Annotated in this window: 101 protein-coding genes and 3 tRNA genes (2 of these 104 only partly in view); 45 read left to right on the plus strand and 59 right to left on the minus strand. The window is 64.1% G+C overall.

Annotated elements, in window-relative coordinates; translation table 11 throughout:
- Positions 1–776, minus strand: the 5' portion of a protein-coding gene (locus K9F62_17865) for a glucosyltransferase domain-containing protein (GenBank protein ID UJX40542.1). 724 nt of this gene lie to the left of the window's left edge; 776 of the gene's 1,500 nt are visible here — the first part of the coding sequence; its start codon is at positions 774–776; the stop codon falls past the left edge of the window.
- A gap of 341 nt (positions 777–1,117) precedes the next feature.
- Here K9F62_17865 and K9F62_17870 point away from each other — a divergent pair.
- Positions 1,118–1,202 (plus strand) — tRNA-Leu (locus tag K9F62_17870).
- A gap of 236 nt (positions 1,203–1,438) precedes the next feature.
- Positions 1,439–1,768 (plus strand): hypothetical protein, encoded by a 330-nt coding sequence (locus tag K9F62_17875; protein ID UJX40543.1) that lies wholly within the window; start codon positions 1,439–1,441, stop codon positions 1,766–1,768.
- Positions 1,769–2,397: 629 nt separating this feature from the next.
- On the opposite strand, the gene K9F62_17880 is transcribed toward K9F62_17875, so the two are convergent.
- From K9F62_17880 to bioA, 3 genes are all read right to left on the minus strand, one after another.
- Complete coding sequence (locus K9F62_17880) at positions 2,398–3,198, minus strand: 2-amino-3,7-dideoxy-D-threo-hept-6-ulosonate synthase (GenBank protein UJX40544.1); 801 nt, start codon at positions 3,196–3,198, stop codon at positions 2,398–2,400.
- A gap of 224 nt (positions 3,199–3,422) precedes the next feature.
- Positions 3,423–4,064, minus strand: a complete 642-nt coding sequence (bioD, locus tag K9F62_17885) for a dethiobiotin synthase (GenBank protein UJX40545.1) — start codon at positions 4,062–4,064, stop codon at positions 3,423–3,425.
- Complete coding sequence (bioA, locus tag K9F62_17890; protein UJX43242.1) at positions 4,061–5,377, minus strand: adenosylmethionine--8-amino-7-oxononanoate transaminase; 1,317 nt, start codon at positions 5,375–5,377, stop codon at positions 4,061–4,063. The genes bioD and bioA overlap by 4 nt, the downstream gene beginning before the upstream one ends.
- Before the next feature lie 25 nt (positions 5,378–5,402).
- Between bioA and bioF the strand changes: the two genes are divergently transcribed.
- Genes bioF through K9F62_17905 form a run of 3 tightly spaced genes read left to right on the plus strand, consistent with a single transcriptional unit; the run spans position 5,403 to position 7,941 of the window.
- Positions 5,403–6,581, plus strand: coding sequence for an 8-amino-7-oxononanoate synthase (gene bioF / locus K9F62_17895; protein UJX40546.1), 1,179 nt, complete (start codon positions 5,403–5,405; stop codon positions 6,579–6,581).
- The gene (locus K9F62_17900) at positions 6,578–7,180 is read left to right on the plus strand and encodes an alpha/beta hydrolase (protein UJX40547.1); all 603 of its coding nucleotides are present in this window, start codon (positions 6,578–6,580) and stop codon (positions 7,178–7,180) included. Before bioF ends, K9F62_17900 begins: the two co-directional genes overlap by 4 nt.
- Positions 7,177–7,941, plus strand: coding sequence for a methyltransferase domain-containing protein (locus K9F62_17905; GenBank protein UJX40548.1), 765 nt, complete (start codon positions 7,177–7,179; stop codon positions 7,939–7,941). The genes K9F62_17900 and K9F62_17905 overlap by 4 nt, the downstream gene beginning before the upstream one ends.
- Here K9F62_17905 and K9F62_17910 read toward each other — a convergent pair.
- Positions 7,905–8,366, minus strand: coding sequence for a hypothetical protein (locus K9F62_17910; GenBank protein ID UJX40549.1), 462 nt, complete (start codon positions 8,364–8,366; stop codon positions 7,905–7,907). The two genes, K9F62_17905 and K9F62_17910, sit on opposite strands and share 37 nt — an antisense overlap.
- 137 nt (positions 8,367–8,503) lie before the next feature.
- Between K9F62_17910 and K9F62_17915 the strand changes: the two genes are divergently transcribed.
- Positions 8,504–9,925 (plus strand): sigma-54 dependent transcriptional regulator, encoded by a 1,422-nt coding sequence (locus tag K9F62_17915; GenBank protein UJX40550.1) that lies wholly within the window; start codon positions 8,504–8,506, stop codon positions 9,923–9,925.
- A gap of 137 nt (positions 9,926–10,062) precedes the next feature.
- Here the strand turns inward: K9F62_17915 and guaD are convergent, their stop codons facing one another.
- Positions 10,063–11,487, minus strand: coding sequence for a guanine deaminase (gene guaD / locus K9F62_17920; protein ID UJX43243.1), 1,425 nt, complete (start codon positions 11,485–11,487; stop codon positions 10,063–10,065).
- 66 nt (positions 11,488–11,553) lie between these two features.
- Entirely contained in the window at positions 11,554–12,675 is a 1,122-nt protein-coding gene (gene alr, locus K9F62_17925; protein UJX40551.1) for an alanine racemase, read from the minus strand.
- A gap of 108 nt (positions 12,676–12,783) precedes the next feature.
- Between alr and mutL the strand changes: the two genes are divergently transcribed.
- The 3 genes from mutL (at position 12,784) to hisF (ending at position 16,407) form a co-directional block, all read left to right on the plus strand.
- Positions 12,784–14,793, plus strand: a complete 2,010-nt coding sequence (gene mutL / locus K9F62_17930; GenBank protein UJX40552.1) for a DNA mismatch repair endonuclease MutL — start codon at positions 12,784–12,786, stop codon at positions 14,791–14,793.
- A 201-nt stretch (positions 14,794–14,994) separates the two neighbouring features.
- Entirely contained in the window at positions 14,995–15,624 is a 630-nt protein-coding gene (gene hisH / locus K9F62_17935) for an imidazole glycerol phosphate synthase subunit HisH (GenBank protein ID UJX40553.1), read from the plus strand.
- A 3-nt stretch (positions 15,625–15,627) separates the two neighbouring features.
- Positions 15,628–16,407, plus strand: coding sequence for an imidazole glycerol phosphate synthase subunit HisF (gene hisF, locus K9F62_17940; GenBank protein ID UJX40554.1), 780 nt, complete (start codon positions 15,628–15,630; stop codon positions 16,405–16,407).
- A 61-nt stretch (positions 16,408–16,468) separates the two neighbouring features.
- On the opposite strand, the gene moaC is transcribed toward hisF, so the two are convergent.
- From moaC to K9F62_18015, 15 genes are all read right to left on the minus strand, one after another.
- Complete coding sequence (moaC, locus tag K9F62_17945) at positions 16,469–16,981, minus strand: cyclic pyranopterin monophosphate synthase MoaC (protein ID UJX40555.1); 513 nt, start codon at positions 16,979–16,981, stop codon at positions 16,469–16,471.
- 73 nt (positions 16,982–17,054) lie between these two features.
- Positions 17,055–17,483: a tetratricopeptide repeat protein gene (locus K9F62_17950; protein UJX40556.1), complete on the minus strand. Its 429-nt coding sequence runs from the start codon at positions 17,481–17,483 to the stop codon at positions 17,055–17,057.
- Between the two features lie 2 nt (positions 17,484–17,485).
- Positions 17,486–18,598 (minus strand): molecular chaperone DnaJ, encoded by a 1,113-nt coding sequence (dnaJ, locus tag K9F62_17955; protein UJX40557.1) that lies wholly within the window; start codon positions 18,596–18,598, stop codon positions 17,486–17,488.
- 9 nt (positions 18,599–18,607) lie between these two features.
- Entirely contained in the window at positions 18,608–18,832 is a 225-nt protein-coding gene (rpoZ, locus tag K9F62_17960) for a DNA-directed RNA polymerase subunit omega (protein UJX40558.1), read from the minus strand.
- Positions 18,833–18,976: 144 nt separating this feature from the next.
- Positions 18,977–20,386, minus strand: a complete 1,410-nt coding sequence (locus K9F62_17965; GenBank protein ID UJX40559.1) for a SpoIIE family protein phosphatase — start codon at positions 20,384–20,386, stop codon at positions 18,977–18,979.
- A gap of 20 nt (positions 20,387–20,406) precedes the next feature.
- Entirely contained in the window at positions 20,407–22,365 is a 1,959-nt protein-coding gene (locus K9F62_17970) for an OPT/YSL family transporter (protein UJX40560.1), read from the minus strand.
- Positions 22,366–22,518: 153 nt separating this feature from the next.
- On the minus strand, positions 22,519–24,501 hold the full coding sequence (locus K9F62_17975) for a hypothetical protein (GenBank protein UJX40561.1): 1,983 nt from the start codon (positions 24,499–24,501) through the stop codon (positions 22,519–22,521).
- Entirely contained in the window at positions 24,498–29,522 is a 5,025-nt protein-coding gene (locus K9F62_17980; protein UJX40562.1) for an ABC transporter permease, read from the minus strand. The genes K9F62_17975 and K9F62_17980 overlap by 4 nt, the downstream gene beginning before the upstream one ends.
- Positions 29,523–29,528: 6 nt before the next feature.
- Positions 29,529–30,269: an ABC transporter ATP-binding protein gene (locus K9F62_17985; GenBank protein UJX40563.1), complete on the minus strand. Its 741-nt coding sequence runs from the start codon at positions 30,267–30,269 to the stop codon at positions 29,529–29,531.
- Positions 30,270–30,318: 49 nt separating this feature from the next.
- Positions 30,319–31,050, minus strand: a complete 732-nt coding sequence (locus K9F62_17990) for an ABC transporter permease (GenBank protein UJX40564.1) — start codon at positions 31,048–31,050, stop codon at positions 30,319–30,321.
- 131 nt (positions 31,051–31,181) lie between these two features.
- Entirely contained in the window at positions 31,182–32,552 is a 1,371-nt protein-coding gene (locus K9F62_17995) for a sigma-54 dependent transcriptional regulator (GenBank protein UJX43244.1), read from the minus strand.
- A gap of 34 nt (positions 32,553–32,586) precedes the next feature.
- The gene (locus K9F62_18000; protein UJX40565.1) at positions 32,587–33,201 is read right to left on the minus strand and encodes a hypothetical protein; all 615 of its coding nucleotides are present in this window, start codon (positions 33,199–33,201) and stop codon (positions 32,587–32,589) included.
- Between the two features lies 1 nt (position 33,202).
- Entirely contained in the window at positions 33,203–34,657 is a 1,455-nt protein-coding gene (locus tag K9F62_18005; GenBank protein UJX40566.1) for a HAMP domain-containing histidine kinase, read from the minus strand.
- A gap of 69 nt (positions 34,658–34,726) precedes the next feature.
- Positions 34,727–35,230, minus strand: a complete 504-nt coding sequence (locus tag K9F62_18010; GenBank protein UJX40567.1) for a PH domain-containing protein — start codon at positions 35,228–35,230, stop codon at positions 34,727–34,729.
- A gap of 110 nt (positions 35,231–35,340) precedes the next feature.
- Positions 35,341–36,351 (minus strand): rhomboid family intramembrane serine protease, encoded by a 1,011-nt coding sequence (locus tag K9F62_18015; protein ID UJX40568.1) that lies wholly within the window; start codon positions 36,349–36,351, stop codon positions 35,341–35,343.
- A gap of 148 nt (positions 36,352–36,499) precedes the next feature.
- Here K9F62_18015 and K9F62_18020 point away from each other — a divergent pair, with 148 nt between their 5' ends.
- A complete protein-coding gene (locus K9F62_18020) occupies positions 36,500–37,618 on the plus strand; it encodes an AI-2E family transporter (GenBank protein UJX40569.1) in 1,119 nt (372 codons plus the stop codon).
- Positions 37,619–37,681: 63 nt separating this feature from the next.
- Here the strand turns inward: K9F62_18020 and K9F62_18025 are convergent, their stop codons facing one another.
- The 9 genes from K9F62_18025 to K9F62_18065 all read right to left on the minus strand — a co-directional run bounded on the left by K9F62_18025 (position 37,682) and on the right by K9F62_18065 (position 45,684).
- The gene (locus K9F62_18025) at positions 37,682–37,897 is read right to left on the minus strand and encodes a rubredoxin (GenBank protein UJX40570.1); all 216 of its coding nucleotides are present in this window, start codon (positions 37,895–37,897) and stop codon (positions 37,682–37,684) included.
- 195 nt (positions 37,898–38,092) lie between these two features.
- On the minus strand, positions 38,093–38,587 hold the full coding sequence (locus K9F62_18030) for a rubrerythrin family protein (protein ID UJX40571.1): 495 nt from the start codon (positions 38,585–38,587) through the stop codon (positions 38,093–38,095).
- Between the two features lie 24 nt (positions 38,588–38,611).
- The gene (locus K9F62_18035) at positions 38,612–39,052 is read right to left on the minus strand and encodes a transcriptional repressor (protein ID UJX40572.1); all 441 of its coding nucleotides are present in this window, start codon (positions 39,050–39,052) and stop codon (positions 38,612–38,614) included.
- 201 nt (positions 39,053–39,253) lie between these two features.
- Positions 39,254–39,976: a 3'-5' exonuclease gene (locus tag K9F62_18040; GenBank protein ID UJX40573.1), complete on the minus strand. Its 723-nt coding sequence runs from the start codon at positions 39,974–39,976 to the stop codon at positions 39,254–39,256.
- Complete coding sequence (locus K9F62_18045) at positions 39,964–41,835, minus strand: CBS domain-containing protein (protein UJX40574.1); 1,872 nt, start codon at positions 41,833–41,835, stop codon at positions 39,964–39,966. Before K9F62_18045 ends, K9F62_18040 begins: the two co-directional genes overlap by 13 nt.
- Positions 41,836–41,845: 10 nt before the next feature.
- Complete coding sequence (locus tag K9F62_18050; protein UJX43245.1) at positions 41,846–42,898, minus strand: DUF294 nucleotidyltransferase-like domain-containing protein; 1,053 nt, start codon at positions 42,896–42,898, stop codon at positions 41,846–41,848.
- Between the two features lie 115 nt (positions 42,899–43,013).
- Complete coding sequence (locus K9F62_18055) at positions 43,014–44,561, minus strand: sodium/solute symporter (protein ID UJX40575.1); 1,548 nt, start codon at positions 44,559–44,561, stop codon at positions 43,014–43,016.
- Entirely contained in the window at positions 44,558–44,869 is a 312-nt protein-coding gene (locus K9F62_18060) for a DUF485 domain-containing protein (protein ID UJX40576.1), read from the minus strand. The genes K9F62_18055 and K9F62_18060 overlap by 4 nt, the downstream gene beginning before the upstream one ends.
- A 461-nt stretch (positions 44,870–45,330) precedes the next feature.
- Entirely contained in the window at positions 45,331–45,684 is a 354-nt protein-coding gene (locus K9F62_18065; protein ID UJX40577.1) for a hypothetical protein, read from the minus strand.
- 494 nt (positions 45,685–46,178) lie between these two features.
- Here K9F62_18065 and K9F62_18070 point away from each other — a divergent pair, with 494 nt between their 5' ends.
- From K9F62_18070 to K9F62_18120, 11 genes are all read left to right on the plus strand, one after another.
- Entirely contained in the window at positions 46,179–47,366 is a 1,188-nt protein-coding gene (locus K9F62_18070; GenBank protein UJX40578.1) for a DUF459 domain-containing protein, read from the plus strand.
- A gap of 208 nt (positions 47,367–47,574) precedes the next feature.
- Complete coding sequence (locus K9F62_18075) at positions 47,575–48,438, plus strand: NAD(P)-dependent oxidoreductase (GenBank protein UJX40579.1); 864 nt, start codon at positions 47,575–47,577, stop codon at positions 48,436–48,438.
- 186 nt (positions 48,439–48,624) lie between these two features.
- Positions 48,625–50,370 (plus strand): transporter substrate-binding domain-containing protein, encoded by a 1,746-nt coding sequence (locus K9F62_18080; GenBank protein UJX40580.1) that lies wholly within the window; start codon positions 48,625–48,627, stop codon positions 50,368–50,370.
- Complete coding sequence (locus tag K9F62_18085) at positions 50,367–51,776, plus strand: sigma-54 dependent transcriptional regulator (GenBank protein UJX40581.1); 1,410 nt, start codon at positions 50,367–50,369, stop codon at positions 51,774–51,776. The genes K9F62_18080 and K9F62_18085 overlap by 4 nt, the downstream gene beginning before the upstream one ends.
- A 337-nt stretch (positions 51,777–52,113) precedes the next feature.
- Entirely contained in the window at positions 52,114–53,544 is a 1,431-nt protein-coding gene (locus K9F62_18090; protein ID UJX40582.1) for an anion permease, read from the plus strand.
- A gap of 40 nt (positions 53,545–53,584) precedes the next feature.
- A complete protein-coding gene (locus K9F62_18095) occupies positions 53,585–54,424 on the plus strand; it encodes a fumarate hydratase (protein UJX40583.1) in 840 nt (279 codons plus the stop codon).
- Positions 54,424–54,978: a Fe-S-containing hydro-lyase gene (locus K9F62_18100; GenBank protein ID UJX40584.1), complete on the plus strand. Its 555-nt coding sequence runs from the start codon at positions 54,424–54,426 to the stop codon at positions 54,976–54,978. Before K9F62_18095 ends, K9F62_18100 begins: the two co-directional genes overlap by 1 nt.
- Positions 54,971–56,695, plus strand: a complete 1,725-nt coding sequence (locus K9F62_18105; protein UJX40585.1) for an FAD-binding protein — start codon at positions 54,971–54,973, stop codon at positions 56,693–56,695. Before K9F62_18100 ends, K9F62_18105 begins: the two co-directional genes overlap by 8 nt.
- Positions 56,695–57,660 carry a succinate dehydrogenase/fumarate reductase iron-sulfur subunit gene (locus tag K9F62_18110; GenBank protein UJX40586.1) on the plus strand — a complete coding sequence of 322 codons (966 nt, stop codon included), beginning with the start codon at positions 56,695–56,697 and terminating at the stop codon, positions 57,658–57,660. The genes K9F62_18105 and K9F62_18110 overlap by 1 nt, the downstream gene beginning before the upstream one ends.
- Positions 57,661–57,662: 2 nt before the next feature.
- Complete coding sequence (locus K9F62_18115; protein ID UJX40587.1) at positions 57,663–58,538, plus strand: CoB--CoM heterodisulfide reductase iron-sulfur subunit B family protein; 876 nt, start codon at positions 57,663–57,665, stop codon at positions 58,536–58,538.
- Between the two features lie 206 nt (positions 58,539–58,744).
- Positions 58,745–60,883: a methyl-accepting chemotaxis protein gene (locus K9F62_18120; protein ID UJX40588.1), complete on the plus strand. Its 2,139-nt coding sequence runs from the start codon at positions 58,745–58,747 to the stop codon at positions 60,881–60,883.
- A gap of 28 nt (positions 60,884–60,911) precedes the next feature.
- Here the strand turns inward: K9F62_18120 and eutC are convergent, their stop codons facing one another.
- From eutC to eat, 3 genes are all read right to left on the minus strand, one after another.
- Complete coding sequence (gene eutC, locus K9F62_18125; GenBank protein ID UJX40589.1) at positions 60,912–61,715, minus strand: ethanolamine ammonia-lyase subunit EutC; 804 nt, start codon at positions 61,713–61,715, stop codon at positions 60,912–60,914.
- Positions 61,702–63,084, minus strand: coding sequence for an ethanolamine ammonia-lyase subunit EutB (locus tag K9F62_18130; GenBank protein ID UJX40590.1), 1,383 nt, complete (start codon positions 63,082–63,084; stop codon positions 61,702–61,704). Before K9F62_18130 ends, eutC begins: the two co-directional genes overlap by 14 nt.
- 85 nt (positions 63,085–63,169) lie before the next feature.
- Complete coding sequence (eat, locus tag K9F62_18135) at positions 63,170–64,543, minus strand: ethanolamine permease (protein ID UJX40591.1); 1,374 nt, start codon at positions 64,541–64,543, stop codon at positions 63,170–63,172.
- A 1,155-nt stretch (positions 64,544–65,698) separates the two neighbouring features.
- Here eat and K9F62_18140 point away from each other — a divergent pair.
- Both K9F62_18140 and K9F62_18145 read left to right on the plus strand, forming a co-directional pair.
- Entirely contained in the window at positions 65,699–66,073 is a 375-nt protein-coding gene (locus K9F62_18140; protein ID UJX40592.1) for a hypothetical protein, read from the plus strand.
- 765 nt (positions 66,074–66,838) lie between these two features.
- Positions 66,839–67,519 (plus strand): DUF6198 family protein, encoded by a 681-nt coding sequence (locus K9F62_18145; protein UJX40593.1) that lies wholly within the window; start codon positions 66,839–66,841, stop codon positions 67,517–67,519.
- Positions 67,520–67,762: 243 nt separating this feature from the next.
- Here K9F62_18145 and K9F62_18150 read toward each other — a convergent pair whose 3' ends face one another.
- The 6 genes from K9F62_18150 to rimI all read right to left on the minus strand — a co-directional run bounded on the left by K9F62_18150 (position 67,763) and on the right by rimI (position 71,414).
- Positions 67,763–67,954 (minus strand): Arm DNA-binding domain-containing protein, encoded by a 192-nt coding sequence (locus tag K9F62_18150; protein UJX40594.1) that lies wholly within the window; start codon positions 67,952–67,954, stop codon positions 67,763–67,765.
- 464 nt (positions 67,955–68,418) lie between these two features.
- Positions 68,419–68,504, minus strand: a tRNA-Leu gene (locus K9F62_18155).
- A 14-nt stretch (positions 68,505–68,518) separates the two neighbouring features.
- Positions 68,519–68,911 (minus strand): preprotein translocase subunit SecG, encoded by a 393-nt coding sequence (gene secG, locus K9F62_18160; GenBank protein ID UJX40595.1) that lies wholly within the window; start codon positions 68,909–68,911, stop codon positions 68,519–68,521.
- Between the two features lie 42 nt (positions 68,912–68,953).
- Positions 68,954–69,712, minus strand: a complete 759-nt coding sequence (gene tpiA, locus K9F62_18165) for a triose-phosphate isomerase (protein ID UJX40596.1) — start codon at positions 69,710–69,712, stop codon at positions 68,954–68,956.
- Positions 69,709–70,911, minus strand: a complete 1,203-nt coding sequence (locus K9F62_18170; GenBank protein ID UJX40597.1) for a phosphoglycerate kinase — start codon at positions 70,909–70,911, stop codon at positions 69,709–69,711. Before K9F62_18170 ends, tpiA begins: the two co-directional genes overlap by 4 nt.
- Positions 70,912–70,937: 26 nt before the next feature.
- The gene (gene rimI / locus K9F62_18175) at positions 70,938–71,414 is read right to left on the minus strand and encodes a ribosomal protein S18-alanine N-acetyltransferase (protein UJX40598.1); all 477 of its coding nucleotides are present in this window, start codon (positions 71,412–71,414) and stop codon (positions 70,938–70,940) included.
- Positions 71,415–71,463: 49 nt separating this feature from the next.
- Between rimI and K9F62_18180 the strand changes: the two genes are divergently transcribed.
- The gene (locus K9F62_18180; GenBank protein UJX40599.1) at positions 71,464–72,000 is read left to right on the plus strand and encodes an NUDIX domain-containing protein; all 537 of its coding nucleotides are present in this window, start codon (positions 71,464–71,466) and stop codon (positions 71,998–72,000) included.
- 212 nt (positions 72,001–72,212) lie between these two features.
- Here the strand turns inward: K9F62_18180 and K9F62_18185 are convergent, their stop codons facing one another.
- The 3 genes from K9F62_18185 to K9F62_18195 form a co-directional block, all read right to left on the minus strand.
- Entirely contained in the window at positions 72,213–72,998 is a 786-nt protein-coding gene (locus K9F62_18185; protein ID UJX40600.1) for an inositol monophosphatase, read from the minus strand.
- A gap of 16 nt (positions 72,999–73,014) precedes the next feature.
- Complete coding sequence (locus K9F62_18190) at positions 73,015–74,040, minus strand: rod shape-determining protein (GenBank protein ID UJX40601.1); 1,026 nt, start codon at positions 74,038–74,040, stop codon at positions 73,015–73,017.
- A gap of 89 nt (positions 74,041–74,129) precedes the next feature.
- On the minus strand, positions 74,130–75,101 hold the full coding sequence (locus tag K9F62_18195; GenBank protein UJX40602.1) for a GAF domain-containing protein: 972 nt from the start codon (positions 75,099–75,101) through the stop codon (positions 74,130–74,132).
- A 369-nt stretch (positions 75,102–75,470) separates the two neighbouring features.
- On the opposite strand from K9F62_18195, the gene K9F62_18200 reads away from it, so the two are divergent.
- From K9F62_18200 to K9F62_18225, 6 genes are all read left to right on the plus strand, one after another.
- Positions 75,471–77,228, plus strand: coding sequence for a hypothetical protein (locus tag K9F62_18200; protein ID UJX40603.1), 1,758 nt, complete (start codon positions 75,471–75,473; stop codon positions 77,226–77,228).
- Positions 77,229–77,267: 39 nt separating this feature from the next.
- Positions 77,268–78,356, plus strand: coding sequence for a glycine cleavage system aminomethyltransferase GcvT (gcvT, locus tag K9F62_18205; protein ID UJX40604.1), 1,089 nt, complete (start codon positions 77,268–77,270; stop codon positions 78,354–78,356).
- Positions 78,357–78,462: 106 nt separating this feature from the next.
- The gene (locus K9F62_18210) at positions 78,463–79,209 is read left to right on the plus strand and encodes a 16S rRNA (uracil(1498)-N(3))-methyltransferase (protein UJX40605.1); all 747 of its coding nucleotides are present in this window, start codon (positions 78,463–78,465) and stop codon (positions 79,207–79,209) included.
- A 106-nt stretch (positions 79,210–79,315) separates the two neighbouring features.
- Positions 79,316–79,693 carry a PilZ domain-containing protein gene (locus tag K9F62_18215; protein UJX40606.1) on the plus strand — a complete coding sequence of 126 codons (378 nt, stop codon included), beginning with the start codon at positions 79,316–79,318 and terminating at the stop codon, positions 79,691–79,693.
- Positions 79,693–80,313, plus strand: a complete 621-nt coding sequence (locus tag K9F62_18220) for a tetratricopeptide repeat protein (GenBank protein UJX43246.1) — start codon at positions 79,693–79,695, stop codon at positions 80,311–80,313. Before K9F62_18215 ends, K9F62_18220 begins: the two co-directional genes overlap by 1 nt.
- 135 nt (positions 80,314–80,448) lie before the next feature.
- Positions 80,449–80,757, plus strand: coding sequence for a hypothetical protein (locus K9F62_18225; protein ID UJX43279.1), 309 nt, complete (start codon positions 80,449–80,451; stop codon positions 80,755–80,757).
- 146 nt (positions 80,758–80,903) lie between these two features.
- On the opposite strand, the gene nadB is transcribed toward K9F62_18225, so the two are convergent.
- The 5 genes from nadB to K9F62_18250 form a co-directional block, all read right to left on the minus strand.
- The gene (gene nadB / locus K9F62_18230) at positions 80,904–82,484 is read right to left on the minus strand and encodes an L-aspartate oxidase (protein UJX40607.1); all 1,581 of its coding nucleotides are present in this window, start codon (positions 82,482–82,484) and stop codon (positions 80,904–80,906) included.
- A gap of 26 nt (positions 82,485–82,510) precedes the next feature.
- On the minus strand, positions 82,511–83,542 hold the full coding sequence (gene nadA, locus K9F62_18235; GenBank protein UJX40608.1) for a quinolinate synthase NadA: 1,032 nt from the start codon (positions 83,540–83,542) through the stop codon (positions 82,511–82,513).
- A 9-nt stretch (positions 83,543–83,551) separates the two neighbouring features.
- Complete coding sequence (gene nadC / locus K9F62_18240; protein UJX40609.1) at positions 83,552–84,427, minus strand: carboxylating nicotinate-nucleotide diphosphorylase; 876 nt, start codon at positions 84,425–84,427, stop codon at positions 83,552–83,554.
- Between the two features lie 233 nt (positions 84,428–84,660).
- Positions 84,661–85,887 carry a replication-associated recombination protein A gene (locus K9F62_18245; GenBank protein ID UJX40610.1) on the minus strand — a complete coding sequence of 409 codons (1,227 nt, stop codon included), beginning with the start codon at positions 85,885–85,887 and terminating at the stop codon, positions 84,661–84,663.
- A gap of 35 nt (positions 85,888–85,922) precedes the next feature.
- Positions 85,923–86,438, minus strand: coding sequence for a hypothetical protein (locus K9F62_18250; GenBank protein ID UJX40611.1), 516 nt, complete (start codon positions 86,436–86,438; stop codon positions 85,923–85,925).
- A 371-nt stretch (positions 86,439–86,809) separates the two neighbouring features.
- Between K9F62_18250 and K9F62_18255 the strand changes: the two genes are divergently transcribed.
- The 4 genes from K9F62_18255 to K9F62_18270 all read left to right on the plus strand — a co-directional run bounded on the left by K9F62_18255 (position 86,810) and on the right by K9F62_18270 (position 91,174).
- Entirely contained in the window at positions 86,810–88,012 is a 1,203-nt protein-coding gene (locus K9F62_18255) for a glycine betaine/L-proline ABC transporter ATP-binding protein (GenBank protein ID UJX40612.1), read from the plus strand.
- On the plus strand, positions 88,002–88,838 hold the full coding sequence (locus K9F62_18260; GenBank protein ID UJX40613.1) for a proline/glycine betaine ABC transporter permease: 837 nt from the start codon (positions 88,002–88,004) through the stop codon (positions 88,836–88,838). The genes K9F62_18255 and K9F62_18260 overlap by 11 nt, the downstream gene beginning before the upstream one ends.
- Positions 88,839–88,867: 29 nt before the next feature.
- Positions 88,868–89,725: a glycine betaine ABC transporter substrate-binding protein gene (locus tag K9F62_18265; protein ID UJX40614.1), complete on the plus strand. Its 858-nt coding sequence runs from the start codon at positions 88,868–88,870 to the stop codon at positions 89,723–89,725.
- Positions 89,726–89,818: 93 nt separating this feature from the next.
- Complete coding sequence (locus tag K9F62_18270) at positions 89,819–91,174, plus strand: peptidoglycan DD-metalloendopeptidase family protein (GenBank protein ID UJX40615.1); 1,356 nt, start codon at positions 89,819–89,821, stop codon at positions 91,172–91,174.
- On the opposite strand, the gene hemW is transcribed toward K9F62_18270, so the two are convergent.
- The 3 genes from hemW to K9F62_18285 form a co-directional block, all read right to left on the minus strand.
- Positions 91,168–92,295: a radical SAM family heme chaperone HemW gene (hemW, locus tag K9F62_18275; protein ID UJX40616.1), complete on the minus strand. Its 1,128-nt coding sequence runs from the start codon at positions 92,293–92,295 to the stop codon at positions 91,168–91,170. The genes K9F62_18270 and hemW overlap by 7 nt on opposite strands.
- 87 nt (positions 92,296–92,382) lie before the next feature.
- Positions 92,383–92,853 carry a tRNA (cytidine(34)-2'-O)-methyltransferase gene (locus K9F62_18280; GenBank protein ID UJX40617.1) on the minus strand — a complete coding sequence of 157 codons (471 nt, stop codon included), beginning with the start codon at positions 92,851–92,853 and terminating at the stop codon, positions 92,383–92,385.
- Positions 92,850–93,254 carry a hotdog fold thioesterase gene (locus K9F62_18285; protein UJX40618.1) on the minus strand — a complete coding sequence of 135 codons (405 nt, stop codon included), beginning with the start codon at positions 93,252–93,254 and terminating at the stop codon, positions 92,850–92,852. Before K9F62_18285 ends, K9F62_18280 begins: the two co-directional genes overlap by 4 nt.
- Positions 93,255–93,383: 129 nt before the next feature.
- On the opposite strand from K9F62_18285, the gene K9F62_18290 reads away from it, so the two are divergent.
- Positions 93,384–93,710 carry a hypothetical protein gene (locus K9F62_18290; protein UJX40619.1) on the plus strand — a complete coding sequence of 109 codons (327 nt, stop codon included), beginning with the start codon at positions 93,384–93,386 and terminating at the stop codon, positions 93,708–93,710.
- Positions 93,711–93,772: 62 nt separating this feature from the next.
- Here the strand turns inward: K9F62_18290 and K9F62_18295 are convergent.
- Positions 93,773–93,848 (minus strand) — tRNA-Val (locus tag K9F62_18295).
- A 122-nt stretch (positions 93,849–93,970) separates the two neighbouring features.
- Between K9F62_18295 and rfbB the strand changes: the two genes are divergently transcribed.
- Together rfbB and rfbD are read left to right on the plus strand one after the other, a co-directional pair.
- Entirely contained in the window at positions 93,971–94,993 is a 1,023-nt protein-coding gene (gene rfbB / locus K9F62_18300; GenBank protein ID UJX40620.1) for a dTDP-glucose 4,6-dehydratase, read from the plus strand.
- Positions 94,990–95,871 (plus strand): dTDP-4-dehydrorhamnose reductase, encoded by an 882-nt coding sequence (gene rfbD / locus K9F62_18305; GenBank protein UJX40621.1) that lies wholly within the window; start codon positions 94,990–94,992, stop codon positions 95,869–95,871. Before rfbB ends, rfbD begins: the two co-directional genes overlap by 4 nt.
- Here rfbD and K9F62_18310 read toward each other — a convergent pair.
- Positions 95,844–97,334, minus strand: coding sequence for a hybrid sensor histidine kinase/response regulator (locus tag K9F62_18310; protein UJX40622.1), 1,491 nt, complete (start codon positions 97,332–97,334; stop codon positions 95,844–95,846). The two genes, rfbD and K9F62_18310, sit on opposite strands and share 28 nt — an antisense overlap.
- A 303-nt stretch (positions 97,335–97,637) precedes the next feature.
- On the opposite strand from K9F62_18310, the gene K9F62_18315 reads away from it, so the two are divergent.
- Positions 97,638–101,057, plus strand: coding sequence for a PAS domain-containing protein (locus K9F62_18315; protein UJX40623.1), 3,420 nt, complete (start codon positions 97,638–97,640; stop codon positions 101,055–101,057).
- A gap of 172 nt (positions 101,058–101,229) precedes the next feature.
- Here the strand turns inward: K9F62_18315 and K9F62_18320 are convergent, their stop codons facing one another.
- Positions 101,230–102,675: an inorganic phosphate transporter gene (locus tag K9F62_18320; GenBank protein UJX40624.1), complete on the minus strand. Its 1,446-nt coding sequence runs from the start codon at positions 102,673–102,675 to the stop codon at positions 101,230–101,232.
- A 103-nt stretch (positions 102,676–102,778) separates the two neighbouring features.
- Positions 102,779–102,961 (minus strand): nitrogen fixation protein, encoded by a 183-nt coding sequence (locus K9F62_18325; GenBank protein ID UJX40625.1) that lies wholly within the window; start codon positions 102,959–102,961, stop codon positions 102,779–102,781.
- 239 nt (positions 102,962–103,200) lie between these two features.
- Here K9F62_18325 and K9F62_18330 point away from each other — a divergent pair, with 239 nt between their 5' ends.
- From K9F62_18330 to K9F62_18360, 7 genes are all read left to right on the plus strand, one after another.
- The gene (locus tag K9F62_18330) at positions 103,201–103,488 is read left to right on the plus strand and encodes an amphi-Trp domain-containing protein (protein UJX40626.1); all 288 of its coding nucleotides are present in this window, start codon (positions 103,201–103,203) and stop codon (positions 103,486–103,488) included.
- Positions 103,481–105,115 (plus strand): phosphotransferase, encoded by a 1,635-nt coding sequence (locus K9F62_18335; GenBank protein ID UJX40627.1) that lies wholly within the window; start codon positions 103,481–103,483, stop codon positions 105,113–105,115. Before K9F62_18330 ends, K9F62_18335 begins: the two co-directional genes overlap by 8 nt.
- Before the next feature lie 32 nt (positions 105,116–105,147).
- A complete protein-coding gene (locus K9F62_18340; protein ID UJX40628.1) occupies positions 105,148–106,032 on the plus strand; it encodes a GAK system ATP-grasp enzyme in 885 nt (294 codons plus the stop codon).
- Positions 106,029–107,117: an HprK-related kinase B gene (locus K9F62_18345; GenBank protein ID UJX40629.1), complete on the plus strand. Its 1,089-nt coding sequence runs from the start codon at positions 106,029–106,031 to the stop codon at positions 107,115–107,117. Before K9F62_18340 ends, K9F62_18345 begins: the two co-directional genes overlap by 4 nt.
- A 121-nt stretch (positions 107,118–107,238) precedes the next feature.
- Positions 107,239–110,019, plus strand: coding sequence for a magnesium-translocating P-type ATPase (mgtA, locus tag K9F62_18350; protein UJX40630.1), 2,781 nt, complete (start codon positions 107,239–107,241; stop codon positions 110,017–110,019).
- A 151-nt stretch (positions 110,020–110,170) separates the two neighbouring features.
- Entirely contained in the window at positions 110,171–110,998 is an 828-nt protein-coding gene (locus K9F62_18355) for a hypothetical protein (protein UJX40631.1), read from the plus strand.
- A 244-nt stretch (positions 110,999–111,242) separates the two neighbouring features.
- A complete protein-coding gene (locus K9F62_18360; protein ID UJX40632.1) occupies positions 111,243–112,199 on the plus strand; it encodes a rubrerythrin in 957 nt (318 codons plus the stop codon).
- Between the two features lie 224 nt (positions 112,200–112,423).
- Here K9F62_18360 and K9F62_18365 read toward each other — a convergent pair whose 3' ends face one another.
- The 4 genes from K9F62_18365 to purF form a co-directional block, all read right to left on the minus strand.
- Positions 112,424–113,614 (minus strand): putative sulfate/molybdate transporter, encoded by a 1,191-nt coding sequence (locus tag K9F62_18365; GenBank protein UJX40633.1) that lies wholly within the window; start codon positions 113,612–113,614, stop codon positions 112,424–112,426.
- A gap of 117 nt (positions 113,615–113,731) precedes the next feature.
- The gene (locus K9F62_18370; protein ID UJX40634.1) at positions 113,732–114,073 is read right to left on the minus strand and encodes a metalloregulator ArsR/SmtB family transcription factor; all 342 of its coding nucleotides are present in this window, start codon (positions 114,071–114,073) and stop codon (positions 113,732–113,734) included.
- 198 nt (positions 114,074–114,271) lie between these two features.
- Positions 114,272–114,631: a hypothetical protein gene (locus K9F62_18375; protein UJX40635.1), complete on the minus strand. Its 360-nt coding sequence runs from the start codon at positions 114,629–114,631 to the stop codon at positions 114,272–114,274.
- 6 nt (positions 114,632–114,637) lie between these two features.
- Positions 114,638–115,343, minus strand: partial view of an amidophosphoribosyltransferase gene (purF, locus tag K9F62_18380; protein ID UJX40636.1) — the 3' portion only. 710 nt of this gene lie beyond the right edge of the window; 706 of the gene's 1,416 nt are visible here — the last part of the coding sequence; its start codon lies off the right edge, out of view — the gene reads right to left on this strand; the stop codon is at positions 114,638–114,640.

Below are 115,343 nucleotides of genomic sequence, written 5' to 3' on the forward strand. Positions count from 1 at the left end.
ACGACACTATTTCTAATAAAGATCTGAAGGTGACTCAAGTCACCGCCAGACATTGCGGAATGGCTTTTCCCCCACTGTGAAGTAACAGGGAAAAAGTACTTTATTTCGACAAAATACGCCGCAAGCGCAGTCAAGGCCCCAAGCGCTAAGGAAAATTGGCCACGCCGAAAAAATCGACTCTCCTCATCACCTCTCAGACATATCAGCAAGCTATAAACAAAAATACAAAGAAAAACTCCAAAAGAAGGTTGGTATGTATTCAACGCCAAAAATATAGCTGCAAATGTTACTCCAAATACCAACTTCTTGCTCTCGACAGATCGCAATGCGACAAATGGCATAGCCATAATAAAAACAGAAATTACTTCCCATAACGAACAAAACTTATATGATAGATTTTCAAGAATATACGGTGACAAACAAATCGGCGTAAAGCAAAGAAGATATAAACAATTACCGTTTTTATTAAAGCAATAGAGAAGAGATAGACCGGTCAATGACAGTACAAATATAGCTCCGACTTGGAAGAAAGGAGAAGAGTCTACCTGCATTCCAAAATAATATACTTCTGAAAATATATATGAAAGCAATCTTCCGGATTGCTCCCATTCCTCATTACTATTTAAAATAAATCTAACATCATCTCTATACGGATAATTTGCACGCAGCACAGCTGAAAACGCCAATAGGTTAAGAACAAAAAAAAGAATAAAAATGCCTTTTTTTGACATCACCCAGACAATAAAATCATTCTTTTCACTATACGCCACCGTCATACCGCAACACCTTTGTCCAAAACACCTTTGTCCAACTATAACTCAGCATATAACAAAAGAAACTACACCGATGTCGACTCTCTTTGCCGCACCGAAATCCATGTGCCCTATCCTTCAAAGCATGCCCGCTCCAAAGCGCATTTGTCCAGTCGAATCAGCGCCTTTCGCGCGACGGAATCGAAAGGCATGCTTGAAAAGACCGGATACCCATCGCAAAAGCCCGCGTGCACTTTGCCCGACCGGCAATCCTGCCGCCAGCCGCACTTCCGGCATACGACCCGGTCTTGATTATTGTGTCCTTGGCCCTGATCGCGTAAGAGATTGTGCCCGCGTTGGCCCGTGCGAGAGTGGCGGAATCGGGAGACGCACCAGACTTAGGATCTGGCGCCGCAAGGCATAGGGGTTCGAACCCCCTCTCTCGCACCATCATTGTTTTTTCTACGTTTTTGCGGCTCCTCTGGCCATTCAGGTCAAGGGGAAGCCGCTTTTTTTACGTCGTCTGTCCCCCATTTGGAGGAGTGGCGCGCCCGGGCCCCACAAAAAACCGCCTGCTGGATTGTAGGGTCGCTTGCGGTGCGGGCACACGCGCGTCAGGACTTCCCCTTCCATTTGTCGGCCCCCAGAAGATACGCCACCTCTTCACGAGTCAGTATACGACGCCCATGGCCGGGCAGATCCTTTTTCTTGGCTATCTGCGCGATAAGGGTTCGCCCTTGCAGGGTAAAAAACTCCAGGTCGACTGGAAGCCGGCACAGTCCGTGGATTTTTCCGCTGGCGACGGCCTCGACGACAGGTTGCGGGCAGGGAGGCCGAAACAGGACGACAAGGGCCATGCCGCTTTTTGCCAATTCGAGCATATCGGCAACAGAGGCTTCGGCATCCGCGCCGACTTCAATAAACGCAAGCTCACACCGGAATGGCTGAAACTGAGAGAGTCTGGCCTCTTTTATATTGTGAACGGCTACCACATGATGATCGCTGGACAAAGCTGAAGTCATCGCCGCCAGTTCAACGGCGTCCGAACATGCTATAAGAATATTGGCACGATACATATATTATTATATAAACAAACCGGATAAATTTCTGACCCACGGGCAACGATCGCACCAGCCCCGCCAAAGCAAACGCGCCAGACCGCAATGACACGTATCTCGCAACAACCTCTCCGGGGCTGTGAAGAGCCTAAAAAAGATAAACGGGGAAACACACGGCATGCTGTGAGAACAAGGCAGAAAGGAAGCCTCATTCCTGCCTGGGTTCTGCCTATTTTCTGATAAACATCTTTGGTACAGCAGTCTAGCGTTTCCTGGTGGGGAGGACGGCCGGGGACGGCACCTTGGGTGGCAAGCCGGCGACAACCGACTTACACCTGCAAAGGAGCGGCCCCCGGGCTGGTGGTCTAAGGCTGCTGGACGAAATAGCGGCGGTCAGCGGCGGACTTCGCTTACGCGCCAACGTGGCGATGGCGGGATTGAGGGGGGGGCTGCTGGACGAGGCGGAGGCGGAATGCACTGCGCAACCATCCCCCGGCACTCTCGCTTCGAGCCCTTGCCGTACCGTGGCAAGGGCTCTTTTCATTCGAGGCTCTCGTCCCGCGTCGGGAAAACCCGCGCCCTTTCCCTCACTCCTTGATCAGCGACTCCATGGCCGCATCCACGCCGGCCCCCTCGTGCACGATGGCCGTCACCGCCGCGAGCAGTTTCGCCGGGGCCGGGTCCTGGAAAATGTTGCGCCCGACCGAAAGCCCCGCTCCGCCGGCCGCCACGCTGCCCGCGATCATCTCCAAAAGCGCACGCCGCGAATCGACCTTCGGCCCGCCGGCAATGACCACCGGCACGCAGCAGCCGGCCACCACCCGGGCGAAACTGTCCGGATCGCCGGTGTAGGGCACCTTAACGATGTCCGCGCCAAGCTCGTTGCCGACCCGGGCGCAGTGGGCCACCACATCGGCGTCAAACTGGTTTTTGACTTTGGGTCCGCGGGCATACACCATGGCCAGGACCGGCACGCTCCAGGACGCCGCCGCCTCGGTCACCCGCCCCAGGTCGTCGAGCATGCGCGCCTCGGTTTCGTCGCCAAGGTTCACATGCACGGACACGGCATCGGCCCCGAGCTTGATCGCCTCCTCCACCGTGCACACCAGCGTCTTGGCATTGGGGAAAGGCGACAGGTCGGTACTGGCCGAAAGGTGGATGATGAGCCCCACGTCGCGACCGCGCGCCCGGTGGCCGCAGCGTACCACGCCCTTGTGCATGAGCACGGCATTGGCCCCGCCGGCCACGATATTGGTCACGGTCCCACGCATGTCGGCAATGCCTTCGATGGGGCCAACGGATACGCCGTGGTCCAGGGGCACGATAATGGTACGCCCGGTGTCGCGGTTGATGATGCGTTCCAGACGGATGGATTTGCCGATGTTCATGGTCGTTCTCCTTGGCTGTGTTATCGCCAGGGGTCCGGGGAGTCCCGGTCGACCAACAAAAAGGGCCGCCGGGCAATCTGCCCGCGGCCCCAGTCGGCGGTGTTGTGGATGCGGCCCTATAGGGCCGCGCCACCCGCCAAGCCGCGAGCGCGTCGGCCGTAATAATAATACGAACCGGCAAAAAGAGTACGCGTGGCGTTGGTGCGGGTGAACATGACTTTTTTCTAGTCCTCTCCCGCTTCCCCGTCAAGCCCGGGAATGGCGGCGAAGGTAAATCCCGAAGCGTCGTAACGGGCCACGACCTTGCCGGGAAACTCGCTTTCCAGCTCCGCCGCGTTGCGGTCGGCGTGGCGCGGGGACTCGGCGAAGTGGTCGTTTAATACGATGCCGGTGAAGGCCAGCTTGTGGCGCAAAATGAAATGGCCGTAGACAATGGCGTCGGACAGGCAGCCCAGACGGTTGGGCACGACCAGCAACACTTCGAGTCCCAGGGCCAGGGCGAAGTGGTAGTTGTAGCGCCGCGTGGCCAGGGGCACGCCGATGCCTCCGGCCGTTTCCACGAGCAGTACGTCGCGCTCGCCCGCCATGGCCTCGATACGCGACACGCACGCCTCGAAGGGAAAGGGATCGAACACGAAACAGGGCGAGGCCGGCTCGGTCGCCGTGTAGAGCGTGACGGCGTCTTCCCGGGCCAAGCCGGTCCTTTGGGCCACGAAGGCCGCGTCGTCGTCCTCGGGGTAACCCGTGGCCACGGGCTTGACGTAGCGCACGGACCTGCCCTGCTCAAGGAGCATCCCGGTAAAAAACGCCGAGAAAAACGACTTGCCGATGCCCGTGCCGGTCCCTGTGATCAGATAACGTTTCATCCCAAAACCGCCTTGACCGAATCGAGGGCGATGTCGGTCAGCTTGTCAATCTCTTCGAGCGTAATGACGTAGGGCGGCATGAAGTAGACGATGTCGCACAGGTTTCGCAGCCAGGCCCCCCGCTTCTTGGCTTCCTGGTAGATGCGAAAGCCCGTGCGCGCCTTCCAGTCGAAGGGGATCCTGCGCTCGGGATCGGCGTAGAGTTCCACCGCCGTGATCCAGCCCGTGGAACGGATATCCACCGTGTGCCGGTAGCCGGCGAAGCGCTCATGCACCGCCTTGTGCAGGTAGTCGATCTTGGCCCGGTTGGCCGCGATGACGTCGTCCTCCTCGAAGATGCGAAGCGTTTCGCAGGCAGCCGCGCAGGCAAGGGGATTGCCGGTGTAGCTGTGGGAGTGCAAGAACGCCTTGTCCTCCACGAAATCGTGGTAAAAGGCGTCGAAGACCGCGTCGGTGGTCAGCACCACGGAAAGGGGCAAGGTGCCGCTGGTGATGCCCTTGGACAGGCACATGAAGTCCGGGGACACGCCTGCCTGCTCGCAGGCGAACATGGTGCCCGTGCGGCCGAATCCCACTGCGATCTCGTCGGCGATGAAATGGATGCCGGCCGATGTCGTTGCCTGGCGCAACTTGGTCAGGTAGGACGGCGGGTACATGCGGAAATTGCCGGCGCACTGGACCAGCGGCTCGACGATGACGCCGGAGAGCACGTCCTTATGGGCGTCGATGGCCTCCTGCATGGCGGCGAAACACGGCGCGTCGCAGCCTTCGCGGCTGCGGCCGTAGGGACAGTTGAAGCAGTCCGGCCCGGCCACCTCGATCTGCTCCACGAAAAGCGGCACAAACGGCGCGGCATAGAGCCTGTCGCCGCAGACGCCGAGCGCCCCGGCCGTCTCGCCGTGGTAGCCGTTGGAGAGGAAAAGGAACCGGCATTTTTCGGGATGGCCCAGGTTGCGCCAGGAGGCATGGCTCATTTTGAGCGCCGCTTCCACCGCGCATGACCCGTTGTCCGCAAAAAAAACCCGCGTCAAACCTTCCGTGGCGATCGCCAGCAATCGGGCGGCCAGTTCCTCGGCCGGAGCATGGGTGACATCGGCGAAAATGACATGCTCCAGGCGGCCAAGCTGGTCGGTCACGGCCCGGATGATCCTTGGGTTGGCATGGCCGAAGAGGTTCACCCACCACGAGGAAATAGCGTCTATATAGGCGTTTCCCTCACGGTCGTAGAGGTAAATCCCTTGACCCCGATCCATAAAGACGGGAGGATAACTCTCGTGATCCTTCATTTGGGTGCAGGGATGCCAGATCGGCATGGCCTGTTTCCCGGAACCAAATGGCATGAGTACTTCCTTTTTCGGCAAACATATCGTGCCCGAGGCGGCCAAGCTTCGCAACTCGGACAGCTTCCGGACCATCCCGCCGATCGATGACGGCGCGGCCCGGGAAATCCTCTATTCCGGCACGCGACTTTTAAACCTCGCCTCCAATAACTACCTCGGCCTGTCCGGGCATCCGGACCTCATCGAGGGGTCGGTCAAGGCGCTCACGCGCCACGGCTGTTCCTCCGGGGCCTCGCGGCTGGTCACGGGCAACTTCGCCCTGGCCGAGACCCTGGAAGCGGAACTGGCCACGTTCAAGTACCAGGAGGCGGCCCTGGTGACCGGCAGCGGCTACGCCGCCAATCTGGCCGTTTTTTCCGCCCTGGCCGACCGCCACACCGTGGTTTTTTCCGACCGCCTCAACCATGCCAGCATCATCGACGGCATACGCCTGTCCGGAGCCCGGCTCGTGCGCTACCGCCATCTGGACATGGAGCACCTGGAAAAGCTGCTCATGCGGGAGGGGCAGGTCGACAAGAAAATCATCGTCACGGACACGGTTTTCAGCATGGACGGCGACGTGGCTCCCTTAGCGCGGATCGTCGAGCTTGGCAAAGCCCACGGGGCGCTGGTGGTCGTGGACGAAGCCCACGCCACCGGGGTGATCGGCCGGGGCCGGGGGCTTTCCGCCGCACTCGGGCTCTCCGACGACGTGGACGTGCATGTGGGCACCCTGAGCAAGGCGCTCGGGTCCCACGGCGGTTTTATCGCCGGCCGGGTGGAGACCATCGAACTGCTGCGAAACCGCGGCCGTTCGTTCATTTTTTCCACCGCCCTGCCGCCGGCGGTCCTGGGCGCGTCCCTGGCGGCGCTGCGCCACATCAAGTCCAACCCCGCCGACGGGGCGCGGCTGATGCGTATCGCCAAGGAAATCCGCGACCACCTGGGCGGGCTCGGCTTCGACACCATGGGCTCCACCACCCAGATCATCCCTGTGGCCTGCGGCCGCAACCGGGTGGCGTTGCACGCCCAGTCGCTCCTTATGGCCGAAGGGCTGCTCGTGGCGGCGGTACGGCCGCCCACCGTTCCCGACGGCACGGCACGGCTTCGCCTGTCGCTTCGCGCCGACCTCACGCGCGATGACTTAAAACGCATCCGGCTCGGCTTTTCCAGGCTCCGCGTCTCGTTTTTCCCATGACCGGCCGTTTTTTTCTTTCCGGCTGGGCCGGACCCGAAACGCTCTTCCCCGATTTTCCGAGCGGATGGATCGTTCGCGCTCCGTTTCTTGACGGAGACGAGGAAACGCTTGTGGCCGAAATCGCCCGAAGCGGCGGTACGGCGCTTGTGGGCTGGTCCACGGGCGCGCACATGATCGTCAAGCACGCGGCGAGGCTCGTGCCCCGCTTTGGCCGCATCGTGCTGTTCGCGCCCTTTGCCCGTTTCGGCGACAGCCTGCCCGGCCGCATCACCCGGGCCATGGCCACCGGCCTGGCCGCCGATGCCGAGAGCACGACCCGGGCATTCTGGAAAAACTGCGGCGTGCCGGGCGCCCCGGCCTGGAATCCCGACTGGGCCGCGCCCCTGACAGCCGGCCTTGCGTACCTGCTTGCGTCCGAAGCCACGGGAACGCCGGTCCCGGCCGGCAATGTCACGGTCTTTCACGGCAACGCCGACCGCATCGTGCGCCGCCAGGCCGTTTACAAAGCCTTGGCGTTGCTCCCGGGCGCGCGCTTTACCGAATTTCCCGGCGGCCACTATCCCGATCCGGCCGTGCTCGGGGCTGCGATTTCCCAATGACGACACCCATTCGCGGACGTTTCGACCGGGCCGGGGCCACCTACGAGGCCGCCGCCCGGGTCCAGCGGCTGGTGGCCGCGCGGCTGGCGGCGCTTTGTCCGCCGGTCCTTTCTGGGCGCGTGCTGGAGATCGGGGCCGGCAGCGGCCTGCTTACGCGAAACCTCACCCCGCGCCTGGCTCCCGGGGCGGCCTACGTGGCCCTGGACCTCTCCCCGGGCATGCTGCGAAACGCCGCCATGCCCGGCGCGCAAAAACTCGCGGCCGACGGCGAACACCCGCCCTTTTTACCGGGAACCTTCGATTTTCTGGCCTCGGCCTCGGCCATGCATTGGTACGCCGACCCGGCCGCATCTTTCGCGGCCGACCTGGCCCTTCTGCGCCCCGGCGGCGATTTCGCCATCGCGGTCTATGTGGACGGGACGCTTGGCGAGCTCGAAGAAGCGTCGCGGGCCACGGGCTTCGGCTCGATCTATCCCATGCGGCCGGCGGCCTCTTACAAGGCGCTCTTCACGGACCTGACCGGGGGGCTGGCGCGATTCGAGGAAAAACGCCATGTGGTGACGTATGGCAGCGTCGGGGAACTGTTGCGGGCGCTTCAAGGCGCGGGCGTCACCCACACGCCGGGGACAAAGGTGGGCAGCCCGGCCCGGTATCGGGAGTTCGTGCGCTATTACGCGAAGCGTTTTGGCGGGGATGCGGGTGTAAGCGCGACCTACGCGACACTCTATGCCTGGGGCCGGCGCGCCCTTGGCGCATCCTGAAGTATCCCCCGCTTGTCCAGCCGCCAGGCGTAATAGACCACAGCTCCGAACAGCACGATGCCGAACGCCTGGGCGGTAAGCGCCGCCGGGGCCGTCACCGCCGCCGGATCGGCCCTGAACCAGACCACGGCCGTGGAAAAGAGGTTCATCGCAAACGCCACGGCCAGCACGTTCACCGCCTGCTTGCGCAACCCCAAAAGAAGCGTCACCCCGACCAGCGTCAGCGCCGCGTTGACGTAGCCGATCACCCGGTCCCACACCGTGAACTTGGCCAGAAACGCCTGCTGCTCCGGCGTCAGGTTCACGCCGCCGGCCGCGACGAAAAAAAGCCCCATGATGATCTGGATCGAGCTGATCATATAAAAGAGAAAAATGACCCAGACCAGGATGGGCCGCTTGCGCTTGGGGGTCTGTGCGTCGGTCATGGCCGCCTCCTTTCTTCGGCGACACTACGAAGCCGGCGACGCGGCGTCAAACCTGCCGGGAGCGCGTCGGGCCCCGCCTCGACAAACCGCCCGGTTCGCCTTACATAAATTGAAGCCAGTAGCACGGGGGAGGTGGCATGGCGAAGATTCTGGTTATCGACGACGACACCCATATTCGAGAAGTGTGCAAGCTGGTCATCGAAAGCATGGGCCACGAGGTCACGGCCAAGCCCAGCCTGGGCAAGGGACTCGAGGCCCTGGATGCGGAATTTTACGACGTGGTCTACCTCGACGTGGACCTGCCCGACGGCAACGGCCTGCTGTCCATTCCCAAGATCACCGACCGCGACAAGGCGCCGGAAGTCATTATCTTCACCGGCGCAAGCTACCCCAACGGCGCGGAGCTGGCCATCAAAAACGGCGCCTGGGACTACATCGAAAAGCCGGCCACGGCCGAGTCCATGACCCTGCCGCTGATCCGCGCCCTGCAGTACCGCAAGGAGAAATTCGCCCACCGCCCCCCCACCGTGGCCTTAAAGCGCGACGGCATCATCGGCAATAGCCAGCGCGTGGCCGCCTGCCTGGATCTCGTGGCCCAGGCCGCCAACGCCGACGCCAATACGCTCATCACCGGCGAGACCGGCACCGGCAAGGAACTTTTCGCCCGGGCCATCCACGACAACAGCGAACGGGCCGAGGGGCCGTTCGTGGTGGTCGATTGCTCGAGCCTCACCGAAACGCTCATCGAGTCCGTACTCTTCGGCCATGCCAAGGGCGCTTTTACCGGCGCGGAAAAAAAGCAGGAAGGGCTCATCAAGCAGGCCGACAAGGGAACGCTCTTTCTCGACGAGGTGGGTGAACTCCCTTTTGCCCAGCAAAAGGCCTTTTTGCGCGTGCTCCAGGAGCGCCGCTTCCGTCCGGTCGGGGCCAAGGAAGAGGAGACGAGCGATTTCCGGCTGGTGGCCGCCACCAACAAGGACCTCGAGGCCATGGTCGCCGCAGGCGATTTCCGCAACGACCTGCTCTTCCGCCTGCGCACCATGCATATCCACATTCCGCCCCTGCGTCAGCGCGGCGAGGATATCCGGGAACTGACCATCTATTACATGAACGCCTTTTGCAAAAAGTACAAAGTGCCGCTCAAGGGCTTTTCCCCGGAGTTCCTCGACAGCCTCACGGAATACGACTGGCCGGGCAACGTGCGCGAACTGGTCAACCTCATGGAAAACATCATCGTGCGCGCCCAGTTCGAGCCCACGCTGTATCCCAAGCACCTGCCGCCCGAAGTGCGCATCCGCATCATGAGCGGCAAACGCCAGGAAGCGGCCAACGGCCAGGAGCTGGAACTGGCGCCGCAGCTCGAACAGCCCGAAGCCGCCCATGGCGAGATGACCATCACGCCCTTCGACAACTACAAGAAGGAAACCGAGTTCCGGTATTTCAAGGCGCTCATGCAGCAGGCCGGCGGCGACATCCACAAAGCCTGCGAGATGTCCGACCTCGGCAAGCAAAGCCTCTACCGCTACCTGCGCATTCACGGCATCGCGACGCGTCCGTAAGGGAATATGGAAAGACAGTGCGAGAGGGGAAACCCTTTGAAAAGGGTTCTCCCCTCTCGCGCTCTCCCTTTCCTAAACTTTTCGGCCAGGGGGAGGCCATGCCTTGCGGGTGGGAGGCGGGCCTTGAAAGATCCTCTTCAGGCAGTCGCGGCCTTCTTGTAGGCCAGCCTCCCGGCAATCCACGTTTCGTCCACGTTGCGGTCGTCGCCCATGGCCATGACGCCGAAAAGGAGCTCGGCCGCCTCGTCGATGGTGCGCGGTCCGCTCGCGTCCGTTGCGGCCAGGGACTGACGCCAGGCCATGGCCGCCTGGCCGGCACTCCAGTCCAGGGCCACGAAATCGGCCTCCTTGCCCGGCTCGAAATTGCCGAGAAGGTCGTCGAGACACAGGGCGCGCGCCCCGCCAAGGGTGGACAGGTAGTAGGCCCGGTACGGGGAGAGCTTGTTGCGCTCGGCCTCGGCCAGATCCATCGCGCGCGGGTCGAGGGAGCCGTCGAGCAACGTCGCGTTGCACATGCCGACCTTGTAGGCCTCCTCCATCACGCGCAAAAGCGACAAGGCATTGCCGCCGCCGATGTCGCTGCCCAAAACGACTTTCACCGGATGCTCGGGGTCCATGGCCCGGCCCAGCCGGAATAAACCGCTGCCGAGAAAGAAATTGGACAGCGGACAAAAGGCAATGGCCGCGCCGGCTGCGGAAAACCGCCGCATCTCGTCGTCCGACAGCCAGATGCCGTGCCCGGCGGTACACTTGGGCCCGAGCAGGCCGTAGCGCTCGTAGACGGCCGTGTAGTCCGGACAATCCGGGAAGAGCTCCTTGGCCACGCGGACTTCCGCCGGATTTTCCGAAATGTGGGTATTGACCCAGCAATCGGGGAATTCCGCCTTGAGCCGGCGGCTTTGCTCCAGCATGGCCTCCGTGCAGCCCACGGCAAACCGGGGCGTAATGACGTAGAGGTTGCGCCTCTGCCGGTGATAGCGGTCGATAAGGCGCCTGGACTCGCGGTAGAAATCGCCCGAACCGACACAGCTCACTTCGGGTGCGAAGCGGTCCATACCGGTCAGCCCCGAGAGCACGCGCATGTTGCGCCGCGCGGCCTCCTCGAAAAAGGCCTCGGTCGCGGCCGGATGGCTTGTCGTAAAGGCCTGGCAGGTCGTGGTGCCGGCGGCCAGCAACGCATCGAAGAAAAGCCCGGCCGCCTTGTCGGCATAATCGCGGTCGCCGTACTTGCGTTCCTCGGGGAAAACCCGCTGTTGCAACCAGTCGAGCAGATGCCTGCCATAGGCCCCCATCACGCGCAGCTGGGGAAAATGGACATGGCCGTCGATAAAGCCCGGCAAGAGAAGCCGGCCCGGCAAGGAGACGATCTCCACGCCTGGGTGGCGGGGCGAAACGTCCTCGAACAGGCCGAAATCGCGTATCATCCCGTTCTCGACGACCAGAAGGCCATCGCGCAGGAAACGGGCCGCCTCATGCTCCTTGCCGGCATGCTTCCAGGGATCGTCCAGGAAGTCGAAAAACATGCCGCGAATGGCGCATCGCGATGCGCCGCCTTTCTCCATCACCGCTTTCTCCTGCGCTTTGCCGAAAGGCCACCGCGCGCCCGGTTTCGGGTACCGGACCCCGGTCTAGCAATACTCGCGCGGATTGAGGCCGAACAAACAGAACACCTCGTAGGGGATCGTCTCCCACCAGGTGGCCAGGTCGTCGGCCGTAATCGTGCCCGGTCCCTCGCCGCCGAGCAGGTGGATCACATCCCCCGGCGCGGCGTCCACGCCCGTGATGTCGACGGCGGTGAGCTGCATGCACACCCGGCCGACGATGGGCACGCGCCTGCCGGCCAGACACATGTAGCCCCGGTTGGACAGTCCCCGGCTGTAGGCGTCGGCGTAGCCCGCCGCCACGATGGCCACCCGCATGTCGCGCTCGGCCGTGTAGGTCCGGCCGTAGCTGATGGAACAGCCGCAGGCCAGGTCGTGCACCGAAACGATACGCGTCGTCGTCTCCATGGCCGGGACGAGCCCCGCGCCGAGCGGCTCGCGCGCCGTGCCCGCGAAGGGATTGACGCCGTAGAGCGCAATACCGGCCCGACGGGCCTCGAAACCAAAATTGGACGCATGGGCCAGGATGCCGGCCGAATTGCAAAGCGAGGCCTCGAAGGTCAGCCCGCCGTCGCGCAGCCCCTGGCAGATGCGGGCGAATTTGCTCCCCTGCTCGCCCACGAAATCGAAGGCATTGGGGTCGTCGGCCGTGGCCAGGTGCGAGCTGACCATGACCACTTCGATGGCCGGCATGCCCGCAAGCGTTTCCAGCAGATGCGGCACGTCGCACTCGCAAAAACCCAACCGGGCCATGCCCGTGTCGAACTTGAGCGCCACCTGGGCCTTTTTGCCCTGCCCGGCGGCCAGGGCGGCAAGCCGCGCCAGCTGGTCGAAATCATGCACGAAAGGCGTGACATCAAAATCGAGGACCATGGCGTCGTCCTCGGGCAGGAGCGGTCCGACCAGGGACACGATGGCCCCGTCGCAGCCGCTTTGGCGAAGCGCCGCGCCCTCGGGCACGGAGCCGATGGCAAAGGCGTCGCAGCCGGCCCCGGCCAGGGCCTGGGCCGTCTCGATGAGGCCGTGGCCGTAGGCGTCGGCCTTGATGACGGCCAGGACATGGCCGCCGAAGCTGCACAGGTGCTTGTAGTTGGCGACGATGTTATCCAGGCGCACCTTTGTGCGCAGGTAATTGTAGGCGATGGTCATGGCGTTTCTCCTTGTCGACGCGGGCCTGGTTTCTACGCCCATCGCCGCCGCTTTTCCAGCGTTTGCGGCCCACTGGCCCTTCGCGTCGAGATGCCGTAAAAAGGAGCCATGCCAAGCGCCGTCAAACACCGCACCATTCGCGTCCTGCCGCCCGAACTGCAAAACCAGATCGCCGCCGGCGAAGTGGTCGAACGCCCGGCCAGCGTTCTCAAGGAACTTGTTGAAAACAGCCTCGACGCCGGGGCGACACGCATCGAGGTCTCCATCGACGGCGGCGGCCGCACGGCCATGGTCGTGGCCGACGACGGCTGGGGCATGACGCCCGAGGAGCTGTCGCTGGCCGTCACGCGCCATGCCACGAGCAAGATCGTGTCCATGGAGGAATTGACCAGCATCGAGAGCTTCGGGTTTCGCGGCGAAGCCTTGCCGAGCATCGCCTCGGTGTCGCGCTTTACGCTGACTTCGCGCCACGAGGCGTTCGACGAAGGGGCGGTCATCCGGGTGGAGGGCGGCCGCATCGTGGAGGAAGGCCCGGCGGCCCTGGCGCGCGGCACGCGCATCGAAGTGCGCGACCTTTTCGCCGCCGTGCCGGCACGGCTCAAATTTCTCAAATCCGAGGCCGTGGAGACCAAGCGCGCCACCGAAGCCTTCAGCCGGGCGGCGCTGGCCCGGCTCGACGTGGCCTTCAAGCTCTCCGTGGGTGGCCGCACGACGCTCCGTTTCCCCGCCAGCCAGACGCTCGCCGCGAGGCTTGGCGGTATCTGGCCGCCGGCCGTCACCGAAGGGCTCTTCGAGGTGGACTACGCCCTGGGCCCCATCCGCGTGCGGGGGCTCATCGGCAAGCCCCTTTCCGCCCAGTCCCGGGCCGACCGCATGCTTTTTTACGTCAACGGCCGGGCGGTCCAGGACAGGCTCCTGCTTTCGGCCGTGCGCGAGGCCTACAAAGGCCGGCTGCTGTCCCGGGAATACCCGCAGGTGGCGCTTTTCCTGACGTTGCCGCCCGAGGACCTGGACGTCAACGTGCATCCGGCCAAGACCGAGGTGCGCTTCCGCGACGAGCAGGTCGTCTTCTTAAACCTTCGCCGGGCCGTCGGGCAGGCCCTCGACAAGGCGCTGGTCCTGCGCACGGTTCCCGCGCCCGAACCCTGGGTCAAACAATCCGGCGGCGAACCGCCGAGATTCGCCTCCCGCCGCGATTTTCTCGACGAACTCGTGCGCACCGACGCGCCGCATCCCGACGAGACCACCCCGGTCGCGCCCCAGGTACGGGAAGCCTCGCCCGGCCGTCCGATCGGCCAGGACGTCCAGGACGCCCCGCCCCCTGCCGTCACGCCCTACCAGGCCGTGGCCGACAACCGCCGCCACGGCCTGCCCGCGCCCGTGCGCCACCTGGAGCCGCCGGCCGTGGTCCGCCATGAGCGGCATCTCGCCCAGGCCGGGGAGCCCGGCGACATGACATCCGACGGCCCCGGCACGGCTGCTTTCCCCGCCGACCAGGAACGCGCCGTGCCAGACGATGCGCCGGAGATCCTGCGCGCCCGCACCCCCGAGGAACTGGAGCCGTCACTGCCGCCCGGGGTGCGCTACCTGGGCCAGTTCGCCGACACCTACCTTATTGTCGACCTTGGCCGGGAGCTGGTGCTGCTCGATCAGCACGCGGCCCACGAACGCATCATCTACGCCGCCATGGAAGCCACCGGCTCGCGCGGCGACAGCCGCCCCGTCGGCATTCCGGTGGAACTGACGCTGCACCCCGCCGAACAGACGCGGCTGCAGGAGCTCCACAACGAACTGCGCGCCGTCGGCTTCGCCCTCCAATCACCGCGCCCGGGCACGGTCGCCATCACCGGCGCGCCGCCGGGCTTAAGTCTCGGCCAGGCCAAGGAATATCTGCGCGCCGCTCTGGCCGGCCAATCCAAAACCCTGCACGATCTTTGGATTCTCATGAGCTGCAAGACGGCCATCAAGGCCGGGACCAAACTTGCCGACGACGAGGCCGTGGCCCTGCTCGCCCAGTGGTCCAAAACACCGGAGCGGGACTATTGCCCCCACGGTCGGCCGGTCACCGTGCGCTTCGGCCACCGCGAGATGGAAAAGATGTTCAAACGCGGCAAATAATGAGAGGAAAGGCCCCGGGGGAGGGAACCCTTTTTTGTAAAAAAGGGTTCCCTCCCCCGGACCCCCACCCTCCCCAAAAACTTTTCAAGGGGCAGGTGTGGCTACCATCCCCCTTTTAAAAGTTTTTGAAGGGGGTCCAGGGGGAAACTTTTTTCAAAAAGTTTCCCCCTGGCCGCCGGAGGCAACAAAAAAGGAGCGACCATGCTTGCCATTTTGGACTATAAGGCCGGCAACCAGACCAGTGTGCGCCGCGCGCTGGATCACCTGGGCATCCCCTGCCGCATCACCGCCGATCCTTCGGTCATAGCCGATGCGGCGGGCATCATCTTCCCGGGTGTGGGCGCGGCCGGCCAGGCCATGCACGAGCTGACCTCGACGGGCCTGGACAAGCTTTTGGCCGAACAGGTGGCCGCCGGCAAACCGCTGCTCGGCATCTGCGTGGGCTGTCAGATCCTGCTCGACTACAGCCCGGAAAACGACACCAAGGCGCTTGGCATCGTGCCCGGCGCATGCGCCATGTTCAGCCCGTCGCTCACCGACGAGAACGGGCTGCCCATCCGCATTCCGCACATGGGCTGGAACAAGGTGGCGCTTTCCCGGCCCTGCGAGCTCTTCGACGGCATCGACCGGGAATCGGAATTCTACTTCGTGCACAGCTATTATCCCGTGCCGGAAGCCGGGTACGTCATCGGCGTCACGGAATACGGTCTGCCCTTCTGCTCGGTGCACGGCCGGAAAGGCCTTTGGGCGGTGCAGTTTCACCCGGAAAAAAGCGGCCGTCCGGGACTCCATCTGCTGCGCAATTTCGCCGCCTACTGCCAGGAGGCCTAACCCATGCTCTCCAAACGCGTCATTCCCTGCCTCGACGTTCGCGACGGCAAGCTCACCAAGGGCATCAAGTTCAAAGGCAACGTGGACATCGGCGACCCGGTGGAAACCGCCCGCCTCTACTACGAGGCCGGGGCCGACGAACTGGTTTTCTACGACATCACGGCCTCGAGCGAAGGCCGGGGCATCATGCTCGACGTCGTGAACAAGGTGGCCAGCCAGATCTTCATCCCCTTCTCCGTGGGCGGCGGCATCTCCACGGTGGAGGACATGCGCGCGGTGCTCCTGGCCGGCGCGGAAAAAATCTCGGTCAACTCGGCGGCGGTCAAAAACCCCGACATCATCAGCCAGGGCGCGGCCGCCTTCGGCTCCCAATGCGTGGTGGTCGGCATGGACGTCAAACAGGTGCCGGTCTCCGAAAAAATCCCCTCGGGCTACGAAATCGTCATCCACGGCGGCCGCAAGCCCATGGGGCTCGACGCCATCGCCTGGGCAAAAAAAGTGGAAGCCCTCGGGGCAGGCGAAATCTGCTGCAACTCCATCGATGCCGACGGCGCCAAGACCGGCTACGAACTGAACCTCACCCGCCTTATCGCCGAAGCCGTCACCATCCCGGTCATCGCCTCCGGCGGCGCGGGCAACCCCGACCACATGGCCGACGCCGTGACCAAAGGCAAAGCCACCGCCGCACTCATCGCCTCCATCGTCCACTACGGCGAATACACGATCAAGGAATGCAAGGACCGCATGGCCGCCCGCGGCGTGAAAGTCCGGCAGGTGTGGTAGGACAAGTATAAGGGGAAAAGACGGCGGCCAGGGGCAAAGCCCCTGGCCGCCGGAAGCACGCTCAGTCGACGGGATACGGACGGCCGGCGGGCCAGTCGGGCGAGACGTAGGTCCCGGACTTGCCGCCGGATTTGAAAAGCAGCTTGATTTCGCCGAGCACGATGTCCTTCTGCACGGCCTTGCACATGTCGTAGATGGTCAGCGCCGCCACGGATGCGGCGGTGAGCGCTTCCATCTCCACGCCTGTTTCGGCCGTGGTGGAGGCTTCGGCCTCGATGCGCACGATGCAGGCGGCCGCGTCCACGGTGAAGCGGACGTCGGCAAAGGCCAGGGGCAGCGGATGGCACAGGGGAATGAGGTCGGCGGTACGCTTGGCGGCCAGGATGCCGGCGATCTTGGCCGTGGCCAGGGCGTCACCCTTGGGCAGAGCGGCCTCGGAAAGCAGATGCATGGTTTCGGGGGAAAGGCGGACCTCGCCGCCGGCGATGGCCAGGCGACGGGTCTTGGACTTGGCCCCGACATCCACCATGCGGGTGCGGCCTTCGGCGTCGATATGGGTGAAGCCTTCGCTCATGGGCAAGCCTGGTTCAATCCTCGAAAAAATGTTTTCGTCAAAAATACCGGCGTATTTTCAACGCGACGCGCTTCTAGTCGAACTTGGGGACCTTGACCTTGTAGTCGATGCGCTTGGCTGCCGTAGCGTCCGCCTTGGCCTTGTCCTTGTCGCCGAGCCTGGCGTAGAGCATGGCCCGGTTCCCGTAGGCTTCGGCCATTTTGGGGTCGATCTCGATGGCCTTGGAGTAATCGGCCAGGGCCTGATCGGTCTCGTTTTTGGCCTCGTGGCACATGCCGCGCAGGTTGTAGACGCTGGCCAGATTCTGCGTATCCACGGACTGACTCGAACCGCCGGCGTCGATGATGTGGCTGAAGGCCACAATCGCCTCGTCCATGTGCCCGGCCCGGGCTGCGGTCACGCCGTCACGATAGTCCTCGGTGGGACCGGCCAGGGCCGTACCGCCCAAAAGCAAGGCGCCGACAAGGGCCAGCGGCAAAAACCGGGAGAGGAATCTACCCATTGTCAGTTCCCCATGGCCTCCTTGGCCTTTTTGAAGAAATCCTTGACCTTTTTCATAGGCTTTTGCTCGTCGAGCTTCTCGAATTCGCGCAAAAGTTCTTCCTGTTTCTTGGTCAGGCTCTTCGGGGTAACGACGGTCACCTCGACGAGCAGGTCGCCCTTACGGCTGGTGCCGGGCACGGGCAGTCCCAGCCCGCGCATGGAAAAGACCTCGCCGCTCTGAGTGCCTTTGGGGATGTCCATGGTCTCGTTGCCGTCAAGGGTCGGCACCTCGATCTTGTGGCCAAGCGCGGCCTGGACGAAGCTGATTTCGGTGCGCAACACCAGATTCTGGCCTTCGCGCTCGAAAATCTTGTCCGGCTCGACGTGCAGGATGACGTACAGGTCGCCCGGAGGCCCCCCGTGCATGCCCAATTCGCCCTCGCCGCGAAGGCGCAGCCGGCTGCCGTCGTCCACGCCCGCCGGCACGCGCACCTTGAGCTCCCGGACTTCCCGTGTGTATCCCTTGCCCTTGCACTGCCGGCACGGCGAGGTAATCACCTTGCCCTCGCCCCGACAGATCGGGCAGGTCACGGCGATGCGGAAAAAGCCCTGGCTCTGGACCACCTGTCCCGTGCCGCCGCACTGCTTGCAGGTCTCGGCCGAGGTGCCGGGTTCGGCGCCGGTGCCGCTGCAGGTCTGGCATTCGACGTTTTTGGGGATTTTGAGGGTGACTTCGGAGCCCTTGGCAGCATCGCGGAAGGTCACGGTCAGGTCATAGCGCAGGTCGTTGCCGGCCTGGGGTCTGGGGCCGCGCGCGGAACGGCCGCCCCCGAACCCGAAGAACTCTCCGAAGATGTCGGAAAAGGCGCTGAAGACATCGTCGGTCGAGCCGAAACCGCCAAACCCGTTGCCGCCGAGCCCTTCTTGGCCGAAGCGGTCGTAACGGGCCCTGGTTTCGGCGTTGCGCAACACCTCGTAGGCCTCGGCCGCTTCCTTGAACTTGGACTCGGCCTCGGGATCGTCGGGGTTGCGGTCGGGGTGGAACTTGAAGGCCATCTGACGATAGGCCTTCTTGATGCTCTCATCATCGGCGTCGCGTTCAACGCCTAGCACTTCGTAATAATCCCGGGGCATTGTTTCCAGCTATTCGGTTTCAGGCAGCGTCACGCCGGCCTCATGGATGGGTTCGGCCGGCAACACCTCTCCGGCGGCAATCTCCCGAAGGGCGGTGACGATTTCCTTGTTCTTGCACTCGATCAGCGGCTCGTAGCCTTCCCGGTACTGATGCACCCGTTTGATGGCCATCTGTACGATGAGAAAGCGGTTGTTGATCTTTTCCAGGCAATCTTCAACTGTGATGCGCGCCATGCGGTTCTCCTTGCTTGATGGTCGGGACGCCGCCTTGGCCGGCGCGGACTGTCCCCTTGGTAAGACGTATTCACGCCCAGTCAAGAGGGAGGGTCCGACCGAAGTTGTGCGCCCGGCTCATAGCATCCAACGCGAAACCGAAGTTTATATTCCAGAACCGGCAACCGCGTCAAGGGCGATATGCGTCTCCGGGCTCCCCAGATAGCGCACGGCCAGGATGGTGATGTCGTCGGACTGGGGCGCGGCCCCGGCAAAGGCGCGTACCGCCGCGAACAGGGCGTCCACCACGTATTTCGGTCCGCGGTGGCGCTCGAACCGGCAGGCATGAAGCAGCCGCTCCTCCCCGAAAAGCGCATCCGACACATCCATGGCCTCGGTCACGCCGTCGGTATAGAGCACCAGCGAATCCCCGGCGGTCAGGGTCAGCGTGCCGGTGCGGTAGGGATAGCCCGGCATGGCCCCGAGCACCAGCCCCCCGCCCCGGGGCAGGAATCCCACCCGGTCCGCCAGTCCCCTGTCGCGCAGGACAAGCGGCGGGTTGTGCCCGGCATTGGCGTAGCGCACCACGCCCGTGCGCACGTCGAGCACGGCGCAAAAGGCGGTGACGAAGAGCCCCGAATCGTTGCCGGCGGCCAGCTTGTCGTTGACCTTGGCCGCCACTTCCGCCGGGTCGCGCTCGGGCCGGGCATAGGCCTTGAAAAGCGTCATGGTGACGGCCATGACCAGCGAGGCCGGCACCCCCTTGCCCGAGACATCGCCGATGACCAGGAAAATATGGTTCTCGTCCAGGGCATAATAATCGTAGAAATCGCCCCCGACTTCCTTGGCCGAATCGAGCACGGCAAAAAGTTCGAGTTCCGGGCGCTCGGGAAAAGCCGGGAAGATCCTGGGCACGATGCCCATCTGAATGTCCCGGGCCACGCGCAACTCGCCCTCGATGGCCTCCTTGATGCGGCGGGTGTCGCGGGCCTCGAGCTCGTTGCGCACGATGTAGACGAAAACCGCCATGCCGGCGGCATTGGACACGAGCATGGGGATGGTGGCGGCGCGCACCACGATCATGGCCGTGTCATAGGGCTGGCCAAGGACCAGTCCGGCCAGCATGTGGAAGCCCTCGATGGCCAGGGCCAGGACCACGGCTTGGCCGGTGGTGGGCAGTTTGCCGTGCAGGCGCAGGTGGACGAGCCCACCGACGAACCCGGCCACCACGGTGGAGAGCGTGCAGCCGTAGCAGGTGGGGCCGCCCAGGGTGAAGCGATGGGCCCCGCCGATAAGCCCCGCCCCGAGTCCGGCCATGGGGCCGGCCAGAAGCCCGGCCAGCGCCGGGCCGAGGTCGCGGATGTTGATGACCGATCCGAGCAGGGGGATGCCCGAGAGCGTGCCGTAGATGGAAAAAAGCCCGAACACGACCATGACCACGAGCAGGTCGCGCGGCTTCGGCCGGCCATCGAGCACGGCGGCGAAAAGCCTCGTCCTGGTCAACACATAGGCCAGGACCATGATGACGCTGACGCTTTGCAGCAGACTGATAAGGATGGTGACGTCGGACTCCACCGCCTCCCCCCGTCCGGCCCTTAATAGGCCAGCTTGCCAAGCGACTTGAGAATAAGGGTCGCGCCCATGGCGAACATGCCCATCAGCCCCATGCCGCAGGAAAATCCCGCCAATAGCACCGGCGCGTACTGCCGCCATTTCTTCCCGTAACGCTTGAGGAAATAATAGCGGCCGAGAAGCGCCCCCACGACTTCGAGAATGAGGCCGTGGGGCACGCTTTGCCCCAGGCCCCGCACGATGCCGTAGACGAGCAGCACCGGCAGCCCGAAGATCATGAGCAGGAGGTAGGTGACAAGGCCAAGGCCAAGCCCGGCGGTCACGTACCAGCCGTTTAACGCCTGAAAAAAGAGCGAATTGCCTTCCAGGGTCGAGGTCTGCATAAGCAAGGTGTTGAGCGCCTGGAGATGCCACAATTCCTGGGCGTAGGGGTAGCTTGCCGAGGGGATCGGCGCAAGCTGCCAGATGAACTGCGAAAAGAGCAGGCTCGCCACCATGACCACGGGAAAGACCACGATCTCGGCCTTGATGATGCCGCGAAGGCTGGTGCCGGTCAGCTCGATCTCGCGGAAATCCACCGTGGCCTTGCCGTAGTTGTGGATGGGGATGGGCGCGTACCAGATCTCGATGCCGTGGTAGCCGAAAAAGCGGGCACCGGCGATGAAACTGGCCTCGCGCACCAGCGGCAGGCTCACGAACTGGCCGGCCACGCCCTCCATGCGGGCGGTGATGTAGGAGATGACCGGGGTGTAGATGAAACCGTAGAGCACGAAGAAAAGCCAGGGGAACTGGGGCACCAGAAACAGGCACATGCCGATGTAGGACAGGGTCGAAAAGACGTAGATGCCGATGGACACCCAGAAGTTGATGTCGCCGCGCGCTTTGTTGGTGGAGAAAAGCGCCTTGTAGGCCGCGCCGCCGACGCCGCCCTTGCGCAACGACTTGGCCACCTGCCACACGCCGATGACGCCGATGGCCAGGCCAAGCCCGATGCCGAACGACATGTAAAAGTCGAAATTGTTGGCGAAAACCGTTTCCACCGTGCCCATGCCCTCTCGCCAGCGATGCAGGATGCCATGGTGGTAGAGGATGGGGTTGCCCACGAAGGTAATGAGCAGCCCGACCAGTCCGCCGATGACCGCCCAAAACGGCAGCACCATGCCGGTAAAAACCAGCCCCAGGTCGAACTGTATGCCCGTGGCCACGGCCGGCAGCCACTGCTCGGTGTTGCGGGTGAAATCGGCCCAGGGAATGGGGATCAGGCGCACGGGTTCGGTGAATATGAGCCCCGAGGCGACCGGGAACAGCACATAGACCGCGCCGAAGGCCAGGCCGATCATGCCGCCTATGGAAAAGACCCGCCATTTCCAGCCCGTCTTGCGGTCCTCGGTGGATTCGGCCAGGGCCATGGTGCCGAGCGCGCCGACCGGGGCCATGGGAAACGGCAGTTTTTCGACGTCGGAGGTGATGCGGTAGAGCGCATAGCCCAGGCCGAAGTGGTCGATGCGCTGGATGATTTGCGAGCCGACCAGGAGCAAGATGGGCACCAGCCAGTCGCGGTGGAAAAAGGTGCGGGCGGCCAGCGACGGCGAATCCGGGGACGGGGCCACCCAGGCCGGGATAAGGTCGGTCAGGCCCAGCATCTTGGCCGCGTCGGATTGGACCAGATACTGGCTCCAGAGCAGGCCGTGGAACGGCGAGGCCATGGCCGCGCCGGCCATGTAATACAGCAGGAAAATTTCCTGCTGCTTGAGTTCGGTGTAGGCGCGCTTGGCGATCTCGGCAAAGAGGATGATGGTGACCCAGCGCGCGGCCGGGCCGATGCCGGTGCCGATGACGAGCTGCAAATACATGCTGCCCGGCATCATGAGGAAGCCGATGAAGACCGCCCCGACAATGGTCTTCCAGTCGAAGCCCTCTTCAAAGTGCTTCGGCGTCGGGAGCAGATCCCTATATTCGGCCAGTTCCTTATCGTCGTACATCGGCACGTCCTAACATTTTCATATTGAAAGGACTGTGCGAGAGGGGAAACCCTTTACAAAGGGTTCTCCCCTCTCGCGCTCTCCCCTTCCTAAATTTTCTTATTATTACGAGTAGACATACCACATTCCTACAGCAACGTATGAAGGCAATACTTAGTTTGGCAAAACCAAATAACTTTGTCCCGTCCATAACCCGATGATGGCGAAGACGCCGCCCATCAGGAAATCGCCCAGTATCAAGCCGATAAAAAGCAGCCGTACCCGCTTCATAAGCGCGATGCCGCCGTAGCGAAGCGTCAGGTGGTTGCACAGCCAGCCCAGGAAAAAGGAAAACCACATGATGCGCATGGCCGAGGAATACATGGTCAGGTAGCCCAGGGGATGGATGGGCCACCAGTAGAAGCGCTGGTAGGCGATGACCAGGGCGAACATGACCGCCGCGCCCATGAGCGTAAAGCCGATGGTGGTGGCGTTGGGCCCGGCCGGAGCCTCGAGCAGGCGCTGCACGTTTTCATAGGCCGTGGTCACGGTCTGGGTCTCCCAGTCCACCTGCAGGTCGCGAAGCCCGTATTTGTGGCACACGGCCAGCATGGCGGCGAACGATATGCCGACGGCCAGGGCCAGGGCCACGACGATGCCGGCCAGATAGAGATATTTGGGCCGCCTGCCCTCCCCTACCTTGGCCGCGTGGAAAAGCGACGGCAAAAGCGACTCGCGCAGGTCGACGAAAAGCACCTTCTGCATGACCGCGGCCATGAGCAGCCCCATGCGGCTGAAAAATCCGGAGCCGCAAAAAGCCAGCAACCCGTCGGTCGGCGCGGCGGTCAGGGTGAAGTAGGCGATGCCGCCCTGGCAGATGATGCGGCTGGCCACCAGCATGACCATGAAAAAGGCCCCGAAAAGCAGCACCGCCTGGCCAAGCGGCATCCCGAAGGACACGCTCCAGGCCACGAGCGCCCCGCCGCCGAGAAAAAGGCCCCACAAGGAAAGCGGCGCGCCCACCCACTCGGCCGCGTCCGTGCCGCCCAAACGGAAACGAAGCGCGTTTTTGGCCGAAAGCCACAAATGCTCCCGCCCAAGCCAAACCAGAAAGAGGAAAAAGACGCCATACGCCCCGATCATCTGGGTTTCCTCGGGCATGGTCAGCGTCGGGCCGAAGGTGACGCCAAGGGCCGCGGACGGCACCTGCTGGCCGATGATGTCGAGGAAGCCGTAAAAAAGGCCGCCGAGCAGAAAAAACACCCAGAAGCTCAGGGAAATCTGGCGGGCGGTCAGGTAGGCGAAGCCGATAAACGCCGGATAGAAATAGATCTTGAGCTTGGTGAAGCCGGAAAAAAGCCCTGTTTTGGGAAAATACGGCCCGGCCAGGATAAGCGTCGGAATCTGGGGCACCGAGGGATCGTAAAAACCGATGCCGTTTATGGTGTGCAGCAGGACGCTTACAAGCAGTCCGGCCAGCAGGAACCGGTCGGTCAAAAAGGCGGCCAGCCCCCCGGAGTCCACGGCCCCGGTCAAGGCCTCGGGCACGCGCAGCAGCGGAAAATTCATGCGCTCGTTGGAAATCCACTGCCGGGAAAAAAGGTTGGCCAGACACAGCATCACGAAAAAGCACAGCCCGATGAAAACGCCCCAGGTGGCAAGCGGCCCGATCCAGGCCTTCCAGGGAATGGCGGCCAGCACCTGGGTCCAGCTCATGGTGTAGCCGCCGGCCAGACCGTTATAGAGCGTCTCCACGGCTTTGTCGTCGCCCGGATACCAGCCGGCGGGCAGAAGCGGCCGCAGCACCGTGTTCCACTGGTTGCCGGCCGAGGCGAAATGGAGCGGCGCGGTCAGGTTGATGAAAAAGGTGCGGGCAAGGCCGGTGTGGGCCACGCCCGACACCACGACCATGAGCATCCACACGATCATGAGGTCGGTGCCGGTCAGCACGGCCTTGCCGCGAAAGAGCCGGCCAAGCACCGCCGCCAGAACGGTGAGCCAGGCCAGCACGAAAAACGGAGCCAGGGGGAAATGGCCGCCGCCCAGGGGCGTTGCGCCGTAATAGAGGTTATTGAGCGGCGTGACGGCGCATACGCCAAGGCCCAGGATCAGCCCCAGGGCAACAGCCCGCGCGCGTATCGCCCCGGCCGCTTTCACGCCCCCTCCTTGGCGTTGGCCGCCCGGCGCAACTGTTCCCGAAACTGCGTGAACACCTTGTCCTCATAAGATGTGCGCACCGATTCCTCCAGGGAGCGCCACACGAGCAGCTGCTTGCGCAAATCGTTGACAAAACCCTTGTTGAGCCGCTTCCACATGCCCGCCTCGCCAGCCACCCGCGACAACTCGACGTCGATTTCCAAATACCCCGGCGTATCGGCGGACGGAACGAAAAGAATGGTCACCTCCTGCTTGATGCCGAAATCGAAGGGCGCGAGCCACACCGTGCCGGTCAGGCTCATGCAGGAGGAAAGCTCCCAAAATGCCGCATGATGCTCCCGGGGATGCGGCGACGCGCCCGGTACCTCCCAGGGGCAATCGAACAGGCAACGCACGTCGGCCGTGGCGAAAAGCCCGTGGGAAACGTCCTGGTGGGTCTGGTAGTAATCGAAGAGAAATCCGCCGGCGCACTCCTGCTCGCGCACACGCACCAGAAACGGCAGCCGGGTTCGGATAATGCCGTCCACGGGAGTGGGCAGGGTCCAGGAGCGGTTGACGTCGGGGATGGCGATCTGGCCGGCCACGCGGGAGGGATAGATGACCGAGAGCAGCACCACGCCGATGACCAGCCCCATGGCCGCCACCCCGGCCATGGAGGAATAGTTGGCGGTCATGCCGGCCCAAAGGGGCGTGCCCGAAAGCAGCCCGGCGCAGACCTGGGCCAGCAGGTACCCCAGGACCACACTGATGACGGCAAAGGCCAGGGCCTCGGCGATGAAAAGAAAGGAGACATGGGACGGGGCCAGGCCCACGGCGGTGTAGACCCCGATTTCGCGTTTGCGCTCAAAGACCGCCCCGATCATGGTATTGAGCACGATGAGAACGGAAATGACCAGCGGGACCAGGATGTTGGGCACCCCGGCATAGCCCAGGGAATCGCCGGCATGGTAGAGGTAGACGCCGCCGTCCTGACCGGAAAAAACCGTCAGCCCGAATCGGTCGGCCAGTTTCATGGCCAGGGCGGAACCGTCGTCGGCCTGGGTCTTGCCCAGAGCCAGGACGGCGTTTCGCGGCGCGACCAGGATGGACTTGAGCTGCCCGCCAAGGCCCATGAGCGTATCGTAGGGGATGATGGCGGTCAGGTCGTCGTCCACATGCTGGTAACGGCTTTGCATGGTCCTGACGTCATCGCCCGATTCGGCGGCTTCCTTTTCGGCTTCGGACACCTCGACCGAGGCTTCGGAGGGATAGACCACCGGGGTAAGCGATTCGCCGTCCAGATCCACGCGCGTATCCAGGGCGTTCCTGTCAAAAAGGCCGGCCACGGTAAAGGGCCTCCCGAAAAGCGTCACCGTGTCGCCCGGGCCGACGCCAAGACGCCCCGCCATGGGCACGGGCAGGATAACGGCGTCGCGCTGTCCCGGCTCGAACCACCGCCCCGCCGTCAAGACTCCGCGCATCCGTCCGGCCTGCCCTTCGGCCGGCGACAGGCCAATGAGCCCCTGGACCGTTTCGACAGCCTTGCCGGCACGGATGGAAGTGGCCGGGGAAAGGGTCTTTTCCGGCAGCTCCAGCCAGGCCAGGGGCGCGACGACATCATCCCGGCCATAGGCGTCGCGCACCACGGAGAGGGCCTCCGGGGGGAGCGACCGCCAGCCCACGTTTTTCAGCAGCACGCCGTGATACGGGGCGTGTTCGGCATACAGCACCGCACCCTCGTCCCGGGTGGACTTGACGCTGGTGAAACTCATGATGGTGAAGGTCAAAATGACCAGCGTCAGGCAGGTGAGCGCGGTGCGGACCTTGCGGCGGCGCAGGTTGCTCACCCCGATCACGAAGGCGGCGGTAAAGGCGCGCATGCCGCCTATTTCCGCCGCGCCGGCATGGGAGGCCCGGCGTTGCAGGGACGTCATCTCGCGCTCGAAGCGCATGAAGATGATAAGCCCCACCATGACCGACAGGCCAAGGATGAAAAAGGCCAGAATGACGACCAGCGGGCTGTAGGTCAGGGCAAAAGCCGGGTGCACCTGATAGACCACGGCGATGACCGCGGCCAGGATGGCCAGAAACGCGGCAATGCGCTTGTGGATGTCGGCGTAGTTGAAAACCACCCGCTCCACGCAGTAGGCGAAGGGAATGAAAAGCGCGATATAGAAAAGGACGCCCAGCAGCACGTCGCGCTGGGTCTTTTCCACATCGTTGTAGACGCGAACGGCGAGCCCCCAGCTGGCCCTGGCGTCGGCGATCATGGCGTCGTAGCGCCTGTCCCTGCCGGCGGCCACGGCCTTGTCGTAGAGGTTTCGCCCCTTGGCCTCCAGTTCGCGGATGCGTTCGCTGACCACGCCGTGGTCCTCGAGATTCTTGACGCGGGGTCCGAGCAGCTCCCACATATCCCTGGCCCCGAGCATTTCGGTCGCGGGCAAAAGCGGCCAGGAGTCGATCAGGTAGCCGGAGCCGGTGGGGTTTTGGGGACTGGCGTTTAAAAGGATCAGCTTGCGGGCCAGGACGGTGTCGGACAGGATGCATTTAAAGGGCGTGCCCGGCTCGAGAAAGATGGACAGCAAGGTGGAATCGAGGGTGTCCAGACGGCTGAACCACATGCGCAGCGGCGGCGCTTCGCGTCTGGCGTCCAGCAGGTCGATGCGGGTGAAATAGCGAAACGAACGCGGATCAAAGGCCGAGAAAAGCGTCGTCTGCTCGCAGGCGAACATGATCAGATCGGTCTCCATGGCGTTGCGGTTCATCTTGACCCGATACGCCTCCTTGCCGGTCTGCTTTTTGTCGATGGCCCACATGGCCGCGCCGGTGTCCGGATCGAAGCGGAAACCCTCGATGACGGCCTTGTCCAGGACGTACTTCTTGTTGGCCAAGCCGCTGACCAGGAAGCCGCCACGGGTGTCGGTCATGGCGTAAAACCGCGTCTTGCCCTGGTAGACGCAAAGGACAGTGTCCGGGGCCGGCCGTTCGGGGAACAGTTCACCCTGGCGGATGAAGTTGACCCGGCCGGTGAGCGTGGAAAAGACGTTTCGCGGCCGTTTGTCGCCAACGGCGAAATCCGGGGCGGCCATGGCCGCGACCGTGTCCGTGACGAAGCGCGACTGGCGGGCAAGCGAAGCCTCGTCGACGCGGTCCGGCGTATCCCCGGGCGTCCCCCAGGCCAGACGCGCGTCGCCGACGGTGGCCAGCGTCACGCCGAGCACACCGGCGATATTGCCTATCTCGCCGCCAAGGGGCGGCCGGTCGGGCAACAGCCCCTGCCAGGGCTGTTCGCGGTCGTCGCGCATGCCGTCGCGGTAGTAGTCGGCCGGGAGGGCCTGGACCCTGGCGGCGGCCGCCGCCGCCTTGGCCAGGGAACGGTTGATGCGGCCGTAAGCCTGGGTGGGCTTGACCCCGGGCTTGACATCGAAGGCGAACCCCTGGGCAAAGCTGCCCACCCCCTCGCCGTGGCTGGAAAGATAGAGCGAAACCTGGGCCAGGATGTCCTTGTCGCCGACCAGCCGCCGCAGTGCCCGGGCGCTGGCCACACATTCCGCCTCGACTTCGGCCGAAGCCATACCGACGCCAAGCCGTTCCCGGGTGGCGGGGATCAGGGCGAGCATGGAAGCCGCCTCGGCCTCGGTCAGCCCGGAATATTCCTCGCGCCACAAAAGCTTGCGCAAGCCGGCCCGCTTTTTGGCCAAAGCGTCGATGGCCGCCGCGTCCTTTTGTCCCGGCGCCAGGCGCAGGCGCATAAGCTGCGTGCTTAAGCCGTCCACCTCGTCTTTGAGGGTCTCGAGCAAGGCCTTGTACAGCCTTGTGCGATCCTCGCCGACCTCGTCCTTGGCCGTTGCCCCGGGCTTTAGCGCGATGGCGGTCAACGCGGTCGGGCCGGCCTGCTCCAAGGCGGAAAGAGCCGCCAGCGTGGCCTTACCTTCCTTAATGGAATGCTTGAGGTCCTTGAGCCTTCCGCGCAGATATTTGCCCTTGGTCCGCAGGGCGGCGTAAAATTCCCGCAATCCGGCCAGGGCCTGGGCATGGCCGGAAGTGGCCACCAGCAGGGTCGGCCGAGCCGGCGGCGCGGCGGCCAGGGTTCTGGCCAGACGCACAAGCGTCGCCACGGAGCCGGCCTCGTCCGCGCCCGGGGCATGGCCTGGGGCGAAGGCGGCGGCATCGTAGGGAGCCTCGACCACGAGCAGTTCGCCGGCAAGAGACGGGTCCGTGCCGGGGAAAAGCAGCATGACGTCATGGGCCACGGCCGGACGCCAGACGGCCTGGCCGGCAAGGGTCGCCCCCGGCCCGGCCGGATCGCCGGTCAGCTTCGTGTAATCGCCGAACAGCTCCCGGGCCGCGGCGGCGGACAGCAGGAAGCGCGGAAACCGCACCGGGGTCAGCTCGAATTTGTCCTTGAACATGCCGGCGTCGGCCGGATCGTCGGCGGGGCTGTCGTCGACATAGATCACGGCCTTGGCGTCGAGCTGGGCGGCGGCCTGCCAGTTGCGGCCCGAATCGAGGTCCATGAGCACGATGGCCCCGGCCGGAAGCTTGCCGTCGAAGTCGCGGTAGGCCCCCTTGCCGGCGTAAAGAACGGGGCCGGTCAGGCCGTGTGGCGGCACGGTCCCGGGGGACAGGGCATTGAGCGCCAAGGGGGCGATGGGGGCTTGGCCGCCGCCGGCAACGGCAAGCGTTGCCGGTGAGTGGGCCACCACGGGCAGACGGTAGGCCAGCCGCTCCACGTCGCCGACGCCAAGGCCCTTGAAAAAGGCCTCCAGGGCGTCGGCCGCGACCGCGCAGCCGGCCGAACCCGTTTCGCGATCGCCAAGTCCGGCCAGGGCCAGGGTGACGCCGCGCTCCAGGGAACCGCCATCAAGCGGCGCGGCCAGCCAGGCCCCGGCCATGGCCGCGGCGCGCGGATCGGCCTTGGCGAGCTTCCGGGCCGGTCTGGCCCAGGCGCTTACGACGACGCACAGCAGGCACACGACAAGCGCCGCCCGGACGGCCAGCCGCCCGACTGCCCGGCTTTTTTGCGATAGGGCCTGCGCCATGGACCCTCAGTCCTCTCTGGTCCCGATGGTTCCCACGGAAATATTGAGCTGGTCGCGTTCCTCGATCTTGTCGATACGGCCGTCGCGAATCCAGACAACCCGGTCGGAAACATTGAGCATCTTGTAGTCGTGGGTGGCCGAGATGACCGTGACGCCCCGCTCGCTGCTTAAGCGCTTTAAAAGCGCGATGATCTCTTCGCCGGTGGTGAGGTCCAGGTTGCCGGTGGGTTCGTCGGCCAGGATGATGGACGGGGTGTTGGCCAGGGACCGGGCGATGGCCACCCGCTGCTGCTGGCCGCCGGAAAGCTCCTGGGGCCTGTGGGCGTGGCGATCGCGAAGCCCCACCAATCCCAAAAGCTCCAGCCCCTTTTCCGTGGCCTCGTCCTGGGGCACGCCGGCAAAGGTCATGGGTAGGGTGACGTTTTCCAGCGCCGTCATGACCTGGATGAGGTTGAAGGTCTGGAAGATGTAGCCGATCTTGCGGTTTCGAAGCCAGGCCAGCTCGTAGGCGTCGAGCTGGGCGATATCCACCTCGTCGATGAACACCTTGCCGGAGCTCGGCTTGTCCAGGCCGCCGATCATGTTGAAAAGCGTGGATTTGCCCGAGCCCGATGGCCCCATGATGGACAGGTATTCGCCGGCCCGTATGGTCAGGTCCACGCCGCGAAGGGCCGTGACCTCCTGGGCGCCCATGGTGAAGGTCTTGGCCACCCCGGCCACGCGGACGATATTGTGCGCCTCGGCCATGCCGCGCCGTCTCCCGATTTCTGCTAGGTCCGGAAACCGCGTCCGAACGTCATTCCTGAGCCCGCATGGCCTCGACGGGCCGCATCCGGGCGGCCACGATGGCCGGGTACACCACGCCAAGAAGGCTCAGGCCCGCGCCCACCGTGATGGACACGGCCAGGACCCGGCCGAGGCCGGCCACGGACGTCGCCGCCGTCCCGGACAGGCCGTAGCGGACAAGGCCCACCAGAAGCGCGCCCAGGATGCCGACCAACGCGCCGACAAACGAGCCGGCCAGCCCCTGCATGCCGGCTTCGAGCAAAAAAAGCCGTAAAATGAAGCGGTCAAGCGCTCCCAGGCACTTCATGGTGCCGATTTCCCGAAACCGCTCGGTCACGGCCATGAGCTGGGCGTTGACGATGCCCACCGTGCACACCAGAAGCGACAGCATGACGATCCAGCGCTCCTTGGGGCTGGCCCCAAGGCTCTCGGCCTCGGCGGCGGCCAGGGCCGGCGGCGGCGCCACGGCGGGCAGGTCATAGCCGGCGTCGATGAGCGCAGCGCGAAAGCCGGGTTTTCCGGCGCGCAACATGCCGGAAGCGATCTCGGAGCCGGTCAAGATGAAGCTTAAAAAGGCCACGGCCAAAACGAGGCTCGCCACCGTGACCATGGAACGCAAAAACCGGACGCGGATGTTTTTAACGCTTATTTCGAGCGCCTTGCGAAACGGCAACACGACCTGTCTGGCGATCTTCGCCCGACCGGGCGCAAGGGAAGAGGAAATACCGTGCCTGTGCCGCATCGACCGTCCATGGGCGGGCAAGACCGCCACGTTCCTGTTTTTTCCCGAAATACAAAAAGGTTAATTTCGATTCTTGACAGAAAGCCGGCGCGTTGCCAAGGCCGTCAAGCGTCGTGAGGGTGACGACGCCTTTATTTTTTGGCGCGCTTTTTGGGAATCTCGATGCCGTATTTCTGGATTTTGTAGTTGAGCGCCCGGCGGCTGACGCCCAAAAGCGGCGCGGCGGCCTTCTGGACCCAGTTGGCCTGCTCCAGCGCCCGCACGATGGCCGCCTTCTCGCTGGCGTCAAGCGACAGCGGCTCCTCGCCTTCGGCCGGACGGCGCGGCCCCTTGCCCGCGAGCGGCAGCTGGAGATCTTCCGAGGCGAGCACCCCGTCCGTGCACAGGACCACGCCGGCCTCCAGGGCGTTTCGCAGCTGGCGCACGTTGCCCGGCCAGGGATAGGCGGTCAGGTAGGCCATGGTCTCGGCCGGCACGGTCACGATCGGCATGCCCTGGGCGGCGCAGAACTGACGGATGAAATGCTCGGCCAGGACGGGGATGTCCTCGCGCCGCTCCCGCAGCGGCGGCACATTGATGGTCACCACCTTGAGGCGATAGAGCAGGTCCTCGCGGAAAACCCCCTGGGAGACCTGCTCGAAAATGTCGGCGTTGGTGGCGGCAATGACCCGGCAGTCCACCTGGATTTCCCGCACGTCGCCGATACGGCGTATCCGGTGATTTTCCAGAAACCGCAGCAGCCGCAGCTGCATCTCGTTGGAGATGTTGCCGATTTCGTCGAGGAAAAGCGTCCCTTTGTCGGCCTGCTCAATGAGCCCCTTCTTGTCCTTGACGGCGTGGGTGAACGAGCCCTTGACGTGGCCGAAAAGCTCGGATTCAAGCAGCCCCGCCGGCGTGGAGCCGCAGTCGACCGTCACCAGCGGCCCGGCCTTGCGCAGGCTCCTGCGGTGAATGCAGTTGGCGACAAGCTCCTTGCCGGTGCCGGACTCGCCAAGGACGAGCACGTTGACGTCGCGGGAGGCCACACGCTCGATCAGCGCGGCCAGATCGCGCATGGCCGGACTTTTGCCCACGAGCCCGGACTCGGCCATGTCCGACGGCAGCGAATTTTCGCCGCCTCCGAACTTGGCGAAGACCTCGGCCACGCGCGAAAGCAACTCCTGGCCGTCGAAGGGCTTGGTCAGGTAATCCACGGCCCCGTGCTTGATTGCCTCGACCGCGCCGGGAATGCTGCCGTGGGCGGTGAGAAAGATGATGGGCAGTCTCAGGCCACGGCGCACCATCTCTTCCTGAAGGCGCATGCCGTCCATGCCGGGCATGCGGATATCGGAAATGAGCAGGCGCACGGGCCGCGAGGAAAGTATCTCCAGGGCCTCGGCCCCGTCCTGGGCCGTGACCACGTCGTAACCGGCCGAGACCAGGCGGACCTCCAACACCTCCAGGATATGGGGGTCGTCATCCACGGCCAGGATGATCTTGCGCGGTTCCGGGGCGTTTTTCATTGGCATTGCGTGCTCGCGGCCACGGCGGCGGGCATCAGAAATTGCTCAGGCCCTTTTTCTTTTCCTGAATCTGCTGGTGGATGGTTTCCAGGGCCCGGACCTGCTGCTGGAGGCTCTTGCGCACCTGGGCCTCGCGTTCGGTCAGCTTCTTGGCGCATTCCTTGTCCAGGGCGGCCTTTTGCTCCTTGAGCGCGGAGGCCGGACGCAGCGTATGCAGGGCCGGCAGCAGAAAACGCAGGTCCTCGCCGTTGCCGCCGGGAGGCGAGGCCTTGGCCCAGGCGTCGAGCAGGTCGAGGGCCGCGGCGTACTCCGTGTCGTTGGCGGCCTGGGCCAGCTTGACCGCACCCAACGCGAACTGGGAACGCAGACGCACGGTCCGATCCTTTTCGACCGTGCACGCCTCGCGCCACAAGGCCATGGCATAGCGCAGCTTGCCTTCGTCGTAGGCGCACACGCCCTGGTCATACAGGGTATTGTGGTCGGGTTCGCAGGCCGGGGAGACGGACGCCGCATGGGCCGTCGCTATCGGCGGCGCGGGGGCGACGGGAACGGGTGGCTTCTTGGCGCAGCCGACGGCGGCGCAAAACGCCAGGGCGCAAAGCGCCCAAGCGAGGTTCTTTCCGAACAGGGAAGTCGCGTGGTGGACCATATCAGCTTGTTGTCCCCTCGACAGGGATTGTAAAGTAAAACGTGCAGCCTTTGCCGGACAGGCTCGACAGCCAGATGTTGCCGCCGTGGGCTTCGACGATGGTCTTGGCGATGGACAGGCCAAGGCCGATGCCGTCAGTCGTGCGCTTGGTGCGCGCGCCCCGGTAATATTTGCTGAAGACGTGGGGCTGTTCCTCTTCGGGAATGCCCGGGCCTTCGTCCGTTATGCTCAAAAGAAGCTTGTGGCCGCCGTCGGCCATCTCCAACCCCACCAGCACCGTGCGCTCGGGCGGCGAAAACTTCACCGCGTTGCCGATCAGGTTGTAAAGCGCCTGTCCCAAAAGCTCCCGATCGCCGACCACGGACACGATGTCGCGGCCCACGCGCGCCGTCAAGCGGATGAGCTTGGCTTCCGCCGCCGGCGCGGCTTTTTCCAGGGTTTCCCGGACCAGCTCCTCGGGATTGAAGGTCGCCGGGGAGAGATCCACGATTTGCGAGGCCATGCTCGAGACCTTGAGCAGGCTCGTCAGCATGACGGAAATGCGCTGGAGCTCGTCGCTGGCGATGTCGAGAAAGCGTTTCTGGCGCTCGTTGACGTCGCCGAGCACCCGCTCGCGCATGAGGTTGACCGATTCGCGAATGGACGTCAGCGGCGTCCTGATCTCGTGGCTGACCATGTCGATGAAGTCCGTGCGCATGCGCTCTTCTTCCTTGAGGCGCACGGTCATATCGTTAAAGGCCGCCCCGAGTTCGCCCAGCTCGTCCCTGGACAACACGCGGATGGGCTCGAGACGCCCGTCGCGGGTGTAGGCCCGAATGCCCCGGCGCAGCTCACGCAGGGAACGGCTCAAGGAATAGGTGAGATACAGGATGCCGAGCAGTCCCACGGCAATGGAGATGGCAAGGCCGGTGACACCGCGATTGGACGCCACCTCGCCGATGCGGAAAAGCTCCCGCATGCCCGATTCCAGCACCCGCTCGTTGTCCTGGCGGGCGCTGACCACGATGCGCATCCATTTGTTGAGCTTCTCCTGGTCGATCCAGGGCTCGCCGGCCAGCTCCTTGCCCTGGGCCAGATCGGGGAAGGCCTCGCGGAATTCGGCGTGCAGCTCCTCCCAGGCGGAAAAGCCCTCGTAGCGAAACCACAGGATGCTCCAGATGGCATTCTTGTATTCGTTGAGCGCATTGAGAAAATTTTTCTTGTACTCGTCGGAATGCAGGATCTCGTACTTCTTCTGGTTCTCTTCCATGGCCAGCAGACTGTCGACCAGCCGCTGGGAGATGCTCAGGACCTCGATGCGGACCTTGACGATGTCCCGGGAGATATTGACGGATTCCTTGATGTAGATCAGCAGCGTGGAGGTGGTGAAATAGGCCACGACCATGATCCCGATATAGACCGCCAGCAGCTTGAAGAGGATGCCGTATTGCTTGATGGGTCTGCGGTAGAGATACATGGCGGTGGGGGACGGCGGCAGGGCGGCGTTTGCGCGGCAAGGGGATGCGGGGAAAACCCTGTCCCGATGTTATTTGGCGGCGAAGAGTTCCTGCTCGAGGGTATGGGGCCGGCGGATGTTGGTCAGCACCAGCCGCTGGCTGCTCGAGGCGGTGAGGATGACCTTGCCGTAGCCGAGAAGCCCGCCGAAAAGCCCTGGCTCGCACTTGACCGACTCGACCTTGCCGATGTCCAGGGAAAAGGAGCCAAAGAGGGCGTCGTCGCACACAAGCCGCCGGTCCGTAACTCCCACCCGCAGCGTGAAAAAGGAGAAAAGCCGCACCAGGGCGAGAAGCGTGAAGAGGATGAAAAAGACGTAGCGTACGAGCCAGACCGCCACGGTGATGATCTTGGGCAGGAATTTCTCAAGCTCGTCGGGGACCTTGAATTGGGCCAGGGAAAGCAGGGTCGGGCCGCTCGACCAGATGACGAGCGCCACCACGAAAAGTAGCACGGCCTTGGCCAGCACAACCCAGTGCTTGCCGGTCCGGTACAGAATTTCCTCTCCCTCGAAAACGAGGCCGTTTAAACTCATGGCTTCCCTACCCCCAAGGCGACATGTCCGCCCCGGCCGCCAACGACGCGACCATAGGCAGTGCGAGGGATTATCCGAAAATGGCGTCCAAGGCAAAGCCTTCCTCGGGCTCATCCCGCAAGCGACGCCACAGCCAGCGCCCAGGCGGCGCAAAGCGCCCCGGCCGCCGCCAGACCGAAAAGCGTCTGGGCTGCCGGACCAGGCCGTCCCCCGTGCCGAAGCGTCCATCCGGCAACAAGTCCCAGGACCGCCCCGGAGACAAAGCCGAACAGATGGCCGGCCAGATCCACCGCGCCGGTATCCTCGGAGCCGGCTCCGAGCATGGCAAGGAGCATCAGCACCGCGCCGGCCGCGACAAAGCGGCGCACCGACAGCCTGGGATGCGGGGGGCAGGCCAGGCGCATGCCGCCAAGGGCCCCGAGCGCCCCGAAAACCGCTGTCGAAGCGCCCAGAAAATAGAGCCCCGGTCCCTGGATGCAGGCCTTGAGCACATTGCCGCCGATCCCGGCCGCAACCGTCAGGGCGAGCCCGAGCCCAAGCCCGGTCTCCCGGCACAAAAAGCTCAAAAAAAGCGCGGCGCAGGCGACGTTGCCGAAAAGATGGGCCGGATCGGCGTGCAGACACAGGGCCGTTGCGGCGCGCCACCACTGGCCGGCCAGCATGGCCGCCGTGTCGCCGCCGCCAACGGTCTTCCACGGGATGCGCCGGCCGAAAAGCGTGGCGTCACCGAGCAAAAGACCCCAAAACCCCGCCGTCACGCCCATGACGGCCAAAACGGACCAGGTCGCCGAAGGCCGCGACGGCTCCGCTTCGGGATCGGGCAACACGACGTTTTCCCGCTCGTCCAGATACGCCCGGATTTCGGCCAGGGCCTCGTCGGCCCGGCGACGGGGCACGTAAAGCCGCCAGGCCCCGTCCTGACGCCTCAGCGCATGGGGAATGCCGCGCGCGGTCAGCACGTACGTCCAGTCCCTGGCCCGGATTTCCGTGACCGGCCAGCCGTTTTCGGTCGGCAGATCGGGAGTGAGGTCGCGCAGCCCCGGGCGCGGCCACAGAAGCGGCCGCCTAGGAGAAGGCGACGCCCCATCGGCCATGGGCTTGCGGGGAACGCCGTCGCTCATGACCGGCCGCCACGGAAAAAACGCCGCAAAGAGAAAAGGGTCATACCCGGCGTCCTATACGACAAACCGGCGACAATTCGCAATGCGGCGCTCTCGCGGCCTCTTTGCCCCTTGCCGCCGCATCCGCCCGTTTGATAAAGCCACGACCATGAACCAGGAACGCCGCATTTTCTACTCCGCCTTTTTGCTCATCATACTGGCCGCCGCCTTGTACCTGGCCTATATCGTGTTGCGGCCCTTTCTCGACATCCTGATCATCGGCGTGGTCCTGTCGGCGCTTTTCCGGCCGGTGCATCGCCGCATCGACGCCCTTTGCGGCAAACGGCCCACGGTGTCGGCGCTCGTCACCACGTGCCTCATCTTCACCTGCCTCATCATTCCGGTTTTTTTCTTCCTGGGCTCGCTCGTGACCCAGGGGGTGCAGTCGGTCAACGCCCTGCAGGCCCATCTTTCCACGATGGACTTCAACGCGTTTTTCACCCACGAGGCCGTGGCGCCCTATCTGGACTGGGTCCAGAAACATATGCCGTTTCTGGACGTGAAGAAACTGGCGCTTCGGGCCGATCTGCTGTCCATCTCCAAGAATGCCGGCCAAATTCTGCTCAACAGCGGCACGACCATCATCGGCAACGTCTTCGTCCTGACGATGAACTTCGTCATCCTCATCTTCGTGCTGTTTTTCCTGATCCGCGACGGCGAGGCCATGCTCGCGCGGGTGCGCTACCTGCTCCCCCTGTCGACCGACCAGGAGGACCGGATTTTCCGCCAACTCGACGACGTGGCCAAGTCGGTCATCCTCGGCGCGTTCCTCATCGCCCTGGCCCAGGGGGCGGCCGGCGGCCTCGGGCTCTTCATCGTCGGCATCCAGCCTTTTTTCTGGGGCTGCATGATGGGGTTCGCCTCGCTTATTCCGGTGGTCGGCACGGCCATCATCTGGCTGCCCGTATCCATATACCTCATCGTGACCGGCCAGTGGCAATGGGGCGTTTTTCTCATCGCCTGGGGCGCGCTGGTGGTCTCCAGCATCGATTCGATCATCCGGCCGATCCTCATGCGCAACCGGTCCAAGATGTCTACTTTCTGGGTGTTTCTGGCCATTATCGGCGGCATCAAGTTCTTCGGGGCGCTCGGCATCCTCTACGGCCCGCTGGTGCTGGGGTTCGCCATGGTGATGCTGTCGCTTTACGCCGAGGATTACAGCCACGTGCTCAACGACCGCAACCTGGGCAACGCGTGCGAATCGGCCCCACCGCTCAACGCCAAATAAAAAGCCCCCCTTTCGGAGGGCTCGATCGCCGATTCCGGGCGGCCCCGACGGACCGCCCGTTCCTCAGACGGGACACTCCACACCCTTGGTCGACCCGGGGCCGGCCAGAGGCCGAAAGCACTTCTTCCCCGCGCCGCAGACCGGGCATTTCCAATCGTCCGGCAAATCCTCGAACCTGGTTCCGGCCGGGATTTTGCCTTTGCGATCGCCCTTGTCGGGATTGTAAATGTAGCCGCAATTGGTGGTCTGGCACTGCCACATTTCTTCCGGCGCAGCCATGGGGTGCTCCTTTAGAAGAGAGTAGGACGATGCGAGAGGGGAAACCCTTTAAAAAGGGTTCTCCCCTCTCGCGCTCTCCCCTTCCTAAAGTTTATAACGTGGCACAGCTTATCAGCAACACATTATTATAAAAGTCTTTTGAAAGGGGGCCCGGGGGGAAACTTTTCTTCAGAAAAGTTTCCCCCCGGTTCATCCTCAGTCGACCTTGAAAAAAGCCTTGGCCAGGGCCTGGCAGACCGGGCACTTGTCCGGCACGGAACCGGCGACGGTGTAGCCGCACACGGAGCAGACGTACCAGTCCTGATCCGGGAAGCCGGCCACGTCCTTGGCCGCCTCGGAATACAGCTTGGCATGCAGTTCCTCGACGGCGTTGGCGAAGGTGAAGCCGCGCTCGGCGGCCTTGTTACCCTCGGCCTTGGCGTCCTCGATCATGCCCGGATACATGCTCTTGAACTCATGGGTTTCACCGGCAATGGCGTCCTTCAGGTTGGCGGCCGTGTCGCCGATGCCGTCCATGTTGCGAAGATGGGTGTGGGCGTGGACGGTCTCGGCGGCGGCAGCGGCCTTGAAAAGCTTGGCCACGCCGATATGACCTTCCTTCTCGGCCTGGGCAGCGTAGGCGAGGTACTTGCGGTTAGCCTGGGATTCGCCGGCAAAAGCTTCCTTGAGATCTTCGAGGGTCTTACTCATCGTTACGTTCTCCTTTTAGAGGATTCAGTTTTGTTTGACAGGTTGCATCTTGCACAGACACTTGCGACACACGCCGCGCACCAGCACCTGGGCGTCACGCGCCTGTCCCCAGTCGGCAACCGACTCGGGCAGGTCGTCCAGCCCGGCGCCGGGCATGGAAAAATCCTCGATGGACCCGCAGCACAAGCACACCAGGTGGTGATGCGGCGTCACATCGCCGTCGAAACGCCCCTCCTCCCCCCTGCCCGGGACCCGCGTCACCAGCCCGCGCGCCTCGAACGAGGCCAGGGTCCGGTAGACGGTGTCGAGGGATATGGCCGGGGCCTCGGCACGCACCCTCCGCCACACCGTCTCGGCCGACGGATGGTCCTTGGCCTCCGCCATGGCCTTGTATACCAGATATCTCTGGTTGGTAAACTTCAGGCCGCTTTTGGCGAAGAGTTGCTTGAGGGTTTCAATCGACATAGTTTTTATTCCTAGTTGCTTTTGATTCCTATTTAGAGAATCCACCCTGACCCGTCAAGACGTTTTTTTGAGGGGAAGCAGGGGAATGGGCGGGGGGACCCCCCCCCAAAAAAAAAACTTTCAAGGAATACAACAGTAAAACTGAAGAGTGGCGTTGGCCTCGGCTTTATGGGAACTGAAGCGGTAGGGGAAAAATTTCCTTTACCGCCACCACAGCCGGCCCGACCGCCACAGCCCACCGAGGGTCAAGGGCCGGCCGCGAGCGCTTTTGCGGGCCAGATAGAGAAAGAGGTAGGCGGCGGAATAGGCGTCGCCCAGGGCGTCGTGGGCGGCAAAGGGCGGCAGGCCGTAGCGCCGGCAAAGCGACGCCAGGTCGAAATGCATCCGCTCGAAATCGCCCTGCCCGCCCGGCCCCATCTGCCGCTTCTCCTCATAGGCAAGGGCAAGGCGCAGGGTATCGATGCAGGGCGCGGCCAGTTCCCCGCCGAAATAGCGACGGCTGGCGGCATTGAAAAAAGCCATGTCCAGTTCCACGTGATGCCCGACGACAATGGCCGGTCCCAGAAAATCCAGAAAAGCGGCCAAGGCCTCGGCGGTCTCCGGAGCGTCGGCCAGGGCGGCGTCTGTGAGGCCGTGGATGAGCGAGGCGTCGCGGGGCACGTCGCGGGACGGACGCACCAGGGTGAAAAAAGTCTCCCCGGGGAGAAGGGTCAGCCCGCGCAGCCGCACCGCGCCGATGGCCACCATGGCGTGGCGACGGGGATCGAAGCCGGTCAGTTCCGTATCCACGGCCACAAAGGACAAGTCCTCGAGAAGCGCCGTGCGGTCGCGGCCGGGCTGGGCGCGCAGGTGGGCGGCCAGGGGCGCGGCGATCGGGCGCGAGCCGAAGGGCCAGGGAAAGCCCGGACGTCTCATGGCCGCCACCGCGGCTCGCAAAGGGCCAGGCGCAGCCCTTCCACGGCGGCGAACGCGGCCCGACAGCCATGGCGGCGGCGCGGGGAAAGGGTTTCGGGGCGCGGCTCGCCGTGTCGCTCCCCCGGGATATCGCCGGCGGCGAGCAGCCAGCCCAGCCGTTCGCCCTCGAAGAAGATCAAAGCCTCCCGGGCCGCCCGACATATCGTTTCCGGCAGATGCCCGCCCTGCTCCAGGCATTCCAGGCGGGCCAGGGTGCCTGTCTCGCCGATTCCCTCGACCAGGGCGGCAAGGCGCGCCATGGCGACGAGGGGACGCGAGCCCCGGGCGGCCAGATCGAAGATCGGGGCGAAGCTGCCGTCACGTTCCATGAGACGTCCCTGGTAAATGCCAAGCGGCGCGGGATGGGCGGTCAGTTCGGCCAGCAGCCGCAGGAAGATTTCCCGGGGCAACCCGGGCGCGACCGGCTCCGGCCCATCCGCGCCGCCGGGGCCGGTAGCGGCGACAACGCGCGCGTCGAACGCTTCCAGGCTTCCCTCCAGGGTGAGCGGATCACCGTCGCCGCGCAAGGCCGCCGGGTCCACGCCCAGGCACAGGCCGGTCGTGGGCGTACGCAGACCGCAGGCGGCAAGTTCCTCTTCGAGCAGGGGAACAAAAGCCGCCAGATAGGTCCTGGCCGCCCGGGCGATGATGGGGTCCCCGCCGTCCTCGGCGACAACGGCCAGGGCCAAACCGGCGTCCGGCAGCATTTCCCGACGCCCGGCCGCGCCGTAGGCCAGCCAGCGACAGCGGGCCGGAGGCGGACCGCACGTTTTTTCAAGGATGGCGAGCAGCCGGGTGAGCACCCGTTCGGCCAGAAGCGCCACGATGCCGCCCACTGCTATGGCCGTGGCGCCCCGGGCCGTGAGCGCGGCGGCCAGCGGCCGTATTCCCCGGCACAGGGCCCGCAGGTCGGCCGCGTCCCCGGCCCGGCCCACGGCGCGCAGCAAGGCCATGGGGGACCGGCCGTGGGACAGGAGCAGGTCGCTGGCCGTGACCATGCCGACGGGGTTGCCGTCCACGGTCACCAGCAAATGGCGGAATCCCTCGCCGGTCATGCGGATAAGGGCGTCGAAGCAGGGCGCGTCGGCATCGATGGCGGTCACGGGCGCGGACATGAGCGTTTCCACGGGGGCCGAAAGGGCGATGCCCCGGGCCACGGCCCGGCGCAGGTCCCGATCGGTGACAATGCCGATAACCGCCCCCGAAGCCTCGCGCACGAGCACCGACCCGACCCGGCCCTCTTCCATGACCCCGGCCGCTCGGCGCAAATCCGTGCCGCGCGCCACGCAAACCAGACCGTGGGAAGCCACCTCCCCGGCCCGCCGGGTGAAAAGATAATCCCCATCGTCGCGCCCGGGACAGGCCGCCTCCCGGCGCGGACGCTCGAGCCCGGCCGCCCGGGACAGGGCGTCGCCGAAGTAGGCGGCCACCCGGGGATGACGGCGGGCCAGGGCAACGAAGGCCGCCCGGGGCAGGCGCACCAGAAACGTATCCTCCAAGGCGCGGACTTCGCAGGCCTGGCCCGGGCCGCCAAGGTCCGCCGGCAGGCCGAAACATTCCCCTTCCCCGCGCACATCGCCCGGCGCATCGGGCCACGAGCAAACAGTCCCGGCCGGCGCGGACAGGCGCACCCCGCCGCGCTGGACGCAGCAGACCCAGTCCAGGGCCTCCTCCGGGCCGGAAATTCGCTCGTTTTCCAGATAAAAAGCCACCTGGCTGCCGGCGGCCAGGGCGGCGAGCTCGGCCGGAGGGATGGCGTCAAAAGGCGGCACCGTGGCCAAAAATGCCGCCACGGCCTCGGGTTGGCGGGAAGGATCGCGTGCCTGCATAGGTGCTCCGTCAGGTGAGGGCGTGAAGGCTGAAATGGTGTTCGAGAATCGCGACAAGCCGGTCCAGGGCGGCAAGGTCCTCGCGCAGCCGCTCCTTGTCCGGATCGGCAAGCCTTGCCAGGTCGAGGCAGTTATCCGGCGTGCGTCCGCCGGCAGAGGCGGCCGTCTGCACGCCAAGGCGCAGGGACTGGATATGCCCGAAAGCCTGCCGCAGCCGCTCGGCCAACTCGTCGCCGAAGTGGCCACGCCCGGCCAGGCCGGCAATCCGGGCCACGGTTTCCGTCTCGGTAAGCCCCGCGTCCAGGGCCAGCGCCTTCATGCCGAGCACCAGCGGATAGACGGCCTGGCGCTTGAGGTCCATGGTCGCGTGCCCCAGGCCGAACCGCTTCAGGGGCAGATGGCCGGGCAGATGGGCCGGCGGCCCGAATCCCAGGGCCTCGCGGGCCAAAAGACGCGTGAGAAGCGGCGCTTCGGCCAGACGGCGGCGCAGATGGCCGGAGACGGCATCGGCCAGCCCGGAATCACCGGCCACAGGGCGCAGATCGGCCAGCAGCGAGACAAGCAGCACGGCCGCGGCATCGGGCCGATCGACGGCGGCATCGATGACCTCGCGCCAGCCGGCCAGGGCCCTGCGCCAGTCGGGATTGGCGGCCATGATGCCCTTGGGACACGGCGGCATGCCGGCGGCTTCCAGAATTTCCGCCAGCCGCCCGGCAAAGACCGCGAAGGCACTCTCTTCCCCTTCTTCGCCAAGGATCAGCGCATTGTCCTGGTCCGTGGCCAGAAACTGCTCCCGGCGGCCCTGGCTGCCGAGTACGACCAGGGCATAGCCGCCAGCAGGCGCATCCGGCCCGTCCCGGGCCATCCAGGCGGCCCGAGCCAGCAACCGGTCGTACAACCCGCTCGCCAGCCGGCCGGTTTCCAGGGCATCATCATCCCCCGCACGCGTGGCCACCAGCCCACGGATTTCGCCTAAAAGTTCTTCCAACGCCTTCGGGGTCGCCGCCGTGTCCAGTCGCCCGACCAATTGCCGCGCCGCTCCGGCAACGCCCGGTTCCAACATTTCCACAACCGCCCTCCTTCCCCCTTGAGGGGGCCGGGGGAAATTCCCCCGGCGGGGTCCAGGGGTGCGCCCCTGGCAGGGTGGGTTTGGGAGGGGCGAGGCCCCTCCCAACGTTTTATTCAGCGCCGACGCCGAGGTAGTTGCGCAGTTGCTGGGCGTCGTAGAGGGAACGGGCCTTGGCGTCCGGGACCAGCACCGAACCCAGCCAGCCGGCGGCAAAAGCCAGGGGCATGGAGATGAGCGCCGGATTTTTCCAGGGAAAGATCGGCGCGGGGTTGCCGAACACGCTCACCCAGACTGTCGGGGACAGCACGATGAGCACGACGGAGGTCACGGTGCCGGTGACGATGCTGGCCACCGCACCGCTGGTGCTGGTGCCCTTCCAGAAGATGGACAGGAGCAGGGCCGGGAAGTTGGCGCTGGCCGCGATGGCAAAGGCAAGTCCCACCATGAAGGCCACGTTTTGTCCCTTGAAGGCCAGGCCGAGCAGGATGGCCACGATGCCAAGGCCGACCGTCGCCCGCTTGGCCACCTTCACCTCGTCCTCCTCGGAGGACCGGCCGGAGCGCAGCACGTTGACGTACAGGTCGTGGGACAACGTCGTGGCCCCGGCCAGCGTCAGGCCGGCCACCACAGCCAGAATGGTGGCGAAGGCCACGGCCGCGATGAAGCCGAGGAAGACCGTGCCCCCCGTGACCTCGGCCAGAAGCAGCGCCGCCATGTTGCCGCCCTTGTCCACGGAGCCGATCATGTCGCGGCCGACCAGCACCATGGCGGCAAAGCCGATGATGAAGGTGAGCACGTAGAAGTAGCCGATGAGCCCGGTGGCGTAGAACACGGATTTGCGGGCGGTCTTGGCGTCGGGCACGGTGTAGAAGCGCATGAGGATGTGCGGCAGGCCGGCCGTGCCGAACATGAGCGCAAGGCCGAGCGACAGGGCGTCCAGGGGATTGGCCACCAGACCGCCGGGATTGAGCACATTGTCGCCATAGGTCTTGGCCGCGGCGTCAAAAAGGGCGGTCACGTCGAAGCCGAAGCGGGACAGCGCCATGCCGACCATGACCGTGGCTCCAGCCAGAAGCAGCATGGCCTTTATGATCTGCACCCAGGTGGTGGCCAGCATGCCGCCGAAAAGCACGTAGGCGATCATGACCGCGCCCACGGCGATGATGGCCGTTTCGTAGGGCAGGCCGAACATCATCTTGATAAGCATGCCCGAGCCCACCATCTGGGCAATGAGGTAAAAGCAGACGGTCAGCAGCGATCCGATGGACGCGGCGATGCGGATGGGCTTTTGGGAAAGCCGGTAGGCCACCACGTCGGCGAAGGTGTACTTGCCGAGGTTGCGCAGGGGTTCGGCGATCAGGAACATGATGATGGGCCAGCCGACGAGAAAACCGATGGAGTAGATGAGCCCGTCGTAGCCCTTGAGCGACACCAGCCCGGCGATGCCGAGAAACGAGGCGGCGGACATGTAGTCCCCCGCCAGGGCCATACCGTTCTGCCAGCCCGTGACCGAGCGGCCGGCGGCGTAGAACTGGGAGGCGCTACGGCTCTTTTTGGCCGCAAACCAGGTGATGGCCAGCGTTCCCAGGATGAAGACGAAAAAAAACGCGATGGATGTGGCGTTTGGCTGTCCGATGGTCGTGGCGAAGGTGTTCATTCCCGGTTCTCCCGCATGGCGTGTTTGAGGCTTTCCACGTCCGTGTCGTAATCGTCGTTGGCCCAGCGCACGTAAATGCCGGTCAAAAGCCAGGAGACGATAATGACGCCGAGGCCGACCGGAATGCCGACAGTCATATGCGCGCCGACACGGGCGGCAAAGAGATCGGGACGGAAGGCCAGGATGGCGATGAAACCATAGTAGATCGCGAGCATGATCGCGGTAAGCGTGAGCGAAACGCTCCAACGCTTGCGCACCAGGGCGGAAAACCGGTTGTCGCGTGTGGGGTCGGCCGTTGGTGTGTGCATGGGAATCTCCTTGCCGCCGGCGGTCGGCCGGGCCTTCTCGTGTCCGGGGCGACGGGGATCGCCGCCCTTCCCGGCCGCCGCAAACGGACGCGGCAACGCGGGATGAGGCCGTCGTAAGCGGCCCGCACGGGAAAACGCACGCGGATTTCGACGGACGGCGACAATGCGCCGAGGAATGGTGAACGGCAGGAGAACACGACCGAACGCCGCTTGCCGGCCCCAACGGACCGTTTACCGAGGAAATGAGGAGAACGGAGCGTAACGAAAAAAAAAGTGCGAGAGGGGAAACCCTTTGAAAAGGGTTCTCCCCTCTCGCGCTCTCCCCTTCCTAAACTTCTTAATGGTTATGGATAATACTCCAATAACACACTGTCATTATTAAAAGTCTTTGGAAAGGGGGCCCGGGGGGAGAACCTTTCTTCAGAAAGGTTTCCCCCCGGCATCATTTTGAAAACTATGCCTTAAAGCGGCAAATCGAGTTGTTTGGGACGGCGCTTTTCGGCGATGAGGCGCTTGAGTTTGCGGGGCGAGACTCCCACACGGTAGGGCCAGATCGGGCACACGCCTTTTTCGGTGCAGCGGCGTACTGCCTCGCGGTCGCCGACGGTGCAGCGCAGGCAAAACCGGCGCACCACCCGCACGACCCGCACGGTGAACCCTTCGGGGATTTCCCGCATGCGCAGGGGATGAAACGGGCAGTCCCGATCGACGCAGGAGGCAACCAGGCTGCGCTGCCCGCCCATGCAGGCGGCAAGGCAATACCGCCGCACGGCATCAAGGGGGGAAAGCGTTTTTTCGGCGTCGTCCTGGCGCATGGGACCTCTTTGGCAGCGCGGGGAAGGCATCCCGCGCCCATGTGTTCTTCCATAGACCGGGCCAGAGAGCGTTGCAACCGCCCTTGGCCCTGTTTTTCATGGGAAATCGATGCACCGGCAGGATGTGCCGTCGCCCAAAGCCCGCCTGCCGGCCCGGGTAGCCGGAACGCGTATCCCGCCGTGACAAAAAGTCCGCACCGTCCCCTCGCTTGCGTCCCATCCGGAAGCGGCCCCGGCGGCTCCCGCGTAACGTGACGGCATTTGGGGGCACCGGGTCCGGGCGCATCTTCATTTGACCACCGCCCCACCTTGGGTCATAAGCTTGGCCATGAGGCTGGTGCTGTCGACCGGAGTGTTTCTTCGGCCCGTTCAATTCCCCCGGACGCCTGATTCGCCCGCTTGCCGGGCGAGGCGTTCGGCCCGCATCCGGCGGCCGGCCTGTCCGGTCGCGTCCCCCGTTGCGATCACATCCTTATTTTCGGCGGAGTAGCCGCGTGCAATCGATCATCAAAATCGCGTTGGCCGTTTGTATGATAGCGGCCATGTCCATCCTGCCGGCGTGCATCAACACATCCGGCAAATCCTCAAAAAAGAACGCTACCTACGAGGCGCGGACCTATCCGGCCCACACCCCCACGGTCCCGACCGCGCCCGAGGCCGAGGTCAAATCCGTGCCCCAGCCGGCCCCGCCGGCGGCCGCCCCCCCGGCCGGAGTGCCGCTTGCGCCGCCGCCCGCGACCTCCCCCCGGCCGGCCTCGCCCGAGGAGCAGACCAAGGCGACCCTGGAACCCAAACCGGTTCAGGCGGCCGCCCTACCCCAGCCCAAGAGCGAACCGGCCGCGCCCGTGGTCAAGACGCCCTTCACGACGACCGCGAAGCCGGCCCAGCCGACCGAGGCGGACAAGGCTCCCACGGCAAAGGAGACCACCGTCGCCTCGGTGGAACAGCCCGCCGCGCCCGCCCTGCCCGGTCTGGAAAAGAAAACGCCCCAGGAGCCGACCGGCCCGGCAGCGGAAAAAACCGCTCCCGCCGCGCCCAAGGCGGCTGGCGGCAAGGTGGCCGTGGTAGGCGATTCCCTGGCCGTCGGTATCGGCATGACCATGAGCAATCGCATGAAGCAGTACGAGGGCTCGGGCTGCGTGCCCCTGGGCAAGGTCTCCACCGGCCTTATTTCCAAGAGGTTTTTCGACTGGGACAAGAAGCTCACCGAGCTTGTGGCCAAGGAAAAGCTGTCGGCCGTGGTGGTGATGATGGGCGGCAACGACGCCAACAATCCCATTGCCGGCAAGGCTGCCGGCACGCCGGAATGGAGCGCCGCCTACCAGGAAAAGGCCGAAGACTTCCTGCACATCGCTTCGAAGGCCGGAATCAAGGTGCTGTGGGTGGGGCTGCCGGCCATGCGCGACGCGGCCTACAACAAGCGGGTCGAGGCGGTCAACGAGGCGGCCAAGGCGGCCTGCGCCAAGGTCGGCGGCTGCTCCTACATGGAGGCCTCGACCATCTTCACCGATGATACGGGCAAGTTCGTCCAGGCCAAGACCATCGGCGGCAAAAAAGTGTCGCTTCGAGCCAAGGATGGCGTGCACATGACCATGAACGGCTACGATCTGCTGTGCCGCCAAGTACTGGACAAACTCTCCTCCGACGGCAACCTGCCGGCGGAGAAACAGGCGAATAAATAAGGGAGATGCCGGGGGGAAACCTTTCTGGAGAAAGGTTTCCCCCCGGACCCCCTTTCCCAAGACTTTTCATAATGACAACTGGCTGTCGATATTTCATCCATAACCGATAAAAGGTTTAGGAAGGGGAGAGCGCGAGAGGGGAGAACCCTTTTCAAAGGGTTTCCCCTCTCGCACCCTCTTTCCCTCTCCTCCAAAAGGAGATGGAGCGATGGCACAGCGGATCGGATTTATCGGCCTTGGCATCATGGGCACGGCCATGTCCCGCAACTGTCTGCGGGCCGGTTTCGACGTCATGGTCTGGAACCGCTCCCCCGAGCCGGCCGCACGACTCGCCGCCGAGGGAGCTTCGGTTGCCAAGACGCCGGCCGAAGCGGCCGCCCATGGCGATGTGACCATCGTCATGCTGACCGGCCCCGAGGCCTGCGAAGCAGTGCTTTTCGGCCCGGACGGCGCGGCCACCACCCTTGGCCCGGGCAAGACCCTCGTCAACATGAGCACCATCTCCCCGGCCTATGCCCGGCAAGCCGCCGCGCGCGTGCGTGAAACCGGCGCGGAGTATGTGGACGCCCCGGTTTCCGGCTCCAAAAAACCGGCCGAGGACGCCACCCTCGTCATCCTGGCCGGCGGAGGCGAGGAAGCCATTACCGCCGTGGAGCCGGTGCTTCTGGCCATGGGCAAGAAAGTCGCCCGGTGCGGCGAGGCGGGCATGGGCTCGACCATGAAGGTCACGGTCAACGTGCTGCTCGGCATCATGGCCGAGGGGCTGGCCGAGACGGTGCGCCTGGGCGAGGCCCTCGGTCTTACGCGGCAGGCGCTTCTCGACGTGGTTATGGCCGGCCCCATGGCCAACGACCTGTTTCGCTTGAAGGACCCGATGTTTCGCGCCGACGACTATCCGGCCCAGTTCCCGGCCAAACACATGGCCAAGGACTTGGGCTTTGCCCTGGACGCGGCCCGGGATGCCGGGGCGGGCACGCCCGTCTTGTCCGTCCTGGCACCGCTCTACCGCAAACTCGTGGACACGGGCCTTGGCGATGCGGATTTCGCGGCTGTGATCAAGGCCCTGGGCTAGCGACTTCCCTGTTTTCCCAAAACACTCCTGAAACGCCTCCTCAACACGCATTCAGTCATAAAATTGAGGAAAGGGAGAGCGCGAGAGGGAAGAACCCTTTTTAAAGGGTTTTCCCTCTCGCACTGTCTTTGTCATATTATCCCTCATCCAATTGACGAAAGGGCGGAAAGCCGGCAGGGCATCGCCATGACAGGCGTTATGCTGCGTTTCGCATTCGCGCTCTCCATTCTCTCTTACGCTGCCTGGGGTGTCGCGCTCGATGCCCGGGCCGCCGACGGCCTTTACGGCAACGCGCCAATCCCCGGGATCGGCCGGCCGGTCAGGGTCGGCGGCGACCGCGACTACCCGCCCTACGAATTTCTGGACAAGGACGGCAAACCGGCCGGCTTCAACGTGGATCTGACCCGGGCCGTGGCCGAGGTCATGGGCATGAAGGTGGAATTTCGCCTCGGGGCCTGGGCGGGTGAACGCGAAGCGCTCATGGACGGTGGGCTGGATATCCTGGAGGGCATGACCTATTCCGACGAGCGGGCCCAGCTCCTCGACTTTGCCCCCCACACCATTGTCAACCACGCCATTTTCGCCCGGCGCGGCGCGCCGCCCGTCTCGAACCTCGACGATCTGGCCGGCAAAAAGGTCATTTTACATCGCGCCGGTTTCATGCACGACACCCTGGCCGCCAAGGGCATGGAAAAAGACCTCATCTTTTCCGAAACCCCGGCCGACGGCCTGCGGCTTCTGGCCTCGGGCGTGGGCGATTACGCCGTGGTGGCCATACTGCCCGGCATCTCCATTATCCGCGAAAACAAGCTGGACAACATCCAGCCCGTGGCCCGAAGCGTCGCCACCGTGCGCTACGGCTACGCCACCAAAAAAGGCAACGACGCCCTGATCGCCCGCTTCAGCGAGGGGCTGGCCATCCTGCGCGAAACCGGGCGCTATCAGGCCATCCACGACAAGTGGCTCGGGGTGCTGGAAAACGGCAAGGTCAAATGGCAGACCCTCGCCGTCTACGTGGGGGCCGTGGTCACGCCGCTTCTGGCCCTGCTCGGCGGCTCCATGCTCTGGGCCCATATGCTGCGCCGGCAGGTGGCCCAGCGCACCCGGTCCCTGACCAAGGCCCTGGACGAACTGTCCAGCAACCAGCGCCAGCTCGTCCAGGCCGACAAGATGGCCGCGCTCGGCACCCTGGTTTCCGGCGTGGCCCACGAAATCAACAACCCCAACGGCTTGATCCTGCTCAACATCCCCATTCTGCGCAAAGTCCAGGCCGACGTTTCCCGGCTGCTCGACGCGTGGCACGAACGCGAAGGCGAGTTCACCCTGGGCGGCATCCGCTATTCCCGCATGCGCCAGGAACTCCCCCGGATGCTCGAAGAGATGCAGGAAGGGGCCATGCGCATCAAGCGCATCGTCAACGACCTCAAGGATTTCGCCCGGCGCGAGGAAGGCGCGGCCAAGGCGCTCATCGACGTGGGCGACTGCTCGCGCAAGGCCGTGCGCCTGGTCGAGGCCACCATCCGCAAGCACACCGACCGCTTTTCCGCCGACTACGAGGCGGACCTGCCGCTCGTCTGGGGCAATTCCCAGCGCATCGAGCAGGTGGTGGTCAACCTCGTCATAAACGCCTGCCAGGCCCTGCCCGACAGGAGCCGGGCCATCGAGGTCACCACCCGCCATGATGCCGCCGCCGGCAAGGTTGTCCTTTGCGTGCGCGACGAGGGGACCGGCATCAGCCCCGAGCATTTGCCCAATCTGACGGACCCGTTTTTCACCACCAAGCGCGAAACGGGCGGCACGGGGCTTGGCCTGTCCGTCTCGGCCAGCATCGTGAAGGAATACGGCGGCTGCTTGACGTTCGAATCCACGCCGAGCCAAGGGACCACGGCCTGCCTGGAACTGCCCGTGCCCAAGGAGGAATCGCCGGCATGACCACCGCCCCGTCCCCGGCCTTCGCCATTTTGATCGTGGACGACGAGCCGGCCTGGCTGCGCTCCCTGTCCCTGACCCTCGAATCGGCGGCCGGCATCACCAACACGTTTTTGTGCCAGGACAGCCGCGAGGTCCTGCCGCTTCTGGACAAGGGCGGCATCGGCCTCGTCCTGCTCGACCTGACCATGCCCGGCAAGTCCGGCGAAGAGCTGCTTGCCGCCATCGGCGAACGCCATCCGGACGTGGCCTGCATCATCATCAGCGGCGTCAACCAGCTCGACACCGCCGTGCGCTGCATGAAGCTCGGGGCCTTCGATTATTACGTCAAGACCGACGAGGAGGACCGCATCGTCAGCGGCGTGCTGCGGGCCATCCGCATGCTGGAGCTGCGCGACGAGAACCGGGCCGTCAAAAGCCGGTTGGTGGCCGGCGGTCCGGCCCATCCCGAGGCCTTTGCCGGCATCGTCACCCGTTCCCGGGCCATGCACGCGGTGTTCGCCTACATTGAAGCCGTGGCCGCCAGTTCCCAGCCGCTGCTGATTACCGGCGAATCCGGCGTGGGCAAGGAAAACCTGGTACGGGCCACCCATGCCGTAAGCGGCCGCACAGGGCCGCTCGTGGCGGTCAACGTGGCCGGCCTCGACGACGCCGTCTTTGCCGACACGCTGTTCGGCCATGTCCGGGGGGCCTATACCGGAGCCGAAACGGTGCGGCGCGGCATGGTCGAGGAAGCGGCCGGGGGAACGCTTTTTCTCGACGAGATCGGGGACTTGTCCGTAGCCTCGCAAGTGAAGCTGTTGCGCCTGCTCCAGGAAGGCGAGTACTACCCGCTCGGCAGCGATCAGCCGAGGCGCCTGGCGGCCCGGGTCATCGTCGCCACCCACCGCGACCTGGCCGCCGACGAGGCCGAGGGCAAATTTCGCCGCGACCTCTATTTCCGGCTGCGCACCCACCATGTCCACATCCCGGCCCTGCGCGAGCGCAAGGAGGACATCGAACCGCTGCTGCGCCATTTTCTGGCCGAGGCCGCCACGGCCCTCGGCAAGCCGACGCCCGCCTTTCCGCCGGAACTGGTCGGCTGCCTGGGCGCTTACGCCTTTCCCGGCAACATCCGGGAGCTTCGGGCCATGGTCTTCGACGCCGTCAGCCTCCACACCTCCCGCATGCTCTCCATGCAGAGCTTTCTTGCGGCCATGGGCCGCGCCAAGCCCTGCCCGGCCGCCGCGCCGCCGCCCAATCCCTTCGCGCCCTTCGAACAGCTGCCCACCTTTGCCGAGGCGGCCCGCTTCCTGGTCGACGAAGCCCTGGCCCGCTCCGGCGGCAACCAGACCCTGGCCGCGCGCTTGCTCGGCATCTCCCAGCCGGCGCTCAGCAAACGCCTCAAGCACGCCGCCAAACCCTCATAACCAAGGCAATGGCCATAACCTTTGGGGAATGGCCGACAACATCCTGTAAAATATCGCCTTTTGATCCGCACAGCGCAGAACCCCCATAACCAAGGTTATGGGGGTTCTTTTGTGATGGCCATCGTATTTTCCCGACTTTGTCTTTTATTTCACTAGACTGACACAGTTCAGCCAGCTTGGCATCCATCCTGCTTTTGCGCTCCCCATGGCGCGATCGCCATGCCCCTCTTCTCTCCGCCGGGCACGGAAGGTGTGCCGCCGTGCCCGGCATTGTCGTAACGGCCGCCGGCCGCCGAGACCGGCCCACATCCTAACGCCCAATCCCGAGGAGATTCCCATGCAGCGCTCCATCAAGCTCCTGGCGCCGGTGTTGCTCGGCCTGCTCATCTGGCTGCTACCCGCCCCGCAAGGCTTGCCCCCCGCCACCTGGACCTATTTCGCCGTGTTCGCGGCCGTGGTGCTCGGTCTGGTTCTGGAACCCGTGGCCCCGGCCCTGATCGGGCTGATCGGCGTCACCCTGGCCACCATCCTGCGCCTCGTGCCCATGACCCCGGGCAAGCTCCCCTCGGCCGGCGAAGCCATCAAGTGGGGGCTGTCGGGATTTTCCAACGGCACGGTCTGGCTCATCTTCGCGGCCTTCATGTTCGCGCTGGGCTACGAAAAAACGGGCCTCGGCAAGCGGCTGGGACTGACGCTCATCAAGCGCATGGGCAAAAAGACCCTGGGCCTGGGCTACGCCGTGGCCCTGGCCGACCTCATCCTGGCCCCGTTCATGCCGTCCAACACGGCCCGCAGCGGCGGCACCATCTTCCCCATCATCAAGAACATTCCGCCGCTGTACGGCTCCACGCCGGAGAACAATCCCCGGGGCCTCGGCGCCTACATCATGTGGACGGCGCTGGCCACCACCTGCGTCACCTCGTCCATGTTCCTAACCGGCCTGGCCCCCAACGTCCTGGCCCAGTCCCTGGTGGAAAAGACCGCCCACATCCAGCTCGGCTGGAGCCAGTGGTTTATGAGCGTCCTGCCCGTGGGGGCCATCCTGTTTCTGGCCACGCCGCTTTTGACCTACATCATCTATCCGCCCACCCAGAAGACCTCGGAAAACGCCCCCATCTGGGCCGGTGAGGAACTCGGCAAGCTCGGCCCCATCACCGGCCGGGAAATCACCATGGGCCTTTTGGCCGTGGCCGCGCTCATGGGCTGGATATTCCTCAAGAGCTCCATCAACTCCACCACCGTGGCCCTGGCCGCCGTGTGCGTCATGGCCCTGACCAAGGTCGTCACTTGGGAGGACATCATCCGCTACAAGCAGGCCTGGAACGTGCTGGCCTGGTTCGCGACCCTGGTGACCATGGCCGACGGCCTCAAAAGAACCGGCTTTCTCAAGTGGTTCGCCGAGGCGGCCGCTTCGCACATGCAGGGCTTTTCCCCCACCGCCATGATGATCGGCCTGGTGATCCTTTTCTTCGTCAGCCACTACATGTTCGCCAGCGTCACCGCCCACGTCGCCGCCCTGCTCCCGGTCATGCTGGCCACGGCCATGGCCGTTCCCGGCCTCAACATGGAGGTCGTCTCCATGCTCCTGTGCGGCTCGCTTGGCATCATGGGCATCATCAGCCCCTACGGCACCGGTCCCTCGCCGCTCTATTTCGGCTCCGGCTACATCAAGAGCCGCGAATTCTGGCTTCTGGGTCTCGTTTTCGGCGCCATTTTCCTCGGCGTGTACCTGCTGGTCGGCTTCCCCTGGATTCTCATGCGTGGCTAACGCGCCGGCAGAGCAGCGGACTTATAGACAAGGAGTTCTCATGCGCACCATTTCCAGACAAAGCGTTGTCGACGCCGTGGCCGCCATGTGCATCGACGCCAACCGTTACCTGCCGGCCGATGTGCTGGCCTCCTTCGCCAAGGCCAAGGCGGCCGAAACCGTGGCCTCGGCCCGGGAAATCTTCGGCCAACTCGAGGAAAACGCCGCCCTGGCCGCCCGGACCGGACTGCCGCTGTGCCAGGACTGCGGCCTGGGCGTCTTTTTCGTCGAAGTGGGCGAGGAGGTCCGCCTGGAGGACGGCAGCCTGCGCGAGGCCATAAACGCCGGCATGGTCAAGGGTTACGGCGACGGCTTTCTGCGCAAATCCACCTGCGATCCCTTCACCCGCAAGAACGTGGGCGACAATTCCCCGGCCATCATCCACTTCGACCTGGTCCCCGGGGATGCGCTCAAGATCTGTATGATGGCCAAGGGCGGCGGTTCCGAGAACATGTCGCGGGTGATGATGCTGGCCCCGGCCCAGGGCCTTCCCGGCATCCGCGAATTCGTCATCCGCCGCGTGGCCGAATCGGGCTCCAACCCCTGCCCGCCCATCCTGGTCGGCGTCGGCATCGGCGGCAATTTCGAGCTGGCCGCCATCAACTCCAAAAAGGCGCTCATGCGCCAGGTGGACGACGTCCATCCCGATCCCGAAGTGGCGGCCATGGAAGCGGACCTACTCGCTTCCATCAACCGCCTCGGCATCGGCCCCATGGGCCTTGGCGGCGCGACGACCTGTCTTGGCGTCAAGATCAAAACCGCCCCCTGCCACCTGGCCAGCCTGCCGCTGGCCGTCAACATCCAGTGCCACAGCTCCCGGCACAAGGAGGTCACGCTCTAATGGCCGAATACCATCTGACCACGCCGATGACCGATGCGGATGTGGAAAAGCTGCGCGCCGGCGATGTGGTCCACCTCACCGGCATCATCTACACCGGCCGCGACGCGGCCCACAAACGCCTCGTCGACGCTCTCGACGCCGGGCAGTCCCTCCCCTTCGATCCCAGGGGCGCGGTGATCTATTACGTCGGCCCCTCGCCGGCCCGGCCCGGCTACGTGATCGGCGCGGCCGGCCCGACCACCAGCTACCGCATGGACTCCTTCGCCCCGCGCCTGATCGCCGAAGGCCTCAAGGGCATGATCGGCAAGGGCATGCGCGCGCCCGAGGTCAAGGCGGCCATGGCCGAGCACAAGGCCGTGTACTTCGGGGCCACCGGCGGGGCCGGGGCGCTCCTTGGGCTTCGCATCAAAAAGGCCAGGGTCATCGCCTACGAGGACCTTGGCCCCGAGGCCGTTCGCGAGCTGACCGTGGAGGACTTCCCGGTGCTGGTGATAAACGACTGCCACGGCGGCGACCTGTACGCCGTGCCCGAGCTGGAGGCCGCCCTTGGCTAGCGCAATGGAATCGCACGATATCGTCATCGTGGGCTCGGGCGGGGCCGGACTGCGGGCGGCCGTGGGCGCGCTCCAGATCAATCCGGACCTGGACATCCTGGTCGTCACCAAGACCATGCCCACCCGCTCGGCCACCTGCATGGCCGAGGGCGGCATCAACGGCGTGCTGGACTTCCCCGGCCAGGAGGACTCCCTCGAAGCGCACAGCTTCGACACGATAAAAGGCAGCGACTACCTGGGCGACCAGGACGCCATCGACTTCTTCGTGCAAAAGGCCTCCGAGGCCGTGCGCGAAACCGACTTCTGGGGCACGCCCTACAGCCGCAAGGACGACGGCCGGGTGGCTTGCCGCTTGATGGGCGGCCACAAATATGCCCGCACCAACTTCTCGGCCGACAAGACCGGGCATATCCTGCTGCACGCCAACTTCGACTATGCGCTCAAATGCGGCGTCAGGTTCCGCATCAATTCCCAGGTGCTGGACGTGGCCCTTGAGGACGGTGTGTGCCGGGGCGTGGTGGTGCGCGACACCAACACCGGGGAGGTGACCCCGATCAAAGCCAAGGCCGTTGTCCTGGCAACCGGCGGCTACACCCGCATGTTCTGGGCCCGCACCAGCACGCCCTACATCGCCACGGGCGACGGCGTGGGCGTGGCCCTGCGGGCCGGCGTGGCCTTCAAGGACCCGGAAATGGTCCAGTTCCACCCGACCGGCGTGGCCAACGGCGGCGTGCTCATCACCGAGGCGGCGCGCGGCGAAGGCGGCTACCTGGTCAACGCCGACGGCGAGCGCTTCATGGCCCGCTACGCCCCGGACCGCATGGAGCTGGCCCCGCGGGACATCACCGCCCGGGCCATCGAAACCGAGATCATCGAGGGGCGCGGCTACGGCTCCGGCCTCGGGGCCCACGTGCTGCTCGACCTGCGCCACCTCGGCCGCGAACGCATAATGGAGCGCCTGCCGCAAATCCGCCACGTGGGCCTGCTCTTCGAGAACCTGGACCTGGTGGAGCAGCCCATACCCGTGCGCCCCACGGCCCACTACTCCATGGGCGGCATCGACGTGGTGGATTTCGAGCACATGAAGACGAACGTCCCCGGGCTTTTCGCCGCCGGCGAATGCTCCTGCGTCTCCATCCACGGGGCCAACCGCCTGGGCGGCAACTCCCTGGCCGACGCCATGGTCACGGGCAAGCAGGCCGGCATCGGCGCGGCCTCCTACGTGCCGGGCAAGTCCCTGGGCGGCGACGGCGCGCTGGAGAAGATTGCCGAAAAATGGCGCGGTCACTTCGCCGAAACCACCGCCCGCAAGGACGGCCCCACCGCGCCCGAGTTGCGTGAAAAGCTGGCCGCCACCCTGTGGGAGGGCATGGGCATCTTCCGCACCGAGGAAAAGCTCGCCGGGGCCCTGGCCGCCGTGACCGACCTGCAAAAGGAATACGGGACCGCCATGGTCGGCAACGCCAATCCGGTCTGCAACACGGCCTATGCCCACTTCCTGGAGGTGGGCAACCTGCTCACCCTGGCCCGGTGCGCCCTGGTCGCGGCAACCGCCCGCCAGGAGTCCCGCGGAGCCCATACCCGGGAGGACTATCCCGTCCGCGACGACGCGAACTTCCTCAAGCACAGCCTGGTGACCGTCGCGGACGGCGACTACCGCCTCGACTACCGCCCGGTGGCCATCACCCGCCATCAACCGCAGGAGCGTAAATACTGATGGATACCCTGGCCTTTCTCATCGACCGGTTCGACGGCAAGGACACCTGGTGCCAGCGCTACACGTTCGCCTACCGGCCCGGCATGACGGTGCTCGCCTGCCTGATTCACATCAAGGAGCACCTGGACCCGACGCTCAACTTCACGGCCTCGTGCCGCAGCGCCATCTGCGGGGCCTGCGCCGTGCGGGTCAACGGCAACGCGGTGCTGGCCTGCGACACCATGGTCGACGACCTGCTCAAAATCTGGGGCGAGGGGGCGCTGCGCATAAGCCCGCTCGGCAACGCCAAGGTCATAAGCGACCTGGTGGTGGCCTGGGAGGAAAAGATCGAGCACCTGCGTCTGGCCAAGCCGGGCTTGCTGGCCAAGCATGAATTCTCGGCCGAAAAGGGATGCCGGCAGGCCCCGAAGGAGATGCAGGCCGTGGCCAAGCAGTGGGACTGCATCCTGTGCGGCAGCTGCGCCTCGGAATGCAACAAGCTCTCCGACTCCGGAGAGGATTTCCTGGAGCCCTTCGTCTTCACCCACGCCGCCCGCTACGCCGAGGACTCCCGCTCGGCCGACCCCATGCGCCACGTGGAAAGCGTCCTGGCCCACGGCCTGTGGAAATGCGTCCACTGCATGGAATGCGTCACCAAATGCCCCAAGCACATCCGCCCCGGGGAAGACATCGCCGCCATGCGCCACATGGCCGTGGCTTCCGGCCACACCGACGGTCCGGGACCGCGCCACGCCGAGGCCTTCCGCACCGACCTGGAAAAGACCGGCCGGCTCAACGAAGTCCGGCTCGTCCCCCGCACCGAGGGCATGGCCAGCGCCGCCACCAAGCACCTGCCCTTCACCCTGCGCATGTTCGCCAAGGGCAAGCTCGGCGTCGTGGAAGCGGCCCGCCTGTTCGTGGCCGACAATCCCCCCGTGGATAACATCGACGACCTGCGCAAGGTCATCGCCCCCGAAAGGAATTAGCCATGAAATACGCGTTCTTTCCCGGTTGTGTCCTCCACGCCGCGGCCAAGGAGGCGCTCGTCTCCACCCTGGCCGTGGCCAAGCGGCTCGGCATGGAACTGGTGGAAATCCCCGGCTGGTCCTGCTGCGGGGCCAGCCACGTGCAGGACGTCGATCCCGAGGCGGCGCTTCTGGCCAACGCCCGCAACCTGGCCCTGGCCGAAAGCATGGGCCTGCCGGTCGTCACCGCCTGCAGCACCTGCGCGCTGATGCTGCGCCAGGCCCGGGCCAAGCTGCTGGCCGGGGCCATGGACAAGGCCAACGAGCGGCTGGCCGACATCGGCCTGCGTTTCCGGGGAACGTCGGAAGTCAGCCACTTCCTGTGGATTCTGGCCGACACCTGCGACGATTGGTCGTCCAAGATCGAAAAACCCTTGGACAACCTGCGCGTGGCCCCGTTTTACGGCTGCCATTCCGTGCGGCCGCCGGAGATCATGAACTACGAAAGCCACCTCAATCCCCAGAGCCTGGAGCGGATCATCCGGGCCTGCGGGGCCACTCCCGTGGCCATTCCGGAGCGCCTGCGCTGTTGCGGCTTCCACGCCGTGTTCCCGGCCGAGCACACGGCCATGCGCATGACCGCCTCGGCCGTGACCAGCGCGGCCAAGGCCGGGGCCCATTGCCTGCTGACGCCGTGCCCGCTGTGCCACATGCAGCTCGACATGTACCAGCCGGACGCGCTCTCCGCCGCCTGCGGCGAAAAGCCCGTGCCGGTGCTGCATCTGGCCCAGCTTGTCGGGCAGGCCCTGGGGCTCGGCAAAAAGGACATGGCGCTGGGGCGGCATATCGTCGACCCCAGGCCGGCCTTGCGTCAGGCGGAAAGCGCCGGCCGGGCCTAGGGCGCGAAGCGTCGACAGGCGTTTCGGCGCTTGTTTCGGCGGGATTTGCCCGTATTCGCAGCGGGGCGGCGCAGGCAAACGCCGCCCCGTTTTTTTAGGCGCCCGCCCCTTGCAAACAGGGAAAGACAGGCCGGGCCTCTCTTCGTGGAATGCAACCCTGCCGCACCGGACCCGGGTCGATGGGAAACGGACAAAGGAGGTGAGCCATGCGATGCTCCATCAAAGTCAGATTGATCTGCGGCGTCATCGCCATCATCATCATGCCTTTTTTGTGCATCCTGGGCATTACCGCCTATGATATCATCGTTTTGTCCTATGACAATTACATTGCCGATTCCAAAAGGGATCTTGCCGAAACGAATACGGCCATCGCGCTATTTCTAAGCGAGGCCAAGGCCAATGTGGACAATCTGGCCTCGTATCCGGAACTGCGCGGCATCGATGCCGGCCTGACCGACTTCCTGTCCGTCACGGGCAAGGTCGCCACCCTGCCGCGCGCGGACGACGTCCTGGGCCGGCAATTGCGGGAGCGCTGCCTCCTTATGCAAAAGTCCCATCCCAACTACCGCAAGGTCTATCTGGGCAGCCGGTTCGGCGGCTTCGTCAACAGCTCGGACGCCCCTCGCGGCGTCTACGATCCGCGCGGGCGCGCCTGGTACAAGGCCGCGGCGGCAACGCCGGATACGGCCGTCCTGTCCGCGCCCTTCCGCTCCACCGACGGCCTGGCCTCCATCAGCGCGGCCCGGGCCTTTGCCGACGCCTCCGGCCAGATCCTGGGTGTGGTCTCGGCCGATATCTCCCTTTCCGTCATCACCGACATGGTGGCGGATATCCGTCCCGGCAAAACCGGCTTCGTCATCGTGGCCACCCGCAACGGCACCATCATCGCCGATACCGAGCAACCGCAGCGAAGCCTCAAAAAACTGACGGAACTTGAGGACGCCTCCCTGCAATCGCTCTTCTCGGGTCCGGCGGGCCAGGTCGAGGTGGCGCTTGGCGGTGAAACCTATGTGGCCAACGTGTTCGATGCGCCGCAAACCGGCTGGCGCTTCGTCAGCTGCATCGCCAAGCGGGAGCTCATGCAGCCGGCCCGCGCGACCGTAACGACCATCGTCTGGGTGGCGCTGGCCAGCCTGACGCTGGTCGTCGGCGGCATCTGGCTTTTCATGGACCGGTCGGTGATTCGCCCCTTGTCGCGGGTCGGGGAATTTTTGCAGGCCGTCGGCGCGGGCCGGTACGAAACACGCCTGCCGACGCCGCGTTTCAAGGACGAGATCGCGGCCATGTATGCGGCGCTAGGCGCCATGGCGGGCCGGCTTGGCGAAACCATCGCCAGCGTGCGGGCCAAGAGCCGTGAAGCCGAGGAAAAGGCCCTGGCCTGCCAGGCCGCCACGGACAAGGCCGAGGAAGCCTCGCGCCAGGCCGACCGCGCCAAGGCGGAAGGCATGCTGGTGGCCGCCAACCGCCTGGAAGCGGTTGTCGCAGTGGTGTCCTCGGCCGCCCGGACATTGTCGGATCACATCGGGCAGGCATCCGACGGCGCCGAGGTCCAGGCCCGGCGCGTGGAGGAAACCGCCTCGGCCATGGAGGAAATGAACGCCACGGTGTTCGAGGTGGCCAAAAGCGCCGCCGCCGCGGCCGACATTTCCGCCCAGGCCAGGGAAAAGGCCGGGGAAGGCGCTGCCACCATCGGCCAGGTGGCGGCGTCCATGGAGCAGGTCAAGGCCGACGCCTCCAAGGCCCGCGAGCGCATGACGCAACTCGGCCGGCAGGCGGAGGACATCGGCCGCGTGCTTGGCATCATCTCCGACATCGCCGATCAGACCAATCTGCTGGCGCTCAACGCGGCCATCGAAGCGGCCCGGGCCGGCGAGGCGGGCCGAGGATTCGCCGTCGTCGCCGACGAGGTCAGAAAGCTGGCCGAAAAGACCATGCACGCCACCAAGGAAGTGGACAAGGCGATTCGCGATATCCAGGACGGCACGCGCCACAGCAGTGAGGCCGTGGACCACGACGCCGCGACCATCGACAAGACCGTGGCCCTGGCCGAGGAATCCCGCCGGATTTTGAGCCGGATCGAAACGCTGGCGGATTCCACGGCGGATCAGGTCCACGCCATCGCCACGGCCGCCGAGCAACAATCGGCCACAAGCGAAGCCATCAACCAAAGCATCGGAGACATCAGCGCCATCTCCGCGGCCACCACCGACGCCATGCATCAATCAAACGACGTGGTCGCCACGGTGGCCACGCAGGTCGGGGAACTTTCCGCCCTGATCGGAGAGCTGCAACACGACGGCGATGCCGACAAAAGGACGGAGCCGGAGAGACGGCCGTCCCGGTGACATCCGTATCAGCGCGAATGTTGGCAGATTAAAGCGTGAGGGGAAGTTCCTGACGACCCTCTTCCGTAATCTGCTGTTCATCTTTAAGGTCCACTCCGGAAAGGCCCAGGGCCAGGGACCTGGCAACGAGATAGTCCAGGGTCCGGGCCGCCCGATCATGGGGCAGTCCCTGGGGCCGGATGTTGGAAATGCAGTTGCGGCGCTCGTCGGTCAGCCCCAGCTTCGGGGCGTAGGTCAGGTAGACGCCGAGGCTGTCCGGCGAACTGAGTCCCGGCCGCTCGCCAATAAGCACGATGACGACGCGCGCCCCCAAAATCTCCCCCACCTCGTCACCCACGGCGACGCGTCCGCCTTCGACCAAAATGATCGGCGAACAGCGAAGTCCCCGGGCCGTAGCCAGGGGCGAAAAGGCTGCGAGCAAAGGCACGGCCTGACGCTGCACCGCAAAGGACGACAGCCCGTCGGCCACGACCAGGGCGAGGTCCACGGGCGCGATGTTCGCCTGGCGCAGGGTCGTCGCGCCGGCCTCGGACAGGCGTCGCCCCAGATCCGGCCGGGCCAGATATTCCCGTCGATCCCGGACGCGGCTGGCCAGGGGGGGCAGGGCCGCAAACCCCTCCTTCGTCAGGTCGTCGAAAAATCCGGGCGTATCCAGGGGATGGTGCACGGCGTCCCGCGCCTTGGCGTGGTCCAGGGTGAAGCGCAGGTGGGCGGCCGTGGGCAGGCTGACGCCGGCCTGGCCCAGGGCCACCCGGGCGGCGGTAAACTGGCGCAACCGGTCCCAGGGGGCCGGCGTGACGATGGCTTTGGAATCGTGTTCAGGCAATGGCATGGGGAAGGCCCAACCTCATGTTCTCCCGGTTCAAGGGCCGTGGCCGCATGTCGCGGTCGAAAAGGCCCATGTCCACGAGCCACTTCTCGAACTCGGGCGCGGGGCGAAGCCCCAGGACCCGGCGCAGGTACAGGGCGTCGTGGAAGGAGGTGGTTTGGTAGTTCAGCATGATGTCGTCCGAGCCGGGAATGCCCATGATATAGGCGCAGCCGGCCGCACCGAGCAACGTGAGCAACACGTCCATGTCGTCCTGGTCGGCCTCGGCGTGGTTGGTGTAGCAGACGTCCACGCCCATGGGCAGGCCCAGGAGCTTGCCGCAGAAGTTGTCCTCGAGCCCGGCCCGGATGATCTGCTTGCCGTCCAGGAGGTACTCCGGGCCGATGAACCCCACAACGGTGTTGACCAAAAACGGGGAAAAAGCCCGCGCCACGGCATAGGCCCGGGCCTCTATGGTCTGCTGGTCCACGTCGTGGTGGGCGTTCGCCGACAGGGCCGAGCCCTGGCCCGTTTCGAAATACATGACGTTGTTCCCCACCGTTCCACGTCCCAGGGACAGGGCCGCCTGGCGTCCCTCCTCCAGGAGAGCCAGGTTCACCCCGAAGCTCGCGTTGACGCCCTCGGTGCCGCCGATGGACTGGAACACCAGGTCCACCGGAGCGCCCTTGGCCATGGCCGCGATGGTGGTGGTCACGTGGGTGAGCACGCAGCTTTGGGTGGGGATGGCGTAGCTTTGGCGCAGTTCGTCGAGCATGACCAGGAGGCGGATGACGCCCTGGAGATTGTCCGTCGCCGGATTGATGCCGATGCAGGCGTCGCCGGAGCCCAGGATCAAACCATCGATGATCGTGGCCAGAATGCCCTTGGGGTCGTCCGTGGGATGGTTGGGCTGCAACCGGGTGGACAGGCGACCGGGCAGGCCGATGCTGGTTCGGAAGGCCGATTTGGTCCGCGCCTTTGCCGCCACCAGGATGAGGTCCTGGTTGCGCATGATTTTGGAGGTGGCCGCCACCATCTCGGGCATAAGCCCCGGGGCCAGAGCCGCCAGGCTGGCCTCGTCGGCCTGGTCCGAAAGCAGCCATTCGCGGAAAGTTCCGACGCTCAGGTGCCTGACCGGGGAAAAGGCTGCGGCGTCGTGGCTGTCCAGGATGAGCCGGGTGACCTCATCGGCTTCGTAGGCAATGAGCGGCTCCTCCAGAAAGGCGGCCAACGGCACGTCGGCCAGGAGCATCTGGGCGGCCGCCCGCTCCTCGGCGCTTTGGGCGGCGATGCCGGCGAGCTGGTCGCCGGAGCGTTCGGGCGTGGCCTTGGCCAACAGCTGGCGCAGCCCGTCAAAGCTGTAGCGGCGAGGGCCGATGGTCAGGGAGTACACAGCGGTTGCCCTCTTGGGGTTTGGGTTGCGTCCCCCCGCGCGCCTGTTCGGGAAGGCGCGCGGGGGTCGGTTCTCGCGGCGGTCGTTATTTATCCTCGACGAAGACCGGTTCAAGCACGCCGTCTTCCTGCACCTCTTCTTCCTTGGCATCCTTGGAGAAGATTCTGAAGTAGAGGTAGGAGGCGGACAGAATGGCGAAGAAGATCACCGCCAGCGAGAGGTTGTAGATGGTCACCGCTACCAGGCACAGCACGGCGATGGCCAGCCCCACGGCCGGGGCCACGGGGTAAAAGGGAGCCTTGAAGGGCCGGGGCATGTCCGGTTCGTTGCGGCGCAGGGCGAAGTAGGTGATCAGGGAGATGACGTAAAGGGTCAGGGCACCGAACACCGACAGGGTGATGATGTCTCCGGTCTTGCCCGAAAGCAAGGCGATGATGCCCACCACCATGTTGGCGATCAGCGCATTGGCCGGCGTCTTGAAACGCTTGCTCACCTTCCCGAGCACCGGGGCCATGTAGCCCACCCGGCCCATTTCCATCACGGCCCGGCCGGCAGCCAGGATAATGCCGTGGAAGGAGGCGATCAGCCCGAAAAGACCCACGAAAATGAGCATGTGGTAGAGCAGATGGCTGTTGCCCACAATGTGGCTCAGGGCCAGAGGCAGGGGGGAGTCCGAGGGCGCCGCGCCCGGGGTGGGGTAGACAATGGCTTCCCAGCCGGACACACCCACGGAGCAGGCAAAGGTGAGCACGGCCAGGACCACCAGGGTGAGAATGGCCGAGCCGAATCCGATGAGGATGTTGCGCTGGGGATTGACCGTTTCCTCGGCCACATTGGCCACGCCCTCGATGGCCAGGAAGAACCAGATGGCGAAGGGGATGGCGGCGAAGGCGCCGCTTATGCCGTGAGGAAGGGCATTGGTGGTCAGGTTTTGCCAGTGAAAGCTGGGGGCGGTGACGCCGCAAAACAGCAAGAGTTCGCCCACGGCCAGCACGGTGACGAACAGCTCGAACCCGGCGGCGGCCTGAACGCCGTAAATGTTCAGGGCCGTGAACAGGATATAGGCGGCGATAGCGATTTCCGTGGAGGGCACATCGGGGAAAAACAGATTGAAGTAGGCGCCGATGGCGGCGGCGATGGCCGGTGGCGCGAACACGAATTCAATAACCTGGGCGATGCCCGCCAAAACGCCGATTTTCTGGCCCAGCCCCCGGGTGGCGTAATCAAACGCCCCACCAGCCTTGGGGATGGCGCAGGCCAGCTCCGTGTAGCAGAAGGTGAAGGTCAGATACATGAGGATGATAAATCCGGTGGCAATGGCCAAGCCCAGTGTCCCGCCCTGTTCCAGGCCCAGGTTCCAGCCAAAGTATTCCCCGGAGATCACGTAGCCGACTCCGAGTCCCCACAGCATCCATGGGCCTAGCTTTCGTTCCAGTTGCGTAGATTTGTCACCACTCATAACTCCGACCTCCAGTAAGATGAAAAAAGGGGTGGACGTCCCCTCCCTCGGGGGCTGTCCCGGCCGTAAACGTGTTGGGCAAGATTCTGGCCCAGCTTCGCGAAATAACAGGGACAATTTGCATCGGACATGCCAAGGGTCTGGAGCATGGCCATAAAGACCGTTAAGGACGGTGGCGACGATCCGTAGGCCATGAGTTCGGATAGCGTGCTCTTATTAACAAAAAAGTAGTTATAACAAGTTATTATCTTGTTACGCCAGACTTCGATCCAGAGGGTAAAGGGCTTGGCTGTGCCTGTGGGGAAGTCTGGGAATCCAAGCACGGACGGCGTGGACCAATCGATTAAGTCGACAGTTTGCCACCTACCCTCGTACATTATTGTTACAATAAGAAACAAAATTGTCCGACAAAAATGAGGCCAACCCAGCCGGGAGTTTCTCCGTGGCACAAAAAAGGCCCGACATCTCGCGTGCCGGGGCCACATGGCGAAAGACTGGCCGCCATGACGAAGCCCGGGAGCTGCACCTGCGGAGGCTGGACGCGCCGTCCGGTTGCCGCATGCGGGAACTGGTCTTGGCGTCTGTGACCTTGCGGCTGAAAGGGTCCGGGCAGTGCCAGGCCCCTGAAAATGCATACCCAGAACTCAGAACGAAATTCCAAGCAAATGGACCGGCCGATTCCCGGCATGGCGGCTCCAGATTTTTCACCCACCGGCCGGTTGCCACCTCTCGTGCGGCAAAATTGGTGGGAACCTCCAGGAAATGTATGCTTGGAGGTCCCCAGCCCCCGGGGCACGGGAAGCAATGCGGACCAATGTTTTGCGCGGGCACGGCAGTAACCGGAAAAGCCCGGGAAGCGACTTCTCGGCAACAATGCTCACGTTGGGCTGGCTCGAAAACGATGTGACCTCTCCGGGTTGAAAACAAAGCAGAGAGATTTTCATCTGTCCTGAAACAGGACCCGACAAGAGGTGCGACCTACGGTGTCTCGGCAATGAAACGGCACACAACTATTCGGTGACAAATACTGGCCGACATGATAACCACCGACCGAACTGCTCGTGTGGTCGTAATAGAATCCTCTGTCCACAGGCGTAGTTCATACAATACTGCCGAGCAGTATTTTTTCAGATGTTCTTCACGAGGTTATTGAAAGTGAATACTTGCGCACCCTATTTATTTAAGACTGTTTTTTCATTTACTATCATATCCATCATCGTATTATCTATCAGCATTTCTACTGTTCAAGCAATGTCCCTTCCAATCCACGGTGCAGTGAAAAACAGCACCGAGACGTTCACCGGAACGGCGACAGTGCATCTCAACGGCGAAGGGAATTTAAAGCTCGCGACAAGTAAGGGTATCGCCTGTATGGGCAATTTTGCCTTTGAAAGCTGGAGTAAAGGCAGCGGCAAAGTGCAGTGCGAAGACGGGCGGCTGGGCACATTCGCCTTTGTCACTGGTGGTTTCTCCGGTTCTGGTTCTGGGAAAATTGCCGACGAAAGCTTTGATTTCATTATTGGAAAATGACCTAGCCTCTTCTCGCGCCTGGGATGCCTGGTTTTTACAGGTCCACATGCGTCGCCAGCGCCGAGCACAATTTTTCGCGGAAAGCGGTCCAGCCACCTGCAGGCGCTCCCATATTTTCTCGCGTCCAACATCACGACCGGCGGCCCTCGTTTTTCCGAGTAGTCGCCCCCATCAGAGAAGCCGTCGAGGTGGTTCTTTGTGCGGTCCGTCCCTGTGGTCGACACCTTGGGCTGTTGTGACCGCCACGGGGCAAGGGACGTGACCGAACCAGGTGGGAACGCCCAGGAAGCCGCATGGATAACCGCTTTCCGAGCGAGCTCTTGCCATTCACCATTTTTCACCCGCGCCTCGCCGAAAGCTGCGACTCCATGCATCCGCCCCAGGACCTTGGCGGTGTGTCCCCTCGCTCCAGACCCTGACCAGCTTGGCCGGGCCACAACCTCGAAGGTATTCGCATCTTCGGTGGTCTGGGCCTCGACAGCGGATTTTTCATCCTGCCGTGCTTTGCCCCGGGCTGCTTCCCCTACCCTCGCCCCTCACCACCACCGCATCCGATTTTCGCACACGGCGAACACGCCGTCGTTCAGGTCCGCGCCACGGATTGCCGATATTTCGTCAATTCATATTATGGTCTATGCTTGACCAATTTTCAGGCGTAATCATTCGGTCCTCTTTGATCTCTACTTAAAAGCAAGCTGCACCGTTGCCAGCGAACAATTTTCCAGAACTAGCTGAATCAATAGGGCCTGTGCTTAAGGAAAATGCATGATATACAAGATGGGACCGGGCGAGCTTGCACGAAGATATTCGTTTTTACTGGTGGGCCTTTTTATTTTGTCTATTGGCGTTGCATTTTCTATAAAATGTAACCTTGGAACAAGTCCCATTTCAAGTCCACCGTACGTTATTAGCTTGTTTTCATCATTGACTGTTGGAAATACTACAATTATTATGCATTGTATTTTTGTTGCTATGCAAGTTGCGATTTATCGCAAAAACTTTCGCCTGCAACAACTTCTACAAATACCAATTGGATTTATATTTGGTTACTTAATTGATTTCTCTTTATGGATTACGAGTCCAATAACAGCTGATAATTATTTTACACGATGTATATTATGTATTATTGGCATATTACTTGTTGGTATCGGTGTTGGCGTTGAAGTTCTTTCTAGAGTTGCAATTCTTGCAGGTGATGGATTAGTCTTGGCAATATATCATGGTGTTTTAAAAGATAAATTAGATTTTAAACGTGTAAAAATATTTTTTGACATAAGTTTAGTCCTCATTGCCTGCATTATTTCACTCATATTTCTTCATAAATTGGCAGGAGTACGTGAAGGTACAGTAGCTGCCGCTCTTTTTGTCGGTGCTGTTGCGCGCCCAACAATCAAGTTGCTAATGCCTCTTGAACGGAAATATTTGAGATGCTCCCACTCAGATTAGGGCACGTTGGGCGTAATGACTTCCAGCTTCACGCGAGTAGCCGCGCCGACCTTCTTCAGGCGTCAGCCCGTTGTCAGCAGCCGATCTTTTCAGGTGTAACCGCAGTGTAAACTCCAACTCTTTTAGGTGTCCACTTCCTGTCCGCAGTAGACCACTTGCGCCTCGACCTGCTACCTGCCCGCCATGGCCAAACCCTCGCATCTCGGACGGGCCACTTCTTGGGGCACCAGAGCGCGGGCAGCATCAGGCCGTTGGCGGGCCATCTTCAAGCCCACGTCGGGCCACTTGCCAAAGCGCCAACAACTTTTCCTTGCCGTCGAAGAGGTACTTGAACCGCCAGAGCTTGCCGCTGGTCGGGGAAACCTGGAGAAGCAGGCCGGCACCGTCGAACAGCTTCACCGGCTTGTCGGCGGCCTTGGCATTTCGGATGACCACGTCGGTTAGAGCATCATCTTTTTCGGCAGGGGTATTTCCGCACATCGAAATATGAAGTCGCCAGCGGAATTGAGGTGAAATACCCCCAACAACTCATCCGAATTTCAGCATGCCCAACGCGACCACGATAGACCGTGGGAAAAGCATAGCGAGAATAGAAGAGATTGCCTTTGAGCTCAAGATAGCTGGGCGAGGAGCGCCCAGGGACAGTCCCTTCCGATCCATTTTTGTTGGAGAGGACTCTGTGGGGACGACCGTGGGGGTGAAAGTACTCCCTTCGGCCTGGGAGCGATTGGCAGGCTGGTGACATGGCTATGGTCCACGCCGGCGTCCGGCATGTTTGCCCCAGTATTTTGACCTTTTTTGCTACTTTGGCAAAATTACAGGGCTTTTTGAAGCCTTGCCGTAACCCTGAAGACAAAAAAATAAGGGGTTACAGTTTGTTAGCTGTAACCCCTTTTAGATGGTGCCGAAGGGGGGACTCGAACCCCCACGGGCATGGCCCACCACCCCCTCAAGATGGCGTGTCTACCAGTTCCACCACTTCGGCAAATATCGACTCGACTACTTCGTGCCAGTCTCCGGCGCTTTCGGAGCCTGCTTGGCCGGGGCGTCCTCGAAGGTCACGCCCTTTTTCGGCTGCGTATCCTTGGTCGCCTCGGGAGCAACTCCCGCCGGGGGGGCGATGGGCGTGCCGCTGGCGTCGATCATGACCGACTTTGCGCCACGGTGGTGCGACCCCGTATAGACGTTATAGACAAGCGAAGTAATGAGAAAGATCGCTCCAAAAAGCGCCGTCAGCTTGACAAGCAATCCGCCGGCACCCGTGCTGCCGAAAACCGATTGGCTGCCGCCACCGAAGATGACCCCCATCCCTTCCTTGCCCGACTGGAGCAGAACCAGGACGATCACCGCGACGCAGGCGAGTACATGTACCGTAATTATGAGCGTTGTCAACTGAATTTTCCCGTTATTTTCGCGGAGATGGCCCCGCGTTCATCAAGCCGTCACAATAGCCGCGAAGCTTTCAGCCTCAAGGCTCGCGCCACCTACCAGCACTCCATCCACATTGTCAATCCCCAAAAGCGATCCGGCGTTGCCCGGCTTCACGCTGCCGCCATAAAGAATGCGCACGCAAGGCCCGGTTTGCGGCCCAAAGCGCTCGATCAGCCAGGCGCGAATCATGGCATGGGCTTCTTCAACTTCCTTGGGACCGGCGGTCAGTCCCGTGCCAATGGCCCACACCGGCTCGTAGGCAACCGCCAGGGCTTCGGGGGACACATCGGACGGCACATCGGCCAAACCGGCGGCCATCTGACGCGTCACGACCGCCTCGAGCTGGCCAGCTTTGCGCTCCTCCACCTTCTCGCCCACGCACAGGATGACCGACAGCCCGGCGGCCAGGCCAAAGGCCGTCTTTTTGCCGACAAAGGCGTCGTCCTCGCCCAGAACATGCCGTCGCTCGGAATGGCCTGTCAGCACATAGCGACAGCCGGCGTCGAGCAGCATATCCGGTGCGATCTCGCCAGTAAAGGCCCCTTCCTTGGCCGGATAGAGATCCTGTCCGCCAAGCGACAACCCGGCCTTGCCGGCAAAAGCCCCGCCCACGGCCCAAAGCGCGGTAAAAGGCGGGATCACCAGCACCTCGCGGTCTTCCGGCAGCCTGCCGTCCAGACGCGCGGCCAGATCCGAAGCCGTGGCCTCGGCCTCGGCCCGCATCTTGTACATCTTCCAGTTGGCGGCCATGAGCTTTTTCATGACTGACACTCCATAAGCGCCGCAAAGGCCGGCAGTTGCTTGCCTTCGAGGAATTCCAGGGACGCCCCGCCGCCCGTGGAGATAAACGTCATCTTCTCGGCCAGCCCGGCCTGGTGCACCACCACGTCGGTATCCCCGCCGCCGACGATGCTCACCGCCGGCGCGCCGGCGATGATGTGGGCCACGGTAAACGAGCCCTGGGCAAAGGCCTGGTTCTCGAACGCGCCCATGGGGCCGTTCCAGACGATGGTCTTGGCCGGCTCGATGGCCAGGGCGTAGAGCCCGGCCGTCACCGGGCCGATGTCGAGCACCACAGCGTCGTCCGGGATGGCGGCGAAAGGCACCTGCCCGGCCGGACGCATCTCGGCGATGGGCTTGCCCGCATCGCGGGAGATGATGCAGTCGACCGGCAGATAAAAGCCCACGTTTCGCTCCCGGGCCTCCTTGAGGATGCCGAGCGCCGCGTCGAAGAGGTCGGGCTCCACCAGCGACTTGCCGACCTTGTAGCCCTGAGCGGCCAGAAAGGTGTTGGCCATGGCCCCGCCGATGATCATGGCGTCGACCTTGGTCAGCAGGTTTTTGAGCACCCCGAGCTTGGAGGACACCTTGGCCCCGCCGGATACGGCCACGAACGGCCGGGTCGGGTTGCGCACCGCCTCGCCCAGAAACTGCCATTCCTTCATGAGCAGAAAGCCGGCGCAGCATTTCTTGGCCACGGCCGGAAAGCCGACCATGGAGGCATGGGGCCGGTGGGCCGTGCCGAAGGCGTCGTTGACGTAGACCTCGGCCATGGACATGACTTCCTTGGCGAAGTCCATGTCGCCGGCCGTCTCGCCGGGATGGAAGCGCAGGTTTTCCAGCATGAGGATGTCGCCGGGGGCCAGGGCGTCGGCCATGGCCTTGGTGGCGTCGCCCAGGCAGTCCGGGGCCATGCGCACCTCGCGGCCGAGCAGTTCGGACAGGCGCTTGGCGGCCGGGGCCAGCGACAGCTTGGGATCGGGAGCGCCCTTGGGCTTGCCCAGGTGCGAACACAAAATCAGCGAGCACTTCTGGGACAGGGCATACTCCAATGTAGGCAGGCTCGCCCGGATGCGCAGATCGTCCGTGATGACGCCGCCTTGCAGCGGCACATTGTAATCCACGCGAATAAGAAGCTTCTTGCCGGCGACGTCGACTTGGTCAATGCGAAGAAGGGCCATGCGTGCTCCTTGGCGCTTGAGCGTTTTTATGCAGAGGCGTTCCCGGCCTGTCCGGTTTCGCGGACCATGACCAGGGCATCCTCCCCGTTGTCGGGATAATACCGTTTGCGCGCGCCGGCCACGGTAAATCCGTGCCGGGCATAAAGCCGTCTGGCCGGGACATTGCCCGCGCGAACTTCCAAGTACCCTCGGTTCATGCCCATTTTATCGGTTCGTTGCAAGACGTGAGCGAAAAGCGCGGTGGCCAGCCCACGGCCTCGCATGGCCGGGTCCACGGCGATGTTGATGACCTCGAACTCGTCGCCAAGGAAATGGAACGTGGCATAGGCGACAAGCCCCTCCCCGGCCGGGATGCCGAAGGCGGCGAAGGCCGGGCGGGCGAAGGCGGCCGCAAACGCAGCCTCGTCCCAGGGATCGGGAAACGTGCGTCCCTCCAGCTCGGCCAGGGCCCGGGCATGTTCAGGCCCCAGGCGCATGGGGGGAGCGGCGTCCGGCGTTTTCATTTCACGCGTCCTGTGGCATGTTCATTGCGGCTTTACGGCCAAAAGACAAATGGCGAAAAAAAAATCCCCCGCTCCCGCGCCCGAACTCGTGGACATCGTGGACGCCCGCGACCGCCCACTGCTCGTCATGTCCAAGGCCGAGGCGCACCGCCAATCGCTTTTTCACCGCTCGGTGATGGTGCTCGTCTACAACGCCCAAGGCAAGCTCTACCTGCAAAAACGCGGGGCCAACAAGGACCTCTATCCCGGCCGGTTCGACCTTTCGGCCACAGGGCACGTCCGGGCCGGGGAAGCCCGCCGCGACGCCGCCCTCAGGGAACTCTACGAAGAGCTCGGGCTGCGGGCCAAGACGCTCACCGTGATCGACACCCTCCCGGCATCCCAGGAAACGGCCAACGAATTCGTGACGCTCTATTCCGCCGGCCGCATCACGGAAACGCCCCGCCCCAATCCCGAGGAGGTCGCGGGCGGCATGTTCGTGGACGCCGGAGAACTGGCCGCCCTGACCCGCAGCTACCGCGATATGCTCACCCCGGCCGTGGTGCGCTTTTTCGAGGAAAAAGCCCTGTTCAGCCCGACAGAGTAGGAAAGGGAGGGGGAGAGAGAGAAGAGGGTGCGAGAGGGGAAACCCTTTTGCAAAGGGTTCTCCCCTCTCGCGCTCTCCCCTTCCTAAACTTTTTAACGGTTACGGGCGAAGCACCATCAACGCATTGTAATCATTAAGAGTCTTTGGAAAGGGGGTCCGGGGGGAAACTTTTCTACAGAAAAGTTTCCCCCCGGTTCTTTATTACACTCGGTCTACTCACCCAACAGTGTGCGCATGGCGTCGTGCAGGCGGGTGTTGCTGGCCAGGATGCGGAAATCGCCCAGGGAGTAAGGGCGGGACGGCCGGTAGGAGCCGATCGTGCCGCCGGCCTCGGTCACGAGCAGTGCTCCGGCGGCCACGTCCCAGGGATTGAGCGCCATTTCGTAGAAGGCGTCGACCCGACCGCAGGCCACGTAGGCGAGGTCCAACGCGGCCGAACCGGGCCGGCGGATGCCCTGGGTCTCGGCCAGCATGCGGCGCAAATCGGCCATGATTTCGTCGAGGTTCTCGCGGATGGCGTAGGGAAAGCCGGTGGCGACCAAGGCCTCTATGGGGTCGGCAATGCCGGAAACATGGATGCGCTTGTCGTTGCAGTAGGCGCCAAGTCCCCGCCCGGCCCAGAAGAATTGGCCCAGGATGGGAGCGTTCACGCAGCCGGCCAGGGCGGTCGGGCCGTCGTAGAGCGCCACGGACGTGCAGACAAAGGGAAATCCGTGAGCGAAGTTGGTGGTGCCGTCCACTGGGTCGATGATCCAGGTCAGCCCCGACACGTCGGCCGCGGATGCCGTCTCCTCGGCCAGAAAGGACGCCTCCGGAAGGATGCCCGCCAGGCGTTCCTTGAGCATGGCCTCCACGGCCAGATCCGTGGCCGTGACCAGATCGATGCGGCCCTTGTGGCGCACATCGGCCGGATCGGCGAAATCGGCCCGGATGCGTTCCCCGGCCGCGGCCACGGCCGCGCGCATGGGAGCGAGAATTTCCGCGATATCCAGGTCCATAGGCCCCGCAACGTCTTTAGTTGATGAACACGTCCCGGTAGCGCAGCCGGTCTTCCATGGCCCGGCCCGTGCCGCGCACGACCGTGGTCAGCGGCGCGTCGTCGAGCATCACCGACAGGTTGCTCACCTGGCTGATGCGGGCATCGAGTCCTTTCAAGAGCGCCCCGCCGCCGGCCAAAAGCAGGCCGTTTCGGGAAATGTCCGTGACCAGTTCGGGCGGAGTCTTCTCCAGGGCCTTCATCACCGCGTTGACGATGATGTTGACGGGCTCGCGGATGGCCTCGCGCACATGCTCGTCGGTGACGGTGACCGTGGCGGGCGTGCCGTCGATCAGCGACTTGCCGGCCACTTCCATGGACAGAGGCTCGGGCTGGGGCATGGCGGAGCCGATGGTGATCTTGATCTCCTCGGCCATATTTTCGCCGATGAGGATCTGAAATTCGTCCTGGATGAAACGCTGAATGGTCTCGTTGAGCTCGTCGCCGGCCACGCGTACCGATTCGGCGTAGGCGATGGCGGAAAGGGAGACCACGGCCACTTCGGTGGTGCCGCCGCCGATATCCACGACCATGTTGCCCGTGGGCTTCTCGATGGGCAGCCCGGCTCCGATGGCGGCGGCCATGGGTTCTTCCACCAGCTTGACCTCGCGGGCTCCGGCCATCTGGGCCGACTCGATCACCGCCCGCTTCTCCACCTGGGTGATGCCCGTGGGCACGCAGATGACGATTTTGGGCTTGGCGAAGCGCATCCCCTTGATCACCTTGCGGACGAAGTAGGCGATCATGGCCCGGGTCACCTCGAAGTCGGCGATGACGCCGTCCTTCATGGGTCGGATGGTCCGGATGCGGTCCGGGGTGCGGCCCAGGTACTCCTTGGCTTCGGCACCGACGGCCAGCAGTTCGCCGCTACGGATGTCGATGGCCACCACCGAGGGCTCGTTTAAAACAATGCCCTCGTTGGCCGTATAGAGGAGGGTATTGGCCGTCCCCAGGTCCATGGCCAGGTCTTTCCCGAGAAAATTGAAAATTTTGCTAAAAAACATGCCCATGCTCGAGTTGGTGTTCGGGATCCCGGGGTCTGGGCCCCACGTCGCCACAATTGCGGCATCGTAGATGGTGGGACCCGAAAAGTCTATGCCGAAGGCTGATCAACACGGGCGCGCAGATGCAGATTCTCCAGAAAAAGGGCAAGATTTTCCGCCACCATGGCCACGAAGGCCTTGAGTTCCTCGGTGACGGGCAGGGGACGCGGGTCGGCCAGGGTGAGGACCCCCCGGGTCTTCTTGGAAAAACGGATGGGCAGACACAGCACGCTTTTGTAATCCCCGCCCGGGGCGTCCAGGCCGAAAAGCGGCAGCCGCGCCGCGCCGGCCTCGTCGCCGTCGCCGGAAAAAACCGGAGTCTGGTTCTTGAAAACCCAGCCCACCAGCCCCTGCCCCACCGGGAATCGCCTGGCCGCGTCGCGCCCGCCGGGAAACGGGCTTTCATTGGCCCCTTCCAGAAAATACGAGCGCCCGGATTCGTCGCGCACGGTCAGGATGCAGTAGCGGTAGCCCGTGGTGCTGGCCAAAAGTTCCAACAGCCCGGAACGAAAGGCCGTCCATTTGGGATGGCTTTTGTGCAAGGTGGCGATAAGGCGCAGGCATTGGTAGAAACGGTGCTCGCCGAGACTCGTTTCCACCTCGCGGGATTTGGCCAGATGATAGCCGGCCAGGTTGGCGAACTGGGAGAGAATTTTGAGGTCTTTGTCGCCGAAGGTGTAGGTCTTGCGGCTGTCCAGGCAAAGCGCTCCGCCGGTTGCGGCCACGGGATAGCCCATAAAAGCCCGGATGCGCTCCTCTTCCCCGCCCCGGTAATAGCCGAGTACCCCCCGGCGCTGGTCGAAATTGCTGATGAGAAGCGGCTTGCCTTCGCGCAAGATCCAGCCCACCAGCCCCATGCCCGGCGCGACCGCCGCCTCGCGATCAAGGTTGTCGCTGAGGCTGAAGAAGGCCTGGATGCGGCACTCCTCGCCGCTCGGACCGGGCAGAAACAGCACGGCCGAATAAGCGTCGAAGACGTTGCCGACAATGGCCAGGAGCTGGTCGTAAAACGGTGCGTCCATTATGTCGCTTCAGGCGTTCCCGCCGGCAATGCCCGCTGGGGAAAACGGGGCGGTTTCCTTCACGTGGGGCGCGGTAGCAACCGCTGGCCCGGGGCGGCCCGCCTGAAAGTGGCGCAACCGACCGCGAATCATGTGCTTTTCGTTTCCCGGCCGACCCCCAGCCCGACCGCACCATGTCCCGCCACCATACGAGGCGCGCCCTGCCGCGTCAAATTTTGCAGTCTCCCGTAAGCGCACCCCACGGGAGGCTCTTTATAAAAATTCCGAAGTGGGTTATCCAAATATTTTATCCTGGTCTGGCACCCTTGCCTCCGTCGAGGGACGGCCGGCCGGGATGGCAAAAAGACCCCAGCAACACGCGGGACAGATATGAGCTTCGATTGGACCAAGGCATTCAGCCAGGTGGCCGAGGCACCCTTCTTTCAGGACGACCCGCGCCCGAAGGAAGGGGATATCCTGCGTGTCCAATCCCTGCCCGACCTCAAGCGCTTTCTCGACTGGGTCCACATCAAACTGTGCCTGCTCAAGCCCTATTGCGAACACGACAACTACCCGGTGGTGGATTTCCGCGAACTTTTGCCCTCCTTCGAGGCCGACGCCTTCGAATACAAGGAGCTGCCCGGCTTTTCCATGGTGGCGCTCGGTCGGCCGCTCAAATATTTCCAGGAAATTTTCCAATACGACATCCTGCACTGCCTGCTCGACTACGCCGACGAGACCTACCGGGACCAGTGCCCGCTGGAATCCTCCATCTTCGCCCAGAACACCCGGGCCTTCTGCGCCCACCTGCCCAAGTCGGCCCAGGACCAGTTCCGCAAGGAATTCACCGACGTGGACGTCACGAGCCTGGAGAACTACGCCGCACTTTTGCCCACCGTCCTCCAGATGGACCGGGCCCACGTCATGTCCCTCGACAGCCAGAACGACTTCTACCTCTCCGGCGTCTACTGCTCGTTCCCGTCCTACCTCGATACGGAACTCAAACGCTTCGGGCTCAACATCAAGAAATTCCTGGTCGGCGACGACCGGCGCTACGAGCGGCACCGCAATTTCGTCTACCAGTTCCTCATGGAGCTTTACGGCTTCCCCATCGTGTCCGAGCGCCGCACCTCCTCGGCCCTTTTCGCCCGGCGTCTTTTCCGCATGGGCGAGAAGTTCATGGTGCGGGTGCTCGGCCAGACCGACCGGACCATCACCTCGCTCTACTCCCATCCCGAGGCCCGGTTTTATCCCCGCGTGGAAAAAATCGCCCTGGTCGGCGTGGACAAGACCCAGACCGAGGCCATCAAGGCCCTTGGCGAGGGCGGCTATTTCATCGATCCCGACCGGCGGGTGGTCATCGTGCGGGTGCTCTACCGCCAGCACAAATACGACCCCAACAACGTCCGCCAGGACCGGGCCTTGTCCGTGGCCGCCCAGGAAATCATCCATCCCATTACCGGACAAGCCTTCTCCAAGCTCAACCTCGTCAAGGACACCTACAGCCTCTTTCTGCGCCTAAACGACATCGTGCGCGGTGAATACAACGGCCGCATCGTCTACAAGCGCAACGAGATCGTGGAAAACACCGACACCCACGAAAAAAAGCTCAAGTTCCTCTACTCCTGGCTGTCCAAGCACCAGCGTCGCATCATCGGCTATTCCGACGAATTCTATTCCAATGTCGTCAAGGTGCTCGACAATTACATGCTCAATGCCGACCATTATGATGATTTCAACGCCGTGCGGGAACTCTACCAGGAGGTCTGGTCAAAATATAGCTACATCCAGCAGGCCCGCAAGGTGAAGATGCTCGAGGATCTCCAGGACCGCAACTACAAGGGTGAAAACCTCACCTACCAGCGCATGCTCTCGCTTTTTACCGAGATACTGAATGATCTCAAGTTCGAGATCGTCAACTACTTCGATTCCCTTGTGGAGCGCGTGCTTTCCCTGGGCGACATGATCCTCAACGATCGCTACCTGCTGCGCCATTACATCCGCAAGAAGGACACGGAGCTGACCGCTTATGGCCAGTCCGTGAAAAAGACCTATGGCCGTCTGGTGGCCCTGCTCGATGAGTTCCGGGCCATCCGCAAGACCAAAAAGGAACAGGGCATCGTCGTCCCCCTGCTGGCGCAAAGCTGACGTCTCGCGCATATTGCAACCCACAAGCGGAGCATTTTCGTGCAACATCTCGTAAAAACACCCCTTTCGGACTGGAACCACGACCATGGGGCCAAGATGGTTCCCTTCGCCGGCTTCGACATGCCCGTGCAGTACGCCTCCATCCTGGCCGAGCACGAGCAGACCCGCCAAAAAGCCGCTGTTTTCGACATCTGCCACATGGGCGAATTCTACCTCTCCGGCCAGGGCGCGGCGGCGGCCCTTGGGTTGGCCGTCACCCACGACCTGGAGACCCTGGCCCCGGGCAAATGCCGCTACGGCTTTTTGCTCAACGATGCCGGCGGCGTGGTCGACGACCTCATCATCTATTGCCTGGACGCCGACAGCTACATGCTCGTGGTCAACGGCGCGCGCATCGATGTGGATTTCGAAACCGTCAAATCGCGGTTGCCGGCAGGGCTCACCTTCACCGACGCCTCGGCCGAAACGGCCAAGATCGACCTGCAGGGACCGCTGGCCTTCGATGTGCTCAAGGACCGCGTGCCGGGCGATTTTTCGGGACTCAAATACTTCAACTTCGCCTGGACGGACTTCGAGGGACAAAAGCTCATGGTCAGCCGCACCGGCTACACGGGCGAACTCGGCTACGAACTGTTTCTGCCGGCCGGCAAGGCCGTGGCACTGTGGGAGGCGCTTTTGGCCGATCCCCGGGTGGCCCCGGCCGGACTCGGCGCGCGCGACACCCTGCGCCTGGAAATGGGCTATCCCCTCTACGGCCAGGATCTCGACGAAGACCATACCCCGGCCGAGGCCGGCTACGGCTGGCTGCTCACCTCCCCCGCCGAGTACGCGGGCAAAAAGGGGGCGGGGACCCTCCGTCAAAAGCTCATCGCTTTGGAAATCCCCGGACGGCGCAGCGCCCGCCACGGCGACGCGGTTATGGACAAGGCCGGCAAGACCGTGGGCGTGGTAACAAGCGCCTCCTTCGCCCCAAGCCTGTCCCATGCCATCGCCCTGGCCTACGTCGCCGCCGACGCGGCCGAGGCCAAAAGCTTCACGATCGCGGCGGCCCGGGCCGAACTGCCGGCCATTCGCCACGCCCTGCCCTTCTACAAGTCCGGCACCGCCCGCAAGAGCGTGGCGGGGTAGGAAGAAAGAAGAAGAAAGGCCTCCGGCGGCCAGGGGGAAACTTTTTGAAAAAAGTTTCCCCCTGGACCCCCTTCAAAAACTTCTAAAGGGGTTGTGAAGCCTGGCCATGGGCAGACCCGACGCATTTTACATTCCCCCCGAGGCCTTCGGGGAACCCTACGTCCTGACCGGCGGAGAGGCGGCGCATTGCGCCAAAGTGCTGCGCAAGAAAACCGGGGAAATCATCCGGGCCTTCGACGGCGAAGGGCATGAGGGCCTTTTTCGCATCACCACCGTGTCCCGGGACCGCGTCGATCTGGAAGTGCAGTCCCTGGCCGAAGTGCCTCTTCCGGCGACGCGTCTTTTCCTCGCCGCCGGATTTTCCCGCTCCACCCGGCGTGATTTCTTCCTGGAAAAAGCCGTGGAACTGGGCGCGGCCGGCATCCGTTTCTGGCAGGCCGCCCACAGCCAGGGCCGCATGCCGGATGCCCCCAAGGACTCCTGGAACGCGACGCTCGTTGCCGCAGCCAAACAGTGCGGCGCGGCCCGGTTGCCCGAACTGGACGTGGTCCCGGGCGGCGCCGCCGGCCTCGTGGCCGCTTGTTCCCACCGCTTCGACCGCCGCTATCTCCTGTGGGAAGCGCCGGGACTCGATCGCCGTATCCGTCTGGACGACGTCGGCGCGCCGGGCGAGGCTCTCTTCGTGCTCGGGCCCGAAGGCGGGCTTACGGACGCCGAAGCCCGGACCTTCCAGGACGCCGGCTACGCGCCCGTAAGCCTTGGCGAGCGAGTACTGCGCTTTGAGACGGCAGCCCTGGCCGTCCTGGCCCTGGGGCTGGCCGCCCCCCCGCTCCCCGCCCCATCCCAGGGTTGATTCCGGCTTTATCAAACCGCCCAAACCCGCTATGAAGAGGGAGTCGCACGTTTGTCGGGCGACGCGCCAAACCGCCGGGAAGCCCCGCCCGGTACCGAGGAGCCGCATGGGAGAGGACAAACGCCGGCGCAGCCGGGTCTGCGCCCACTTCGACGCCTACGTCTACATAGACGGCGAAAAAATACCGGTCAGCACCGAGAACATCAGCATGAAAGGCGCCCTGTTCCGTCCGGAGCCCCGGCTGGCCGAAGGACGCGAGTGCACCCTCGTCTTCAGTCTGGCCAAGGACATCAAGGTCCGGCTCAAAGGCCAGATCGTACGCGCCAACGACGAGGGGCTGGCCATCGATTTCGAGAGCATGGACGAAAACGCCTTTTTCCATCTGCGCAACATGGTGCGCTACTCGGCCGACGACGCGGACAAGATCGACGAGGAACTGCAGGTTCCGGCCTTCGAGCCTGGGCGCGACGGAGACGACCGATGATGCGCCCACTCCGTCTGCTCGCCGCCGTCTGTGCCGTGGCCGCCCTGGCCGTCACCCTGCCGCAAGCGGTCCCGGCCGGCGGCCTGGACCAGGCCAAAGCGGGGCTTAACGCCCTGGCAAAAGGCAATTACTCCAAAGCGATAACCAACCTGACCGAAGCCATCGATTCCAACGAGTTGCCCGAGGAGAAAGCCTACCTGTTCTATACGGCCCGGGGAAATGCCCGCAAGGCCGACGGTGACACGCTTGCGGCCATCGAGGACTATTCCGCCGCGCTCCAAAAAAATCCTCACTACGCGCCGGCGGCCTTCAACCGGGGCAACGCCCAGTTCGCCCTGCGCCATTACGACAAGGCCATCGCGGATTATTCCCTGGCCCTGGACATCGACGTGGCCAACGCCAAGGCGCTCAACAACCGGGGCGCGGCCTGGTTCAAAAAGGGCAATCTGCAAAGCGCCCTGGCCAACTATACCCTGGCCATCGCCATCAACGGCGACGACCCGGATATCTATCTCAACCGGGGCAAGGTCTACGAGGCCATGGGGGAACCGGAAAAAGCCCGCGAGGACTTTCTCCAGGTCAAAAAGATCGATCCTTCGGCCAAGACGCCCCTCGATTGAGGCCGCCGGCCGGCCTCCCGCGCCCGGGCATCGGCTGAAGGGTATTTTGTCACGCCCCGCACCACGCCCTTGACGCATGATCGGCTCCGTGGTTTCATCCCCATGCTGCGATAAACTCCCAACAAGAGGTGCACCATGGGCCTTCGAACCACCACACTCCTGGCAGGCGTGTTTTTCCTTTTCCTGTTTGCCTTTGCCATGGCCACGCCGGCAACCGCCGGTGACATCCTCCTGGCGCAAGGCCCCCCCATGCAAGGCCAGTCCGGTCGCCCCATGGGCGGAGGCGGCCAGGGCGGCGGCCAAAACAGCTGCATGCAGAGCTACCAGCGTTGCGTCATGATCTGCGCCGGCGTGGCCAACTGCATCAACAACTGCAACGTGGGTTATGCCATGTGCACCAAGCAGGGCGGCGGCCAGGGCGGCGGCCCGAGACCGGGTAAGTAACTTCGCGCCAGGAAGCCCGGGGGAGAACCTTTTTGAAAAAAGGTTCCTCCCCCGTTGAAAAGTTTAGGAAAGGGAGAGCGCGAGAGGGGAGAACCCTTTTTAAAGGGTTTCCCCTCTCGCCCTTTTCTTTTCCGAACTCCTTCCCTCTAATCGATACGGTAGTGGCAGCCCAGGGAACGGCGATTTTGCATGGCCGCGATGGTGATGGTGTAGGCGGCCTGGCAGCCGTGGAAGAGGTCCACGATGGCTTTGGACAGGGGCGTTTCGCGGTAGAAGTCGTGGATGTGCTTGTTGAGTTCGCGCAGGTCCTCAAAGGCCCGCTTGAGCCGTGAGCTCGACCGGTTGATGCCCACGTAGTTCCACATGGTGTTGCGGATGGTGGCCCAGTCCTGGGCAATGAGCGCCGGGTCCTCGTTGCGGTTGGAGCCGGGGCTGACCCAGTCCGGGATGCTGTCCACCAGCCGGCGGCCGAGCGACGTCTTGTGTCCGGCCCGCTTGCCGATGTCGTGGCCGACGCTGTAGCCCCACAGCAGGCACTCGAGCAGCGAGGTGCTGGCCAGCCGGTTGGCCCCGTGGATGCCGGTGCAGCCGCATTCGCCGGCGGCGTAGAGCCGTTCCAGGGTGGTGCGGCCGGCATTGTCGGTTAGCACGCCGCCGCAGAAGTAGTGGGCGGCCGGTACGACGGGAATGGGCTGCTTGGTGATGTCGATGCCGAGCTGGAGGCAGCCCTTGTACACGGTGGGGAAGTGCGTCTCCAGGCCTTTGACGTAGCTGGCCACGTCCAGATAGACGCAATCGTGGTCGGTTTTGAGCATCTCGGCCAGGATGGCCCGGGTCACGATGTCGCGCGGGGCCAGGTCCGCCCTCGGGTCGTAGCGCTGCATGAAGGGCTCGCCCTTGTCGTTGACGAGCCGCGCCCCTTCGCCGCGAAGGGCCTCGGTGACCAGCAGCCGGCGTTCCGCCCGATGGAAAAGCGTGGTCGGATGGAACTGGACGTACTCCACGTTCATGACCTTGGCGAAGGCGCGCGAGGCCATGGCCAGAGCCGAACCTATGGAGGACCGAGTGTTGGAGGTATGCAGGAAAAGCCGGCCGCAACCGCCGGTGGCCAAAACCGTGTAGTCGGCCAGGATGGTTTCCACCTGCCCCGAGACCTCGTTTAGGACGTAGGCCCCCAGGCACTGGTTGAGCAGCTGGTACTTGAATTCCAGAAGCGTGGCGTGGTGGTGGGAGGTGAGCAGGTCCACGGCCGTGCGCCGGGCCAGGACCTTGATGGCCGGATTGGCCTTCACCGCCGCCATGAGCCCTTCCATGATGGCCCGGCCGGTGCGGTCGGCCATGTGGAGGATACGGGCCACGCTATGGCCGCCTTCCTTGCCCAGATGGTAACCGCCGCCCTCGCCCTTGCGGTCGAACGGCAGCTGCAAGCGGTCGATGAGCAGTTCCTGGACCACCTGCGGACCGCGTTTGGCCAGGTATTTGACGGCGCGCGGGTAGTTGTGCCGCCAGCCGCAGGTCAGCATGTCGCGTTCCAGAAGCTGGGGCGAATCCTCCTCCCCGCGAAAGACGATACCGCCCTGGGCCAGGGCGCTGTTGCCGTCGTCGAGGTCGTCCCCCGACGTCAGCAGAATCACTTCCAGGCCGGCGTCGGCCAGCGTCAGCGCCGCCGTGAGTCCGGCCACCCCTGATCCGACGACCAGGGCATTGGCGTGCATACGGTAGACCATGCGTCCTCTCCCATGCGGCCCGCGCGTCAGGCCGAAACTTCGAGCATTCGCGTCACGGCGGCGGTGGCCGGCACGCGGACGTCATCCGAAACGGTCACAGGCGCGGCCGCGTCCAGCCCTTCAAGCAGGGCGAGCAGGTTTTCCTCGGTCCCCTTGGCCATGTTCGAACAACTCGAGACGCAAAGGGGGCGAATCGTCTTTTCGCCCTGGTAGCGCCGGGCCAGCCGGGACACCAGATTGATCTCCGTGCCGATGACGATCTCCGCGCCCTGGGGAGCCTCGGCCACGTATTTGATGATAAAGGAGGTGGAACCGGCGGCGTCGGCGGCCTGCACGGTTTCCGGGGCGCACTCGGGATGGACCACCACCTTGACTCCGGGGTGCGCCTTGCGCACGGCGGCGATGTCCCGGGCCTTGAACCGCGAATGGATCACGCACTGCCCGGGCCACAAAAGGACTTCGGCCTCCCCGGCCGCCTGTAAATCCAGGTGCGCGCCGCCGCCCCGGATATCGAGAATATGCCGGAGTTCGGGAGCCACGCCCAGGGCGTCGCAGGTATTTTGTCCGAGCATCTTGTCCGGCAGGAAAAGCACGCCCCGGCCCTGGTCCAGCGCCCAGCGCAGCATTTTCCCGGCATTGGCCGAGGTGCACACCGACCCGCCGCGCGCGCCGACGACCGCCTTCACCGCGGCCGAGGAGTTGACGTAGGTGAGCGGCAGCACGTCGCGGCCGGCGGCGCTTAGGCGGTCGAGCACCGTGGCCACCAGCGACGCCGGGGCCATCTCGGACATGACGCAGGCGGCGTCCGGGGCCGGGATGAGCACGCGCTGGCCCTCTTTGGCCAGCATGGCCGCGGTTTCGGCCATGAAAAACACGCCGCAAAAGACGATGTCCCGGGCGGTGAGTCCGGCCACCTTGCGGGAAAGTTCGAGGGAGTCGCCCAGGATGTCGGCATGGGCCACCACCGCGTCGCGCTGGTAGTGGTGGGCCAGGATGGCCAGGGACTCGCCCCGGCTGCGGCGAATCGCCGTAATCCGCTCGGCAAGGGAAGGGTTCATGGGGGCTCCTTACAGCAGCATGCTGAAATCGGCGCTTGGGGCGGAATGGGTGATGCGCCCCACGGACACGAAATCCGCGCCGAGCGCGCCGATGGCGGCCAGGGCGGAAAGGTCCACCCCGCCGCTGACCTCGGTTTCGATGCCGGCCGGGACGAGCTTCAAGGCCTGGCGCATGACGTCCGGGCCCATGTTGTCGAGCATGAGCCGCGCCGGCCGCTCGACCACGGCCTGCTTCACCTCGTCCAGGTTGCGGCACTCGATTTCCACCGGCGGCATGGCGGCCGGATCGTCCTTGTAGGCGCGACGCACGGCGGCCATGGCCTGCGGGATGCCGCCGGCCCGGTCGACGTGGTTGTCCTTGAGCATGATCATGGCGGCCAGATCCAGGCGATGGTTGACCCCGCCGCCGACCACGACGGCGTATTTCTCTGGATAGCGCAGCCCGGGCAGGGTCTTGCGGGTGTCGAGCAGCCGCGTCCTGCTGCCGGCCAGGGCGGCCACGCCCCTGGCCACCATGTTGGCGATGCCCGAGAGGTGGCACAGAAAATTGAGCATGACCCGCTCGGCCTTGAGCAAGGTCACGGCTGGGCCGTCGATGACCGCGACCACGGTGCGATCCGGAACCTTGTCCCCGTCGGCGACCTTGAGGTCGGTCTGGCAGCGGGCCGTCTGCCCCATGCGGTCGAGGACCAGGGGCAGGATGGGCAGGCCGGCGACCAGCGTATCCTCCTTGGCCACAATGGTGGCGCGCAGACGGTCGTCGGGGGCGAAAACGGCCATGGACGTGCGGTCTTCTCCGTCTTCCTCCAGGGCGAGGTCGATGGCGCGCACCAGGAACTGCCGGGCCGGGCCGGCGAAAAACGCCTCGAATCGGGAATCTGTCATGGGCGCATCCGCTGGTAGGGGCCGAAGGACTCCATTGCCCCCGGCCGGGTGGAGGGAACGCCCCGGACGCCACGACACGCCAAGGAAACCTTCCCCGAAAAACCACCGGCCGTAAGACCGGTCGCTGCGAAAAAAATAGCTTTTTTGCCCCCCCCGGGCAAGGGAAGGGGCTGGCGACATTTGTCCTTTTTACCGTCCGCAGCGGGACGCCTTTACCCAGGCGGCCCCGCCCGTCACCCCTGCCGCTTGCGTAGCCGCGCCAGCCGGGCGGCCAAGCGCGGCTCCTGGCCCTGGTCCTTGGCCTGGTAGAACTGCCGGCCGGCCAGTTCCTCGGGCAGATAGTCCTGGTCCACCCAGGCCTCGGGGTAGGCGTGGGGATACTTGTAGCCCTTGCCGAAACCCCACTCCCGCTGGAGTCTGGTGGAGGGGTTTCGCAGGTGCAGCGGCACGGGCTTGAGCCCCGCCTGCATGATCTCCTTTTTGACGGCAAGGTAGGCGGCGTAGGTGCTGTTGCTTTTGGGCGCAAGCGCCAGATAGACGGCGGTCTGAGCCAGGGGAATGAACCCCTCGGGCATGCCGATGCGTTCCACGGCCTCGGTGGCGGAAACGGCCAGGGGCAAGGCCATGGGGTCGGCCAGGCCGATGTCCTCGGAAGCGGAAATCATGAGCCGCCGGCAGCAAAAGCGCGGGTCCTCGCCGGATTCGAGCAGGCAGGCCAGGTAATAGAGGGCCGCGTCCGGATCGCTGCCCCGAATGGATTTGATCATGGCCGAGGCCAGCTCGTAGTGGGAATCGCCGTCGCGGTCGCCCCGGGCCAGCGCCTCGGGCAGCTGTTTTTTGAGCTCCTCCGGGGCGCGCTTTTCCTCGGGCAGGGCGGCGGTGAATTCAATCAGGTTCAAAAGCGTGCGCCCGTCGCCGGAGGACAGCATGGCCACGGCCTCCAGGCTCTCCGGCACAAGCTCCATGCCGGCCTCCCGGGCCCCCCGCTCGGCCAGGACCAGCAGTTCGGCCTGGGACAGGGGCCGCAGCCGAAAGACGTGCAGCCGGGAAAGGAGCTGGCGCGTCACGGAAAACGACGGGTTTTCCGTGGTGGTGGCCAGCAGCACGATCTCGCCGGTTTCGAGCAGCGGCAGAAAAAAATCCTGTTGGGCCTTGGAAAACCGGTGCAGCTCGTCGAGGATCAGGATTTCCTTGCCCTTGATCAGTTCGCGCAGCGCGGCCAGCCCCGCTTCCGGGGCGCTGACCCGCACATACGGGCGTCCCTTGGCCCGGGCCAGGATCAGGGCCAGGGTGGACTTGCCGCAACCCGGCGGACCGAAAAAAAGCAGGCTCGGCAGGCGCGGCGCGGCCAGCATGGTCTCAAGCCTGGAAATCACGTGGGTCTGGCCGACGAAGCCGTCGAGGGCCGTGGGGCGGATACGTTCGGCCAGGGGCCGTTTTTCATTGCCGAGCAGGTCCATGGAATCCTTTTATCTTTTGGCGACCCAAGAGACGCCTATCTGTCCGGGGAGGCCTCCCCGCCGGACATGTCCTTCGCTCGCCCGGTCGCGGCGGCCACCTGATCGGCCGTCGGACGATAGCGCAGCATGAACCGGGCCGGCGAATGCCCCGGAGCTTCCAGCACGGCGTCCACCGCGCCCATGCGCCACAGGCAAATTGCCATCTTGGCCGCGTCGCGGCAATAGGGCGCGCCGTAAGCCGCGCTCAGGCGTTCACGCAGCGTCGCCGCGTCCCCGGACGAGCCCAGCCGGGCGGAAACCGAGAAGAACCGGCCCCGGTAAAAGGCCAACGCAGGCGCGGGCAACCGCACGCCGTAAAATGCCGCGTCCCCCGTCGGCAGGGTGTAAAAACGCAGGTCCCCGGCCACTGCGGAGGGTAGCGGCACCCGCTCGGGCACGGTGGTCGGCGGCGGCGGATCGCCAAAGGCCAGCCCGGCGAACCCCGAAGGCGGTTCGGGAGCCGAGGAACAGGCGGCCAGGACCAGCAGCCCGGCCAGGAGCAGACGGCCCATCCCCGGGAAAAGCGGTCCCGGGGTGGCCGGTTTCGGGCTTGCCGGACCGGCGGGCGCGGCCGACGGGGAGGACGGTGAATGTGGCCGTCGTCGCAGGGGCTGTCCCGATTGCATCAGTCCAGCCAGCCAAAGCAACACGGATGTTACACTGCAATAAAAAAATTTTGCATCATGTAATGATATTTTTACCATAGTTTTCTTTCCATATTATATAAAGCAAATATGGTTTTTCTGTCTTTCACGAAAAAAAGATACATTTCTACTGTCGATACTCCACAAAAATTCATCACCTTGACCTGATTTTTTGAGATGATAATCTCATCACGATCAGCACATGTTTTTCTCTTTTTTCACTTGTACCCAGGATACGCATGGAAAAAATAATCATACAAAATTTAGTAAAGATTTTCGGTGACAAACCGGAAAAAGCCCTCTCCCTGCTACGCCAGGGCCACTCCAAAAAAGACATCATGGCCGCCACAGGGCAGGCCGTGGGCGTGGCCGACGTCTCCTTCACCGTGGACGAAGGCGAGATCATGGTCATCATGGGCCTTTCCGGCAGCGGCAAATCCACCCTCGTACGCTTGATCAACCGCCTCATCGAGCCCACCAGCGGCAAGGTCGTCATCGACGGCCAGGACGTGGGCGCCCTTTCGGAAAGCGAACTCACGGAATTTCGGCGCACCAAGTTCGGCATGGTCTTTCAGAATTTCGCCCTCCTCCCCCATCGCACCGTGGCCGCCAATGTGGAATTCGGCCTGGAGATCAAGGGCATGCCGCCAATCGAAAGACAGGGCCGGGCCATGGACGCGCTGAAGCAGGTGGGACTTTCCGGTTGGGAAGACCGCAAGCCCGCCGAACTTTCCGGCGGCATGCAGCAGCGCGTGGGCCTGGCCCGGGCCCTGGCGCTGGACCCGGACATCCTGCTCATGGACGAGGCCTTCTCCGCCCTGGACCCGCTTATCCGCCGCGACATGCAAGACGAACTGCTGTCCCTCCAGGACACCGTCAAAAAGACCATTCTCTTTATTACCCACGACCTCGACGAGGCTGTCAAGCTCGGCGACCACATCGTGCTCATGAAAGACGGGGCCGTCGTCCAGACCGGCACGGCCGAGGACATCCTGACCAACCCGGCCAGCCGCTACGTCGAACGTTTCGTGGAAGACGTGGACTTTTCCAAGGTGCTCTCCGCCCGCTCGGTCATGCTGCCCCCGGCCGTGACCGCCCTGGCCCGCCACGACGGCCCCCGGCTCGCCCTGCACAAGATGGCCGAGGCCGGCATTTCCAGCCTTTTCGTCATCGGCCGTGACAAGCGCCTGGAAGGCATGGTCACGGCCATGGACGCCTCCGACGCCGTCAGACGCGGCGAGCGCAGCCTGGACGGCGTCGTGCGCCAGGTGGACAAGCGCGTCTCTCCCGATGCTTCGGTCCAGGAGGTCATGCCGCTTCTGGCCGCGGACCGCGACCCCGTGGCCGTGGTCGACGAGGCCAATAAACTGCTCGGCATCATCGTCCAAGGGTCGCTTCTGGCCGGACTGGCCGACAAAGGGAGGGGCGAAAATGGCATATGAACTGCCGCGCATTCCCCTTGGCCAGGGCATCGAAATCAGCATCGATTTTCTCTCCGACCATCTGGCTCCGCTGACCAAATCCATTTCCCTGGTCCTGGAGACCGCCATCGACGCCATGGGCGCGGCGCTCATGGCCGTGCCGCCCTGGATGCTCATCATCGCCATCGCCATTCTGGCCTGGCGGCTGGGCTCCCGGCGCATCGGCCTGCTGGCGCTCTTCGGTCTGACGCTGGTCTGGGACCTGGGGCTGTGGGAGCCCACGATCTCCACCATCATTCTGGTCCTTTTCTCCACGGTCATCGCCACGTCCATCGGCGTGCCGCTTGGCATCCTGGCCGCCATGCGACCAGGGTGGGGCCGCATCATCATGCCGCTGCTCGACTTCATGCAGACCATGCCGGCCTTCGTCTACCTCATTCCGGCCATCCCCTTTTTCGGCCTGGGGCCGGTGTCGGCCATCTTTTCCACGGTCATCTTCGCCATGCCGCCGTCCATAAGGCTCACCTGCCTGGGCATCCGGCAGGTGCCGGAATCCCTGACCGAGGCCGCCGACGCCTTCGGGGCCACGCGCATGCAACGCCTGCGCAAGGTCGAACTGCCGCTGGCCCTGCCCACCCTCATGGCCGGCATCAACCAGACCATCATGCTGTCGCTGTCCATGGTGGTCATCGCGGCCATGATCGGCGCCCGCGGCCTTGGCGGCGAGGTCTGGAAGGCCATCCAGCGTCTGGAGCCGGGACTCGGCTTCGAGGCCGGTCTGGCCGTGGTCATCGTCGCTGTCATCCTCGACCGGGTGACGCAGAAACTCGGTTCGAAAAACGTCTGAAACCCGGAACCAACAACCAAGGAGGCCCTGTGAAAAAGACCGCCTGGTACGTCATTGCCGCCACCATCGTTTCCCTGACCGCCGTGCTGTGGGGGACGCCCGCGCCGGCCGCTTCGAAGAACACCGTGAAGATCGCCTATGTGGAATGGGCCTGCGCCACGGCTTCCACCAATCTGGTCAAAGCCGTGCTCGAGGAAAAGTTGCACAAGAAAGTCGAGATCCTGCCCGTCTCGGCCGCCGCCATGTGGCAGGCCGTGGCCTCGGGCGACGTGGACGGCATGGTCACCGCCTGGCTGCCCGTCACCCACGGCAATTACCTCAAAAAGGTCAAGGACAAGGTCGTCAACCTCGGCGTCATCATTCCCGGCGCGAAAATCGGACTCGTGGTTCCGGATTACGTGACCATCGACTCCATCGCCGATCTTGAAGGCGCCAAGGCCAAATTCAGCGGCAAGATCATCGGCATCGATCCGGGCGCGGGCATCATGAGCAAGGCCGAAGCGGCCATCAAGGACTACGGCCTGACCGGCTACAAGCTGGTGGAAGGCTCCGACGCCACCATGACCGCCGCCCTGGCCGACGCCGTGAAGCACAAGGAATGGGTCGTCATCACCGGCTGGACCCCGCACTGGATGTTCGGGCGCTTCCATCTCAAGTATCTGAAGGACCCCAAGGGCGTCTTCGGCGGCGACGAGACCATCAACGCCATCGTCCGCAAGGGGCTCAAGGAAGACAAGCCCGAGGTCTACGCCTTCCTGTCCAGGTACAAGCTGCCCATGTCCGACTTGCAGGCGCTCATGGCCGCCAACAAGGAAAACGGCAAACCCTACGCAAACGCCAAGAAGTTCATCGCCGAGCACCAAAAGCTCGTGGACTCCTGGCTGTAAGCGTCACACGCAGCCGGCCGCGCCGCCGCCCGACCACGGACGACGGCGCGGCCGGTTTTTCCGCAAAACACCCAACCATCCCGCGAGAGACGCATGCGGCATTTTTTCATGCGCCAAGGCAGTTCCCGGACGTTTTTCAAACCCCAAAACAGCCGTGCCCGCCTGGTCCTTCTCCTGATCCTTGCCATGGGAGCCGGGGCCGCCGCCCTGGCCTTTCTGCGTAACGCCGATCCCAGGGCGTCCGTCCCCCTCGTCGACGCCTGCCCGCCCTGGGCCGGGCAGTACTGCGACCCCAGAGGCAACCTTTTCGCGCGCACCGAGGAAGATCCCCCCGAAGACGTGCTCGAGGGCTCGGTCAAACCCGGCCAGACCCTCGGCGGCATTCTCGGAGACTATGTCGATGCGGCCGCCCTGGCCGGCCTCGACAACCCCGACGATTTCTCCTTCGCCAGCATCCAGTCCGGCCAGCCCTACCGGCTCACCCTGCGCGACAAGGAGCTCGTGGCCTTCGAATACGACATCAGCCCCACCGAGACCCTGGTTATCGACAGCGAAAAAGGCGACTTGCAAGCCCACGTCGAAACCAAGCAGTGCGAAATCCGCACCGGCGTCATGGCCGGCACGGTGGACTCCAGTCTTTTCAAGGCCGTGGAGGACGCCGGCGGCGACGCCCAGACCGCCGTGGCCCTGGCGGACGTGTTTGCCAGCGACATCGACTTCTGCCGCGACGTGCAGCCCGGCGACACCTTCTATGCGGTGGTGGAAAAACGCTACGCCGAAGGGAAACGCATCGGCATCGGCCGGGTGCTGGCTGCCCGCTACGTCAATGAGGGAAAAACCTACGAAGGGTTCGCCCTGCTCGACCGGAAAGGCAAGCCCGAGTATTTCGACGCCGACGGCCGGCCGCTGCGCAAGGCCTTTCTGCGCGCCCCGCTGTCGTTTCTGCGCATCACCTCGCGGTTTTCCGGCTCGCGCCTGCACCCCATCTTAAAGATCCGCAAACCGCACTACGGGGTGGACTACGCCGCCCCCACCGGCACGCCGGTCTGGAGCGTGGGGGCCGGGGTGGTGGTCGAACGCGGCCGCAACCGGGCTGCCGGCAACTACGTCACCGTGCGCCACAGCCGCACCTGGGTCACGCGCTACAACCACTTCAGCCGCTTCGCCAAGGGAATCCACAAAGGGTCCAAAGTCTCCCAGGGGCAGATCATCGGCTACGTCGGCCAGACCGGCTTCGCCACCGGCCCCCACCTGGACTTCCGCATCTATAAGGACGGCAAGCCGGTCAACGCCCTGGCCAACCCCCAGATGCGGGCCGATCCGCTGCCGGCCGCCAAACTGGCCCGGTTCAAGCGGCAGGCCGTCCGGCTGGAAGCCCTCATGGACCGGGCCGTGCCGGCCAAGGACCTGGCCGCGCGCGACACTCCCGACACAAAGGGCCTTCAGTAGGTGAGACGCTCCAAAATGACGTTGCTGACCAAAAAGCCGTTTTTGGTCAGCCGCAGATGGCCGGCGCTGATGCGGATGAGTTCGTTTTGCCGCAGCGCCGTGACGAGGCCTTCGTTGTCCTTGATGAAATCCCGGCCCGTGGCCTGACGATAGGCGGCCAGGCGCAAGCCCTTGGCCGTGCGTAGCGACAGCATCACCATCTCCCGGGCCTTTTCCACAGCGGTCAAGGCCACGCCGCCCTGGCCGCACTTGCCGGCCCGCACAAGCGCACCCCACTCCCGCAGATCGGACGGGTTCTCATGGCGCACGCCCTCAAGCGTGGAAACCGCCGCCGGGCCGAGCCCAAGATAGTCCTTGCCTTCCCAATAGCCGCTGTTGTGACGGCTCATAAACCCCATGCGGGCGAAATTCGAAATCTCGTATTGCAGGTAGCCCGCTTCCTCCAGGAACTCGGCCCCGCGCACATACATCCGCCCCTGCTCGTTCTCGCCCGGCAACTCCACGCCTCCCGCCGCCACGTCCTCGGCCAGGGGCGTGCCCGCCTCCACCGTCAGCCCGTAACAGGACAGGTGCTCCGGCCGCAGCTTGACCGCCGCCTTGAGCTGCTCCAGCCACACGGCCTCACGCTGGCCCGGCAGGCCCCAGATGAAATCCAGGCTGATGTTTTTAAACCCCACCCGCCGGGCCAGCCCATAGGCGGCGAGCGCCTGCCCCGCGTCATGGGGTCGGCCGAGAAACCGCAAATCCGTGTCGGACAGGCTCTGCACGCCGAGGCTCAGCCGGTTGACGCCATACTTCAAGAGCGACTTTAAATACGGCCCGTCCACGGCCGAATCCGGATTGGCCTCGAACGTCCACTCGACCACATCGTCCAGATCGAACTGCCGCCGCAACTCCGGCATGACCCGCGCAAGCGCCCACGGCGGCAGCAGGCTCGGCGTGCCGCCCCCGAAATAGATCGTCTCCAGCTTCGGCCGTGAAAGCTTGCGCCCCCAATGCCGGATCTCCAGAAGCAACGCGGCCACGTAGGCCTCGGCCTGCCCCATGTCGAACGGCCGCGACACGAACGAACAATACCGGCACTTGCCCCGGCAAAACGGTACGTGGATGTAGAGCAACATGGCGGGCCGGACGATACGGCCCTTGCGCGCGCCCCGCAACTGTGGGGGTGCAGCGGAGCCCCGCTCTCCTTCTCCCTCGCCTACGCTCTATTTGCCATCCAGCTCGCCAACACAACGAAGCGCCTCGTAGAGCACGATCGAGGCGGCATTGGCGAGGTTGAGGCTGCGCACCTGGCCCCAGATGGGGATACGCAGGCGCACGGGGGCGGCGTCGAGAAGCGATTCGGGCAATCCCCGGCTTTCGGTGCCGAAGACGAGGGAATCGTCCGCGGTGTAGGTCAGGGTGTGGTAGGGAGCCGCCATGTGCCCCCGGTTGCCGGCGGTGGTGGCGACGAGGCGATTGTTAGGCCTGGCGGCCAGGTAGTCGTCGAAGCGGTCCCACACGGTAAGGTTGACGTGGGGCCAGTAGTCGAGGCCGGCGCGCTTGAGGTAGCGGTCCTCGAGAGAGAATCCCAGCGGTTTGATGAGGTGCAGGGGCGTTTTGGTCGCGGCGCAAAGTCTGGCCACGCTGCCGGTATTCTGGGGGATTTCCGGCTCGTAGAGAACGACTTCGATCACGCCGTCTCCTTGGTGTAGGGCGTATTCTTGCGGTAGACGGTACCCTGGAAGGCGGCGATGGCCTCGTCGGCGTCGTTGCTGATGGTGACGGCGTAGGTGGCCATTTTGTTGCCGCAGGAAATTTCGCGGGCTTCGGCGTAGAGGGTCTTGCCGGTGCCGGGTTTGATGTAGGAGATGGTGGCGGAGACGGCCAGACACAGCTTGCCGTAGCTGTTGGAGGCGACGGCCAGGGCCAGGTCGGCCAGGGAGAAGATGGCGCCGCCGTGGGCGATGCCCGCGCCGTTTTTGAGGTTGTCGGTCAGGTCCATGGCCGCTTTCGCATAGCCGGGTTCGGCGTCAAGGAGTCGGATACCGAGGTGGGCGGCCAGGGCGTCACGTTCGACAAACCACTGCATATCCATGAAGAACTTCCTTTGTCATTTGGGAGAGTGTCGTGAAATTTCGGGATGGAACGCCAGGCGTGGTTGTTTGTCAAGCCGGGGGATTGCGGGTATACGGGGACGTCGCCGTTGCCGACGGGGGGGGTCAGGATGCCGAGGACCGTGTGTGCCTTCGTGCTTGCTTTTGCCATGCTGACAGGCGCGGTCGGCGTTTGTCCGGCCGCCCCGCCGAGTCCGGCCGATCTCATGCGTTCCATCGAAACGGCCCGCAAGGCCATTGCCGAAAACGAAAATATCCTGACTGCTTATGGCAACGAGTTGCGGACCCTGGCGGGCAATGACCCGGCCTCGGCCAAGCGTCGTGAGGAAATCCGCATCCTCAAGCAGTATTATGTCCATGCGATCGAAGACTACCGGGCCAAGATCACGGACGATTACCGCAAGATCCAGGAGTACAAGGCTCGTGGCGTCCAGTGAAAACCATTCCGTTTTCCCAAATAAAAACGCCTCGCGTTGCGAGGCGTTTCATTTCCTGTCGGTGGTGGGCGATCGGGGATTTGAACCCCGGACTTCCACCGTGTGAAGATGGCACTCTAACCGCTGAGTTAATCGCCCGTCGAAGAAAGTATGCTGACCGACCTGAATTGGCAAGACTTTTTTTGAGAATCGGGTAAAAAAGTCCTCGGGCGACGTGCCCAGGTAACGACAACACCTCATCATAAAAGGATAAAACATCGATGCGACTGCTCGTGACCGGCGGATGCGGCTTTATCGGCTCCAACTTCATCCGCGACATGCTGGACCGCCATGACGACCTGACCATCGTCAATCTCGACGCCCTGACCTATGCCGGCAACCGCCAAAGCCTGTCCGACGTGGAAGCGGCCCATGGCGGTTCCCGTTATTTCTTCGCCCGGGGCGACATCGCCAACAGCGAGCTGGCGCTGCACCTGTTCGAGGAACACCGGATCGAGGCCGTGGTCAATTTCGCGGCCGAGACCCACGTGGACCGCTCCATAAACGACGCCTCGCCTTTCATCCGCACCAACGTGGCCGGCACCCAGAGCCTGCTCGACGCGGCCCGGCTCTTCGGCATCGAGCGCTTCGTCCACGTCTCCACCGACGAAGTCTACGGCACGCTGGGCCCGGACGGAAAATTCTCCGAGGAAACGCCGCTTGCCCCCAACAGCCCCTACTCGGCCAGCAAGGCCGGGGCGGACATGCTGGTGCGGGCGGCCCACGAGACCTACGGCATGGACACGGTCATCACCCGCTGCTCCAACAACTACGGCCCGTTCCAGTTCCCGGAGAAGCTCATTCCCCTCATGTTCTCCCGGGCCATGGCCGACGAACCGCTGCCGGTCTACGGCGACGGGAAAAACGTGCGCGACTGGATCTACGTCACGGACCATTGCCGGGGCGTGGAGTTGGCCCTGGTCAAGGGCCGGGCCGGCGAGGTCTACAATTTCGGCGGCGACGCGGAAAAGCCCAACCTCGAGGTAGTGCGGACCATCCTTGCCACCCTGGGCAAGCCCGAAAGCCTCATCCGGTTCGTCACCGACCGGCCCGGCCACGACCGCCGCTACGCCATGGACTTCACCAAGGCGGCGCGGGAGCTGGGCTTTGCGCCCGAGTACGATTTCAAGCGCGGCATCGCGGCCACCATGGACTGGTACCGCCAGAACGGGGAGTGGCTCAAAAGCGTGGAAAGCGGCGCCTACCGCCAGTTCATGGACAAATGGTACGGAGGACGGGCATGACCGAAAAAAAAGAGACCGGGCGGGCCATTATCCTGGGCGGCAAGACGGGCCTGCTCGGCCGGCCGCTCACGCAGGCCCTGGCGGACGCGGGGTTCGCCGTGCTGCCCACCACCCGCAGCGCGCTGGATCCGTTCGACGCGGCGGCCGTGGACAAGGCGCTGGCCGATTTCGGGGCCACGCACCTCTTTAACACCGTGGCCTACACGGCCGTGGACGCGGCCGAGGACGACGTGTCCGGCGCCTACCGGCTCAACCGGGACCTGCCCGCCCGGCTGGCCCGCGCCTGCGGCGCGGCCAAAGCCATGCTCGTGCACTACAGCACGGATTTCGTCTTCAGCGGCGACGCGGACGCGCCGTATACCGAGGAGGACGCGACCGGCCCCCGCTCGGTCTACGGCGCGAGCAAACTGGCGGGCGAAAAGGCCATCCTGGATTCCGGGCTTCTGGAGTACCAGATTTTGCGCACGGCCTGGCTGTTCGGCCCGGGCAAGAAGAACTTCGTGGCCACCATCCTGGGCCTGGCCAGGGAGCGCGAGGAGTTGCGGGTCGTGGGGGATCAGGTGGGTTCGCCCACCTACACCCTGGATCTGGCCGGCTGGTCGGCGGATCTGGCGTTAAAGGGGCCGGTGGGGATTTTCCATGCCGTGGGCACCGGGCATGGCAGCTGGTGCGAACTGGCGGCCGAAGCCGTGGCCGCCGCCGGCCTGTCGTGCCGGGTGGTGTCCATCCCGTCGTCGGAATATCCGCAAAAGGCGTACCGGCCGCGCTATTCGGTGCTCAGCACCGCCAAGTTGGCCGAGGCCATCGGCCGCGCGCCCCGGCCGTGGGTACAGACGGTGCGGGAATACGTCTATTCGCAGATGCACACGGAAGACTGATCGGCCACATTGCCAAGGGGCAGGGCGAAGCAGAAGCTCGCGCCCTGCCCCGGCAGGCTTTCCACCCAGATGCGGCCGCCATGGGCGGCGACGATGCCCTCGGCAATGGCCAGCCCCAGGCCAAGGCTCTTCTCGCCGGCGGTGGGCTTGGCCGAAAGGCGTTCGAAGGGCTTGAAGAGCCGGGCGCGTTCCTCGGGCAGGATGCCCGGCCCCTGGTCGCGCACCCGCACCACCGCCTCCTGGGCCGCCGCGTCCATCTCCACGCGCACGACGGAGCGCATCGGCGAAAACTTGACCGCGTTGGACAGCACGTTGTCGAGCAGCCGGGCCACCAGATCGGCGTCGATCTCCATGGGGGGCAGCGGCCGGGTCGCGATCTCCAGCCGGATGCCCTTGCCGGAGGCGGTGGCTTCGGCCAGCCTGACCCGCTCCACGATCAGGGAATCCAGGCAGGTGGGGGCCAGCACGGGCTCCAGACGCCCGGTTTCCAGGCGGGTCAGGTCCTGCATGTTGGAAGCGAGCGTGCACAGCCGACGCCCGGCCTGGCTGATGACGGCGGCCATCTCCCGCACCTCGCCGCCGACCTGGCCGCAGATGCCGTCCAGGATGAGGTTGGCCGCGCCAACGATGCCGCCGGCCGGACTTTTGAGGTCGTGGGCCAACATGGACAAAAACATCCGGCGCAGCCGCTCCAGCCGCTTGATCTCCAGTATGCGCTCCACGGCCACCACGCCGTGCAGCACCCGGCTGTAGAGTTCCTCGCGTTCGAAGGGCTTGTGCAGGTAGTCGTCGCCGCCGTTTTTGAGAAATTCGGCCGAGATGGAACGGGGGGCCTTGCCCGAGACGCCGATGAGGCAGATTTCCCGGTGGCGGAAGTGCCGTCTGATGGTGCGGGTCAGCTCCACGCCGTTTTGATCCGGCATGTCGTAATCGATGATCACGGCCATGACGTCGGGCCGCTGCTCCAGGATGCGCATGCCCATGCCGGGGGTGGCGGCCATGTGCACCCGGAACTGGTAGCGCCGCAGTTGCCGGCGCAGGTGGGCCCGCATGAAGGCCGAGTCCTCCACCACCAGGATGCGCACCAGCCGGTTGCGCAACAGGCGCTCGGCAAACCTTGCCACAGCCTGGCTGTCCTCGGCGTCGGCCACAACGTAATCGATGGCGTCGAGGGTTTCGGCCCGCTTGCGCAAGTCCGGCGTATACCGGTCGCCTACGGCCAGCCAGGGGATGCTGTGGCGCACCGAGGCCGCGGCCAGGCGCTCCACTTCGGCCTGGGGCAGGGCCATATCCACCACGCACAGCACGATACCCTGCGCGCCCGCTTCGGCCAGGGCGGCAGTGGCGGCATCGGAATTGTCGGTGCGGATGGCCCGCAGCCCGGAGGCAGCACTACAATGGCCAACAAGATTGGCAGCCAGGGCGGCGTTGTCTGAGGCGAGCAAAATACGCGGGTCGGACATGGAATGCGGTGTCTCCCCGGTAGAATTCGCGCAGACTAGCAAAGGACATTTGACAGATCAATGGCGACGGGCATGAAATCGAAAACAGAATCCCCACATGGCCCACGCGCCGCGCAGACGCGAATCGATCCCCCGCCATCCCGAGCCCTTTGTCATGTCGGGGCCGCTTCGCTCTTCCCCCCCGCCTGACCGGATACGCCCCCCAGATCACAAGGCCAGGTTGCTTTTGCCGTGGAAGTCCCGTAATCCGTGAGATATGGCTCACCGTTATACGGTGCGCCTACTCGCCAACCGGAGATCGCCATGCCCTGGATGCGGCTGCAAAGTCTGCGCACGCGTCTTTTCCTGCTTGTTTTCCTGGCCCTGCTCCCCGCCATTGTGCTCCATGTCGCCTCGACGTTGGAGAAGCGCAATACGGCGCGCCAGGCGGCCAAGGAAGGCCTTACGACCACCGCGCAACTCGCCGCGGCCAATCTGCATTCCGTCCTCAAGAGCGCCGGCGAAGCCCTCCAAGGGCTGTCCACTCTGCCCGAAATCGTCTCCATGCAGCCGCTCCCGGCCGAAAAACTCCTGATCAAGGTCAAAGAGTACTTCTCCGATTTCGCAACACTCGCCCTGCTGTCTCCCGACGGGACCATCGTCGCCTCCAACCTCCCCGGTGGGCGGGAGATCAACTACAGCGGCCGTCCCTGGGTGCGCCGCGCCCTGACCGGCGAGGCACTGGCCATCGGCAGAGTCACCGTCGGGTCCCGCACCGGCCTGCCCGACATGGCCCTGGCCAGCCCGGTGCGGGACCCAACCGGCAAAATCATCGGCGTATGCACGCTCAGCCTGCGCCTCAGCTGGTTCTCAAAGGTCTTTTCCGACAACGCCATGCCGCCCGAGGCCGCGGCCTGTCTGCTCGACGCCCGGGGCACGGTCCTGGCCGCCTGGCCCGAAGGCTCCCGCCCCATCGGCCACCCCCTGCCCGATGCCGCCACGATCATGGCCGACCATGCCCACGCGCCAAAGACGGTTCGAACCGGCGCCGGCCCCGACGGCTCCGCCTCGTTCGAGACGCTCGTACCGGTCATGGTCGATGGCCGCGATTCCTTGTATCTCCAACTGGGCCTGCCGGTAAAAACCGTCGTCGCGTCCCTTGAGAGGACCATGCTCAGGGATCTGGGATTTCTCGCCATAAGCCTGACGCTGGCCCTTTTGGCCGCCCTTGTCTTCAGCAACACCACCCTGCTGCGGCCCACCCGGCAGCTTGTCCGGGTGGCCACGGCCATGGCGCGCGGGGAACTCTCGAGCCGCCTGGACATCGGACCGGGCTACGGCGAGCTTTCGGAACTGGGCCGGGCCCTGGAGGCCATGGCCGACGGCCTGCGCGAACGCATCCGTTTCACCCAGGAAATCATCGACGCCATTCCGGCGCCCGTGTTCTACAAGGGTCTCGACGGCCGCTATATGGGCTGCAACAAGGCCTACGAAACCATGATGGCGCGCCCCCTGGGCAACATCTTGGGCAAACTCTCCCGGGAGATCCACACGCCGGAGATCGCGCGGCAATGCGAAGAGACGGATCGGGAGGTCCTGACCACGCGGCGGCGGACCATCCAGTTCGAGATGGACGCGCGTCTGGCGGACGGCGCCTGGCACGACCTGCTGGTGACCAAATCCAGTTTCGAAAACGCCTCGGGCGTCACGGCCGGTATCGTTGGCGTGACGCTGGACATCACCACCCTGCGGCGTTCCGAGATGGCGCTTTACGATTCGGAAGCGAAATACCGGACACTCCTCGCCTCCATGCGCGACGGCTTCGTGGTGGTCGGCAAGGACAACCGCATCGTGGAGTCCAACCCGGCCTTTCGGGAAATGCTCGGCTACAGCCTCGAGGAACTGAACCGGCTGTCCTACCCGGACATCACGCCGGAGATTTGGCACGCGCCCGAGGAGGCCGTGCTGCGCACCGTCGTCGACACCCACGGCTTTTCCGGCATTTTCGAAAAAGAATACCGGCGCAAGGACGGCAGCATCTTTCCCGCAGCCCTGCGCCTGCAACGCTACCCCTCCCGGGGCGACGACGAGCGGCGCTATTTCGCCATCGTGCGCGACGTCACCGAGGACAAGGCTATCGAAGCCGACCTGCGCGCCGCCAAGGAGGCGGCGGAAACGGCCAACCGGGCCAAAAGCGATTTTCTGGCCAAAATGAGCCACGACATCCGCACGCCGCTCAATGCCGTCATCGGCATGACCGAGCTGACCCTCGGCACGTCGCTGTCCCCCCAGCAGCGGGACGCCTTGGAAACCGCCCGCGAATCCGCCGCCAGCTTGCTGGCGCTTATCAACGACATTCTCGACATCTCCAAGATCGAGGCCCGCAAGCTGGAGCTTGCAAGCGAGCCCTTCGACCTGCGCCGCACCTTGGCCGGGATCACACGGTCCATGCGCGCCCAGGCGAAAGGCAAGGAACTGCACCTGGTCCTGGCCATCGCCCCCGAAACGCCCCGCTATGTCACGGGAGATGCGATGCGCCTGCGCCAGATTCTGCTCAACCTCGTCGGCAACGGGATCAAATTCACCAACCAGGGCAGCGTGTCCCTGACCGTCGGCCCGGACACGCGGCAAACCGAATCGGACGGCCGCCCGGCCATCACCTTCACCGTGTCGGACACCGGCATCGGCATCGCACCCGAAAAGCTCGAAGGCATTTTCGACATGTTCGCCCAGGCTGACACCTCCATCAACAGACAATACGGCGGCACGGGCCTCGGGCTGGCCATCTGCCGCGAACTGGTGCGGCTGATGGGCGGTTCCATCGTTGCCGAAAGCACGCCGGGAGCCGGAAGCCGCTTTCGCATCACCCTGCCCCTGCCGCCGGCATCGCCGCCGGCAACGACCGAGAAGCCCGCGACCAACACCACGACGGACCCGGCCGCCCCCCACCCGGAGCCGCGGAGCCTGCGCGTCCTTCTGGTCGAGGACAACCCGGTCAACGTGAAGGTGGCACGCACCTATCTGTCCAGGCGGGGGTACGCCTTCCTGGTGGCGGAAGACGGGGGCAAGGCGCTGGCGATACTGGAAACCGCCCCGATCGACGTGGTGCTCATGGATGTCGAGATGCCGGGCATGGACGGCCTGGAGGCGACCCGCCGGCTTCGGGCGGGGCTGGCCGGTCCCGTCAACCAGAATGTGCCGGTGGTGGCCATGACCGCCCACGCCTTAAGCGACGTCAGGAAGCGCTGTCTGGAGGCGGGCATGAACGATTATCTCACCAAGCCGCTGGATTTTCATGCCCTGGACGCCCTTCTGGACGGAATCCCCCGGCGGGACCACACGCCGGGCGTCCGCGAAGTCCGGCCAGACGATACGCCCCTGGCCCTGGACACGCAGGAGGCCCTGTCACGCCTGGACGGGGACATGGAGCTGCTGCGGGAACTGCAAGGCGACTTTCTGCGGCAATATCCACGCAAGTTGCGCTTGATCGACCTGTGCATGGACAACGAGAACTGGGACGAAGCCACCCTGGCCGCCCATTCGCTTAAAAACATCGCCGGCGCGGTCGGGGCCGAGGCCTCGCGCCAGGGAGCCGGACGCCTTGAAACACACCTGCGTCAGGCCGACTACGACGCCGCTTCCGACGCCCTCGCCACCATCAAAGCCCTGCTGCGCCAAGCCGCCGAGGCCCTCCAGGCGGAGAGGGAGAGGGAGGGGGAAGAGACTGGGGGGAAACCTTTCTGAAGAAAGGTTTCCCCCCAGGCCCCCCTTCCAAAGACTTTTGACGGTAACGAATAAATACTCGTTACTTATTTATATTATTAAAAAATTTAGGAAGGGGAGAGCGCGAGAGGGGAGAACCCTTTTTAAAGGGTTTCCCCTCTCGCACCTCTTTTCATCCTCGATTCTTCCCGCATCACGCCAGCATGGCGAACAGGAAAAAAAGGCCGGCGCCGAGGAACATGGCGGCCGGCAGGGTAAAGATCCAGGCCATGGCGATGGAGCGCAGGGTGCTCATCTGCAACCCGCTTTTTCCGGCGGCCATGGTGCCGGCCACGCCCGAGGACAGGACGTGGGTGGTCGAAACCGGCAGCCCCATGCCGTCGGCCAGGCCGATGGTGGCCATGGCCACCACCTGGGCCGCCGCCCCCTGGGCGTAGGACAGCTTGGTCTTGCCGATCTTTTCGCCGATGGTGACCACGATGCGCTTCCAGCCGACCATGGTGCCGACGCCGAGGGCCATGGACACCGCGAGCAGCACCCAATCCGGGGCGTATTCCGTGGGGCGGCGCAATATCTCGCGCCACCGCTGGATTTTTTCCCGCTGCGCCGGCGGCGCATCGTCCGCCATGAGGCGCGAGGCGTCGTCAAGGCACAGGATGTCGGTCCGGACGTTCCAACGGTCGGCGGGCGGCAGGGCGGCGATGCTGCCGGCCTGGGCCAGGCTCACCTGAATGGCCTCGGCGGCCGCAACCGCCCCGCGCGGCCCGCAGGAGGCGGTCGGCGAATTCTTGGCCGGCTCCCGGTACTTGCCCGAGGTATAGGCTTTTTCGATCTCCAGGCGATGGGCGTTGAAGTAGTCGGTAAACTGGGCCGCCACCTCGCGCACGGCCAGGACGTCCCGGCTCGGCGTATCGACGTCCAGGGCGTAGACGCCAGGCAGAATGCCGATAAGGATGAGCATGATGAGCCCCACGCCCTTCTGCCCGTCGTTGGAGCCGTGGGCCAGGCTCACCCCGAGACCCGAGAGGATAAGCGCCACGCGCATGCCGAGCGGCGGCGGCGCGTCACCCTCCGGCGGCGCGTGCAGGGTCTTGTTTTTCAGGTAATGCCGCAGCAAAAGCAGCACGGCTCCGGCCAGGACAAAGCCTATGACCGGGGAAATCAGCAGCGACAGCCCCACCTCGACGGCCTTGTGCCAGTTGACGCCGGAACCGGCCGGCAGGCCCTCGCGCACCGCGTTTGCCAGCCCGACCCCCAGGATGGCTCCGATCAGCGTGTGCGAGCTCGAAGCCGGCAGCCCCAGGTACCAGGTGCCGAAATTCCACAGAATGGCCGAGACCAGCAGGGAAAAGACCATGGCCAGGCCAAGGTTGGTGTTGACCGAGACGAGCAGGTCCACGGGAAGCAGGTGGACAATGGAATAGGCGACGGCGATGCCGCCCATGTGCACGCCGACGAAGTTGCAAACTCCCGAGAGCACGACGGCCGTGCGGGCGCGCAGGGATTTGGTGTAGATGACCGTGGCCACGGCATTGGCCGTGTCGTGAAAGCCGTTGACGAACTCGAAGGAGAGAGCGATTCCGAGAGATGCCACCAGGAGAAATATGGTGTGGCCATCGAGGCCGAAGAGGATGTGCATGCCGTACTCCGCGCGCGTTTCCAGTCGGGGAATGCCGACCGGGCGAAGCCGGCCGAGGGGGATTGTGACCTGGGGTGACGGGGACCTGGGAAGTTCCGTCGCATCATGTTCCTTCCACGAGATGCACGAGCGCCTGTCTGGCCTTGAGTTCCTCGGCGGTAAAGAAGAAACCGTGCTTGCCGGCATATTCGATCAGTTCGTCGAGCGGCATGCCGCTGACCATGATCAGGTCGTCCTTGTTTCCACGCAGGTATTCGATAAAGCGATCGATGGCATCCTGGCTCATGCGTACCTCCGGTTGACGTTGCGAAACATGGCTACGAAGGTTTAGGCGCGCGGATATGGAGGGAATGTCAACACCCCGTGGCAATTGGGTGTTTCCGGCGTCCCCGGTTTGGCAAAATCCGTCCTTTCGTGCAATCAACGTCAATTTGCGGCCCGGACTTCATCTTTTCTTCATAATCGGGTGGTATCAACCCCACTGCCGCGCGGCGCCCGCGCCGCGAACGGACGAAAGGAGGCACTGTGGCGAACAAGATTTTCAAGTACGAAGGGCTTCAGGAGCCGGACGTTATCGCCGAATACCTGGAGGCTGTGCGGGACGGTTTCGCCAAAGGGGCCGTCACGCTCACCCAGGGTGAACAGATCATGGAACTTTTGCCCAAGGGATTGGTGGCGGTCACCATCGAAGGCAAGCTCAAGGGCGAGGACCGCAAGCTCAAGATGACGTTTCGCTGGAAGGAGCGGGAAGACGAATGCGACCTTCTCGACGCCCCCCTGCTGATCACGCCCCAGGACCCCAGCGATGCATGAGATCGAAACGAACTTCAAATTCCTCCTGGTCGAAGTCGAACGGCAGATCGAGGCGACACTGTCCGTCGTGGAAAACCACGACGAACGCGCCATCGCCAAGATCGAGGCCCGCGACGATTATATCGACAACCTCAAAAGCGTCATCGAAAACGCCTGCTTCGCCACCCTGCATGGCGAAAAACGACCGAGCGCGGCCGAAGTGGCCTACATCCGCTCGTTTAACATCATCGGCAACAACCTGGAGCGGGTGGGCGACCATGCCGTCAACATCGTGCGCCAGACAAGGCACTACGACGACCCCGAATGCATCAAGCGCTACGCCTATAAACCGTTCTTCGACGAGGTAAAACACGCCTTCGACTGGATGCCGCGAGCGGTGCTCGAACGCAACATGTCGGCAGCGCTCAAGATATGCCGTTGCGAGCTACATCTGGACCGCCTGTACAAGGAGCAGTTCGACCGCATCCGCGACGAATTGTGCACCGGCTACCAGACCGGCGACCTTTTAACCACGCTTTTTATCTTCCGCTACCTGGAACGCATGGGCGATGCGCTCTTAAACATCGGCGAGGCGGCCATCTTCGGCATCACCGGCGACAAATTCAAAATTCACCAGTTCACGGCCTTAAAGGACATCCTGGCCGAAAGCGGCCACGAACTGCCCTTGTCCGAACTGGAATTCGAATCCATCTGGGGCACCCGCTCCGGCTGCCGCATCGGGCGCATCGCCGACCCGGCCCCGGGCGAGGACCTCGCCCGCCGCGACGTCATCTTCAAGGACGGCGACACGGCCAAGCTGCGCAAGGAAGCGGCCAACATCGCCCATTGGGAGTCGCTCCTGCCCGGCCTGCCGCCCCGGGTCGAGGCCTTCCGGGAAGGCAAGAAATCGAGCTCCATGCTGGTGGAACTGCTGCCCGGGCAGACCATCCAGGACCTGGCCGTGGCCGGCGACCTGGATCTTTTGCGTCGGGCCCTGACCGCCCAGTGCCTGACCGCCGCGACGCTTTGGCAAAAGACCCTGGCGCGCGAGCCCATCGCGGCCGGGTGCATGCCCCAGTTGCGGGCCAGGCTCGGCGAGGTGCTGACCGTGCACCCCAATTTCGACGCTCCGCCCCGGTCCATCGGCGCCCTGCCCCTGCCGCGTCTGGAAACGGCCATCGCCGCGGCCGAGACAGTGGAGGAGAAGCTGTCCGCGCCGTTTACGATCTACATCCACGGCGATTACAACAGCAACAACATCCTCTACGACCCGGCCGCCGACCGCATCCACTACATCGACCTGCACCGCTCGGCCGACGCCGATCTGGCCCAGGACGTATCGGTCTTCATGATCTCCAATTTCCGGCTGCCGATCTTCGACGCCGAACGCCGGCGGGTGCTCAACACCGTCATTGTCGAGTTCTTCAACTTCGCCCGGGCGTTCGCCGCCAAACACGGCGACACGTCCTTCGAAATCCGGGTGGCGCTGGGGCTGGCCCGGTCGCTTATCACCTCGACCCGCTTCGAACTGAGCGAACGCTTTTCCAGACAGATGCTTTCCCGCGGCATCTACCTGCTCTCGCGGGTGGCCGGCCACGGCGGCGACCCGGCCGGCTTCCGGCTGCCCGTGGCCGCGGTCTGCTACTAACCTGCACACAAGCCTGACCAAGGGAGGATAGAATGAAGAGAATCGGCGTGGTGGGCATCCCCAAGGGATGGTCCACCCTGCGGCTCCTGGATACCCTGGAACTGAAGACCGGGTTTCGCCTGTGCATCGACATGGCCGAGGTACGCCTCGACCTGGAAACGGGCAAGGCGTTTTGCCAGGGGACCGACCTGACCGAACTCGACGCCATCATCGTCAAGAAGATCGCGCCGAGCTATTCCCCCGACGCCCTGGACCGCATGGAAATCCTGCGCTTTCTGCACGCCGGGGGCGTACCTGTCTTCTCCAATCCGGACAGCATGTTTCGCCTGATCGACCGCCTAAGCGGCACGGCGACCCTGCGCCTTGGCGGCATCCCCATGCCGCCGACGGTCATCACCGAGGACATCGAGGAGGCGGCCGCCACCGTCACCCGCTTCGGCAAGGCCGTGTTCAAGCCGCTTTACAGCTCCAAGGCCCGGGGCATGACCGTCATCGAGGACACCCCCGAGGCCCGCGAGGAGATCGCCGACTACAAGGCGGCCGGCAACCAGGTCATGTACATCCAGAAGATGGTCTCCCATGCCGGAGGCCACCTGGACCTCGGCGTCTCCTTTCTGGGCGGCAAATACCTGGCCACCTACGCCCGGCAGGGCAGCGGCACGTCCTGGGACACCACCACCCGCACCGGTGGCCATTACGTGCCCCACTCCCCGTCCGACGCCATCATCGCCCTGGCCCACAAGGCCCAGTCGCTTTTTCCGGACATGGCCTTTACCTGCGTGGACGTGGTGGAAACCCCGGACGGGGCGGCCATTTACGAAGTCTCCGCTTTCGGCGGCTTCCGGGGGCTGCTTGACGCCTGCGGCATCGACGCGGCCGAGGCCTATGCCGACTACGTACTGGAGAAAATCGCATGACAGCCCTGCCCACCATTGCCGGCATCATGGCCCCGATTCTCGAGGAATCACCCATCACCCACCGACTGGAGATCACCTTCGACGCGGTGACCGTGATCGTCTCCGCCAATTCCAAGGCACTCATCGACAAGCTCGCCAACTACTACCGCGACTTCATCGGCGGCGGCGGGTCGGTCACCATTCCGGTCACGGCCATCGAGGCCGGTCCCCCGGATTTCGACCTGCCCTTCGCCATCAAGCAGCGCGAACCCGGCAAGACCAAGCTCAAGGAGGCCTTCATCGACGTGCCGGACGGCCGTGCAGTCAAAAAGCTCCTGACCGGGCTGGTCTTTCTTTTCGGCCGTGGCGACAACTATGCCGTGGGCCCCTGCATCGAAAACGACAACCAGGTCGTCAATTTCATCAACAACCGCTTCATCGAGCACTGCCTCAAGGCCGGGGCCCTGCTCTTTCACGCCGCCGGCGTGGCCGAAAAGAATTCCGGGCTGGTCATCTCCGGTTTTTCCGGGGCCGGCAAGTCCACCCTGGCCCTGGAAATCATGCGCCACGGCACCACGTTCATCAGCAACGACCGGGTGATGGTCTCCAAAAACGGCGACGGGTCCCTGACCATGACCGGCGTGGCCAAGATGCCCCGGGTCAACCCGGGCACGGTGCTCAACAACCCGAGCCTGGCACCGGTCATGGACGAGGCTGACCGCAAGCGCTTCTCCGCCCTGCCCGACGCCGAGCTGTGGGACCTGGAGCACAAGTACGACGCGTTTATCGACGAGTGCTTTGGCCCGGGCCGGTTCAAACTGGCCTGCCCCATGACCGGGCTTGTGGTCCTGCGTTGGAAGCGGGACACCTCGCCCATGACCGCTAACCGCGTCGACCTGCGCCAGCGCCGCGACCTCATGGCCGCGTTCATGAAGGATGTGGGCCTTTTTTACGAATTCGAGGACGCGTCCGAACCCTCCATCGCCAGCCAGAACGCCTACCTCGATCTTTTGGGCGACCTGCCCGTACTCGAAATCGACGGCGGCGTTGATTTCCACAAGGCGGCCGAGGCCTGCCTCGCTTTTTTAAAAGAAACACAGTCCTAGAACGGTCTCGCGGGGGATGTGCCGCTACGCATCCCCCGCGAGGCCAGCCCGGTGCATAACGGCCTTCCGGCATCGCCTTTCCCCGCCGCCCGGCTGTCTTTCCTAACGACGCGGAGCCCCTATGACCGATCCCAAATTCCCGGCCGATGCCGTCCGGGAGCCCCTTGCCGGCCCGTCCGGACAGGCCGGCCTCAGCCTTGGCCCCGAAGAAGAATTCATCAAGAACCTCGAACACTTCGTGCAAAAGGCCCACGCCTTCGGCGGGCTGGCCCACCAGAAAAAGATTACCGCCTACGACGCCTACAAGCACCTGGAAGGCTTGTGGTTGCAGGTCTCGGCCCTGGGCGCGCACCTAAACGAACCCGAGCCCGAGCCCAAGTCCGCCATGGCCGGACTCACCGCCCAGGAAGCCGCCGAACGCCTCCGCCAGTACGGCCCCAACCAGGCCGCCACGGCCAAGCGCATCACGCTTTTCGACCGCATTTTCGACGCGGTCAAAAATCCGCTGGTGCTGCTGCTGCTCGTGCTCGGGGCCATATCCTACGCCACCGACGACGTCCGTTCGGCCGTGGTCATCATCGGCATGGCCCTCATGGGCGTGGTGCTCAAGGTCATCCAGGAGGCCAAGGCCGACACCGCCGCGGCGGAACTCAAAAAGATGGTCCATACCACGGCCACGGTGCTGCGCGACGGCAAGCAATGTGAGATCGCCCTGGCCGGCGTGGTGCCCGGGGACATCGTGCTGTTGGCCGCCGGCGACATGGTGCCGGCCGACGTCCAGCTCTTGCGGGCCAAGGACCTGCACATCAACCAGGCCATGCTGACAGGCGAGGCCCTGCCCGTGGAGAAATCCGCCCGGCCGGCCGACCAGCCGCCCCCGGACGGGGAAAGCGGCCTCGGCGACCCGGCCATGTGCTTCATGGGCACCAACGTCGTGTCCGGCTCGGCGGCGGCGGTGGTCACGGCCACCGGGGCCAAGACCTATTTCGGCGGCATCGCGGCCAAGCTGTCGCAAAAGCGCGTCGAAACCGATTTCGATCGCGGCATCAAGGGCTTCACCACGCTGATGCTGCGCTTCATGCTGGTCATGGTGCCCTTCGTCTTCGTGGTAAACGGCGCGACCACCGGCAACTGGATGGGGGCGTTCATGTTCGCCCTGGCCGTGGCCGTGGGGCTGACCCCGGAAATGCTGCCCATGGTGGTGACGGTGTGCCTGTCCAAGGGGGCGCTGGCCATGTCCAAACACAAGGTCATCGTCAAACGCCTGGACGCCATCCAGAACTTCGGGGCCATCGACGTCCTGTGCACGGACAAGACCGGCACCTTGACCCAGGACAAGATCATCCTGGAGAAATATCTGGACATCAAAGGCGAGGAGGACTGCTCGGTCCTGGAATACGCCTACATCAACAGCAAGCTGCAAACCGGGCTTCGAAACGCCCTGGACCTGGCTGTCATCGATACCGGCGACGAAGCGGGCAGCACCATCGACCCGTCCCAGTACGAACTGCTCGACGAGATACCCTTCGATTTCATGCGCCGGCGCTTGAGCGTCATCGTGCGCGACAAGCGCACCGACAAGGCGGTGCTCATCTGCAAGGGCGCGGCCGAGGAAGTCTTCGCCCACAGCCGCACCTACCTCAAAAGGGGCGTCATCAAGCCCCTGGAAGGAACCCATCTGGAAACGCGGCAGAAACTCGTCCACGACCTCAACGACGACGGTTTCCGCGTGGTGGCCCTGGCCTACAAGGAAGTGGACGGCTCGCGCCGCGACTTCGCCGTGGCCGATGAGTGCGACATGACGCTCATGGGCTACCTGGCCTTCCTCGACCCGCCCAAGGACACGGCAGCCGACGCCCTGGCCGCCATGGTCGCCCACGGCATCAAGCCCAAGATTTTAACCGGCGACAACGCCGTCATCACGGCCAAGATCTGCCGGGAAGTCCGCTTCGACGCCGGCGAACACCTGGTCACCGGCGACCAGGTGGCGAAAATGTCCGAAGAGGAACTCCACGAGGCGGTCACGACCTGCCACGTATTCGCCAAGCTCGATCCCATGCAAAAGGAGCAGATCGTCACGGCCCTGCGCCAGACCGGCCACGTGGTCGGGTTCATGGGCGACGGCATCAACGACGCTCCGGCCCTGCGCGCGGCCGACGTCGGCATCTCCGTGGACTCGGCCGTGGACGTGGCCAAGGAATCGGCGGACATCATCCTGCTGGAAAAAAGCCTGCACGTGCTCGAACACGGCGTGCTGGAAGGCCGCAAGATCTTCTTCAACATCACCAAGTACATCCGCATGGGGGCCAGCTCCAACTTCGGCAACATGTTCAGCGTGCTCGGGGCCAGCGCCTTCCTGCCGTTTCTGCCCATGCTGCCGATCCAGATTCTGGTCAACAACCTCATGTACGACTTCTCCCAGACCGCCATCCCCACCGACAACGTGGATGCCGACATCTTAAGCAAGCCACGGCGCTGGCGCATCGACGACATCCGGCGCTACATCCTTTTCCTCGGCCCGGTCAGCTCGCTTTTCGACTACGTCACCTTCTTCATCATGATCCACTTCTTCGGGGCCTGGCACAACGCGGCGCTTTTCCAGACCGGCTGGTTCATCGAATCGCTTTTGTCCCAAACCATCATCGTCCACGTGATCCGCACGGACAGCATCCCGTTTCTGCAAAGCTGGTCGAGCGTGCCGCTGGGGCTTACGACCATCTGCATCTGCATCGTCGGCATCTGGCTGCCGTTTTCCCCCTTGGCCGGCACCTTCGGCTTGGTCGTGCCGCCGACAAGCTACTGGGGATTTATCGCCTGCGTCATCTTCGGCTACATGTGCCTGGCCCAGGTGGTGAAATCCTGGGTGGTGCGGCGCATCCAGTCGCGCTGCGCCACGGCCTAGAGCGGCATTCGCCAAAAACAGGTATGGTTTTTTGTAAAATCAAGGAATAAACCTACCGTGTCGCGCCAAGATAAAACAAGGGAAGGACCGTGCCGACCGCAATATCCGCCCTGTGTCCTCGCAGGCCGCCGGACGCGGCAACCATCGCGTCATGAAGATACTGGTGACCTGCCCCGACTTGGCGGGCGACCTCTTTTACGCCCTCCCCTGCATCATGCAGCTTGGCCGCCACCTGGATGCGTCCATCGACCTCCAGGCGGCGGCCCGGCCCGCCTTGCCGCTGCTGCGGCGACAGCCCTACCTGCACCGGGCCTTCGGCCCGACCAACCAGCCAGGAGAAGACGGCCGCCCCTTCGCTTCCCCGCCCTGGCGCATCCCTTCCGGACAGGCCTATGACGCGGTCTACCATCTCGGCGTCTATCACGAGCTTTGTCCGAACGAAATTTTCGCCATGCACATCGGCGAACTGTATTTCCGCAACCTGGAACGCGGCTACGGGTTGACACTGCCGCGCAATCCCGGGGAACGCTGCCTGTTCGCGCCGGAGCAAGCCCCGGAGGAATTCATCGTCTTCCATGGGTTGGGCGGGACGTTCCAGCGCTATGCCGGAGCGGAATTGCTGCAGGCGCTTCCCATGTTCTGGGCGGCCTTGTTCGCTCGCGCCCCACTGCCGGTGGTGGCCGTGTGCGGGCCGGGCGAAGGAGCGCTTTACGACTGGTTTCAAGGGCCGGTGGTGGAATCGCCGGACATGCTGGCCACGGCCGGGCTCATGCTGCGGGCGCGATGTTTCGTGGGTGTGGAGAGTTCCCCGGCGGCCCTGGCCAACGGGCTCAAGACGCCGCGCCTGGTGCTGTCCTATTTCGGCAACGCCTCCCCGACCGGAGAGCGGGGGGCCTCGTTTTGTCTGGATGAACCCATGGCGGCCATCGAGGCCAAGCTGCGCGGTCTTCTGGCCCGGCCCACGCCAGCGGAAGCCTAGCGGCGTAGCCCAAGAGTCGACCAGAGGGATGACGCAACCACATTGGCTCCTGTGTGCGCCGACGCCTGCGCCGCAGGCTCCGGGCCGGGCCACCCTCTTGCAGCCCTTCCACGGCCCGCGTACTTTCTCGGCCCAGCGTCAATACCGCCGCGCAGACGCCGGCACTATCCCCCATACGCGGCGGCAAGCCCACCATGCGCATGCCGCGACTGCCCGCAAGACCGTGTGAGGAGCACACGCATCCATGAAAAAATTCTCACAGCTCAGCGAGCCGGAAATCCTGGCCCTGGCCATCTCCCTGGAAGAGGGGGACGAGCGCATCTATGCCGAATTCGCCAACCGCCTGCGCGACACCTATCCGGCCACGGCGGCCGTGTTCGACGGCATGCAGGCCGAGGAATCCACGCACCGGCGACGACTGACCGACCTGTTCAAGGCGAAATTCGGCGAGCACATCCCGCTGATCCGCCGCCAGGACGTCAAGGGATTCATCCAGCGCAAGCCCATCTGGCTCGCGCCCGAACTCAAGCTCGAAGCCGTGCGCAACTTCTCCGCCGATATGGAAGGGGAAACGCTGCTTTTCTACGAGAAGGCGGCGGCCAGAAGCCAGGATGTCGATATCCGCCGGCTCCTCGACGATCTGGCCCAGGCCGAGCGCAAGCACGAGGCAAGCGCCGAGCGGCTGACCGAAACCAACCTGAACGCGACAGCCCGGGAAACCGAGGCCGCCACCCAGCGCCGCCTGTTCGTGCTGCAAGTCGTCCAGCCCGGTCTGGCCGGACTCATGGACGGCAGCGTGTCCACCCTGGCCCCGGTCTTTGCCGCGGCCATGGCCACCCAGGACAGCTGGCAGGCGTTTCTGGTCGGTTTGGCCGCCTCCCTCGGCGCGGGCATCAGCATGGGATTCGCCGAGGCCCTTTCCGACGACGGCAGCATGACCGGACGGGGGCATCCCTGGCTGCGGGGCGTCGTCTGCGGCCTCATGACCACCCTTGGCGGCATCGGCCACACCCTGCCCTTTCTCATCCCCCACTACGGCATGGCCATGACCGTCGCCTTCGCCGTGGTGGCCCTGGAACTGGCCGCCATCACCTGGATTCGGACCAAATACATGGACACGCCGGCCTTCTCCGCCGCCGTGCAAGTCGGCCTCGGCGGCGCGCTGGTCTTCGCCACCGGCATGTTGATTGGAAGTGCCTAGGGGGGAGATAGGGGGAGGAGAAGGCATCCGGGGGAGGGAACTTTTTGAAAAAAGTTCCCTCCCCCGGCCCCCCACCCTCAAAAACTTTCAAAAGGTGAAAATACGGCGTTTCACCCAACTTAAGAATATATCCGACTACAATCGTTAAAAAGTTTAGGAAGGGGAGAGCGCGAGAGGGGAGAACCCTTTGCAAAGGGTTTCCCCTCTCGCACTTTTCTCCTTCTTTAAATTCTTATCCATTCCCGGCGTAAGGCGGTGTCCAGGATGACGCCGACGACGAAGGCCACGCCCATGTGCCACATGGCGAATCCGGCCACCACGATCATCACGTAGAATTCGGACTTTTTCGTGCCGATGTCGCGCACGGTCACGGCCAGTTCGGCTCCGGCCAGGAACAGGATCACCCCGAGCACCGCCGGCGGGAACATCTTGAAGATGACGGCCACGGACTGGCTGAAAAAAAGCGCGATGACGATGACGATGGTGCCGAGGATCACCAGCGACCCGCCGGTGCGTGCGCCGAAACGCACGTGGCCGGCCATGCCGCCCGCGCCGTGGCACATGGGCACGCCGCCAAACATCGGGGAGACGAGGTTCATGACGCCCTGGCTTATGCACATGGTGCGCTCGGTGACGGGCCGATCCGGAAACAGGTCGTTGTTCTCGGCCGTGATGGCCACCACCGCGTTGCCGAGCGTCAGCGGAATCTGGGGCAGGGTAAAAAGGAGCGTCCCGGTGACGATGTCGTCCCAGCGTATCTGGTGCAAGCCGAACTGGGGCAGCCGAAAGCCGATGCTGACTTGCCCCAGCTCACTCAGAAGCGCCGGATTGGAGACGACAGCGGCCACGACGCCGAGCACCAGCAGCGCGAACATGGCCGGGATCTTCGGGTTGGACAGCAGCACGAAGGTCATGGTCAGGGCGATGCCGGCCAGCCACGGCGAGCCCACCATGCGGTGGATGCCCTCGACCACGAAGGTCATGCCAAGCCCGAGCATGATGCCGCGCACCACGGGCTTGGTGGCAAGGCGCGCCACGTATTTGATGGTTCCGGTGAGGCCGATGAGCAGCCAGAAAAGTCCGGTGGTCAGCCCCGAGGCGAAAAGCGCCGCCGGGGAGATGCCGCCGGCCACGGCCGCCGCGCCGATGGCCTTCATGGGCTGGATGGGAATGGGAGTTTTGTAGAACAGTCCGGCGGCTATCTTGGACACACCGAACATGAAAAGGAGCCCCAGGGGATCGACGCCGAGGATGGTGATGTAGGCCACCACGAAGGGAATGAGCGTGCCGATGTCGCCGAAAGCGCCGGCCCACTCCATGGCGTCGTAGCGGTTGGGCGTCTTGCCGCCGTGCACCAATATGCCTTCCGTTGCCGATCGCGTGCCGTCATGCGCGGAACCATCCGTCTGGAACATGGCGCCTCCTTCGCCCGGGCGCATAATTTAACGGACAGGCGCCGGGCCTTTTACGGCGTTTGATGACACGGATTTTAGAAAATTCGTGTGACTAAGGCAAGCAAAAAAGGCGGTCGCTCAGGACCGCACCTGTTTGCGCAAGTCTTCGAGATACAAGAACTGTTCCTCGACCTGCTGGTCGAAAAAGCGGCGCACGCAGGAGAGAAAGGAGGACACGCACTGCATCCGTAGGGAATAGTAGATATTGGTGCCGCGCCGGGAATCGGTGACGATGCCGGCTTCCTTAAGAACGCTCAGGTGCTTGGAAACGGTCGAGATATCGGAGCCGACCAGTTCGCGCAGTTCGCACACGCATTTTTCGCCCGAGCCCAGGGCTTCGACCATGAGCAGGCGGCTGGGATGCCCCAGGGCCTTGAACACTTTGGCCCGCTGGGCCAGCTGGATCTGGTTTGGCTGCATGGTTCCCTGTAGCGTATCGGCGCGACGTTGCCAATACAGGCGATCGAATGCGTTGATTCCAAAGCGGAAAGCGCAAAACTCAGTCCGTGACGGAAGATATCGAACGACAGCAAGGAAAGGCTGGCGGTGAGGCGAGCCTGTGCCCACGCGATGCGAAAGCCCGGGCCGCAAAGGATGCGGTGGGCCATCCCGGGGAGGCTATAACAGCGTCTGCAAAAGCCCCATGGGCGTGCCGGAGGGCAACGGCAGGCGCTTTTCCGGCAGGATGCGTTCGGCGAGCAGCGTCAGCCACTGGCGGGAAAAGGCGATGTCGTCGTAGGTGAGAAAGCCGCGCCCGGAGCCGTCGGTCGCCAGCCCGTAGCCGAAGACCGTCACCCGGATGGGTTCGGTCTCGCCCACGGGCAGCACTTCGACCGTGATGGTGCGGGCAGCCGTATCGACCCGCAGGTCGCGGACCTCGCCGTATTCGTGGAGGTACTGCCGGGCCGAGGAGAGAAGCAGCTTGGACAGCGACTTGTCCTTGGCCCCGGAGAGATCGAGATTGAGATTGAACCCCATGCCGTCCTACCAGGAAAGGGCCACGTTCACGTCGTCCAGGCAGTTCTTGAGCCCCTCGCCGCACGGCGGGATCATATAGTCGCCGTCGAAGCAGGCCAGACAGTACGGCGGCTTCTCGCTATTGCCCCGCACCGATTCCAGCAGCCCCTCGATGCTTAAGTAATGCAGCGAGTCGAGGCCGATGAACTTGGCGATCTCGTCCACGGTCTGGTGGGCGGCGATCAGCTCGCCCTTGGAAGAGAAGTCGATGCCGTAAAAGCACGGGAAGCGGATGGGCGGACAGGATACGCGCATGTGGATCTCGCGCGCGCCGAGTTCCCGCAGGCGCTTGACCCTGGTGCGGATGGTGGTGCCGCGCACGATGGAATCCTCGACGATGAGGATGCGCTTGCCCTTGATCATGCTCTTGACCGGATTGAGCTTCACCCGAACGCTGAAATCGCGCATGTCCTGGGAGGGCTGGATGAAGGTGCGGCCCACGTAGTGGTTGCGCACCATGCTCATCTCGAAGGGCAGGCCCGAGGCCTGGGAATAGCCGATGGCGGCGTAAAAGCCGGAATCGGGAAACGGCATGACGTAGTCGGCGTCGACCGGCGCTTCGTGGGCCAGCGTCGCGCCCATCTGCTTGCGCCGCTCGTAGACCACCTCGCCGAAGACTTCCGAGTCCGGGCGGGCGAAATAGACCAGCTCGAACACGCACTGCTTGACCGGC

Source organism: Desulfovibrio sp. JY, from assembly GCA_021730285.1.
GTDB lineage: Bacteria > Desulfobacterota > Desulfovibrionia > Desulfovibrionales > Desulfovibrionaceae > Solidesulfovibrio.

Coding starts and splice junctions, on each gene's coding strand:
- K9F62_17875 (UJX40543.1), top strand. CDS start 1,439: ATGGCCGGGCAGATCCTTTTTCTTGGCTATCTGCGCGATAAGGGTTCG.
- K9F62_18210 (UJX40605.1), top strand. CDS start 78,463: ATGGGCAGACCCGACGCATTTTACATTCCCCCCGAGGCCTTCGGGGAA.
- guaD (UJX43243.1), bottom strand. CDS start 11,487: ATGGAGAAAGGCGGCGCATCGCGATGCGCCATTCGCGGCATGTTTTTC.
- K9F62_18190 (UJX40601.1), bottom strand. CDS start 74,040: ATGTTTTTTAGCAAAATTTTCAATTTTCTCGGGAAAGACCTGGCCATG.
- K9F62_18020 (UJX40569.1), top strand. CDS start 36,500: ATGAACCAGGAACGCCGCATTTTCTACTCCGCCTTTTTGCTCATCATA.
- hemW (UJX40616.1), bottom strand. CDS start 92,295: ATGTTGCTCTACATCCACGTACCGTTTTGCCGGGGCAAGTGCCGGTAT.
- K9F62_18010 (UJX40567.1), bottom strand. CDS start 35,230: ATGAGTTTAAACGGCCTCGTTTTCGAGGGAGAGGAAATTCTGTACCGG.
- K9F62_18315 (UJX40623.1), top strand. CDS start 97,638: ATGCCCTGGATGCGGCTGCAAAGTCTGCGCACGCGTCTTTTCCTGCTT.
- K9F62_18365 (UJX40633.1), bottom strand. CDS start 113,614: ATGTTCCAGACGGATGGTTCCGCGCATGACGGCACGCGATCGGCAACG.
- mutL (UJX40552.1), top strand. CDS start 12,784: ATGCCAAGCGCCGTCAAACACCGCACCATTCGCGTCCTGCCGCCCGAA.
- K9F62_17950 (UJX40556.1), bottom strand. CDS start 17,483: ATGGGTAGATTCCTCTCCCGGTTTTTGCCGCTGGCCCTTGTCGGCGCC.
- K9F62_18245 (UJX40610.1), bottom strand. CDS start 85,887: ATGGACCTGCTCGGCAATGAAAAACGGCCCCTGGCCGAACGTATCCGC.
- K9F62_17980 (UJX40562.1), bottom strand. CDS start 29,522: ATGGCGCAGGCCCTATCGCAAAAAAGCCGGGCAGTCGGGCGGCTGGCC.
- K9F62_18285 (UJX40618.1), bottom strand. CDS start 93,254: ATGGATATGCAGTGGTTTGTCGAACGTGACGCCCTGGCCGCCCACCTC.
- K9F62_17900 (UJX40547.1), top strand. CDS start 6,578: ATGACCGGCCGTTTTTTTCTTTCCGGCTGGGCCGGACCCGAAACGCTC.
- K9F62_17880 (UJX40544.1), bottom strand. CDS start 3,198: ATGAACATCGGCAAATCCATCCGTCTGGAACGCATCATCAACCGCGAC.
- K9F62_18270 (UJX40615.1), top strand. CDS start 89,819: ATGCGGCATTTTTTCATGCGCCAAGGCAGTTCCCGGACGTTTTTCAAA.
- K9F62_17910 (UJX40549.1), bottom strand. CDS start 8,366: ATGACCGACGCACAGACCCCCAAGCGCAAGCGGCCCATCCTGGTCTGG.
- K9F62_18045 (UJX40574.1), bottom strand. CDS start 41,835: ATGCAGGCACGCGATCCTTCCCGCCAACCCGAGGCCGTGGCGGCATTT.
- K9F62_18060 (UJX40576.1), bottom strand. CDS start 44,869: ATGCACACACCAACGGCCGACCCCACACGCGACAACCGGTTTTCCGCC.
- K9F62_17915 (UJX40550.1), top strand. CDS start 8,504: ATGGCGAAGATTCTGGTTATCGACGACGACACCCATATTCGAGAAGTG.
- K9F62_18035 (UJX40572.1), bottom strand. CDS start 39,052: ATGTCGATTGAAACCCTCAAGCAACTCTTCGCCAAAAGCGGCCTGAAG.
- K9F62_18215 (UJX40606.1), top strand. CDS start 79,316: ATGGGAGAGGACAAACGCCGGCGCAGCCGGGTCTGCGCCCACTTCGAC.
- K9F62_17985 (UJX40563.1), bottom strand. CDS start 30,269: ATGGCCGAGGCGCACAATATCGTCCGCGTGGCCGGGGTGGCCAAGACC.
- K9F62_18250 (UJX40611.1), bottom strand. CDS start 86,438: ATGGGCCGTCTGCTCCTGGCCGGGCTGCTGGTCCTGGCCGCCTGTTCC.
- K9F62_18000 (UJX40565.1), bottom strand. CDS start 33,201: ATGGTCCACCACGCGACTTCCCTGTTCGGAAAGAACCTCGCTTGGGCG.
- K9F62_18075 (UJX40579.1), top strand. CDS start 47,575: ATGGCACAGCGGATCGGATTTATCGGCCTTGGCATCATGGGCACGGCC.
- K9F62_18355 (UJX40631.1), top strand. CDS start 110,171: ATGAAGATACTGGTGACCTGCCCCGACTTGGCGGGCGACCTCTTTTAC.
- bioA (UJX43242.1), bottom strand. CDS start 5,377: ATGCCGATCTGGCATCCCTGCACCCAAATGAAGGATCACGAGAGTTAT.
- eat (UJX40591.1), bottom strand. CDS start 64,543: ATGAGTGGTGACAAATCTACGCAACTGGAACGAAAGCTAGGCCCATGG.
- K9F62_18110 (UJX40586.1), top strand. CDS start 56,695: ATGGATACCCTGGCCTTTCTCATCGACCGGTTCGACGGCAAGGACACC.
- K9F62_18340 (UJX40628.1), top strand. CDS start 105,148: ATGAAGAGAATCGGCGTGGTGGGCATCCCCAAGGGATGGTCCACCCTG.
- K9F62_18260 (UJX40613.1), top strand. CDS start 88,002: ATGGCATATGAACTGCCGCGCATTCCCCTTGGCCAGGGCATCGAAATC.
- K9F62_18290 (UJX40619.1), top strand. CDS start 93,384: ATGCCGAGGACCGTGTGTGCCTTCGTGCTTGCTTTTGCCATGCTGACA.
- K9F62_18025 (UJX40570.1), bottom strand. CDS start 37,897: ATGGCTGCGCCGGAAGAAATGTGGCAGTGCCAGACCACCAATTGCGGC.
- K9F62_18220 (UJX43246.1), top strand. CDS start 79,693: ATGCGCCCACTCCGTCTGCTCGCCGCCGTCTGTGCCGTGGCCGCCCTG.
- hisF (UJX40554.1), top strand. CDS start 15,628: ATGCTCTCCAAACGCGTCATTCCCTGCCTCGACGTTCGCGACGGCAAG.
- K9F62_18195 (UJX40602.1), bottom strand. CDS start 75,101: ATGGACGCACCGTTTTACGACCAGCTCCTGGCCATTGTCGGCAACGTC.
- K9F62_18345 (UJX40629.1), top strand. CDS start 106,029: ATGACAGCCCTGCCCACCATTGCCGGCATCATGGCCCCGATTCTCGAG.
- K9F62_18050 (UJX43245.1), bottom strand. CDS start 42,898: ATGTTGGAACCGGGCGTTGCCGGAGCGGCGCGGCAATTGGTCGGGCGA.
- K9F62_18030 (UJX40571.1), bottom strand. CDS start 38,587: ATGAGTAAGACCCTCGAAGATCTCAAGGAAGCTTTTGCCGGCGAATCC.
- K9F62_18320 (UJX40624.1), bottom strand. CDS start 102,675: ATGCACATCCTCTTCGGCCTCGATGGCCACACCATATTTCTCCTGGTG.
- K9F62_18310 (UJX40622.1), bottom strand. CDS start 97,334: ATGTCCGACCCGCGTATTTTGCTCGCCTCAGACAACGCCGCCCTGGCT.
- K9F62_18080 (UJX40580.1), top strand. CDS start 48,625: ATGACAGGCGTTATGCTGCGTTTCGCATTCGCGCTCTCCATTCTCTCT.
- nadB (UJX40607.1), bottom strand. CDS start 82,484: ATGGTCTACCGTATGCACGCCAATGCCCTGGTCGTCGGATCAGGGGTG.
- K9F62_18255 (UJX40612.1), top strand. CDS start 86,810: ATGGAAAAAATAATCATACAAAATTTAGTAAAGATTTTCGGTGACAAA.
- K9F62_18005 (UJX40566.1), bottom strand. CDS start 34,657: ATGTATCTCTACCGCAGACCCATCAAGCAATACGGCATCCTCTTCAAG.
- K9F62_17990 (UJX40564.1), bottom strand. CDS start 31,050: ATGCGGCACAGGCACGGTATTTCCTCTTCCCTTGCGCCCGGTCGGGCG.
- K9F62_18115 (UJX40587.1), top strand. CDS start 57,663: ATGAAATACGCGTTCTTTCCCGGTTGTGTCCTCCACGCCGCGGCCAAG.
- K9F62_18120 (UJX40588.1), top strand. CDS start 58,745: ATGCGATGCTCCATCAAAGTCAGATTGATCTGCGGCGTCATCGCCATC.
- K9F62_18335 (UJX40627.1), top strand. CDS start 103,481: ATGCATGAGATCGAAACGAACTTCAAATTCCTCCTGGTCGAAGTCGAA.
- K9F62_18015 (UJX40568.1), bottom strand. CDS start 36,351: ATGAGCGACGGCGTTCCCCGCAAGCCCATGGCCGATGGGGCGTCGCCT.
- K9F62_18065 (UJX40577.1), bottom strand. CDS start 45,684: ATGCGCCAGGACGACGCCGAAAAAACGCTTTCCCCCCTTGATGCCGTG.
- K9F62_18100 (UJX40584.1), top strand. CDS start 54,424: ATGGCCGAATACCATCTGACCACGCCGATGACCGATGCGGATGTGGAA.
- K9F62_18170 (UJX40597.1), bottom strand. CDS start 70,911: ATGGCCCTTCTTCGCATTGACCAAGTCGACGTCGCCGGCAAGAAGCTT.
- eutC (UJX40589.1), bottom strand. CDS start 61,715: ATGCCATTGCCTGAACACGATTCCAAAGCCATCGTCACGCCGGCCCCC.
- K9F62_18180 (UJX40599.1), top strand. CDS start 71,464: ATGGCGAAAAAAAAATCCCCCGCTCCCGCGCCCGAACTCGTGGACATC.
- K9F62_18200 (UJX40603.1), top strand. CDS start 75,471: ATGAGCTTCGATTGGACCAAGGCATTCAGCCAGGTGGCCGAGGCACCC.
- K9F62_18090 (UJX40582.1), top strand. CDS start 52,114: ATGCAGCGCTCCATCAAGCTCCTGGCGCCGGTGTTGCTCGGCCTGCTC.
- dnaJ (UJX40557.1), bottom strand. CDS start 18,598: ATGCCCCGGGATTATTACGAAGTGCTAGGCGTTGAACGCGACGCCGAT.
- tpiA (UJX40596.1), bottom strand. CDS start 69,712: ATGAAAAAGCTCATGGCCGCCAACTGGAAGATGTACAAGATGCGGGCC.
- K9F62_18185 (UJX40600.1), bottom strand. CDS start 72,998: ATGGACCTGGATATCGCGGAAATTCTCGCTCCCATGCGCGCGGCCGTG.
- bioF (UJX40546.1), top strand. CDS start 5,403: ATGAGTACTTCCTTTTTCGGCAAACATATCGTGCCCGAGGCGGCCAAG.
- rimI (UJX40598.1), bottom strand. CDS start 71,414: ATGAAAACGCCGGACGCCGCTCCCCCCATGCGCCTGGGGCCTGAACAT.
- K9F62_18055 (UJX40575.1), bottom strand. CDS start 44,561: ATGAACACCTTCGCCACGACCATCGGACAGCCAAACGCCACATCCATC.
- K9F62_17905 (UJX40548.1), top strand. CDS start 7,177: ATGACGACACCCATTCGCGGACGTTTCGACCGGGCCGGGGCCACCTAC.
- nadA (UJX40608.1), bottom strand. CDS start 83,542: ATGAACCCTTCCCTTGCCGAGCGGATTACGGCGATTCGCCGCAGCCGG.
- hisH (UJX40553.1), top strand. CDS start 14,995: ATGCTTGCCATTTTGGACTATAAGGCCGGCAACCAGACCAGTGTGCGC.
- K9F62_18375 (UJX40635.1), bottom strand. CDS start 114,631: ATGGGGTTCAATCTCAATCTCGATCTCTCCGGGGCCAAGGACAAGTCG.
- rfbD (UJX40621.1), top strand. CDS start 94,990: ATGACCGAAAAAAAAGAGACCGGGCGGGCCATTATCCTGGGCGGCAAG.
- alr (UJX40551.1), bottom strand. CDS start 12,675: ATGACCATCGCCTACAATTACCTGCGCACAAAGGTGCGCCTGGATAAC.
- mgtA (UJX40630.1), top strand. CDS start 107,239: ATGACCGATCCCAAATTCCCGGCCGATGCCGTCCGGGAGCCCCTTGCC.
- moaC (UJX40555.1), bottom strand. CDS start 16,981: ATGAGCGAAGGCTTCACCCATATCGACGCCGAAGGCCGCACCCGCATG.
- bioD (UJX40545.1), bottom strand. CDS start 4,064: ATGAAACGTTATCTGATCACAGGGACCGGCACGGGCATCGGCAAGTCG.
- K9F62_18360 (UJX40632.1), top strand. CDS start 111,243: ATGAAAAAATTCTCACAGCTCAGCGAGCCGGAAATCCTGGCCCTGGCC.
- K9F62_18085 (UJX40581.1), top strand. CDS start 50,367: ATGACCACCGCCCCGTCCCCGGCCTTCGCCATTTTGATCGTGGACGAC.
- rpoZ (UJX40558.1), bottom strand. CDS start 18,832: ATGGCGCGCATCACAGTTGAAGATTGCCTGGAAAAGATCAACAACCGC.
- K9F62_18225 (UJX43279.1), top strand. CDS start 80,449: ATGGGCCTTCGAACCACCACACTCCTGGCAGGCGTGTTTTTCCTTTTC.
- K9F62_18095 (UJX40583.1), top strand. CDS start 53,585: ATGCGCACCATTTCCAGACAAAGCGTTGTCGACGCCGTGGCCGCCATG.
- K9F62_18370 (UJX40634.1), bottom strand. CDS start 114,073: ATGCAGCCAAACCAGATCCAGCTGGCCCAGCGGGCCAAAGTGTTCAAG.
- K9F62_17995 (UJX43244.1), bottom strand. CDS start 32,552: ATGAAAAACGCCCCGGAACCGCGCAAGATCATCCTGGCCGTGGATGAC.
- K9F62_17970 (UJX40560.1), bottom strand. CDS start 22,365: ATGTACGACGATAAGGAACTGGCCGAATATAGGGATCTGCTCCCGACG.
- K9F62_18145 (UJX40593.1), top strand. CDS start 66,839: ATGATATACAAGATGGGACCGGGCGAGCTTGCACGAAGATATTCGTTT.
- K9F62_18325 (UJX40625.1), bottom strand. CDS start 102,961: ATGAGCCAGGATGCCATCGATCGCTTTATCGAATACCTGCGTGGAAAC.
- nadC (UJX40609.1), bottom strand. CDS start 84,427: ATGACAGATTCCCGATTCGAGGCGTTTTTCGCCGGCCCGGCCCGGCAG.
- rfbB (UJX40620.1), top strand. CDS start 93,971: ATGCGACTGCTCGTGACCGGCGGATGCGGCTTTATCGGCTCCAACTTC.